Origin of the sequence: Dyadobacter flavalbus (assembly GCF_006149045.1) — a bacterium.
Lineage (GTDB): Bacteria > Bacteroidota > Bacteroidia > Cytophagales > Spirosomataceae > Dyadobacter > Dyadobacter flavalbus.
The window spans coordinates 288,358-403,700 of the sequence record NZ_VBSN01000038.1; the positions used below are offsets into that span (position 1 = coordinate 288,358).

The 115,343-nt window shown below is 45.6% G+C and carries 86 protein-coding genes (2 of these 86 only partly in view); 53 read left to right on the forward strand and 33 right to left on the reverse strand.

Translation table 11 applies throughout. The features are described from left to right. Nucleotides 1–43 carry the final stretch of an SRPBCC family protein gene (locus FEM33_RS12980; RefSeq protein ID WP_139012440.1) on the forward strand. It extends 419 nt beyond the left edge of the window, so 43 of the gene's 462 nt are visible here — the last part of the coding sequence; its start codon lies off the left edge, out of view; it ends in the stop codon at nucleotides 41–43. Between the two features lie 32 nt (nucleotides 44–75). On the opposite strand, the gene FEM33_RS12985 is transcribed toward FEM33_RS12980, so the two are convergent. Next, entirely contained in the window at nucleotides 76–1,299 is a 1,224-nt protein-coding gene (locus FEM33_RS12985) for a GAF domain-containing sensor histidine kinase (protein ID WP_229214229.1), read from the reverse strand. Nucleotides 1,300–1,849: 550 nt separating this feature from the next. Between FEM33_RS12985 and FEM33_RS12990 the strand changes: the two genes are divergently transcribed. From FEM33_RS12990 to FEM33_RS13010, 5 genes are all read left to right on the forward strand, one after another. Beyond that, nucleotides 1,850–2,287, forward strand: coding sequence for a DUF2147 domain-containing protein (locus FEM33_RS12990; protein ID WP_139012441.1), 438 nt, complete (start codon nucleotides 1,850–1,852; stop codon nucleotides 2,285–2,287). 200 nt (nucleotides 2,288–2,487) lie between these two features. Further along, nucleotides 2,488–3,501: an LLM class flavin-dependent oxidoreductase gene (locus FEM33_RS12995; protein ID WP_139012442.1), complete on the forward strand. Its 1,014-nt coding sequence runs from the start codon at nucleotides 2,488–2,490 to the stop codon at nucleotides 3,499–3,501. 34 nt (nucleotides 3,502–3,535) lie between these two features. Next, nucleotides 3,536–4,477, forward strand: coding sequence for a helix-turn-helix transcriptional regulator (locus FEM33_RS13000; RefSeq protein ID WP_139012443.1), 942 nt, complete (start codon nucleotides 3,536–3,538; stop codon nucleotides 4,475–4,477). 37 nt (nucleotides 4,478–4,514) lie between these two features. After that, entirely contained in the window at nucleotides 4,515–5,060 is a 546-nt protein-coding gene (locus FEM33_RS13005) for an NADPH-dependent FMN reductase (RefSeq protein WP_139012444.1), read from the forward strand. Nucleotides 5,061–5,182: 122 nt separating this feature from the next. Beyond that, on the forward strand, nucleotides 5,183–6,478 hold the full coding sequence (locus FEM33_RS13010) for an O-acetylhomoserine aminocarboxypropyltransferase/cysteine synthase family protein (RefSeq protein WP_139012445.1): 1,296 nt from the start codon (nucleotides 5,183–5,185) through the stop codon (nucleotides 6,476–6,478). Between the two features lie 486 nt (nucleotides 6,479–6,964). Here FEM33_RS13010 and FEM33_RS13015 read toward each other — a convergent pair whose 3' ends face one another. After that, nucleotides 6,965–9,109: a S9 family peptidase gene (locus tag FEM33_RS13015; protein WP_139012446.1), complete on the reverse strand. Its 2,145-nt coding sequence runs from the start codon at nucleotides 9,107–9,109 to the stop codon at nucleotides 6,965–6,967. 252 nt (nucleotides 9,110–9,361) lie between these two features. On the opposite strand from FEM33_RS13015, the gene polA reads away from it, so the two are divergent. The 15 genes from polA (at nucleotide 9,362) to FEM33_RS13090 (ending at nucleotide 37,934) form a co-directional block, all read left to right on the forward strand. Beyond that, nucleotides 9,362–12,241: a DNA polymerase I gene (polA, locus tag FEM33_RS13020; protein ID WP_139012447.1), complete on the forward strand. Its 2,880-nt coding sequence runs from the start codon at nucleotides 9,362–9,364 to the stop codon at nucleotides 12,239–12,241. A 511-nt stretch (nucleotides 12,242–12,752) separates the two neighbouring features. After that, nucleotides 12,753–15,983: a SusC/RagA family TonB-linked outer membrane protein gene (locus tag FEM33_RS13025; RefSeq protein WP_201747744.1), complete on the forward strand. Its 3,231-nt coding sequence runs from the start codon at nucleotides 12,753–12,755 to the stop codon at nucleotides 15,981–15,983. Between the two features lie 20 nt (nucleotides 15,984–16,003). After that, the gene (locus FEM33_RS13030; protein ID WP_139012449.1) at nucleotides 16,004–17,470 is read left to right on the forward strand and encodes a SusD/RagB family nutrient-binding outer membrane lipoprotein; all 1,467 of its coding nucleotides are present in this window, start codon (nucleotides 16,004–16,006) and stop codon (nucleotides 17,468–17,470) included. A 243-nt stretch (nucleotides 17,471–17,713) separates the two neighbouring features. Further along, nucleotides 17,714–19,441, forward strand: a complete 1,728-nt coding sequence (locus FEM33_RS13035; protein ID WP_139012450.1) for a 3-keto-alpha-glucoside-1,2-lyase-like domain-containing protein — start codon at nucleotides 17,714–17,716, stop codon at nucleotides 19,439–19,441. A 73-nt stretch (nucleotides 19,442–19,514) separates the two neighbouring features. Further along, the gene (locus tag FEM33_RS13040; RefSeq protein WP_139012451.1) at nucleotides 19,515–21,506 is read left to right on the forward strand and encodes a plastocyanin/azurin family copper-binding protein; all 1,992 of its coding nucleotides are present in this window, start codon (nucleotides 19,515–19,517) and stop codon (nucleotides 21,504–21,506) included. Between the two features lie 237 nt (nucleotides 21,507–21,743). Further along, nucleotides 21,744–22,355: an RNA polymerase sigma factor gene (locus FEM33_RS13045; RefSeq protein ID WP_139012452.1), complete on the forward strand. Its 612-nt coding sequence runs from the start codon at nucleotides 21,744–21,746 to the stop codon at nucleotides 22,353–22,355. A 124-nt stretch (nucleotides 22,356–22,479) separates the two neighbouring features. Further along, the gene (locus FEM33_RS13050; RefSeq protein ID WP_139012453.1) at nucleotides 22,480–23,580 is read left to right on the forward strand and encodes a FecR family protein; all 1,101 of its coding nucleotides are present in this window, start codon (nucleotides 22,480–22,482) and stop codon (nucleotides 23,578–23,580) included. Nucleotides 23,581–23,798: 218 nt separating this feature from the next. Further along, on the forward strand, nucleotides 23,799–27,257 hold the full coding sequence (locus FEM33_RS13055; RefSeq protein ID WP_229214230.1) for a SusC/RagA family TonB-linked outer membrane protein: 3,459 nt from the start codon (nucleotides 23,799–23,801) through the stop codon (nucleotides 27,255–27,257). A gap of 19 nt (nucleotides 27,258–27,276) precedes the next feature. After that, a complete protein-coding gene (locus FEM33_RS13060; protein WP_139012454.1) occupies nucleotides 27,277–28,809 on the forward strand; it encodes a SusD/RagB family nutrient-binding outer membrane lipoprotein in 1,533 nt (510 codons plus the stop codon). Nucleotides 28,810–28,861: 52 nt separating this feature from the next. Beyond that, a complete protein-coding gene (locus tag FEM33_RS13065) occupies nucleotides 28,862–29,794 on the forward strand; it encodes an RraA family protein (RefSeq protein WP_139012455.1) in 933 nt (310 codons plus the stop codon). 138 nt (nucleotides 29,795–29,932) lie between these two features. Then, nucleotides 29,933–31,417 (forward strand): mandelate racemase/muconate lactonizing enzyme family protein, encoded by a 1,485-nt coding sequence (locus tag FEM33_RS13070; RefSeq protein ID WP_139012456.1) that lies wholly within the window; start codon nucleotides 29,933–29,935, stop codon nucleotides 31,415–31,417. 143 nt (nucleotides 31,418–31,560) lie between these two features. Next, the gene (locus tag FEM33_RS13075) at nucleotides 31,561–33,834 is read left to right on the forward strand and encodes a cation:proton antiporter (protein ID WP_139012457.1); all 2,274 of its coding nucleotides are present in this window, start codon (nucleotides 31,561–31,563) and stop codon (nucleotides 33,832–33,834) included. Nucleotides 33,835–33,959: 125 nt separating this feature from the next. Continuing rightward, nucleotides 33,960–34,607 carry a hypothetical protein gene (locus tag FEM33_RS13080; protein ID WP_139012458.1) on the forward strand — a complete coding sequence of 216 codons (648 nt, stop codon included), beginning with the start codon at nucleotides 33,960–33,962 and terminating at the stop codon, nucleotides 34,605–34,607. A 250-nt stretch (nucleotides 34,608–34,857) separates the two neighbouring features. After that, nucleotides 34,858–37,290, forward strand: a complete 2,433-nt coding sequence (locus FEM33_RS13085; protein WP_139012459.1) for an ABC transporter permease — start codon at nucleotides 34,858–34,860, stop codon at nucleotides 37,288–37,290. 161 nt (nucleotides 37,291–37,451) lie between these two features. Then, on the forward strand, nucleotides 37,452–37,934 hold the full coding sequence (locus FEM33_RS13090) for a ferritin-like domain-containing protein (protein ID WP_139012460.1): 483 nt from the start codon (nucleotides 37,452–37,454) through the stop codon (nucleotides 37,932–37,934). A gap of 48 nt (nucleotides 37,935–37,982) precedes the next feature. Here the strand turns inward: FEM33_RS13090 and FEM33_RS13095 are convergent, their stop codons facing one another. From FEM33_RS13095 to hisS, 13 genes are all read right to left on the reverse strand, one after another. Then, nucleotides 37,983–38,372, reverse strand: coding sequence for a MarR family winged helix-turn-helix transcriptional regulator (locus FEM33_RS13095; RefSeq protein ID WP_229214231.1), 390 nt, complete (start codon nucleotides 38,370–38,372; stop codon nucleotides 37,983–37,985). A gap of 427 nt (nucleotides 38,373–38,799) precedes the next feature. Further along, the gene (locus tag FEM33_RS13100; protein WP_229214232.1) at nucleotides 38,800–40,530 is read right to left on the reverse strand and encodes a chloride channel protein; all 1,731 of its coding nucleotides are present in this window, start codon (nucleotides 40,528–40,530) and stop codon (nucleotides 38,800–38,802) included. 318 nt (nucleotides 40,531–40,848) lie between these two features. Next, nucleotides 40,849–41,610, reverse strand: a complete 762-nt coding sequence (locus FEM33_RS13105; protein ID WP_139012461.1) for a hypothetical protein — start codon at nucleotides 41,608–41,610, stop codon at nucleotides 40,849–40,851. A 102-nt stretch (nucleotides 41,611–41,712) separates the two neighbouring features. Beyond that, nucleotides 41,713–43,638 (reverse strand): response regulator, encoded by a 1,926-nt coding sequence (locus tag FEM33_RS13110; RefSeq protein WP_139012462.1) that lies wholly within the window; start codon nucleotides 43,636–43,638, stop codon nucleotides 41,713–41,715. Nucleotides 43,639–43,653: 15 nt separating this feature from the next. Further along, on the reverse strand, nucleotides 43,654–44,235 hold the full coding sequence (locus tag FEM33_RS13115; protein WP_139012463.1) for a chemotaxis protein CheB: 582 nt from the start codon (nucleotides 44,233–44,235) through the stop codon (nucleotides 43,654–43,656). Continuing rightward, nucleotides 44,232–45,047: a CheR family methyltransferase gene (locus FEM33_RS13120; protein WP_139012464.1), complete on the reverse strand. Its 816-nt coding sequence runs from the start codon at nucleotides 45,045–45,047 to the stop codon at nucleotides 44,232–44,234. The genes FEM33_RS13115 and FEM33_RS13120 overlap by 4 nt, the downstream gene beginning before the upstream one ends. A gap of 3 nt (nucleotides 45,048–45,050) precedes the next feature. Then, the gene (locus tag FEM33_RS13125; protein WP_139012465.1) at nucleotides 45,051–48,470 is read right to left on the reverse strand and encodes a response regulator; all 3,420 of its coding nucleotides are present in this window, start codon (nucleotides 48,468–48,470) and stop codon (nucleotides 45,051–45,053) included. A 193-nt stretch (nucleotides 48,471–48,663) separates the two neighbouring features. Continuing rightward, the gene (locus FEM33_RS13130; RefSeq protein WP_139012466.1) at nucleotides 48,664–51,990 is read right to left on the reverse strand and encodes a UvrD-helicase domain-containing protein; all 3,327 of its coding nucleotides are present in this window, start codon (nucleotides 51,988–51,990) and stop codon (nucleotides 48,664–48,666) included. Between the two features lie 220 nt (nucleotides 51,991–52,210). Next, the gene (locus tag FEM33_RS13135; RefSeq protein ID WP_139012467.1) at nucleotides 52,211–52,732 is read right to left on the reverse strand and encodes a hypothetical protein; all 522 of its coding nucleotides are present in this window, start codon (nucleotides 52,730–52,732) and stop codon (nucleotides 52,211–52,213) included. Nucleotides 52,733–52,780: 48 nt separating this feature from the next. After that, nucleotides 52,781–53,854, reverse strand: coding sequence for a histidinol-phosphate transaminase (gene hisC, locus FEM33_RS13140; RefSeq protein ID WP_139012468.1), 1,074 nt, complete (start codon nucleotides 53,852–53,854; stop codon nucleotides 52,781–52,783). A gap of 63 nt (nucleotides 53,855–53,917) precedes the next feature. Continuing rightward, nucleotides 53,918–55,189, reverse strand: a complete 1,272-nt coding sequence (gene hisD / locus FEM33_RS13145; RefSeq protein ID WP_139012469.1) for a histidinol dehydrogenase — start codon at nucleotides 55,187–55,189, stop codon at nucleotides 53,918–53,920. A 42-nt stretch (nucleotides 55,190–55,231) separates the two neighbouring features. Beyond that, nucleotides 55,232–56,095: an ATP phosphoribosyltransferase gene (gene hisG / locus FEM33_RS13150; protein ID WP_138279991.1), complete on the reverse strand. Its 864-nt coding sequence runs from the start codon at nucleotides 56,093–56,095 to the stop codon at nucleotides 55,232–55,234. 50 nt (nucleotides 56,096–56,145) lie between these two features. Beyond that, on the reverse strand, nucleotides 56,146–57,516 hold the full coding sequence (gene hisS, locus FEM33_RS13155) for a histidine--tRNA ligase (RefSeq protein ID WP_139012470.1): 1,371 nt from the start codon (nucleotides 57,514–57,516) through the stop codon (nucleotides 56,146–56,148). Nucleotides 57,517–57,738: 222 nt separating this feature from the next. On the opposite strand from hisS, the gene FEM33_RS26545 reads away from it, so the two are divergent. Further along, complete coding sequence (locus FEM33_RS26545) at nucleotides 57,739–57,891, forward strand: hypothetical protein (protein ID WP_166444435.1); 153 nt, start codon at nucleotides 57,739–57,741, stop codon at nucleotides 57,889–57,891. Between the two features lie 26 nt (nucleotides 57,892–57,917). Here the strand turns inward: FEM33_RS26545 and FEM33_RS13160 are convergent, their stop codons facing one another. Continuing rightward, nucleotides 57,918–58,301, reverse strand: coding sequence for a hypothetical protein (locus FEM33_RS13160; protein WP_229214233.1), 384 nt, complete (start codon nucleotides 58,299–58,301; stop codon nucleotides 57,918–57,920). A gap of 58 nt (nucleotides 58,302–58,359) precedes the next feature. Here FEM33_RS13160 and FEM33_RS13165 point away from each other — a divergent pair, with 58 nt between their 5' ends. Then, complete coding sequence (locus FEM33_RS13165; protein WP_139012471.1) at nucleotides 58,360–59,130, forward strand: class I SAM-dependent methyltransferase; 771 nt, start codon at nucleotides 58,360–58,362, stop codon at nucleotides 59,128–59,130. Between the two features lie 29 nt (nucleotides 59,131–59,159). Here FEM33_RS13165 and FEM33_RS13170 read toward each other — a convergent pair whose 3' ends face one another. The 5 genes from FEM33_RS13170 to pyrG all read right to left on the reverse strand — a co-directional run bounded on the left by FEM33_RS13170 (nucleotide 59,160) and on the right by pyrG (nucleotide 66,916). Beyond that, nucleotides 59,160–60,170, reverse strand: a complete 1,011-nt coding sequence (locus tag FEM33_RS13170; RefSeq protein WP_139012472.1) for a glycosyltransferase family 2 protein — start codon at nucleotides 60,168–60,170, stop codon at nucleotides 59,160–59,162. Between the two features lie 22 nt (nucleotides 60,171–60,192). Next, on the reverse strand, nucleotides 60,193–61,488 hold the full coding sequence (gene hemL / locus FEM33_RS13175) for a glutamate-1-semialdehyde 2,1-aminomutase (RefSeq protein WP_139012473.1): 1,296 nt from the start codon (nucleotides 61,486–61,488) through the stop codon (nucleotides 60,193–60,195). Nucleotides 61,489–61,507: 19 nt separating this feature from the next. Next, nucleotides 61,508–63,223: an ABC transporter substrate-binding protein gene (locus tag FEM33_RS13180; protein WP_139012474.1), complete on the reverse strand. Its 1,716-nt coding sequence runs from the start codon at nucleotides 63,221–63,223 to the stop codon at nucleotides 61,508–61,510. A 122-nt stretch (nucleotides 63,224–63,345) separates the two neighbouring features. Continuing rightward, complete coding sequence (yidC, locus tag FEM33_RS13185; protein ID WP_139012475.1) at nucleotides 63,346–65,172, reverse strand: membrane protein insertase YidC; 1,827 nt, start codon at nucleotides 65,170–65,172, stop codon at nucleotides 63,346–63,348. A gap of 79 nt (nucleotides 65,173–65,251) precedes the next feature. Further along, nucleotides 65,252–66,916 (reverse strand): CTP synthase, encoded by a 1,665-nt coding sequence (gene pyrG, locus FEM33_RS13190; RefSeq protein WP_139012476.1) that lies wholly within the window; start codon nucleotides 66,914–66,916, stop codon nucleotides 65,252–65,254. Between the two features lie 305 nt (nucleotides 66,917–67,221). On the opposite strand from pyrG, the gene FEM33_RS13195 reads away from it, so the two are divergent. Continuing rightward, the gene (locus FEM33_RS13195; protein WP_139012477.1) at nucleotides 67,222–68,112 is read left to right on the forward strand and encodes a PIG-L deacetylase family protein; all 891 of its coding nucleotides are present in this window, start codon (nucleotides 67,222–67,224) and stop codon (nucleotides 68,110–68,112) included. 92 nt (nucleotides 68,113–68,204) lie between these two features. Here the strand turns inward: FEM33_RS13195 and nspC are convergent, their stop codons facing one another. After that, the gene (nspC, locus tag FEM33_RS13200) at nucleotides 68,205–69,362 is read right to left on the reverse strand and encodes a carboxynorspermidine decarboxylase (protein WP_139012478.1); all 1,158 of its coding nucleotides are present in this window, start codon (nucleotides 69,360–69,362) and stop codon (nucleotides 68,205–68,207) included. Between the two features lie 122 nt (nucleotides 69,363–69,484). Between nspC and FEM33_RS13205 the strand changes: the two genes are divergently transcribed. The 8 genes from FEM33_RS13205 to FEM33_RS13240 all read left to right on the forward strand — a co-directional run bounded on the left by FEM33_RS13205 (nucleotide 69,485) and on the right by FEM33_RS13240 (nucleotide 79,537). After that, on the forward strand, nucleotides 69,485–70,072 hold the full coding sequence (locus FEM33_RS13205) for a 3'-5' exonuclease (RefSeq protein ID WP_139012479.1): 588 nt from the start codon (nucleotides 69,485–69,487) through the stop codon (nucleotides 70,070–70,072). Continuing rightward, nucleotides 70,069–70,950, forward strand: a complete 882-nt coding sequence (locus tag FEM33_RS13210) for a bestrophin family protein (protein ID WP_139012480.1) — start codon at nucleotides 70,069–70,071, stop codon at nucleotides 70,948–70,950. Before FEM33_RS13205 ends, FEM33_RS13210 begins: the two co-directional genes overlap by 4 nt. Before the next feature lie 315 nt (nucleotides 70,951–71,265). Next, on the forward strand, nucleotides 71,266–71,688 hold the full coding sequence (locus FEM33_RS13215; protein WP_139012481.1) for a hypothetical protein: 423 nt from the start codon (nucleotides 71,266–71,268) through the stop codon (nucleotides 71,686–71,688). A gap of 416 nt (nucleotides 71,689–72,104) precedes the next feature. Continuing rightward, nucleotides 72,105–72,503 carry a hypothetical protein gene (locus FEM33_RS13220; RefSeq protein ID WP_139012482.1) on the forward strand — a complete coding sequence of 133 codons (399 nt, stop codon included), beginning with the start codon at nucleotides 72,105–72,107 and terminating at the stop codon, nucleotides 72,501–72,503. Between the two features lie 125 nt (nucleotides 72,504–72,628). After that, nucleotides 72,629–73,540 carry a helix-turn-helix domain-containing protein gene (locus FEM33_RS13225; protein ID WP_139012483.1) on the forward strand — a complete coding sequence of 304 codons (912 nt, stop codon included), beginning with the start codon at nucleotides 72,629–72,631 and terminating at the stop codon, nucleotides 73,538–73,540. A 143-nt stretch (nucleotides 73,541–73,683) separates the two neighbouring features. Continuing rightward, nucleotides 73,684–75,072, forward strand: coding sequence for a TolC family protein (locus FEM33_RS13230; protein WP_139012484.1), 1,389 nt, complete (start codon nucleotides 73,684–73,686; stop codon nucleotides 75,070–75,072). A 63-nt stretch (nucleotides 75,073–75,135) separates the two neighbouring features. Beyond that, nucleotides 75,136–78,396 (forward strand): efflux RND transporter permease subunit, encoded by a 3,261-nt coding sequence (locus FEM33_RS13235; protein WP_139012485.1) that lies wholly within the window; start codon nucleotides 75,136–75,138, stop codon nucleotides 78,394–78,396. Nucleotides 78,397–78,412: 16 nt separating this feature from the next. After that, entirely contained in the window at nucleotides 78,413–79,537 is a 1,125-nt protein-coding gene (locus FEM33_RS13240) for an efflux RND transporter periplasmic adaptor subunit (RefSeq protein ID WP_139012486.1), read from the forward strand. On the opposite strand, the gene FEM33_RS13245 is transcribed toward FEM33_RS13240, so the two are convergent. Together FEM33_RS13245 and FEM33_RS13250 are read right to left on the reverse strand one after the other, a co-directional pair. Next, nucleotides 79,530–80,165: a DUF6134 family protein gene (locus tag FEM33_RS13245; RefSeq protein ID WP_139012487.1), complete on the reverse strand. Its 636-nt coding sequence runs from the start codon at nucleotides 80,163–80,165 to the stop codon at nucleotides 79,530–79,532. The two genes, FEM33_RS13240 and FEM33_RS13245, sit on opposite strands and share 8 nt — an antisense overlap. Before the next feature lie 193 nt (nucleotides 80,166–80,358). Then, nucleotides 80,359–81,864 (reverse strand): serine hydrolase domain-containing protein, encoded by a 1,506-nt coding sequence (locus tag FEM33_RS13250; RefSeq protein ID WP_139012488.1) that lies wholly within the window; start codon nucleotides 81,862–81,864, stop codon nucleotides 80,359–80,361. A gap of 336 nt (nucleotides 81,865–82,200) precedes the next feature. On the opposite strand from FEM33_RS13250, the gene FEM33_RS13255 reads away from it, so the two are divergent. Both FEM33_RS13255 and FEM33_RS13260 read left to right on the forward strand, forming a co-directional pair. Then, the gene (locus FEM33_RS13255; RefSeq protein WP_139012489.1) at nucleotides 82,201–83,364 is read left to right on the forward strand and encodes an MFS transporter; all 1,164 of its coding nucleotides are present in this window, start codon (nucleotides 82,201–82,203) and stop codon (nucleotides 83,362–83,364) included. Between the two features lie 75 nt (nucleotides 83,365–83,439). Further along, nucleotides 83,440–84,438, forward strand: a complete 999-nt coding sequence (locus FEM33_RS13260) for an alpha/beta fold hydrolase (RefSeq protein ID WP_139012490.1) — start codon at nucleotides 83,440–83,442, stop codon at nucleotides 84,436–84,438. Nucleotides 84,439–84,488: 50 nt separating this feature from the next. On the opposite strand, the gene FEM33_RS13265 is transcribed toward FEM33_RS13260, so the two are convergent. Further along, nucleotides 84,489–85,409, reverse strand: coding sequence for a sugar phosphate isomerase/epimerase family protein (locus tag FEM33_RS13265; protein WP_139012491.1), 921 nt, complete (start codon nucleotides 85,407–85,409; stop codon nucleotides 84,489–84,491). A 230-nt stretch (nucleotides 85,410–85,639) separates the two neighbouring features. Here FEM33_RS13265 and FEM33_RS13270 point away from each other — a divergent pair, with 230 nt between their 5' ends. The 10 genes from FEM33_RS13270 (at nucleotide 85,640) to FEM33_RS13315 (ending at nucleotide 94,338) form a co-directional block, all read left to right on the forward strand. Next, the gene (locus tag FEM33_RS13270; RefSeq protein ID WP_139012492.1) at nucleotides 85,640–86,317 is read left to right on the forward strand and encodes a hypothetical protein; all 678 of its coding nucleotides are present in this window, start codon (nucleotides 85,640–85,642) and stop codon (nucleotides 86,315–86,317) included. Between the two features lie 22 nt (nucleotides 86,318–86,339). Continuing rightward, nucleotides 86,340–87,353, forward strand: a complete 1,014-nt coding sequence (locus FEM33_RS13275; RefSeq protein WP_139012493.1) for a hypothetical protein — start codon at nucleotides 86,340–86,342, stop codon at nucleotides 87,351–87,353. A gap of 44 nt (nucleotides 87,354–87,397) precedes the next feature. Further along, entirely contained in the window at nucleotides 87,398–88,426 is a 1,029-nt protein-coding gene (locus FEM33_RS13280; protein WP_139012494.1) for an acetate and sugar kinases/Hsc70/actin family protein, read from the forward strand. A gap of 136 nt (nucleotides 88,427–88,562) precedes the next feature. Then, nucleotides 88,563–89,063, forward strand: coding sequence for a hypothetical protein (locus FEM33_RS13285; RefSeq protein WP_139012495.1), 501 nt, complete (start codon nucleotides 88,563–88,565; stop codon nucleotides 89,061–89,063). Then, nucleotides 89,045–89,707: a hypothetical protein gene (locus tag FEM33_RS13290; protein ID WP_139012496.1), complete on the forward strand. Its 663-nt coding sequence runs from the start codon at nucleotides 89,045–89,047 to the stop codon at nucleotides 89,705–89,707. Before FEM33_RS13285 ends, FEM33_RS13290 begins: the two co-directional genes overlap by 19 nt. Nucleotides 89,708–89,782: 75 nt before the next feature. Beyond that, the gene (locus FEM33_RS13295) at nucleotides 89,783–91,261 is read left to right on the forward strand and encodes an Eco57I restriction-modification methylase domain-containing protein (protein WP_139012497.1); all 1,479 of its coding nucleotides are present in this window, start codon (nucleotides 89,783–89,785) and stop codon (nucleotides 91,259–91,261) included. Between the two features lie 141 nt (nucleotides 91,262–91,402). After that, entirely contained in the window at nucleotides 91,403–91,642 is a 240-nt protein-coding gene (locus tag FEM33_RS13300) for a hypothetical protein (RefSeq protein ID WP_139012498.1), read from the forward strand. A 19-nt stretch (nucleotides 91,643–91,661) separates the two neighbouring features. Next, nucleotides 91,662–92,924 carry an MFS transporter gene (locus FEM33_RS13305; RefSeq protein WP_139012499.1) on the forward strand — a complete coding sequence of 421 codons (1,263 nt, stop codon included), beginning with the start codon at nucleotides 91,662–91,664 and terminating at the stop codon, nucleotides 92,922–92,924. A gap of 342 nt (nucleotides 92,925–93,266) precedes the next feature. Then, on the forward strand, nucleotides 93,267–94,031 hold the full coding sequence (locus tag FEM33_RS13310) for a ParA family protein (protein ID WP_139012500.1): 765 nt from the start codon (nucleotides 93,267–93,269) through the stop codon (nucleotides 94,029–94,031). A gap of 4 nt (nucleotides 94,032–94,035) precedes the next feature. Next, entirely contained in the window at nucleotides 94,036–94,338 is a 303-nt protein-coding gene (locus FEM33_RS13315; RefSeq protein WP_139012501.1) for a hypothetical protein, read from the forward strand. Between the two features lie 85 nt (nucleotides 94,339–94,423). Here the strand turns inward: FEM33_RS13315 and FEM33_RS13320 are convergent, their stop codons facing one another. Then, nucleotides 94,424–94,816, reverse strand: a complete 393-nt coding sequence (locus FEM33_RS13320) for a YidH family protein (RefSeq protein ID WP_139012502.1) — start codon at nucleotides 94,814–94,816, stop codon at nucleotides 94,424–94,426. Nucleotides 94,817–95,043: 227 nt separating this feature from the next. On the opposite strand from FEM33_RS13320, the gene FEM33_RS13325 reads away from it, so the two are divergent. Further along, nucleotides 95,044–97,596, forward strand: coding sequence for a TonB-dependent receptor (locus FEM33_RS13325; protein ID WP_139012503.1), 2,553 nt, complete (start codon nucleotides 95,044–95,046; stop codon nucleotides 97,594–97,596). 42 nt (nucleotides 97,597–97,638) lie between these two features. Beyond that, nucleotides 97,639–98,355: an outer membrane lipoprotein-sorting protein gene (locus FEM33_RS13330; protein WP_139012504.1), complete on the forward strand. Its 717-nt coding sequence runs from the start codon at nucleotides 97,639–97,641 to the stop codon at nucleotides 98,353–98,355. Nucleotides 98,356–98,431: 76 nt separating this feature from the next. Here FEM33_RS13330 and FEM33_RS26340 read toward each other — a convergent pair whose 3' ends face one another. After that, a complete protein-coding gene (locus FEM33_RS26340; protein ID WP_161597113.1) occupies nucleotides 98,432–98,608 on the reverse strand; it encodes a hypothetical protein in 177 nt (58 codons plus the stop codon). A gap of 269 nt (nucleotides 98,609–98,877) precedes the next feature. Here FEM33_RS26340 and FEM33_RS13335 point away from each other — a divergent pair, with 269 nt between their 5' ends. Next, entirely contained in the window at nucleotides 98,878–99,615 is a 738-nt protein-coding gene (locus tag FEM33_RS13335) for an MBL fold metallo-hydrolase (RefSeq protein ID WP_139012505.1), read from the forward strand. A gap of 103 nt (nucleotides 99,616–99,718) precedes the next feature. Here the strand turns inward: FEM33_RS13335 and FEM33_RS13340 are convergent, their stop codons facing one another. Beyond that, complete coding sequence (locus FEM33_RS13340) at nucleotides 99,719–100,303, reverse strand: alpha-ketoglutarate-dependent dioxygenase AlkB family protein (RefSeq protein ID WP_229214234.1); 585 nt, start codon at nucleotides 100,301–100,303, stop codon at nucleotides 99,719–99,721. Nucleotides 100,304–100,534: 231 nt separating this feature from the next. On the opposite strand from FEM33_RS13340, the gene FEM33_RS13345 reads away from it, so the two are divergent. After that, nucleotides 100,535–101,458 carry a Nif3-like dinuclear metal center hexameric protein gene (locus tag FEM33_RS13345; RefSeq protein ID WP_229214235.1) on the forward strand — a complete coding sequence of 308 codons (924 nt, stop codon included), beginning with the start codon at nucleotides 100,535–100,537 and terminating at the stop codon, nucleotides 101,456–101,458. 17 nt (nucleotides 101,459–101,475) lie between these two features. On the opposite strand, the gene FEM33_RS13350 is transcribed toward FEM33_RS13345, so the two are convergent. The 4 genes from FEM33_RS13350 to FEM33_RS13365 all read right to left on the reverse strand — a co-directional run bounded on the left by FEM33_RS13350 (nucleotide 101,476) and on the right by FEM33_RS13365 (nucleotide 105,399). Continuing rightward, on the reverse strand, nucleotides 101,476–102,768 hold the full coding sequence (locus tag FEM33_RS13350) for a ComEC/Rec2 family competence protein (RefSeq protein ID WP_139012506.1): 1,293 nt from the start codon (nucleotides 102,766–102,768) through the stop codon (nucleotides 101,476–101,478). A 37-nt stretch (nucleotides 102,769–102,805) separates the two neighbouring features. After that, complete coding sequence (locus tag FEM33_RS13355) at nucleotides 102,806–103,813, reverse strand: DUF2278 family protein (RefSeq protein ID WP_139012507.1); 1,008 nt, start codon at nucleotides 103,811–103,813, stop codon at nucleotides 102,806–102,808. 129 nt (nucleotides 103,814–103,942) lie between these two features. Continuing rightward, on the reverse strand, nucleotides 103,943–104,728 hold the full coding sequence (locus tag FEM33_RS13360) for a mechanosensitive ion channel family protein (RefSeq protein WP_139012508.1): 786 nt from the start codon (nucleotides 104,726–104,728) through the stop codon (nucleotides 103,943–103,945). A gap of 227 nt (nucleotides 104,729–104,955) precedes the next feature. Next, the gene (locus FEM33_RS13365; protein WP_139012509.1) at nucleotides 104,956–105,399 is read right to left on the reverse strand and encodes a VOC family protein; all 444 of its coding nucleotides are present in this window, start codon (nucleotides 105,397–105,399) and stop codon (nucleotides 104,956–104,958) included. 636 nt (nucleotides 105,400–106,035) lie between these two features. Here FEM33_RS13365 and FEM33_RS13370 point away from each other — a divergent pair. The 5 genes from FEM33_RS13370 (at nucleotide 106,036) to FEM33_RS13390 (ending at nucleotide 111,208) form a co-directional block, all read left to right on the forward strand. Next, the gene (locus tag FEM33_RS13370) at nucleotides 106,036–106,368 is read left to right on the forward strand and encodes a hypothetical protein (RefSeq protein WP_139012510.1); all 333 of its coding nucleotides are present in this window, start codon (nucleotides 106,036–106,038) and stop codon (nucleotides 106,366–106,368) included. 163 nt (nucleotides 106,369–106,531) lie between these two features. Continuing rightward, nucleotides 106,532–106,762 carry a hypothetical protein gene (locus tag FEM33_RS13375; protein WP_139012511.1) on the forward strand — a complete coding sequence of 77 codons (231 nt, stop codon included), beginning with the start codon at nucleotides 106,532–106,534 and terminating at the stop codon, nucleotides 106,760–106,762. A 247-nt stretch (nucleotides 106,763–107,009) separates the two neighbouring features. Continuing rightward, entirely contained in the window at nucleotides 107,010–107,615 is a 606-nt protein-coding gene (locus tag FEM33_RS13380) for a hypothetical protein (RefSeq protein ID WP_139012512.1), read from the forward strand. Nucleotides 107,616–107,766: 151 nt separating this feature from the next. Further along, nucleotides 107,767–108,372: a porin family protein gene (locus FEM33_RS13385; protein WP_139012513.1), complete on the forward strand. Its 606-nt coding sequence runs from the start codon at nucleotides 107,767–107,769 to the stop codon at nucleotides 108,370–108,372. 445 nt (nucleotides 108,373–108,817) lie between these two features. Beyond that, the gene (locus tag FEM33_RS13390; RefSeq protein WP_161597114.1) at nucleotides 108,818–111,208 is read left to right on the forward strand and encodes a Kelch repeat-containing protein; all 2,391 of its coding nucleotides are present in this window, start codon (nucleotides 108,818–108,820) and stop codon (nucleotides 111,206–111,208) included. Between the two features lie 182 nt (nucleotides 111,209–111,390). Here FEM33_RS13390 and FEM33_RS13395 read toward each other — a convergent pair whose 3' ends face one another. Next, nucleotides 111,391–115,343, reverse strand: the 3' portion of a protein-coding gene (locus FEM33_RS13395; protein WP_161597115.1) for an OmpL47-type beta-barrel domain-containing protein. 1,906 nt of this gene lie beyond the right edge of the window; only the last 3,953 of its 5,859 coding nucleotides appear in the window; its start codon lies off the right edge, out of view; the stop codon is at nucleotides 111,391–111,393.

The following is a 115,343-nucleotide window of genomic DNA, read 5'->3' on the forward strand; positions in this document are numbered from 1 at the left end:
CCTGCAGCAGCTGGAAGAAAGAATGTCCAGACCAATTGATTAATCTGTTTGTACATACAGGTTCAAATGCTGATGCTAGAAATTCTGTGGCAATCGGATGTTGAACGTGGTTCCTTCTCCTACTTTGGACGTAATCTGCATGGTACCGTTCAGGCTGCTTACCAGGTGTTTAACAAGTGACAGGCCGAAACCGTATCCTTTTTCACCGCTGGTTCCTTCCGTAGATACTGCATTTTCAGACATAATGGCCTGGATGCTTTCTTCGCTCATACCAATTCCGTTATCGAAAACGGTAATGTACAGCACAACCTGTTCGCCGCTGGTTGTTAACTGAAGATCAACCGTGACACTTCCTCCTTCCGGTGTAAATTTCATTGAATTGCTGATCAGGTTGCCGGCAATCTGCAGCAATTTATTTTTGGGAAGCGCGATATTTTCCGTCAGCGGTGTTGTGATAACCGAAAAATGGATGTTCTTGTGCTTTGCCTGCGGGCTGTATAGTTTTACCAGTTTGTCCTTGAAAACGATCAGGTTGAAAATACTTGCATCAACCGTTTTAGACCGGTCGGCAGAAGGTTTGTCTTTACTGGTTTCCAGAATTTCTCCTGCGAGGTCCAGTATGGAATTGCCGCTCTTGTGGATCAGCGAGATAAATTCCAGCACTTCATCCATATGATTGTTGTAACCCTGATCCCGGATAATCTGCGCCAGTCCAACGATACCGCCAAGCGGCCCGCGGATATCATGTGCCACTTTTTTCTGCATCTGCTTTGCTTCCAGCAATTTAGATTTCAGGTTATCCATAACTTTCAGGGTATGAAGCCGGGTAACGACCTCATCCGCAATGATTTTCATCAATTCGATTTTTTCCGGATCAAGCGTTTTCTGTTCATAATCCAGCACACATAAAGCGCCGATCTGATGGCCGCTGCCTGTTTTAAGCGGAACACCGTAGTAATAGCGCAGGTTTGGAGCGCCGTTTACGTAAAACTTATCTTTAAAGCGCTCGTCTTCCAGAAGATCATCTACCTCAAAATGATCCTTTTCCATGATTGTGTACTGGCAGACGGAATCTTCCCTCAACATCTGCTCCACATCCATTCCGTAATTGGAAATTGTCCACTGCGTCAGCGAATCGATCAGGTTCACAAGAGATATTTTGGTCCCGGTTACTTTTGCAGCCAGTTTGGCCAGATCTTTGAAGGTATGCTGATGATCGGAATAATCAACATCCAGTTCAACCAGGCTCATCAGCCTTTCCATTTCATTTTCAGGTACCACAGGCAATTTATTTGTCACTTTCAAACTAAATTTGATACTTTATTCTTACCCCTTTTTTCAAATAGAAATAATTCGAATATAAACTATCAAATATACGAAAATATTCTAATCATTTTATAGAAAATTTAACTGAACTTATTACGGGCTCCGGGCTTAAAATTTCGGCATCAAACAGGAAGTTTCACAATTGACTGGACAGCAACCTTTCGTGATAAAATCAGGGACAAACAAAGAATACCGGATCGTGCCGCTGGCATGGCCATAAATGATTATCTTGGAATAATTCAATTTTCAAATAAATTTCACCGGATTTAGAAATACCTTTTGTAGATTTGGCAGATAGTATTTTTTTAAGATCCAAAACACTGTATTTTTTACTAGAATTAAGAATTTTGTGTTATTTAATGGCAGTAACCTATTTAACAGCGTTAGAAAGTAAATTTTTGGTACATTTTTGTATTTTATTTCAGTTGACATCATTATCAAATCATCTCTATTCATTTCTGAATAATTGAATATTATCAAGACCAAACGACTCATCGAAACTTCATTCTAATCTTGACTCTTAATGTTGAAAATAACTTTTACAATAATTCTGAACTTTTTGTTTATTCAGTGTATTGCACAAAATGCCGCAGCGGATGTGATTATTGGCGAGTGGGTCAATGAGGAAAATGATGCCAAAATCGAGATTTACAAAAGTGGTTCTGTGTATCAAGGAAAACTTATCTGGTCCATCGACTACATGGAAGCGGATGGAAAGACTTCCAAAAAAGACGTTAACAATACGGATGAAAAGCTTCAGTCACGCCTGCTTATCAATTCAAATGTTCTTCAGGACTTTAAATTTGAAGACGGCGTTTGGGACAGCGGAACAATGTATGATCCGAAAAGCGGCAAAAGTTACAACTGCGTCATGAAAATACACGATGATACACTGGAAATACGTAGCTATGTTGGAATCCAATTATTTGGCAAGACAACGTACTGGAAACGCTCCATCTGAAACTATCTAACTACACATTCTGCCTTATTCTCATCAGTTATCCTCATGATTGAAAATACATCATGCCATTCATATCAGGCTGATCAAGCTTACGCCGGTAAGTAAAACCGAAGTACTTTCCCGCCGGAAAGTACATTTTTGACCAGCAGCGGAATAGAAACAGCAAACGCATTGTTATTTCGAAAAGAATTTTCGAAACAATGAGCGATATAAAACTAGGAATTCTGGATCAATCCATTGTAAGACACGGTTCCGGCGTACAGCAGGCGATCAATGAAACCATTGCTACCGCACAGCTTGCGGAAGATTTAGGCTACAGCCGGTTCTGGGTTTCGGAACATCATAATTCGGAATTCATTGCGGGTTCCACGCCGGAGGTGCTGATGGTAAAACTGGCAGATGCTACCAACCATATCCGGATTGGTTCAGGCGGCATTATGCTTCCGAACCACAGTGCGTTAAAAGTTGCTGAAAATTTCAGAATGCTGGAAACCTTGTTTCCCGGCCGCATCGATCTGGGTATGGGACGAGCGCCGGGCACAGACCGCATTACATCATCCCTTCTGAATCCGTCCAATGATTTTAGTGAATCCAGTTATTTAAGACAGCTTGAACATTTACAGCATTTTTTCCGGGATACAGCCGGAACTGAACGCGGGTTTATTTATGCCACACCGCAATCGCCGACTATTCCCATGCAATGGATACTGAGTTCCAGCGGAGGAAGCAGCAACATTGCCGCCCGTTTCGGAATGGGACTCGCCGTTGCCAAGTTTATCAATGGCTTTGTTCGTCCGGATGTAGTGGAAACTTACCGCAGGAATTTTCGTCCTTCCGACCAGTATGCGCAGCCGCATGCCATTCTTTCCGTATTTGTCCTCTGCGGAGAAACCGAAGAAGAAGCTGTATTGATGCGAAAAATGATGGATTTTATGCTTGTTGAGTTTGAAAGAGGAAAATCCGGGCCCTTTCCGGAAGTGGAAACCATAAGAAATTACCGGTTTTCCGTTGGCGAACTGGAAAGGATCCGTTACAACAGCGGCCGCATCATTTCCGGTACGAAGGAAGAAGTTAAAGAACAGCTCACCAAACTGGCCAATGAATTTGAAGTAGATGAAATCATTATTTCAACCATGGCGCACAGCGTTGAATCCAGGATCAAATCTTTTGAACTGATTTCGGAGGCATTTAAATTGAGAGAACCCGCTCTTTAAGTTTATTTTTGCTGCAGAAAAATCCTGAAACCTAATGAACCGTTTTGACCGGATTACCGCCATACTGATTCAGCTGCAGTCACGAAAAATTGTAAAAGCCCAGGATCTGGCAGAACGATTTGAAATAAGCCTTAGAACAGTTTACAGGGATATCAATTCGCTTGCAGAAGCAGGCGTTCCCATTGTAGGCGAGGCAGGTGTAGGTTATTCCATTATGGACGGCTATCGCCTGCCTCCCGTCATGTTTACAAAAGAAGAAGCACGCACTTTTATCACGGCTGAAAAACTGATGGAAAAATTTACAGATTTTTCTACCCAGTCACAGTATCAGTCGGCCATGTACAAAATAAAGGCGGTTTTGCGGAGCAGTGAAAAATCCATGGTCGAAAACCTGGAAAGCCAAATTGCAGTCAGGCTGAATTCGAAACCGTTCTCCAATCAGAAAAGCAATACGCTGGACGTATTGCTTAAAAGCATTACCGAAAAGAAAATTGCCCGGATCATTTATACAGCCATCCATTCGGATGATCCGATGGAACGCGTAATCGAGCCGGTCGGGATTTACCATGAAAACAGTTACTGGTATACGGTAGCCTATTGTCACCTCCGGCAAGATTACCGCAATTTCCGATCAGACCGGATTCTTGAAATCGAGCTTACCGAAAATCCGTTTGAAAATCAGCATGCACCGCTGAAAGACTTTCTTTCGACCGGCGGGGAACCGGAAAACCTGCGTCTGATCCGGATTAAAGTTGAAAAACGCATCGTTCAGTATTTTCAGGACCAAAAGTATTATTACGGTTTTGTTTCAGAAACGATAAAAGGCAATGAGGTGGAAATGTCATTCCTTACCGCTTCCATCGACGGATTTGCGCGCTGGTATCTGATGATCGCACCCAATGCCACCATTCTTGAACCCGAATCGCTGAAAGAAAAGCTGAGAAAACTCATCTCCGAAATTTCACAGAAACTGTAAGTTAAACAGCCGCATCGCTCCTTTCCAACTTCTATGCATGAACAACCTTGTTATACTTGGAATATCAGGCAGTTTACGCGCCGACTCCTCCAATACGATGATCCTGAAAACCATTCAGCGATTGCTGCCGGAAGCTATAACGTTCCGCATTTTTGAAGGTATGGACCAAATACCGCATTTCAGTCCTAGAATTCCGGAAAATGAAGCGGTAGCCCGTTTTAAAAATGCCGTTCGGCAAGCTAACGGCATCATCATCTCCACACCGGAATATGCGTTTGGTGTTCCGGGAACACTCAAAAACGCACTTGACTGGACTGTTTCGACCGGCGATTTCAATGAAAAACCCGTTTGTGCGATCAGTGCATCTCCACTGGATTCGGGCGGCAGAAATGCGCTTGCGTCTTTGCTATTAATACTGACCGCATTGGGTACGAAAAAGCATGAAAATGCATCACTTTCCATCGCCCATATCAAAAGTAAACTAGATCCTGAAATCAATCTGGTTACACATCCGGAAACATTGATTGCTTTGCAGGATCAAGTAAATAACCTGCTCAAATACATCGGTTTCACTTTCGGGTAAGATTATATTCAGATTTTGTATAAGTAAAACGCCATATGGCCTAGCTTATTTATAGACTATCATTTCTATATAGTATCTATTTTCTTAATACATTTGAACCGTTCTACTTAAACGCATACATCATGAAATTTGAGACTTTACAGCTTCATGCCGGTCAGCAGCCAGATCCGGTTACAAACTCGCGCGCCGTTCCGATTTACCAAACCACATCTTACGTTTTTAACAATGCCGAGCATGCTGCCAATCTGTTTGCATTGAAGGAATTCGGAAATATATATTCCCGGATCATGAATCCGACGAATGATGTTTTTGAAAAAAGGATTGCGGCGCTCGAAGGCGGTGTAGCCGCATTGGCAACCGCATCGGGACATTCCGCACAGTTTCTGGCCATTAATAATATTACCACCGTCGGCGATAACTTTGTTACAACTTCCTTTCTTTACGGCGGTTCATACAATCAGTTTAAAAATTCTTTCCGGAATATCGGTGTAGAGGCAAGGTTTGCAGACGGCGATGATGTAAGCAGCTTTGAGAAACTGATTGATGAAAAAACCAAATGCATTTATCTCGAAACGATAGGGAATCCAAGTTACAGCGTTCCCGACTTTGATGCATTTGCTGCACTCGCAAGTAAACACGACCTGCCGTTGATCGTTGACAATACTTTTGGAGCTGCCGGCGCCATTTTTCAGCCCATCAAATATGGAGCGCATGTGGTGGTGCAGTCCGCAACCAAATGGATCGGCGGACACGGTACTTCCATCGGGGGTGTAATCGTTGATGCGGGAACTTACAACTGGGGCAATGGAAAGTATCCGCAGTTTACGGATCCTTCTCCAAGTTACCACGGCCTGATTCTGAATGACGTTTTCGGAACCGGCGGACCTTTCGGGAATATTCAGTTTATCATCCGTGCACGGGTGGAAGGTTTGCGTGACTGGGGCCCTTCCCTTTCGCCGTTCAATTCTTTCTTATTCCTGCAAGGACTGGAAACTTTGTCATTAAGGGTAGAACGCATTGCCGAAAATGCATTAAAGCTGGCTCAGTGGCTTGAAAAGCAGCCTCAGGTGGAAAGTGTAAATTACATCGGACTGGAAGGCAACAAATACCATAATTTAGCAAAAAAATATCTTACACGCGGTTTTGGAGGCGTACTTTCCTTTTCGCTGGCTGGAGATAAAAAAGTAGCGGAGAAATTTGTGGACAATCTTAAATTGATCAGCAATCTGGCGAATGTGGGTGACGCAAAAACATTGATCATACATCCAGCCTCTACAACACATTCTCAATTATCCGATTCAGAACAGATTTCAGCCGGAGTTCACCCGACCCAGTTGCGTATATCTGTCGGTATTGAGCACATTGATGATATAATCAGTGATATAGCGTCTTCTTTTGCGGCACTGGAACAGCCGTAAAAAGGGTTATTTACAGGTTGCTCACGGCAAAAGGCTCCGGAGGAGCAACCTGTTTCTAGAAAAAAGCATGATTAAACCAATCAAGGCTCCTCCGGAGCCGACTGATCATGCCGAAATCTTCTTTGGAAATTACATATTGCATTTGAACATATTCTACAAACAGAAGGCTCCTCCGGAGCCGCACGGCTGCTTGCATCGAAAATTCGTAATCTCAATCCTTGCTACAAACAGAAGGCTCCTCCGGAGCCGCACTGCTGCTTGCATCGAAAATTCGTAATCTCAATCCTTGCTACAAACAGAGGGCTCCGCCGGAGCCGCACTGCTGATTGTTTTGAAAATTTGTAATCACAATCCTTGCTACAAACAGAAGGCTCCTCCGGAGCCGCACTGCTGCATGTATCAAAAATCCGTAATCACAATCCTTGCTAAACAACAAAAGGCTCCTCAGGAGCCTTTTGTTGTGGATATAAATTATCCTGAGTTATACTATTTATCGATTCCTTCCAAGGCAAACATAAATGCAAACTGAAGCGCGACTTCCTTAAGGTACTCAAATCTGCCCGAGGCGCCGCCATGACCTGCTTCCATGTTTGTTTTAAGCAAAAGCACATTTTTATCTGTCTTATGCGTCCTTAATCTTGCAACCCATTTAGCCGGCTCGAAATATTGCACCTGACTGTCATGCAAACCCGTTGTAACCAGCATATTCGGATAATCCTTCTTTTCTACATTATCGTAAGGTGAATAGGATTTCATATACATGTACGATTCCTTGTTTTTAGGATTTCCCCATTCATCAAATTCGTTGGTCGTAAGCGGAATGCTTTCGTCCAGCATCGTTGTAACCACATCTACAAAAGGTACATCGGCAATGATACCGCGCCATAATTCCGGACGGAGGTTGGAAATGGCTCCCATCAGCAGACCGCCTGCACTTCCACCCTCCGCAAACAAGTGCGCCGGAGAAGTATAGTTTTCTTTGATAAGGAATTCCGCACAGTCGATAAAATCGTTGAAGGTATTTTTCTTCTTGAACATTTTACCGTCTTCATACCATTTACGTCCCATTTCTTCACCGCCGCGTATATGTGCAATGGCGTATATAAATCCGCGGTCCAGCAAGCTCAGGCGTGTACTGCTGAAAGTAGCATCCATGCTATGGCCGTAAGAACCGTATGCATACAAAAGCATCGGCGTGTCCGCACTCTTCTTGGTTCCTTTTTTATAAACTACTGAAATCGGGACTTTCACACCATCCCGCGAAGTAGCATAAAGTCTTTCCGTAACATAGTCTTCCGGATTATAGCCGCCGACAACTTCCTGACGTTTTTTCAGCTCCTTGGCCCTGGTTTCCATGTTATAATCGTACACGGAATTAGGCGTTGTCAATGAGGTATAAACATAGCGCATGCTTGTGCTGTTATACTCAGGGTTCGAGCTTGGATAAGCTGCATAAGCCGGCTCGCCAAAGTCCACATAATGCTCCGCATTGGTATTGATATTCCGGACGCGAAGCTGAAGCAAACCGTTTTTACGTTCCGTAATGACCAGATAATCCTTGAACACATCAATATCTTCCAGCAAAACATCTTCTCTGGTCGGAATTACTTCTTTCCAGTTTTCTACACCCGTTTTGTTCAGGGGCGTTTCCATGAGTTTGAAATTGAGCGCATCCTTGTTGGTAACGATCAGGAATTTGTCATTCTGATGATCGATGCTGTACTTGACATCTTTCATGCGGGGCTGAAAAACGGTAAATTCGCCTTCGGGCCTGTCCGCATCCAGAATCCGGTATTCCGACGACATCGTGGCGCTGGAAGCGATTACAATGTATTTTTCCGATTTTGTTTTGCCGACACCGATGTAATTGCTTTTATCTTTTTCATCGTAAACGACAACGTCCTTTTTCGAATCTGCTCCGAGTGTATGCCTTTTGATTTTTTCGCTCAGCAGTGTTTTCGGATTTGTAGCCGTATAAAACAAGGTTTTGTTGTCATTTCCCCATTCGGCTCCGCCGCTCGTCGGAAAAATCTGATCTTTGTACATTTCGCCTGTCTCAAGGTTCTTGACATGAATCGTATACTGGCGACGGGAAACGGTATCCACGCCAAACGCCAGCAACTTGTTATCCGGACTTACACTGAAACCCGTTGCTGAATAATACGCATGTCCTTCCGCCATTTTGTCCACATCCAGCAAAATTTCTTCCGGCGCTTTCAACGAACCTTTTTTGCGGCAGTATTTGAAATATTGCTGGCCTTCTTCACTTCGGGTATAATACCAGTAGCCATTACTGAAAACCGGAACAGACTCGTCTTTTTCCTTGATCCGGCCTTTCATTTCCTTGAACAGATCTTCCTGAAATTTTTTTGTGCCGGCCATCATGGTGTCCGTATAGGCATTTTCAGCTGTCAGGTATTCAACAACTTTATTGCTGTCAGGACCTTTCCGGAAAAAGTCGGCCATCCAGTAATATTCATCATTCCGTTTGTCACCGTGCATGCCGGTCTCGTGGTCTTTCTTTTCTGCTACGGGTGGCGTCGCCCCCGGCCATTGATATGCATCTTTCACTTCTTTATTCTGGTTACAGGAAAAAATAATAACAGCTAAAAACAATAAAATAATTCGCATAGGATAAAAGTTAGGTAACAGGAAGATATGGGTAAAACTTAAACAGCATTTAAAATGGAATATATTAATAGATTGACTTGAAAGATAGAAACATTTAATTAATATAATTTGTACAAAAAGTTAATTATTAAGTAAAAGTATAAAATGAATATGCATCATTAATACTTATGCATAAAACTACAAAAATGTAGCAGGAATCCATTTCATCCATGCACATACGTTATATTTGAGTTTCTTAAAATAACATTCTTTATGAATAAACCTGTTCACAAGTTATTCCTGCTTGACGCAATGGCATTGATTTACCGTGCCCATTTTGCATTCATCAAAACACCAAGGGTTACTTCTAAAGGATTGAACACCAGCGCGGTTTTCGGATTTACAAACACGCTGCTCGAAGTGCTGCAAAAAGAAAAACCGACGCATATCGGTGTGGCGTTTGATACCTCCGCTCCTACTTTCCGCCATATCCAGTATGAAGCCTACAAAGCGCAGCGCGAAGCGCAGCCGGAAGACATAGCCGTTGCCATTCCGCTCGTCAAGCGATTACTGCAGGCCATGTGCATTCCCATTCTTGTGCTCGACGGATACGAGGCGGATGACATCATTGGAACGATTGCCAGAGAAGCTTCCCTTGCCGGATTTGAAGTGTTTATGATGACGCCGGACAAAGATTACGGTCAGCTTGTGGAAGAGCATGTGCATATTTACAAGCCCGCATTTATGGGAAAAGGCCCCGAAGTACTGGGCGTAAAAGAAATTCTGGAACGCTGGCAGATCCGCAGGATTGATCAGGTTGTGGATATTCTCGGCCTGATGGGCGATGCCGTCGACAACATTCCCGGCGTGCCCGGTGTCGGTGAAAAAACCGCACAGAAACTCATTGCAGAATACGACACGGTTGAAAACCTGATTTCGCATGTCGACGATATCAAAGGCAAGCTGGGGGAAAAAATCCGCGAGAACATCGATAAGGCAATCCTCAGCAAGCAACTGGCCACTATTGACACCAAAGTACCCGTTCCGTTTGATGCCGAAGACCTGACCGTCTGCGGTGTCAATGCAGACAAGATTATTGAACTGTTCGATGAACTTGAATTCCGGACGCTGAAACAGCGCGTCCTTGCCATTAACCAGCCCGTTATCACAACGCCGCCCGCCGCCAAACCGCAGCCCGTTCGAGAAAGCAAAGGACAGCTCGATCTGTTCGGAAACCCTGCCGCAGAACTGGGCAGCCAGCCTGCTGCAATCACTGAAATCCTTGCCGGCGATAGTAACGCGGAGCCGTTGCTGGAGGAATTTTCCATTCCGGGAAACAAACGCGACATCAGCAATACGCCGCACAGATATCATACGGTGGATACGCCGGAACTGATGAAAAGCCTGGCTTATTATCTCGGCATTCAGGAGCGCTTCTGTTTTGATACGGAAACAACTTCACTGGACACGATTGATGCCGAGCTGGTCGGACTGTCATTTTCCTACTTGCCGGGTGAAGCATTTTACGTTCCGGTCCCTGCGGACAGGGAAAAGACGCTGGAAATCCTGGAATATTTCAGGCCGGTTTTCGAAAATGAAGCCGTCGGCAAAATCGGGCAGAATATCAAATACGATATGCTTGTGCTGAAAAGCTACGGTGTCGACGTAAAAGGGAAACTGAGCGATACCATGCTCGCGCATTATCTGCTGGAACCCGATAAACGGCACGGCATGGATTTACTGGCCAACTCGTATCTTCATTACGATCCGGTTTCGATTACCTCTTTAATTGGTAAAAAAGGCGTCAAGCAGGGAACCATGCGCGATGTGGCCATTGCGGAAATCACGCAGTACGCTGCCGAAGATGCGGATATTACCTTGCAGTTGAACGATATTTTCATCAAAGAACTTCCAAAGGTCAACGCTACCAAACTTTTTGAAACGGTTGAAATGCCGCTGCTCAACGTGCTGGTTTCCATGGAAAGTACAGGCGTAAAGCTGGATATCAATGCATTGAAGGAAATGTCTGCGGTGCTGGAAGGTGACTTGCGGCAAACGGAATCTGAAATTTACGAATCCGCCGGGCAGTCTTTCAACATCAGCTCGCCAAAGCAGCTCGGTGAAGTCCTTTTTGAAAAGATGAAACTGATTGACAAACCCAAAAAGACCAAAACCGGTCAGTATGCAACGGGCGAGGACATTCTGACGGAGCTGGAAAACAATCATGTGATCGCACGCAAAATCCTGGATTACCGCGAGCTTCAGAAGCTCAAATCGACCTACGTGGATGCATTGCCGCTGCTGGTCAGCCGCCGCACGGGCAGAATCCACACGTCCTACAATCAGGCCGTGGCTGCAACCGGACGTCTGAGTTCAACGAATCCCAACCTGCAGAATATTCCGATCCGGACCGTTCGCGGACGGGAAATCCGGAAAGCATTTGTGCCTGACAATGAAGATTTCCAGATCCTGTCGGCCGATTACTCGCAGATCGAGCTTCGCATCATGGCGGCGTTCAGCGGCGATGAAAGTATGATCGAGGCATTCAATCAAGGCCGCGACATCCACGCAACAACGGCAAGCAAGGTCTTTAACGTACCGCTGGAAGATGTTACTTCCGACATGCGGCGCAAGTCAAAAACGGTTAATTTTGGTATCATATACGGCATTTCGGCCTTCGGACTCAGTCAGCGCCTGGCCATTCCGCGCAGTGAAGCCAGCGAAATCATCAAATCCTATTTTGAAGAATTTCCGTCTGTAAAGGCTTATATGGACCGCGTTGTTAACAATGCCCGGGAAAAGGAGTATGTGGAAACCATTCTCGGTAGAAGGCGCTATGTTCCCGATATCAATTCCCGGAACCAGACCAACCGCGGCTTTGCAGAACGAAATGCCATTAACGCTCCGATACAAGGCTCGGCGGCCGACATGATCAAGGTGGCGATGATCAATATTCATGATTTTATCGAGAAAGAAAAGTTGAAGTCGCGCATGATTCTGCAGGTGCATGACGAACTGGTGTTTGATGCGCACCGCGATGAAATCCCATTATTAAAGGAAAAAGTAGATGAACTGATGCGTACGGCCATTCCGATGCAGGTGAAAATGGAAACCGGGATCGGGATCGGAGCCAATTGGCTGGAAGCGCATTGATGCCGCCATGAACCTGTATTTTGAAAGCCTTGATTTTAAATCAGGGCTTTTTTATTACCCGGATTCAACTTAACAATTTGTTTACATATACTTCACAAAGACAAATTTACAATTGTTCAATTTTGCATATCCAAACCATTGCTATCCTGTAAAATACCGATGTGCTGTAATTGTTAAAATTCTGTACAATGCAATTGTTAGCATACTAAATATGGGTTTTTACCTTTTATCCGCAATATTAAGTTAATAATACATTAATAGTAGATACAAAATTCAATGTATTTTGTACTTTAGTGAATGTAAGCTCCTGCTGTTTCCGCATTGAACAATTTCATTATTTTGTTTACCCCTATTTAACCTTTAACCGAATTTTATCCTTTTTACCAAACAATGCTCACTTAACTTCCATGTTATGCCAAAACCATTTCTACTCTCAAATGAAGTCCGGAAGCGAATCCGGAACCTGACCTTGTTTAGCCTGCTCTTTTGTACCTTTCAAACGGCTTCTGCGATGCCGTTCAGCAAAAAAAGCAATGCGGAAAAAACCATTACGGGTAAAGTCACCGATGAAGGAAGTATCGGTCTTCCGGGCGTCAGTGTGATTGTAAAAGGCACGACAACAGGAACAATCTCGGATTCGGAAGGAAGGTACTCCCTTGCTGTTCAGGACGATGCAACTACGCTGATCTTTTCCTATGTCGGTTATCTTTCCCAGGAAATTGCGATCGGAAACCGTGCGGCTGTGGATGTGATCATGAAGCCGGACGCCAGAAACCTGAACGAGGTCGTCATTACAGCCTTGGGTATCAAACAGGAATCCAAAAGACTCGGTTACGCGGTTCAGGAAATAAAAGGCAGCGAGCTCGACAAAGCGCGTGAGACCAATTTTGTAAGCGGACTTGCAGGTAAGGTTGCAGGTGTACAGGTAATGAGCAGCCCGAGCGGCATAGGCGGTTCGGCCAGAATCACGATAAGAGGTGACAAGTCTCTGGATATCAACAAGAATCAGCCGCTCTTTGTCATAGACGGTGTTCCGATCACGAATGCGCTTACGGGTTCAAGCGGCCGCGATTTCCAGGAACTGGATTACGGAAACGGCGCTTCGCTCATTAATCCGGACGATGTGGAATCCATGACAGTGCTCAAAGGCGCCAATGCCTCGGCGCTTTATGGCTCACGCGGTGCAAACGGCGTGATCGTTATTACAACAAAATCAGGTAAAAACAGCAAAGGACTTGGCGTATCCGTCAATGCCGGCCTGACCTTCGAAAACCCGTTGGTACTTCCTGATTTCCAGAAAGTGTATGGACAGGGAAACAACGGCGAATTCAGTTTTGTGGACGGAAGCGGTGGCGGTATCCGGGACGGCGTGGACGAAAGCTGGGGACCGAAAATGGACGGCCGGCTTATCGCACAGCACGACTCCCCTACTTCCAACGGCTATCGTGGCGGCGATATTTCCCTGATTGATGACGGCCAGCTTGGCTCGGCAGCCGACCTTGCGGCCCGCGGAACCATCACGCCGACACCTTTTGTACCGGGAAACAACCTGAAAGAATTCTATGAAACAGGAATAACCAACAATACCAATGTATCCGTAACAGGCTCAAACGAAAAAGGCGATTTCAGGCTTTCCTACACGCTTCTGGATCAGAAGGGAATTATCCCGAACACGGATATCAAAAGAAATACATTTGCAATCAATACAGGCTACAACCTGTCGCCAAAACTTTCCGTTCGCATTTCGGCCAATTACGTTAACAGCACAAGCGCCAACCGCCCGAACCTGACTTACGGAACGGAAAGCATTATTTACCTGCTGCATTGCTGGATGGGCCAGCACGTGAATCTGAACAGTCTGAAGGATTACTGGATACCGGGCATGGAAGATCGTCAGCAGTTCAACTTCAATTACAACTATCACGACAATCCGTACTTTAACCTTTATGAAAATACCAACAGCCAGAACGCAAACCGGATCTTTGGCAACATCTCGGTTAAATACGACTTTACAAACTGGCTGAGCCTTCAGCTGAGAGGCGGCACGGATTTCAACAATGACCTTCGCAAAAGAAGAAGGGCTTTCAGTACGCAGCGTTTTCCGTTCGGAAGTTACCGCGAAGAACGTGTACGCAACGGCGAGTCCAACTTTGATTTTCTACTGACGGCGACCAAGGATTTCAGTGAAGACTTTACTTTCGGGGCAAACATCGGCGGTAACCATCAGATTGCGACAACCAACAATTTTGAAGTAACGGCGCCGCAATTGCTGATTCCCGGAATTTACAGTTTCAACAACACAAGAGTTGCTTTGGTAAGCTCGATTCAGGATATCAACAAAGTGGTCAACAGCCTTTACGGTTCGGTGCAGTTTGGTTATAAAAATTTCCTGTTTCTGGACGTGACGGCCAGAAATGACTGGTCCACGGCTCTGACGCTTCCTGCCATAGCCGATTCGCTCGGACAAACAATCAATTCATACTTCTATCCTTCGGCTTCGCTGAGTGCAGTTGTGAGTGATATTCTGCCGATGCCTGAATGGGTATCATTCGGTAAAATCCGGACCAGTCTTGCGCAGGTTGGAAACGACACCGATCCGTACCGTTTTACTTCCGGGTACGGCCGCAGCGATCCATGGGGCGATTACCCGGTTTATTCTTCCACAAGAACACTGGTCAATTACAACCTGAAACCTGAAATCAGTACTTCTTTTGAAATCGGAACAGAATGGCGATTCCTGAAAAACCGGGCGGGCCTGGACTTTACATTTTACAATATCAACACCAGGAACCAGATTTTGCCCTCCGTTCCCGTTTCCATAGCTTCCGGTTACAGCAACCGGATTGTAAATGCCGGTGAAATCAGAAATTATGGCTTTGAAGTAATGCTCAGCGGAACACCGGTACAGACGACGAATTTCAGATGGGACGTCAATGTAAACTGGTCTGCAAACCGAAGCAAAGTAGTCGAGTTCGACGGCGAAGTAATGGATTACCAAATGGCAGAACGTCACGGCGTTTCCATTCGTGCGCAGGTCGGACAAAGAATGGGCGATATGTATGCCATCGGTTTCAAAAGAGTGGAAGACAAAAACAGTCCTTATTACGGCGAAAAAATCCTGAATGAATCCGGACGCTTCCTGAGTACAAGCAATCTGATCAAGGTCGGGAACTATAATCCGGACTGGATGGCCGGCATCCGCAATACTTTTACTTACAAAAATTTCAGTCTGAGCGGATTGCTGGACATTCGTCATGGCGGACAGATATTTTCCGAAACCTTTGTGGTCGGACTGGAAGCAGGACAGCTTGAAGAGACACTGGAAGGCCGCGAAAACGGATACGACATCAACCAGCCGGGCAACGGTGTAATTGCCAAAGGTGTGATCCAGAACGCAGACGGCTCTTACCGCGTAAACGACGTAAAACTGACCGCACGTGAATATCACCAGTCGCGTACAGGAAACCGCGATATTCCGGAAGGCGGCATTTTCAATGCATCTTACGCCAAGCTGCGCGAGGTAAGACTGGCTTACATGGTTCCTTCCAAATTTCTGAGCAAAGCCAAAATCAAGGGCCTGAACGTTTCCGTAGTGGGACGGAATCTGGCCGTATGGAGCAAAGTTCCGCACATTGATCCGGAAACTTCTTCCCTGAGCGGCGGCACGATCATTCCGGGTATCGAATCGGTCGGGATGCCTACAACGCGCAGCTGGGGCTTTAATGTAGGATTCAGTTTTTAATTCAGCCAAAATCCAAAAGAATGAAAAAGATCAGACAATATATGATAATGGTTGCAGCAGGATTATTTCTTTTTCCCGCCTGCACCGACGATTTCGTAGAGAAAAATACAGACCCGAACGCCATTACCGACGTAACACCCGACCTGCTGCTGCCAGGGATTATACGGACTGCTGTAAATGAAATGGTGAACCAGAGCTGGTCGATCGGCAACATTGTGATCCAGCATACGGCCAAAATCCAGTTCGTTTCGGAAGACCGTTATACCTGGGGCGACCGCGACGGGCTTTGGGAAAATATGTACAACAACTTGCGCGACGTTCAGTTGCTGCTGGAACTGAGCCAGAAAAACAATGCAAACAATTACCGCGGCATTTCCCTGATCATGCGTGCGTGGATGTATTCTATCCTGACGGATGCTTACGGTGACATCCCCTATTCCGAAGCAACAAAAGGCGTCTCCGGCATTTTACAGCCCAAATACGAAACGCAGGAAGTCATTTACAACGGCATTCTGAACGATCTGAAAACGGCTAACGAACTGCTCGGTCCGGGCGAAGTTGTGGTTGGCGACCTGATTTACAATGGTGACGTAAGTAAGTGGAAAAAACTTGCAAACAGCCTGCGTTTAAGATATCTTCTCAGAATTTCGGACAAAAAAGACGTGAAAGCCGAAATGCAGGCCATTATCAGCAATCCGACTGAATCACCCATCTTTACAAGTGCGGGCGACAACGGAACCATGCGTTATCTGACCTCTGCTCCAAACCAGTTTCCCCTGTATACAGCGCGTTCAGGTTCTTTTGACGAGTTCCGGTTAAGTAAAAATCTGGGTGACAAACTGACTGCGCTGAACGATCCGAGAATAACCGTATTTGCACAGCCGACCGATGCTTCCGTTTCTGCGGGTGCACCCAAATACAGCGGCGTACCGAACGGCCTGAACGAAGTGGCGGCACTGGATTACAACGGCGGCCCGAACAATATTTCCCGTGCAGGCGCATTGTTTTACAAAGGTTCGATTACCGACAGAGGGCTGAATGTTGCAAAAGGATATATCATGTCGTATCACGAACTGCAGTTCATTCTTGCGGAAGCCGTCAAGAAAGGGATGGTCAATACGACCAAAACAGCGCAGTTTCACTACGAGGAAGGTGTTAAGGCTGCCTTTGATTACGTGGATGTGGACATGCCCGCCAATTACCTGAAAAATCCAGGCGTCGCCTACAACGATGCCAGCGCACTGACGCTGATCGGCACGCAGAAATGGATCTCGCTCTTCTTTTCCGGACTGGAAGCATGGTTTGACTGGCGACGCACCGGAGTTCCCGAAATCAAAGCCGGCGTAGATAATGTAAACGGCGGAAAAGTACCCGTCCGGTTTGCTTACCCGAGAAGCGAGCAGACACTGAACCCGAACAGCCTCAACGAAGCGGTAACCAGACAAGGGCCAGACAATTACAACACGCATGTATGGTGGGATTTGTAATCCGGCATTTACATTTTTATTAAGAAACAAAAATAGTCCGGCACGTTCCGGACTATTTTTGTTTGCGTTCATGGCAGAAAGCATACACCTTTTCCAACCCGTTTTTTCGTTTCCATTCCCGTAATTCTGTCCGGTAGGGTGCTTAAACTTCAGGAGTTTAAAATTTCCTAATATTTCGCAATATATTAGTAGAAAAAAGTGCGAACTTCGTTTTATAATTGTAAACATTACACTTAATAACTAATGCATTATTTTATCCAGAAAGTCTCTCTCCTTTTGCTGGCTTGTCCCATTATGGTTTTTGGCCAGGCGGTAAAAGGAAACTATTCTCCTCTTCCCCTCAAAGATCTGAGTTCATTTCAGAATGCCGGTTCCAACTGGACAGTCCAGGGTGATGTTTCCATTCATCCTTCCGGAACAGCCAAGCTGAAAACTACGTCCGGTGACGGCGTGCTCATCGGCAATCCCGGCAATGCGATTACAACAACCTTAAAGGCAAATGACCTGCGCCTTTTTATGGAATTCATGGTTTCGGCCGGAGCGGAAGGCGCCGTGATACTACCGGGCGGACAAAGGGTACGCATTTCCGACAGCAGCAAGCAAAAAGAATCCAGCGCGCAGACTTCCGGGTTTACTGGCCAGTTTCCGACGCAGAATGCCGCCAAAGCGCCGGGATTATGGCAAACGCTGGAACTCGCCTACGATGCGGCCGTTCCGCAGCTTGCCAACTCTGCAAGACTGAACTCGCTTGCATTGAACGGCGTAACGGTTCTGGAAACCGTTTATCTTCCCAATTCCAAAACAGTCACCGAAGCGCAGCCGCTTTCCTTTGAAGTGACAAAAGGCACAATTGCTTTCCGTAATCTTGGATACCAGCTGCTCGCAAGCCGCAAACCTTTGACACTAAATAACCTGAATTACAAGGTTTATTCGGACAAATGGGACAGCAAGGAATACAGCAAACTGGATCACGAAGGCAAATCGCCTGCGCTTACGCAGGAAGTTACCAATGGTATGCGCGAGTTCCACCTCGTGTATGAAGGCGATATGGACGTAACCGAGGCAGGCACTTATATCTTTACAAGTATTTATTCGGGGCCTGTCATGACACTGGATATCGACGGCAAAAACGTGATGACCGGCGGAGAAAGCACTTCGCAGGAAAGCCATTCGGGAACTGCGGAACTGAGCCAGGGAAATCACAAGTTTAAAATTTATTATTCCCGTTTTCCTTGGAGACAGCCTGCTCTGGCGCTTCGCGTGGAAAAAGCCGGCGTTCGTCCGTACGACCTGCATGCGCTTTCCTCACTTCCAGAACCGGAGCCGAAGCCTTACATCAGCGTAACGCCGGACATGCGCCCGGAAATGGTAAGGTCATTTATCAAGCTGGATGAGGAAAAATACAAACGCACGCATTGCATTTCGGTAGGAAGTCCGGAAGGCTGGAACTATACCGTTGACCTGAACCGCGGTGCCTTGATTCAGGCATGGCGCGGGCAGTTTGCCAATGTAACAGAAATGTGGTACGAACGCGGCGAGCCGCAGCTCCTGTTCCCGGCGGGTCTGAATGTACGCGTTTCAGGCAAAAGCAGTCTTGCCGTGCTGGAAAATGCCAGTGCAGCATGGCCGGACTCCTCGGATATCAACTTTCTGGGTTATAAAATAGATCATCAGGGCTTGCCCGGATTCCGTTACGGCATCGGATCAGCTACTGTAAATGATCAGCTTACGCCTGCCGGAAACAGTCTTTCACGTACTTTCCGCGTGGACGGAACGCCGAAAGGCACTTTATACTCGCTGCTTGCCAGCGGAAACCGCATTGTGGAAGTCGAAAAAGGTTTGTATCAGGTGGACGACCGTTATTACGTACAGGTTGATAAAAAAGCAAAGGTGATCGTAAGACCGGCCGGCGAAGGCAAAGAACTGATCCTGCCTGTTTCCGGAACCACAACTTATTCCATGTTCTGGTAAATCATTGTTGAGATCTCAGGCGGAGCAGACAACCTGCTGCTGCCCAAATTCAAATTGTATTCTGTTTTAATAAATGAAAAATATTCTTTTAACTGCCCTGATATCAGCTGGATGTTTGTCGGCATATGCACAATCCAAACCCGGCAAGGAAGATGATTATTACCGGATCATTACCATGCCGATCCCGGAAACTATCAAGATGGAAGTGGGCGGACTGGCCGTTCTGCCGGACGGAAGACTGGCCGCTTCTACCCGCCGCGGCGAAGTATGGATGATCGGAAACCCTTATCTGAAAGGGGATGGAAAACCTTCTTTTCAACGCTTTGCATCCGGCTTGCATGAGCCTTTGGGGCTTTTGTCCCGCGGCAAGGATTTCCTGATCTCTCAACGCGGCGAAGTGACCCGGCTGGAAGATACCAACAATGACGGCGTTGCAGACGTTTATGATTCTTTTGCAAGATGGCCGCTTTCCGGAAATTATCACCAGTATTCCTACGGACCGGTTGCCATGCCGAACGGTGAATTGCTCGTAACGCTGAACCTGGACTGGGTCGGTCGCGGAGCAAGCCAGTCCAAGTGGCGCGGATGGATGCTGAAACTCGGTGAAGACGGCAAACTTACCCCCTATGCTACCGGACTTCGTTCGCCATCCGGTTTCGGTTCGTACAAAGGCGATATTTTCTATACCGAAAACCAGGGCGACTGGGTGGGTTCCGGACGTATGACGCATCTTGAAAAAGGGGATTTTGCAGGAAATCCGGCGGGTCTGCGATGGAGCAAGGAAGAAGGATCGCCCGTAAAACTGACGCCTCAGGATGTGCCGAACACAGGCGAACCGCTGTACGATGTGGCCAAAAAAGTACCGGGCATCAAGCCGCCTGCTGTTTGGTTCCCGCATACGATTGTAGGTATTTCGACTTCCGACTTTAAAGAAGATGTAACGAACGGCGCATTCGGTCCGTTTGCAGGGCAGGTTTTTGTAGGCGATCAGGGACACAGCATCATCACGCGTGTTGATTTTGAAAAGGTGAACGGCGTATGGCAGGGAACCGTTTTCCCGTTCCGTGAAGGATTTATGTCCGGAATTATCCGTATGGTCTGGGGACTGGACGGCTCCATGTTCGTAGGCCAGACCAGCCGCGGTTGGTCGGCAACGGGAAAGGCCGATTTCGGAATTCAGCGGCTGGTATGGACCGGGAAAATGCCGTTTGAAATGAAAAACGTACATTCCATGCCGGACGGATTTGAAATCGTATTCACCAGTCCGGTTGACAAGAAATCTGCTGCCGATCAGGATGCTTACAAGCTGAACAGTTTTACTTACAAATACCACCAGACTTACGGCAGCCCGATCATCAATACGCAGGAAGTGCCGCTGAAAGGAATTGTTGTTTCGGAAGACGGACTGCGCGTGCGGCTTGTTGTGGACCCGGCTGTACTCCGCAAGGGCTATATTCATGAAATAAAAGCAGAGGGCGTAAAATCTCCGGACGGAAACCCGCTGCTGCATACAACCGGTTATTATACTTTGAATGAAATTGCCTCAGGAACCCCGGTAAGTGCGTCCCAGTTTACGACAACCGTAAAGGCAAGTGCACCGGATCACAGCATGCACACCATGCCGGCCGAAGCCAGCAACACAGCACCTTCTGCCAAAAGAGTTATTGAAATGCCGAAAGACTGGACAAACGGTCCCGATCAGGTTGTCACGATCGGAACGGTACCCGGCCTGAAATTTGACATTTCCAGCATTCAGGTAAAAGCGGGAAGCAGGATTAAAATCATTTTCAATAACAATGATGACATGCTGCATAACCTGGTGATTACAAAGCCGGGAACGGCCAATGCCGTGGGCGAAGCCGGGCTTAACCTGGGCCTGAAAGGTTCTGAACTGAGTTATGTGCCGCGCACGAACGATGTACTTTTCCACAGCAACATCGTGGAACCCGAAAAATCGGAAGCCATTTATTTTGTGGCACCCAAGCAGCCGGGAGCCTATCAGTATGTATGCACGTTCCCCGGCCATTATACATTGATGCAGGGCAAGCTGAACGTAGTAAAATAAACTTCTGACTGCCGCCCGCGCAGGCAGTTCAGCATCGCATTCATTTCCATTTACAATCCGGTATTTCCACTTTGACAGCTGAGAAATACCGGATTTTTCATTTCAATACCATTTAAATTCAGTAATCAATAAAAAAATTTCAGGAAAATACTGGATATTACAGGGAGAATAAATATCAGGTTTGCTTTATCTGTTAACATTTCTGATTCTGTTTCATTCTAACAACAAGCGCCTGATTTGAGCTTCGATCTGCAAATAGCGAACAATCCTGACGTTAATATCCAGCTTTGGAGGCGTTTCAAAGCGGGTGATTCGGATGCGCTTGGCCAGCTGGCCAAAGTTCATTACCGGACGCTCTACAATTATGCGCTGAAGTTTTCGTCCGATCCGGATTTTATCCGCGATTCCATTCAGGATCTGTACCTTGATCTCTGGGAACGCAGGGATTTCCTGTCCGAAACCGCTTTTGTGAAATCGTATTTGATGAAGGCACTGCGGCACAAACTGATCAAGGAAAGCATTCGTTTAAAGCGTTTTCATGAGCCGGTTCATGTTTACGCAGATTTTGAAATCGCAAACGGTTCTATTGAAGCCGATATGATTGAAGATGAGCAAAACCGCTATATGACAAGCCGCCTCAAACAGATCATCAACGGACTTTCCAAACGCCAGCAGGAAATTATTTACCTCCGGTTTTACCAGAACTTCAATAATGAAGACATTGCCATGATCATGGGCCTTGGCCGTCAGAGCGTCTCCAATCTTTTGTACCGTACCCTTAAGGAAATCAAGGAAATATGGACGCCTGCGTTTAACTGCGTGATTTTGTTCCTTTCAGGTATGCTTTAATCGCTGCCTTTCTTCTTACAGCTGCTATTTTATTGTCATTTCCATAATTTTTAAAAATATTTTCATTTTTCTGGTTATAAGTCTGCCCAAATGCGACATACATATCTGAAGTTAATTGTATGCTATGGCCGATCAACAGTACAACACCATTGAAGAACTTGCAGCGGACGAAGGTTTCCGGCATTGGATCATGGAACCCACGCAGGAAACAGACGATTTCTGGCACAACTGGATGGACGGAAATCCGGAAAGGCAACTGCTGGCCAAACAGGCCAAAGAACTGGTCCTGGCAATTGACGAAGCCTTCCGTGACGATCTGACAAGCCAGATGCTGGAAAACGAGATTCAGGAAATTACCCGTAAAGCCGAGCTTGGAAAGCACACGGGCCGGTCGGAACATGATCAATTTACCCGGTTTCCTTACTGGCGGGCTGCGGCTGTTTTCGTATTGTTTTCAATCATCGGGTTGCTGTACATTCAATTTCCTTCATTTTACCAATCAGCGGACGGCGGGAAAGAGGTTCAGCATACTTCCGGGCAGTTCTATACCCGCACGAATCATGCTGATAAAGAAATGACTGTGTTGCTGAGCGACAACAGTGTTGCCACGCTGATGAAAGGAAGTTCCATTTCCTATCCCAAACAATTCAGCGGAAATGAACGAAAGGTATTTCTGGAAGGAGAAGCATTTTTTGACGTTTCCAGAAATCCGGAAAAACCTTTTCTGGTTTACACCAGCGAAACGGTCACAAGAGTGCTGGGCACAAGCTTTCGGGTCAAAGCATTTAAAAAGGAAAACACGGTAATGGTACTGGTAAAAACGGGACGTGTGCTGGTGTATCCCAAAAATGAGTACGAAGCCGGACAAGAAAAACGACAGATTTCCGGCGTGGTACTGGCTCCTAACCAGCAGGCCGTATTCAGCAGAACTGAAAACCGCATCCAGAAAAGCATCGTTGCCCATCCTGAACTGCTGACGGAACTTTCGGCCCACAACGAAATGATTTTTGAAGACAAACCTGTTGCGCAGGTATTCCAGTCCCTAGAAGAAATTTACGGGATCGTGATCGTTTATGATGCTTCCGTGCTTTCAAACTGCATCATCAACGCACAGTTTACCGATGAAAGTCTGAAACAGCGAATGAACGCCATTTGTCAGGCTATCGGTGCAGGTTATGAAATCCAGAACAACCGTATCGTAATCAGCAGCAAAGGATGCAGCTGATATGTAATGATTTGCGCAAGACCATCTTTCCCTTTTTAGAACCTTCAAATCATATTCATACTAAAACTGCTGCCTATGCCTGATAAAATCATTGCCGATCTGACTGTCCGGAAGATTTAATTTCTTCATACAGCAAACCTGCGCATCCGGCTTTCTGAACTTTCCGGAAGAGGAATTCTCAGCTTCTTTTTTAATCACTGTACCAAACCAGATTTCATATGAAAAAAAATCGACTATTGAACAGGCTGCACTGCAACGTCATGCGAATGTCATTATTTCAATTAATATTTATCTTAATTACAGCTGATTTTTCCAGGGCAGTTCCGGCGGGCACGCGGGACATTCTGAATCAGAAAATATCGATTCAGGTTAATAATCAGGAACTCAAAACCGTACTCGGCAAACTGAACAAGCTTACGCAGATTCATTTTACATACAGTTCGGCACTGATCCGTTCACAGAAAAAAGTCACGCTGCATGCCGTTGACAAACCTTTGTCCGATGTACTGGACGAGCTTTTCCGGCCGATCAACATCACTTACAAAATTGAAGGCAAACAGATTGTACTGCTGAAAAGCCTGCCGCAGCCCGAAAGTCATCTTCAGGAAATGATCCGTACGCAGGCAGGCATCGACCGCAATATCAGCGGAAAAGTGCTGGATGAAAAAGGGGTTCCGCTGCCGGGTGTCAGCATCGTTGTCAAAGGCTCCAAAACAGGAACTGCCACCAATACGGAAGGCGCATACCAGCTGAGCGTTCCCGATGCCGGCGGCGTGCTGATATTTTCCTACGTCGGCTATACACCCCAGGAAGTTGCTTTGGGAAACCAGTCCACTTACGACATTACCATGACACCGGATGTCCGGAACCTGGAAATGGTTGTGGTGACGGCTTTGGGAATCAAAAGAGACGCCAAAAAACTCGGCTACTCCACGGCTACGGTAAATACCGAGGAACTGACTACGAACCGGACTACGAATCTGGGAAACAGTCTTCAGGGAAAAGTGGCCGGACTGAACGTAACGCCACCGGCCAGCGGTCCCGGCGGCTCGACTAAAATCCGTATCCGTGGCCAGTCATCATTCGGCGGCAATAACTCTCCGCTTATTATTGTAAACGGCATTCCGATCAACAACAGCAGCGTTTCTGCAGGCGGATCAAACGGCAACGGAACGGGCAACCCGACAGGCGGTTCATCGGATGCGGGCGACGGACTTCAAAGTATCAATCAGGACGATATCGAATCCATGACCGTACTGAAAGGAGCAGCGGCAGCGGCACTTTACGGATTTCGTGCCAAAGACGGGGCCATCATCATCACGACAAAAAGCGGCAGCAAAACAACAGGGATCGGCGTAGAAGTAAATTCCAATTTTCAGGCACAGGAGGCACTGGACTATACCGATTTTCAGTACGAATACGGACAAGGAGAATTCGGCAAACGGCCCACGTCGGTAGCAGAAGCACAAAGTTCCGGGGTATTTGCCTTCGGTGAAAAAATGGACGGACAGCTCACGCCGCAGTTTGACGGAAGCATGAAGCCCTACTCTCCGCATAAAGACCGCATTAAAAATTTCTACAGAACGGGTACCAGTTTTACCAATTCCGTCGCATTATCCGGCGGAAACGAAAAAGGCAATTTCCGGCTTTCATTTGCCAATACGGACGCCAACGCGATCATGCCCAATTCTGATTACCATAAAAAAATCTTCAATCTGGGGCTGAATTACAAGTTTTCTGACAAGCTTTCCGCACAGCTGAATGCCAATTATTCCAACGAGTACAACAAGAACCCGCCGCAGATCGGGATTCAGGATATGAATGCGAATACGACCATTTATACCCTGGCGACCAGCATTGATACCGACTGGCTTAAAAACCGGAAAGATGCGAACGGCAATGAAATGCCGCTTGCCCGCTTTACCAACCGGAACAATCCGTACTGGGTTGCCTACGACCGCTTTGAAAATGTACGCCGCGACCGGATTTTCGGCAACACATCGCTGCGCTATGATTTCACCAACTGGCTGTTTGTTCAGGGCCGGATCGGTCAGGATTATTTTACCCGTCCGTACAATTACAACCGTCCGACCGGAACACGGTCCATCGGTGCGGTTGCCACGGGTTTTAATGGTTATTATTATCAGGATGTGGCGACATTCCGCGAGCGGAACCTCGACATTCTCATCGGTGCAAACCGCACTTTCGGTGACTTTGGCTTTGACCTTACATTGGGTGGGAACCAGATGCAGCAGATCAGCGATAATATGTCCACTGCTGTTACCAACTTTTATGTACGCGACCTTTACACCATTGCAAACGGCCAGATCAAAAACCCTAATTACGGGTATAGCAAGAAAAAGGTCAATTCCATCTACGGCGCGCTTGAATTGTCCTACAAAGGATTTCTGTTCATCAATGTCACCGGCAGAAATGACTGGTTTTCTACTTTGAACCCGAACTCCAACAGCTATTTATATCCGTCTGTCAGCGGAAGCTTTGTATTCAGTCAGGCGTTTCAGAATGTTCCGGAATGGCTGAATTACGGCAAGATCCGCGCTGCATATGCCGAAGTGGGCGGTGATACGGACCCTTATTCCGATAACCTGTATTACGGGATCAACGCCAACCCGTTTAACGGAACCGCTTTGGGCAACCTGCCTTCCACCATCAGTCCGAATGCAAACCTGCGGCCGCTGAAAGTGAAAGAAACCGAAATCGGTCTGGAATTCAAAACCTTTGACAGCCGCCTGAATCTGGACATGTCATTATACCGCAAAAATACGGTGGACGAAATCCTGAATGTCGATATTTCCAATGCATCGGGTTTCAGCCAGACCAAAGTCAATGTCGGCAAACTGCGGAATCAGGGCATCGAGTTTCTTTTGACGATTGTACCCGTAAGAACAGAGGGTTTTACATGGGAAACAAGTTTTAACGGAAGTTACAACATCAGCAAAGTACTTGAACTGGCAGCCGGCCAGCAGCGGTTCGACGTCGGTACGGGTGAATTTTTCGGGATTGTTTCGCATGAAGTCGGCAAGCCGCTTGCATCGCTGCGCGGCTTCGACTACAAACGGGATGCGCAGGGACGGATCATTACTTCCGGCGGACTTCCGTTGCAAGGTAGTCTGACTACGTTCGGGAGCGCCATTCCGAAATGGGTCGGCGCATGGGTCAATACGATCAATGTAAAAGGAATCCGTATCGGAACACAAATCGATTTCAAGGCCGGCAACAAGATTCTGTCCAACTCCAACCTCAACTTTCTCCGCGAAGGACTTTCCAAACCTTCACTCGTCGGACGCGAAGGCGGCGTATTGTTCGAAAGCGTAACGGCGGAAGGCTTGCCCAATACGCAGCATGTGGAAGCCGAGCAGTTTTACACATCCTACCGCAGTACAAACCTTGCTGCCCCGTTTGTTTATAACGGCGCCTTTGTACGCTGGAGAACGCTTTCGATTGGATATGACCTTTCCCGTTTTTTAAGAGAAAAAACATTTATCAAAGGACTGAGCATTTCGGCCATGTGCAACAACGTACTGCTGATCAAGAAATACATCGACAACCTTGATCCCGAAGCGCAGGTATCCGCATCAGACAATTTACAGGGCATAGAAACGCATACGCTTCCGACGACCAGAAGCTACGGCCTTAATCTTAACCTTAAATTATAAACCTCATTTCCAGATTTTTATGAAAAAGACTGTTTTATACTTTACACTTCTTGGCATACTGACATTCGCTGCATCGTGCGACAAAGGTTTTGAGGACGTCAACAAAAATCCCGTTCTTGCCACCAGCATTGATCCCGCTTATCTTTTTTCGAATGCACAGTTTGGATCGGCCATTGCCACGCAGCATTATCAGCTTCAGATCGTACAGCAGATCAATACGCCCTATACCGGCGTGCTGGAAGGCGGAAATCACAACACCGTTTCCGATCCGAACACCAATGCCAATTTCAATTCCCTGTACCTTCAGAACGGGCCGGTAAACCTGCTTACTACCGTTATCGCTCAAACGAAAGACAATGCGGCAAGAAGCAATCTCTATAACATGGCGCGTATCTGGAGAGCTTACGTTTTTATGGTTTTAGTGGACACTTACGGCGACGTTCCCTACTTTGAGGCCGGAAAGGCATTTTTGGAAGGAATCAATTTGCCTAAGTACGATGACCAGAAAGTAATTTATGACGATCTGTTAAAGGAACTGGAAGAAGGAACGAAAGGACTGGATGCATCAAAGGCGATTGAATCCGGCGATCTTTTTTACAAGGGAAATATCGCGCAATGGAAAAAACTGGGCAATTCCTTACTGCTCAGGGCTGCCATGCGGTTCACCAAGGTGGACACCGAAAAGGCAAAACGCTATGTAGCCAAAGCGGTAGATCCGGCGAACGGCGGGCTTTTGAGTTCAAACGCAGATAATGCTTATATCGCTTTTAACAGCACATTCAATCATCCTTTGGCTAATTACTTTCAAGGAACTGAAAGAGGAAACGTTTATCTCGGCAAAGCTTTTGTCGATTATCTGAAAACGACCAATGATCCAAGACTGCAGGTGATTTCCGTGCGATATGAAACGCCGGGCAACCCCATTGCCACCGCAGGAGCCGAAGATACAACCCGTGCCAGCCAGAACGGAATGCCTTACGGTTATAATGAATCCACCATCCTGAATGCCCCGGGTTTTCCGGGAAAAACGGGTTCCGCATTCAATTACTCGCAGATCAACAGGAAGACGCTTGGCAAAATTGATGCGCCGGAATTCTTTATAACCTATTCACAGACAGCGCTGTTGCTTGCCGATGCGGTGGTCAGAGGCTGGGCGACGGGCGATGCCAAACTGCTTTATGAAACCGGCGTAAAGGCGCATATGGACCAACTCGCGACTTACGACATTTCGGCAACGATCAGTACGGCAAAGCAAAATGCATATCTGGCCGCAAACCCGTATAACCCGCAGAAAGCACTGGAACAGATCAACACGCAATACTGGGTTTCTTCCTTTCTGAACGGCTCGGAAGCCTGGGCCAATTTCCGCCGGACCGGCTACCCTGTTTTGCCTGTAAACAATTATCCCGGCAAAGACCCGTCGGTAAAGGACTTCATCCGCAGGCTGGTTTATCCGGTAAGGGAAAGGTCCGTCAACGAAGCCAATTACCTGGAAGCCGTGGCAAGAATGGGCCCGGACGAACTGGGAACGCCTGTTTTCTGGGACAAATAAAATCATTGAAAAACAATAACCATTTTCTTTTTATACCCTTAATTTCTAGTTTATGTTAAAACAAAAATTGTTTACAGGAGCTTTTGTGCTTTGTGCCCTGGTTTCCGGCGCACAATCCATTTCTCCTTCCTCCGATCAGATCAAAGCTTACACATCCGCCTGGAAAGGAGAACGTTCCGCCGACGGACGCCCGAGAGTTTCCGACGCTATTCTGGCAAGACTGAAAAATATTTCTGTGGAAGAAGCCTGGGGCGTGCTGAGAAACAAAGGATATCAGAACCAGTTTGAAGGCGAATGGCAGCTCATTCATGATGACAGCGTGATGACAGGCCGCGTAGTGACCGCACAGTACGTTCCGCTTCGTCCGGACTTGCAGGATCTTGTAAAGGAAACCGGCAAAAAAGAAGGCAGGGTTCAAACCGGCGGTACCAATTCCTGGCCGATCGACGTGCTGAAAGAAGGGGACGTGTATGTTGCTGACGGTTATGGCAAAATCGCAGACGGAACCTTGATCGGCGATAATCTCGGAAACTCCATTTATGCCAAATCAAAGCGCGGCGTTATCTTTTACGGTTCCGTCCGCGATGTGGAAGGACTGAGTGAGATCAAAGGTTTCAATGCTTGGATAAAAGGACAGGACCCGTCTTACATTCAGCAGATGATGCTTACGAACATCAATACGCCTGTAAGGATCGGAAGAGCGATTGTACTGCCGGGCGACGTGGTGCTTGCCAAGAAATACGGGACTATTTTCATCCCAGCGCATCTGGTGGAAGAACTGGTGATCACATCCGAAGTGACTGCGCTCCGCGACGAATTCGGGCATCTTCGCCTGCGTGAAGGAAAATATACGCCCGGTGAAATAGACACGAAGTGGTCCGACGCCATCCAGAAAGACTTTCTGAACTGGGTTAACAATTATCCGGGTAAACTGCCGATGACTAAAAAGGAACTGGACGATTATCTGAAAGACAGGAATTACTGAAGAGTAAAAAGTGAGAGGTAAGATGTGAGGGTTGGCATTTAGCAATAACCACTTGCAAAACGTTTCACTTTTCACATAAAACATTTCACCTTTCACATTTCACCAAAGAAACATTTTACACCTTATAACAAATCACCAATGAAAAGCATTTTAAAAGAACTGATTGCCTCCAACAAGCAGATAGAAAAAGCAGATCAGGAAGCGCGTATCGCGGAAATCAACAATCCTGCCACCAGCGACAGCAGAAGAAACTTTTTAAGAAAAACCGCACTGGGCGGCATCGCACTGGGCGGACTGATGGGCATGTCTACTGAAGACACCATTGCGCAGGCTACTTCCAAAGTGAGCCGTGCATCAAAGCCTTCAGAATTGAAAATCACGGATCTGCGCTATTGCATTGTACAGAATGTAGGCCGTACGCCCATTATCCGGATTGATACAAATCAGGGAATTTACGGACTGGGTGAAGTGCGGGACGGCGCAGACGAACGCTATGCGCTGTCGCTGAAAAGCCATTTGCTCGGCCATAATCCCTGCAATGTGGAAATGCTTTTCAAATCCATCAAGCAGTTCGGATTTCACGGACGTCAGGCGGGAGGCGTTTGCGGCGTGGAAATGGCACTTTGGGACTTGTGCGGAAAAGCGTACGGCGTTCCGTGCTGGCAGCTGCTCGGCGGCCGTTACCGCGACAAGGTAAGGCTTTATGCCGATACACCGGAATCCGATGACCTGAACGAGTTTAAACAAAAAATCAAATACCGTACGGTGGATCAGGGTTACACCTGGCTGAAAATGGATGTTTCCATCGGTATGCTTAAAAACCTGGAAAATGGCGTGGTAAACAACAAATTCTGGGGCGGCGGGTTTTCACAATGGACAGGTGATTACTATTCGTATGCCAATACACGTCATCCGTTCACAGGAATCCAGATTACGGAAAAAGGACTTGCCGAAATGGCGCGCGTCGTGGATGACGTACGCAGTGTGATCGGTTATGAAATTCCCTTGTCTACGGACCACTACGGCCATTTTGATATGAACAATGGAATAAGATTGGGAAAAGCACTTGAAAAATACCGTCTGGCGTGGCTTGAAGACATGGTTCCATGGGAATATACGGATCAGTGGCGAACCATTTCGGATGCCCTCGAAACCCCGACCCTGACCGGCGAGGATATTTACCTGAAAGAAGGATTTAAGACATTGATTGACAAACGTGCAATTGACATCATCCATCCGGACCTTGCTTCTTCCGGCGGATTGCTGGAAACCAAACGCATCGGGGATTATGCGGAAGACAACGGAATTGCCATGGCCATGCACTTTGCAGGAACGCCGGTAAGCTTTATGGCCAATGTACATTGTGCCGCTGCAACGCAGAACTTCCTTGCGCTGGAACACCATTCGGTGGACGTTCCATGGTGGGAAAGCCTGGTTAAAACAACCGACGGGCGCAAACTGATCGACAAAGGATTTGCTACCGTTCCGCTGGACGCGCCGGGACTGGGAATTGAACTTAATGAAGAAGAGGTTAAGAAACACTTGAACGCCAAAGACAAGAGCTTCTTCGCTCCTACCCCGGACTGGAACGACATCCGTTCGCACGACCGTCTCTGGAGTTGATTCCGTTTCGGCAATCCTTTTCAGGGCTGAATGGCTAATTGTTAACAAACCATTACCATTCAGCCCTGAATGCTTTAAAACAGCCCCTGAATTGGCAAATCTTCGATATTTTGGTATTTTGCGCGGAACAATACCTCTATATAATGAAGAACTTCCGCAATCTTTTTTTCTATACGGTTACTATCGCGGCCTTTTCTGCATTGCTTTACTTCTTTATCCAGCAGGGCCAGTCTCTTGAAAATGCTTCCCGGATCAATCACAACAGTGCAGGCGACTCGTCGGCGTGGAAGCAGTTTACGGAAACTTTTCAGCACAATGTAACACACCCGCTTGCCATACTGCTTCTTCAGATTATAACGATCATCATGGTAGCCCGTTTTCTTGGCTGGGTTTGTAAATCCATTGGTCAGCCGTCCGTGATTGGTGAAATTGCAGCCGGCATTTTGCTTGGCCCGTCGCTGACGGGCATGTATTTTCCTGAATTTTCAAGTTTTATGTTTCCGGCACAGTCGCTCGGAAACCTTCAGTTCCTGAGCCAGATCGGGTTGATCCTTTTCATGTTCATTATTGGCATGGAGCTTGATCTTAAAGTACTTAAGACCAAAGCATCGGAAGCCATTGTCATCAGTCATGCCAGCATCATCCTGCCCTTTGCGCTGGGTGTCGGCCTGGCCTTATACATTTACAGGCAATTCGCTCCGGACGGCATCAGCTTTCTGTCCTTTGCGCTGTTTATAGGCATCGCATTGAGCATCACCGCTTTTCCGGTACTGGCACGCATTGTTCAGGAAAGAGGACTGTCAAAAACAAAGCTCGGAACCATGGTCATTACGTGTGCGGCTACGGATGATATTACGGCCTGGTGCATCCTTGCTGCGGTAATCGCCATTGTCAAGGCGGGTTCCATTATCAGCTCGGTTTTTACCATTTTGCTGGCGGCCGCATACGTCCTGTTCATGCTGAAAGTCCTTAAACCCGTTCTGCACCGGATCGGGAACCATTATTCGTACAAAGAAGGAATGACAAAACCCATCGTAGCGTTTTTCTTCCTAACCCTTTTATTGTCATCTTATTGCACCGAAGTGATCGGCATTCACGCGCTTTTCGGCGCATTTATGGCGGGTGTTGTCATGCCTTCCAATCAGCGTTTCAGGAATATTTTCATTGAAAAAGTGGAAGACGTTTCCATGGTGCTTTTGCTGCCGCTGTTTTTCGTATTTACAGGCCTACGGACACAGATCGGACTGCTGAACGACCTTTATTTATGGCAGGTTACGGGACTGATCATTGCTGCGGCGGTTACCGGAAAATTTGCAGGCAGCGCCATTGCTGCCAAATTTGTAAAGCAATCCTGGCGTGACAGTCTGATCATCGGCTCACTGATGAACACGCGCGGTTTAATGGAGCTTGTGGTGCTAAATATCGGCTACGATATCGGCGTTTTATCGCCGGAAATTTTTGCCATGATGGTCATTATGGCGCTGGTCACCACTTGTATGACCGGACCTGCGCTTGACCTGATCGACAAATTCATGCCGCAGAAAAAGTGGGACGATCTGCAGGAAGCGGCTTTGCCGTCCCGATTTTCCGTTTTGATTGCCTTTGCAAGTCCGCAGAGCGGCCGTAAAATGCTGAGGCTTGCCAATAAACTGATCCAGAAAAATACCTCCCAGCAGCAGATTACCGCTTTACATCTTACTCCCAGCAGTTACCTGAATCAGGTCAACACCGAAGAGTATCAGTTTGAGACATTCCGGCCGGTTACCGAAGAAGCCAGAACGCTCGATATGCCGTTTGTTTCCCTTTTCAAACCTTCGCAGAATATTGTTCACGACATTATAGAAACGGCCAACAACGGAGAATACGACATGCTGCTGATCGGCATAGGACATACTGTTTTCGAAGGAACTTTCCTCGGCAGGATCCTTGGGTTTACTTCCAAAATCATCAGTCGCAACAGGCTGTTTGATACGCTGACCGGAAAAGAAAAACTGTTTCATGCCGACATTTTTGACGAACGTACCACGCATCTCATCAAATCCGTGAAGGTTCCGCTTGGAATTTTTATTGAAAAAAACCTGGAAAAAGTAGAGCATGTTTTCCTTCCTGTTTTTTCAGCCAACGACCTTTTTTTACTTGAATTTGCGTCCAGGTTACTGGCCAAGGATCCTATCAGGCTGACTATTATGAACCCGGCCGAAATCCCGGATTCAGATTCGGAAATACGGAACGCGCTGGCTGCCGTGCAGCAGATGGATCCCGGGAAAATTACTTTACATACGACTACGGCGCTGGAAAAGGATTTTCTAAATCAGAAGGATTTGATGATCATCAGTCTGAACAGCTGGAAAAAAGCCGTGGAGTCGCATAGTATATGGCTGTCGCATTCACCGTCCGTTTTAATCCTGCGCAGTTGATATCTTGCCGGATAATCATTCCGATTACCTTAGGATAAACCGATAAGCCGGATCAACTTATTCTGCTTACATTGCCGGCCGCATAGACCTATTTATGCGCCAAACACTACACACCCGCTCCTTGAATGCAGTTTATTATCAAATTATACCTTGCATTAGGGCTTGCCGCCATGCTTTCGCCAAATGCATTTTCACAGATTTCAACCGATTCCATTGCGGGCGAATATCATCTGCAGGATGTAATGGAAACCGCATCGGCCGTATTACTGAAGCCCGACAGTACATTTGAACTATTTTTCTCCTACGGATCGGTTGACAGAAAGGGAAGCGGAAAATGGCAGTTTGATAAAGGAAAAATCATCCTCAACAGCAGCCCAAAGCCGTATGCTGACCTCAAACTGGTTTCCAGCAAGGCAAAATCCGGGGAATATACAACGGTTCGAATCCGGCATCCAAACAAACAGATTTTACCGTATTTTGAAGTTTTGGCCAAAAGTCCTGATGGCGATCAATTTGGTAAAATGGATGCAAAAGGATACGTCAAATTACCGAAAGTTAAAGCCGGCAACCTGGAAGTATTTTTCAGCTTCACACCGGAACGATACTCGGCATTTCAGGTCAATCCGGAAGATAATTACTTCGTATTTCAGGTGGAACCCTGGATTATGGAGATATTTGTAAAGGATATGGCCCTGACGGTTCATGAAAACGGGTTGGTTGGGAGCCACCCGCTTTTACGCGGAAACTCCCTTTTTTACAGAAAGGTAAATTAAGCTGTTACAAGCAATTTTCCTTTCAACATTTCACTTTTCACCATACACACAACTGGAAAATTCCGGTCAAATCCGTACGTTACTGTCCGAATCCGAACGCCAAATAACATCTTACCAGAAACAACTAGCTATTGTTCAGGAATTTAGCATTCAGGTATGTATTTTATACAAAGAACTATGTAATACCTTGTACATATCGTTTAGCTATGAAAATTTTTGTCATAAGGTTCAGTCATAAACTTCTTTTATCATGCTGAAAAACTACTTTAAGGTTGCCTGGCGGAACCTTGTCCGGAATCGTACTTTCTCGGTAATCAACATTGCAGGTTTTGCGATCGGGCTGGCTTCCTGCATGCTCATCAGTCTGTATGTGCTTGACGAACTGAGCTTTGACCGTTTCAATACCAAAGCAAACCGCATTGTGCGGGTCGTTTTCAGTGGTGTTATACAGGGTGGAAAGATGCACGAAGCGCATGTAATGCCGCCGACTGCCGCGGCACTCAAAGCCGATTATCCCGAAGTGCTGGAAGCTACACGCATTCGTCAGGGCGGCGAACCGGTTATTCAGATAGGACAAAAACTTTTTACAAACGACAGGCTGGCCTTTGTAGATTCCAATTTCCTTGCCGTTTTTACGCTGCCATTGCTGCAGGGAAATCCCGGCACAGCCTTGACCGAGCCCAATTCTGTTGTGATTTCGAAAACAATGGCCGAAAAATATTTTGGAAACAAGGATGCGCTGGGAAAAGAACTGCATCTGAAAGACTGGAAAACCATTTACAAGGTTACCGGCGTGATGGAAGAAATTCCGGCCAACTCCCATTTTCATTTTGACCTGCTTGCCTCCATGTCCACGTATAAAGACGCCAGTTCGCCGTCCTGGATGGTTTCAGAATTTTTTACTTATCTCCTTTTGCCTGAGGGTTATGACTACAAAAAGCTTGAAGCAAAACTTCCGCAGACTGTTCAGAAATACATGGCTCCGCAGATTAAACAGGGATTGGGCGTAAGTCTGGAAGAGTTCCGGAAAAGCGGAAACGATGTCGCCCTGCATTTGCAGCCGCTTACGGATATTCACTTGCATTCGGATTTTCAGTACGATCTCGGAAGCAACGGTGAACTGCGGTATGTGTATATTTTCGGTGCCATCGCAGTTATCATGCTGCTCATTGCCTGTATCAACTTTATGAATCTTTCTACAGCCGGTTCTTCCAGACGTGCGCGTGAAGTGGGTGTGAGAAAAGTGATGGGTTCCGCCAGATATGAACTGATCTGGCAATTTCTCACGGAATCCCTCCTGCTGACATCCATTGCTTTGATAATGGCTTCGGTCATTTGTGCGGCAGCCTTGCCAATGTTCAATCTGCTGTCCGGAAAAAACCTTGTTTTGCATTGGAATTTTGTTCTGGAACTGGTTCCCGCACTGCTGACTTTCGGTTTGTCTGTAGGCGTACTTGCAGGCAGTTACCCGGCCTTTTTCCTTTCATCGTTCAAGCCGGTAGCCGTTCTGAAAGGCGGATCAGCATCTGTCAGGCCTGGCTCTTCAAACCGGAATGCCGGGTTAAGAAGCGGGCTGGTCGTTTTCCAGTTTTTTATTTCCATTACTTTGATAATAGGCACAACTGTCGTTTATCAGCAACTGAAATTCATTCAGCATAAAAAGCTGGGTTACGATAAAAATCAGGTTCTGGTGATCCCGGCATGGGCATTGGGGAAAAACTGGGAAGCGTTCCGGAATGAAACGGAGCGCAACGCAAACGTTCAGAAGATCAGTCTTTCCAGCTATGTTCCCGCCGGTCCTTCCAACAATAACAACTTCATGCTTACACCGGAAAATAATCCCGCACAGTTTCTGAAAACACTCCGTTACGAAGTGGATTACAATTATGTGGACGTGTTGGGAATGGAAATGGCCGCAGGCAGGAATTTTTCCAAAGCATACGGTACAGATTCTACGGCTATTATTATCAATGAAACTGCTGCCAAAAACTTCGGCTGGAAAACCGATGCGCTCAATAAAACCGTTTTGCACCGAAACAATGAAGGAAAACAGCAAACTTACCGGATTATAGGCGTTGTAAAGGACTTTCATTTCCGGTCGATGCACGAACGCATTGCGCCGCTTGTCATGACCTTGAATACCGGCGGAGGTTCCATGATTATCAAAACCCGGACTTCGGAAGTATCCGGTTTGCTCGCAGGCATGCAGAAAAACTGGGAAAGTTTCAAACCGGATCTGCCCTTTACGTATTGGTTTCTGGACGACAGCTATAACGAAATTTACAGGACCGAACAAAAAACCGGCCGGATTCTGGGCATTTTTGCAGCGCTGACCATCCTTGTTGCCTGCCTCGGATTATACGGACTTGCTACGTTTACTGCCGAGCAACGCAAAAAGGAAATCGGGGTTCGAAAGGTGCTTGGCGCTTCGGTAAGCGGAATTGTTGCACTGCTTTCAAGGGATTTCCTGAAACTGGTTGCTGTTGCCATTGTTCTTGCAATGCCTGCGGCCGGCTGGATGATGACCAGATGGCTTCAGGAATTTGCTTACAGGATTGAAATCTCATGGTGGATGTTTGCCCTTGCCGGATTGCTTTCCATTGCGGTTGCCTTGTTCACCGTTTCGTTTCAGTCGGTAAAAGCAGCCATGATGAACCCTGTCAGATCACTCCGATCGGAATAATCACGGGTAATAATTTCAAACTTACCATTCAGAATGTACGGTTCGGATTACCGCAGGTACCGGTTTTTATAAAGCATGATTTTTACATCCGCAAAATGCTTTGCTGATCATACTGGAACAATTATTTATGTAATCAGCATATCACTAAATTGAAATTTGCCATGGCATATGATTCAGCAGTTATAGACGTTTTGAACGATCTGATACTTATAAATAACGACCGCGTTGCCGGTTATGAAAAAGCATACGACGAAACAAAAGAAATTGAAACCGACTTGCGTGCATTGTTCAAGGGTCTCGCTTCCAACAGCAGGGATTTCGCAAGTGACCTGAAAGCCGAAGTTACAAAGCTGGGCGGCGAGCCGGAATCCGGAACAATGGTTTCAGGAAAAATTTACAGGGCATGGATGGATATCCGTTCCGTTTTTACAAATGATAACAGAAGAGCTGTTCTTGAAAATGCCGAAACCGGCGAAGATGCAGCCAAAAAAGCATATGAAGAAGCACTGCAGTCTGACCAGCTTCCGGCTGATATACGGCAAATGGTCGTTAACCAGCAAACGTCCATTCTGGCTGCTCACGAGTTGATCAAAAAAGAAAGAGACAGACAAAGGAACATTTCACATTTTCCTTTGACGAACTAAAAAAAGCCGGATTAATCCGGCTTTTTTTAGTTAATGACATAAGTTTATTTACTGAATGCTTCCGCCAAGTTCCACGATCATTTTTGAAATTTCATCCAGCTTTTTGTTTTTAACAGCACTCATCAGCTGATCGGCAGTGGATTCTGCCGTGTTCACCGCTTCTGCAAGCACCCGCTTTCCGGCATTTGCAAGCTTCACATACGATACTCTTGCATCGCGGCTATTGGCCTCACGTTTTACCATACCTAATTTTTCCAGCGGCGTCAGCATACGCGTAATTCCTGAGGCGGTTAATCCTATCTTTTCAGCAAGATCAATCCGCCTCATTTTCTCATCTGGCGCAGTGCTCAGGTGAAACAAAATCATGAATTCATTGAGGTTAATGCCATGACTTCCCAGACGTGCATCAAAGCGTTTGGCAGCCAGGGTCTGTACCATTGTAAGATTAAGAAACAGTTTTAAAGATTGCGATAAATCCGACATTACAATAATAATTACTTTATTAATAATTGACATATACTTGATAACTCAAATATATTACAAATAAAATACTTTGCAAGCAGCTGTATTGCAGTATTTTTCAACCTTACTTTCCAAAAAACTTAATGCATTGATTCCGAAGTACATTGCAGACTTTGTAAAGCAAAGAGTAAAAGGTTGTATGCGAAAAGGGAAATGCTGAATTGCGACGCGGGGAACATAGAATGTGAAATGGTGAAAGGCAGAATGTAAAATGTAAGATGTAAAGGATGCAAAAAGTAAAGTTTTTAACGTGCGAATGCTTTTCCAGTCAGATCGCTTTCTACCTTTTACTTATTACATTTTACTTTGTACATTTTACTTTGTACATGACACGATTTTCCAGCTATCCGGAATGTGCCCGAAGTAACTGACGATAGCTGTTCAGTACGCCTGATTTGGAAATAAAGCCGACGAACTCTCCGGTGGTTTTGACAACCGGCAGGTTCCATGCACCGGTTTCATCAAATTTTTTCACCACGCTCACAACGCTGTCAAAATCGCTGATGACTACGGACGGTTCTTTCATGAGATTGGAAACCGTGAGCAGATCGTACACGGAAGGATTAAACAATAATGGCCGAATGTCGTCCAGAGAAATGATGCCGACCAGTTTTTTATTTCCGTCCGTCACAGCAATCATATTCCGCTTGCCCGTTCTCACCAGTTCTGCCAGTTCTTCCTGCGTTGCATGTACGCTGACCGTCTGTACATCTTTGTCGATCAGATCCAGGATATGCAGCAGGGACAAAAGATTGCGGTCATGTTCTTTTGTAAATATTTTCCCCTGCTCGGCCAGTTTTCTGAGGTCAGGGGAAATGGGCGAAAACCATTTGGCAATTAAAAATGAAATGACAGAAACAATCATCAGCGGAATGAACAAATCATATCCGGAAGTCGATTCTGCGATCAGAAAAATGGCGGTCAGCGGAGCGTAAAGTACGCCGCTCATGACGCCCGCCATTCCGACAATAACCAAATTATTGACAGGAACATTGGTAATCCCGGCCTGAACACAAAGCAACGCAAAAACATAACCGAGCGATCCGCCCGCAAAAAGCGAAGGCGCAAAGTTGCCGCCGTTGCCGCCGCTGAAAATCGTGATGGATGCAGAAAAAGCTTTCAGCAGGCAGATGAGTGCGACGAATACGATCACTACCCACTCGCGGTAACCGATAAACCTGAAAAAACTGTTTTCGATCACATGCTGCATCTGCCCGTTTGTAATGGCCTTGATCGTATCGTAACCTTCACCGAACAAAGGCGGGTACAACACGCAGAGTACGGAAAGTATTGCGCCGCCGAGCATGGCTCTCTGAATCCTTGTAATTTTCAGGCCGTGAAAAAACTCGTCGATGTACTTGGCGATCAGTACAAAATAACGTGCATACAATCCGCAGAAAATTCCCAGAAAAAGGTAAAAAGGAATATTATGATAATCGAACGGATTCCGGCTTTTGAACTGAAACAAAACTTCCTCCTGCAAAAGAACCTTGGAAATCAGACTGCCGCAAACTGCCGAAACAACCAGCGGAATGAAATCTGAAAATACAACGCCGGTCAGCAGTATTTCAAAGGCAAACATCATTCCCGCAATCGGCGCGTTGAAGGCAGAAGCGATGCCCGCCGTTGCGCCTGCAGCCAGCAGCAACGTTCGTTCGCGGTAATCCAGTTTGTAAGTCTGGGCAAAGTTGGAACCAATGGCCGCGCCAGTTACAGCAATCGGGCTTTCCAACCCCGCCGAACCGCCAAGTCCGACCGTAATTGCACTCTGCACAATCTGGGAATACATTTTAACGGAAGATACCACGCTGGAATTCTGCGCAATTTCGTAGAGAATAAGCGCGATCCCCTTTTTATCCTGCCCTTTGAAAAACAGTATAACCACAAGCGTAGTGATCAGAATGCCAAGGAACGGGAAAAGGATGTAAAAGAAAACCTGTTCCTCGAAATGGACTTTGTTGGCAATTACATAGTGAATATAATGGACAAGCGATTTCAGGACAACGCCGGCAAACCCGCAGGTGACACCAACCAGAATACCCGACAATATCAGAAACTGAGATCTAGTAAGCATGCTTTTCAGCCACAGCAGTACAATCTCGTAGCTTTTTACCTTTTTGAGGCTATACCTCAGCAGGTTCCTTCGGAACCTCAGATAATTATAAAATTTCCTGATACTGTTTTTATTCACCATTTACTGTTTTTATCCTGCCCGACAAACCTGAACGCTTCCTAAACCTGCTTCAAAATAATTCAGGAATTACCTAAAATCCTATCAACCGGTGCCTGTAATTGAAACATTAAAACGGATCCCTACCCGGCAACCGGCGCAAACAACAGAAAAGCCCGATGAACATGCACCGGGCTTTTTCGTAAAACCGTTTCAGGATAACTAGTTTGCTCTTGCAAGCTGAACTTCCAGCCTGATATCCACATTGCGGTCGTTTCCGCTGTTACGCCCGTATCCGCCGGTTCCGAGGCCAACGTCCATGCCGCCGCCCATTCCGATTCCGCCGCCAAGTCCGATTCCGATTCTCGGACTGAAACCGGACTGTGAGGACTGTCCGTCCACTTTGATGTTCACGCCAAGCATTTCGGTTTCCTTGGCATTTACACCCATCAGGCTGAAAGGAATGGCAATCTGCTCCGTAAGTTCACCGTTGCGGTCCATGGAAATGTGCGACTTGATACTGCCGTCCGGCGCGACGAGATTGATAAAATGCTGTCCCTGTTTGTCTTTCCATACCGCTTCCTTGTTATAGGAATCCATCAGCAGATCAAGGCCGAGGCTGTTTGGAAGGTCGGTATCAATGCGTTTCAGCGCCTTGCGGTCTTCTTTCATGACAACCGGAAAAAGCAACGAGTATGCATCTTTTTTCTGCCCCTGCGGACTGAACGAAATTTTAAGCCCGCTGGCAAGAATGTTCTGGATTGTCGAAGGATCTTTCGTCTTTAGAGTCAGATATACGTACTGATCGTCATTGATAATGCCGTACTTCAGTCTGGATTTCTGATCCTGCTGATCCGGCTTTACTTCATCAACATACGAGAACGGAGCATTCCATTTCGACTCATACGTCATCGTTTTTGATGAACTGCATCCGGCGAGGGTTATCAACAGCAGTAATTTCCAACTGTTTCTTATGTTTTTCATTTTGTCGTTTGTACAATAAGGATTTTAATATTAACGAAATCCATCAATTATTCATTACGGCAAATGAAAATAAAACGTTGCATTCCGGACAGCAGGCCGTCATTATTTTACTTCTGCAAACAAAAGCGACTTGATCTTTCTGTACAGTTTTTCGGGCTCAAACGGCTTGCTTAACGTGTCGTTCATTCCCGATTGCAGCGCCTGCGATACTTCATCGGGCAATACGGTTGCAGAAAGCGAAAGTATCGGTGTTTTTACGCTCAGGATAGTACGGGCATGCCTTGCCGCTTCAAAACCATCCATTTCCGGCATTCTTGTATCCAGAATAATAAGGTCAAAGCTATGTTTTTTCAGCATATCCACGGCTTCCCTTCCGTTTACAACCATCGTCGGGTTCAAAGCCCAGGTTTTCAGGTATTTTTTAAGCAGCAATGCATTGATCGGATTGTCTTCTGCCACCAGTACGGACTCGCCATCAAACGGTGGCAGCTCCTGAAACAGCGCCTGTGACGCGTTATCCTGGCTCTTCTCTTTGGTGCTGCTCAATACGAGTGTAAAGAAAAACTGGCTTCCTTCGTTAAAACGGCTGTTCACTTCCAGCTCGCTTTTCATCAGCCGTATGAGCTTTTGGGAGATAGTCAGGCCGAGGCCGGTTCCGCCGTACTGATAAGATGTGTTTTCAGAAGCCTGGCCGTATTCCGAAAATATATTCGACATATGCTCTTCGGACATTCCGATGCCGGTATCTTCTACCGTAAATTTAATTTTATGCCCGTTCTCGGTTTCCGAAATACGTTCAATCCGCAGTTTGACATAGCCTTTCTGCGTAAATTTCAAGGCATTTCCAACGAGATTGAGCAGAACCTGATTGATCCGCATGCCGTCGGCCATCACGTTTTCGGGAACCGCTTCCTCCACAAAAAGACTGAGTTCCAGTTTTTTCTCTTCTGCCTTGAACCGCATCAGATCAATAATCCCTTTTCCAAGCTGCCGCAGGTCTGTCGCCGTCGGAACAATCGAGAATTTGCCTTCATCCATTTTGGAAATATCCAGAATGTCATTCAGAATATTCAGCAGCGAACCGGAAGACTGCCGGAGCATACTTACAAGATCGCGCTGCGACTCGTCGAGCTGCGTTGCATTCAGCAGGTTGCCCAATCCGATGATGCCGTTTAATGGCGTGCGGATTTCATGGCTCATATTGGCAAGAAATGATTCTTTTACCTTGCGCGCTTTTTCGGCCAGTGTCTGTGCATCGATCAGGGCACGCTCGTGTGCCTTGCGCTTTTCTATATCGTGCAGATTGATAAAAAGCAGCCTGTTCTTGTACATGATGCGGAGTTCCAGCCAGACGGGCTGACGCAGCCGGCCGAAAAAACGGTCTTCCACGACAATCGTTTCCCCGTTCAGATAGGTTTTTTTTACCAGAACTTCCCGGAATCCGGAGTTGAGCGGATCCACAAGCGAGTCCAGAATCGTTACACCCAGCAAATCGGACGGCACCAGGCCCAGTATTTTTTCTACCGAAGGGTTAATGGAAATGATCTTCCCCGTTTCCGGTTCTACGGTGGCGATAATATCAGGCGAATTCAGGATGATGGTCGCATAATTTTCCAGCATCTTGTTCTTGTCACGGATTTCTTTCTGGCTGCGGGCAAGCCGGATCAGGGAATCTACTTTCGCATTGGTTATATACGGATCGAGCGGTTTGTACAAATAATCGATAGCGCCGGTTTTGAGCCCGCGTACCGCATAAGTGGTTTCTTTTGAAATCGCCGTAACGAACACAATCAGAATTTCCCTTGTTTTGGGATTTGAAAAAAGCGTTTCTGCAAACTCGAATCCGTCCATTCCCGGCATCTGAACGTCCACCAGTGCAACAGCAATATCGTTCTCCCAAACCATACGCAGGGCTTCATTGGCCGAAGTTGTTTCAAAAATCTCGATGTCGTCTCTGTTGAGAATAGCTTTCAGGGAAATCAGATTTTCTTCCCGGTCATCCAGCAGCAGAATTTTAGTATTTTCCATATGTAATTTTTGGCACTAGTATAGTACTTCCCTGATCATTTTATAAAAGCCTTTTTCCAACAGCACGTGATGTTTATCATACTGCCTGACTGCTTCCGCCGGCATTCTCGGCGAATCGGCATATGCCGGGTCCTGCACGTAAGTCGGAAAGCCTTTTTGCGCAATGAGTTTTAACCCGAAAGCGCCGTCCGCACTCGAACCCGAAAACAGCATAGCTGCTTTTACCGGAATTCCCGACAATGCCGCCGAAACGAAAGTAGCATCAATCGACGGCCTGGAAAAAAAATCTTTTTCGGAATCATCATAATAAAACCGCCCGTCCGGACCGATGAGCAGATGATAATCCGGATAACCAAAGTAAATATGATTGGGCAGTACCGGTTCCAGATGAATGGGTTCTTTCATGGCTATATTTGTTTTGTTCCTGAAAATTTCGGGCAGCACAGCCGTACTGTCTTTTCTTCTGTGAATGATAAAAACCAGCGCACAGGAAACCGGGTTTTTCAGCATTTTCAGTATTTCTTCAAAAATGGTAAAACTTCCCGAGGAGCCGCCAAGTAAAACCAGACTGAGCGGTTCATCTGATTGCTCTTTCATTTTATCTTCTGGTAAATGTTCAGTTCACTGTCAATGATTTTAAAATGTTGCTCAATGCCTGAATACCGCAATGTTTCCCGTTTGCCAAGGCACAGAAAACCGAGCATGCTCAGGCTGTCATACAATAGCCGGAATACTTTCTGCCGCAGTTCCAGCGAAAAATAGATCATTACATTGCGGCAGCTGATAAACTGGAACTCGTTAAACACGCCGTCTCCGGTAAGGTCGTGCAGGGAAAATATAATGTTTTTCCGCAGTTCCGGTGCGATCACCGCCCTGTTATAAGCCACATAATAGTAATCCGAAAGCGATCCGGTTCCGGCAGCCTGCAGGTAATTTTCTGAAAATGTGCGGATGTTTCCGAGTGTAAAAACACCTTCACGCGCCGCAGTCAGTACCTTGTTGCTCAGGTCCGTGGCGTAAATCAGTGACTTGCCCTGCAACCCGGCTTCCTTAAGGAGGATTGCCATGGAAAAAGCTTCTTCTCCCGACGCACAGCCTGCCACCCAGAACCGCAGCGCAGGATACGAATCCAGGTATGTAAAAACCTCGGTCCTTACTTTTTTAAAATAATCCGGATCGCGGAACATTTCGGAATAATTGACCGTCAGTTCCTGAATAAGGTCGTAAACTGCTCTCCCGCCCTGCTCGATATACAGGAAAAGTTCCTTGAGGTTCATTGCATTCTTTGTCAGATAGCGGCTTGTACTTCTTAGCAGCGACGGTTTGGCATACCCGGAAAAATCAAACCCGGAAATTTCCCGGATGCGTACAATCAGCATTTCAAGCTCGGAATATTCAATAATAACCATTTGTCAGGCAGAATGTAACCATACTTTTATCAACGATAGCAGCTTGTCAATGTCCACAGGTTTTGAAATGTAATCATTGGCTCCGGCTGCAAGGCATTGCTCCCGGTCGCCCTGCATGGCTTTGGCAGTCACGGCAATAATCGGCAGATCCGGCCAACGGTTCATCTGGCGGATGGTCCGGGTTGCCTCGATCCCGTCCATTTCCGGCATCATCACATCCATAAGCACCAGATCAATGTTGGCTGTTTCTTCCAGTTTCTGAATGGCTTCTTTTCCGTTTGTGGCAATTTCGATACTGAACCCGGAATCTTCCAGAACAGCGCTCAGTGCAAAAATATTTCGCATATCGTCATCGGCCAGCAGGATTTTCCTGCCTACAAATACATTTTCGGCATGCACAACCGGATTGCTGAACGGTTTTTTTACAGGCTCTTCTCCCGGCTCGGCCGGCTTTATTTTTTTGAGGAAAAGCTTCACTTCATCGAGCAGGCGTTCATTCGACTTTTTGGTTTTCATAACCACCGAATGCGCATATTTCAGCACGCGGTTCAGATCGGTCTGCGTCAGGTCTTCGGCCGTATTGACAACCACAGGCAGGCTGTTCCATTCCGTTTTTTTCTTGATCTGATCCAGCAGATCGAGCCCGTTCATATCCGAAAGCCTGATATCCAGAATGATTCCGTCCACAGGTTCGCGGTTCAGAATTGCCAATGCTTCTTTTCCGGAATAAGCATAAAGGACAAAAATGTTGTTTTCGGCAAGGAAATCGCCCAGATATTTGCTTTGGTAAGCGTCATCTTCAATCAACAGGATGCGTTGCTTGTCTGTCTTTTTTCCTTCCAGTTTCAGCAGACTGAAAATATTTTCAGCAGACTTTTGATCCACCGGTTTTTGCATAAACCCGACAGCGCCGCCTTTCAGCATGTCCGCATTGAAATACTCGCCGGCAGAAACGGTATGTACCGGAATTGATTTTGTATCCGGATTGGATTTCAGCTTCTGAAGCACTTCATCGCCGGACATATCAGGCAGGTGCATATCCAGAATAATGGCAGTCGGATTAAAGCTTGCAGCCATGGCGAGCGCATCTTTTCCGTTGTTTGCAACCTGTACCTCAAAACCGAAATCACGTGCTTTGGCGGACATATCAGCGGCAAAAATTTCATCATCTTCAATCAGCAGCAAACGGTTGGACTTGCCGTTAACCGGTTTTATTACAGCAATGCTTGCAGGTGCCGGCTCGGCGTGTTTTACGGGCTCTGTAACGATTTCTGCGCTTTCCCGTCCATTCTGAACCGGAATTTTCAGGGTAAATTCAGAGCCTTTTTCGGGTTCGCTGACCAGTGAAATGGAGCCTTTGAACAAGTTGGTCAGTTCGCGGCTGATAGATAGACCCAATCCGGTACCGCCGTATTTCCTGCTGGTAGAACCATCCGCCTGCTGGAATGCTTCAAAGATCGATTGCTGTTTGTCCGCAGGGATTCCGATGCCGGTGTCGGCTACTTTGAAATACAGCTCATTTTCTTTCCGGCTGATCGTCAGGGAAACGGTACCCGGCGATGAAGTGAACTTGATGGCATTGGAAATCAGATTTCTGAGAATCTGTAGTAACCGGACCTGATCTACATAAATCATTTCCGGGCAGGATCCATCTTTCTCTATTTTCAAAACGAGACCTTTGTTCTCCGCTACTTTCTGGAATGTGTTTCGTATCTCTGCAAGCAGCAGTTCCGTTTTTACCTGCTCATAAAACAGCTCGATTTTACCGGATTCGACTTTCGCCAGGTCCAGAATATCATTGATCAGTGTTAAAAGATCGTTACCGGAATTAAAAATTACCGATGCATAGCGCTGTTCTTCATTGCTGAGCCGTGCTTCTTTGTTTTCACTAAGTATGCGTGATAAAATCAGAATGCTGTTCAGCGGCGTACGCAATTCATGGCTCATATTGGCCAGGAACTCGCTTTTGAACCGGCCGCTTTTTTCCAGCTCATCTGCCTTCAGCTGAATCTGATCGCGTGCTTCCTCAATGGTCCTTTTCTGTTCTTCAAGCATGAAAGCTTTTTCCTTCAGTTCCGTATTAGTCTGCTTCAGTTCCTCCTGCTGGATGCGCAGCTCCTCTTCGGAAACCTGAAGCAAGGACGACTGGCGGGTAAGTTCTTCATTGGTAACGCGGAGTTCTTCCTGCTGGCTTTCCAGTTCTTCCGCCTGAAGCTGGGTTTTTTCAAGCAGTTCATTCGTCATCAGCCTTGCCTTGGATGCCATAATGGCCACGGCAACATTATCCGAAATCATTTCCAGCAGTTTGGCAAACTTTGCTCCCGGGTTGTTCAAAAAACCGATTTCAACAACAGCCGTCACAAAATCCTCGAAAATAAAGGTTTTTACAAACACAATTCCAGGCTCGGTACTTCCCGTGCCGCTCTGTATTTTGAAATAAGCCGGTGCAACTTCCAGCCTTTTTATACTGGTTTTATCCGCTGCAAGCTGTCCGAGTATGCCGTTGCCCAAAGGGATGATTTCAGCAACAGGCTCACTGATACCGTAGCTGGCGGCCAGTTTGAGAATTTCGCCCGTCCGGTTCACCAGGTACATGGTACCAACGGCTGCATCCGAAACACTGACCAGTTTAGACAACATATTTTTTGACAATTCCATGGGTGTGGGTTCGCCTCTGATTGCTTCCGAGAGTTGTACCGCAGCGATGAGAATCCAGTTCTTTTCCTGATCCTCACAAGCAAGCTCTTCGAGTAATTCATTAGCTTTAAGCGCATTCTGTTCCGAAACAATCTGTGCATTATAGGTTTTCTTGACCAGATAATACAACATGAACACAACCAGGAGAAAAATCAGCGTTCCGAAAACGATGTATTGCTTGGCTTCATTGGAACTCGTCAATGCATTCTGCTCCCTTTCGGTAAGCAGCCCTTCTTCCAGGTTTTCCACCCGTCTGAAATAGAAATCAATTTGCGATGAAAGGTCTTTGCCTTTCAGAATCAGTGCCTTGATCGTATCCTCCGAGTAACTTCCCGACTTGACCAGTTCATACTGAACGTTCATCGTCTGGATGCGCGACTGCATCAGCGGCATCAGCGAATCAATTCTGCTGGCCTGTACGCGGTTGTCCATAACCAGATTACGCAGAATGTCCAGTTCCGACCAGATTTGCTCGGAAGCTGTTTTGTAATTGTATTCAAAAGTCGGATTGCGTGTTATCGTAAAACCACGCACATTGGATTCAGCTCTCAGCAACAGGTTTCTGACCGAAGTAGAAACCAGAATAACCTGTTTGGTGTGATTGACCCATCCGGCATTTTCCTGCTGCATCCGGATTGCATTGTAGGAAGTAAGGCCCACAATAAAGACCAGAATGATCGAAAACGAAATGCCGAACAGGACTTGTCGCTGAAATGTGATGCGCATAAATGTTCGAAAGTAGCTGAATGAAATTGTTTACATCAGAAATTAAATTGTGAATATCACAAAAAAATTTTCATTCCTAGCTTAAATTCGACACATATCTGTTAAAAATTTTAAATTTTGGTTACACGCTAAATAAATATAATTCGACATTTATGTTAAATCTACAAAAAAGTTGTATGCACCGGAAGATTTTCTATCCTTCAATCCATTCGATTGATTCGTCTTCTAGGGTTATCAATATACCTCTGGATTTTCTGCCGGCACTTTCATAGGTTTTAATGAGCTTTTTCAAATGTCTCTTTGGCTCTTCCGAACTGCTTCCTCCGATGAACGTCATAAAAACAAATTCGCCGTCCGGACGCTGAACGACACGGTCTATATGTAACAATTTTCCGCCGGGTACAAGTAACTGCGTGTCTGTCTGAATCTTATTTTCGTCGCTGTACAAACCCTGCAGCAATGGATCATTCAGCAATGCATAAGCCTGTTCTGTAATCTGTCCGCTTTCCGATCTTGTAAACATTCCTTCCCCGACCAGTTTCTCCATAGCCTGCGGCAACTCGGATACGGACTTCAACCGGGTTACCAGATGCCTGATTTTTTGCAGCCGGTCATGCTTCTGCTCAAAGGTATGCACGTCAAAAATGCGGTCGGCCATGCGGCGCAGGCGCAGCGATTCCGTCCGGTCACTGCTCAGGATATTCTTGACAACGAAAGGTTTGGAATCTGTTTTGACGTGGGCATGCCGCGGATTGCTGCCGCCTTGTGAAATGATGTATTTTGTTTCATTCACGTTCCACTCCGACCTGAAATCCTGCGTATGAACGTAGTCATGCAGCCAGTTGCTGACCTGCTGTCCGGCATCCCACTTCTTTTCACTTTTGGCCAAAACATACAACCGCTGCACCGGCCTTGTAAAAGCAACGTACAAAAGGTTCAGGTTTTCCACCAGCGTTCTTGTGCGCTCGTCCTGATACTGCGCTGAAACAGAAGTATTTTCCAGATCCTTTACAACGGAAACCAGCGAGCTGCGCAGCCTTTTGTCCGAGTAGGACGGCTGATCCTGCAAAACAAGTTCCTCATAGCGGATGTCGTCCAGATCGAGCCATATTTTATCCAGCCTGGCATTCGGCGTGACTTTCCAGTGTGCGTACGGAACAATGACGACCGGGTATTCCAGCCCTTTTGACTTGTGTATGGTTGTAATCCGCATGGCATCCGTCTCAGCAGGAATGGTTATCGACAGCTTGTGCCGTGCCGATTCCCAGTGAATCAGAAAATCGCCGAGATGATTGCTTTTCCGGTTTCCGTATTCCAGTACAACATCCAGAAAACGGAACAGGTACTCGTTTTCATAATTATTTTTGAACAATCCGAAACGCTGCATAAGCTGCTCGCTCAGCTCGAATACGGAAAGCTGCCGCATCCGGAACGAGGGCAGAACGATGTTCCACCTTTTGAAATAGCCGAGAAAAGAATCCAGCCCGCGTTCTTCACATAAAATACGGATCTGCTCGTATTCAGATGCAGCAGGATTTTCACGGCGGACTACATGATGAAAAAGATAGGCCGCTTCATAGCGTGCCAGCCGGTTGTCGGAAGTATGCAGGACTTTCATGAAAGAAATGATGAAATGCACCGACCGCGAGTAGCTCAGCAGCAATGCATCATCCGAAATCAGCGGAAATCCTGCTTCTTTCATGGCATTGGCAAGTGCAGCGGCTTCGTTTTTCTTACGACAGAGCATGGCGATGTCGCGCCAGAAGTAACCCTGCTGCCGCAGCTCGGAAACCAGTTCCAGAGCGCGTGTAATCATGGCATCCTTTGCCGTTTCCCCTTCTGAAATTTCGTCGCTTTCTTCCTGCATGTTCAGGAATTCAATTTCGACATGTCCGCCGCCTTTTACATGTTCCGGTATTTCCTGCTGAAAATGATGATCATAAACGTCTTTTACCAACGGGAATTCATTGCCGGCCATATTGGCTATAAACTCAAAGAACTTGTTGTTGAAATCAGTAATTTCGCGGCTGCTTCTGTAATTAACCTTTAAGTGGCTAATTTCCAGATAGTTGTCAAGGCTCCATAGTCTTACGGCATTATAACTGTCGCTTCCGAGCAACTCGGCGATCTGCATCACCTGACTCTGGGCCATGTGCAGGATCAGGTCCATGTCCCCGCCGCGAAACCGGTAAATGGATTGTTTGGCATCACCAACAATAAGGTTAAAGTAACCGCTGCCCAGCGCATTTTCCATTAACGGAAGCAGATTGGCAAACTGCAGTTTGGAAGTATCCTGAAATTCATCGACCAGAATGTGATTATATCTTTCCCCAAGTCTTTCAAAAATGAAGGGCACCGGTTCGCGCGATACGATTTCTACGATTTTACGATTAAAATCAGAAATATGGACCTGATTGTTCTGCTTCAGAAGTGCGTCAAATTCCTTGCGGACTTCGCCGAGCAGCGACAGATTATAAATATGCCTGTCCAGCTGGCTGAAAAGCATGATCTTTTCAGATTCTGTGAGCCGGATGTTTTCGATCTGATGAAAATGATTTTCAAGGTCCGTTCGGATCTGCTCAATGGAATCCTTGATTAGTACGGCCGTTTTAGCGCCGTACCAGGTTCCTTCACCAATTGTTTTGTAGACATAGGAATTCGGTTCCGCCCAGATTTTCTTCTCTTCAGAACGTTCACGAAAATAGCCGTAAATGCCTCGCCCGCCCTGGTGAAAATCCTTTTCCGTCAGGAAAACGGATTGAATCAGCCCGAACGCTTCTTTGGAATGTCTGACAACCGCAGCTTCTCTTTCGCGCACAAATGCACGCATCTGGTTCCGGATCGCCACCCAGTCTTCCATTTTAAGATCCGCCACGCGTTTCATATGCATGTAGCTTTGCTCGCTCAGCAGCGTACCGGAAGTTTCACGGATCTGCATCGGCAGTGCACCCCAGCTTTTTCCTTCATCTGCGCTTTCGCGGTAGTATTTTTCAACGATACCCGTCAGAATTTCTTCGCCTTCCTGCCCTATTCTGGCCAGTAGCCGGTCCACGGCCTGATCCAGCAGCTCACCATCAAGCTGGGTTTCAAAAATAAAAGGAATGCCGAGTTCGTCCGTAAAGCTGCTGATCAATCGCTGCGTAAACTTGTCAATCGTCATCACCGAAAAGTCGGAATAACGATGCAGGATCTGGCGGAAAACCTGATGAGCCCGGCCTGCAATGAGCTGGCATGCGCCTGAAAACAGCGCCGGGTCGTGGCTTGCATCCGGATACATTTCCATAACTACCTCTTTCAGCATGGGATGTGGCGGCGTATCGGAACCAAATGACTCGGCAAACGTCCGCAGCATCAGTAAAATACGGTCTTTCATTTCATTGGCCGCGGCATTGGTGAAGGTCACAGCCAGTATATGCCTGAAGTAAGTTTCTGAATTGGAATGCAATGCGAGCTTTAAATACTCTTTGGTAAGCGTGTACGTCTTCCCCGACCCCGCTGATGAACTGTAGACTTTAAACACTTTTGCTGAAAATTGGAAAGTACTATAAAAATAGTAAACGAATAACAGATCAATTTACATAAAAAAAGCAGGCGCAAACCTGCTTTTTTTGATCAATAAATGGAAATAAGTAACTGCCTGAAACCCGTTGCGGTGATTTGCTTTGTAAGTTACTTATAATTTTAATTTTAACTTTCTCGCAGCTAGAAGCCAAGTGCTGACAGCTGCTGGTCCAGGCATATTACAGATTAAACCGGATTCCGCCCGAAAAATTAGGACTCAGATAAAACGGCCTCGGCAACAATTCAAGATAAGTTCCGGCCTCGATAAATACCGAAATGCGGTTGTCCGGAATGTAATATTCAAACCCGCCTATTGCAGAGCCGCCGAGCGATATATTTTTCTCATAATTTCCGAGCAGGCGTTTCGGATACGACCTGCGGCTGTTGATCTGTCCGCCCAAACCATAATAAACATGAACTGCCTCGGAATTGAACAGCGGCGTATGCCATAGATAATGCACCTGGAGAGAAACGCCGGCATTTTTGTAAATTCCTTCATCCCCTCTGTACTTGCGGTCATTGGACAGGATTCCGCCGTACGTCCCGACCGTAATATCCAGCGCATGGATGTTATTGAAGTATTTGCGGATATTTACACCAGTCGGTTCCCCGAGCTTGAACCCGACGGCCCAGTTATCATACTGTGCTTGTGCCAGTCCAAAGTAAAGTGTACAAATAAATGTCAAGGCTAGTTTCTTCATATCAGTAACAGGTAAATTTATTTGGTTAGAGCTATTATAAAAACCGTACTAGACAGCAACATTCTTCTGCTGATATTTTTTCAAAGATTCAATCAGGGTCGTGTTTTCTTCCTGCGTACCGACTGTAATTCTGAGGCAGCCTTCACAAAGTTGTACGCGGGAACGGTCCCTTACGATAATGGTTTCCTGAATCAGATAATCCATAACGGCCTTTGCATTTTCAAATTGAACCAGCAGAAAATTGGCATCCGACGGATATACTTTTATCACCAACGCTAGATTTTCCAACATGTTACACAAAGAAGTCCTTTCTTTCAGAATGTCGGCAACCATCCTGTCTTTTTTATCAACGGACTGCAATCCTTCCAGCAAGGCTTGCTGCGCGGGCAGACTGATATTGTAAGGCGGTTTGATCTTGTTCAGAATACGGATCAGCTCAACGGATGCAAAGCACATCCCGACCCGGATTCCGGCCAGTCCCCACGCTTTGGAAAAGGTCTGAAGTACAACAAGATTCGGGTATTGATCCAGGTGCTGAATCCACGACGGCGTTTCGGTAAAATCAATATAAGCTTCATCCACAACGACCAAGCCATTGAAATTCTCAAGAATGACCTCAATGGCTTCATGCTGCATGACATTTCCGGTCGGATTATTGGGCGAGCATATCCAGATTATCTTGGTATCCGGTGTAACTGCACCGAGTACGGCATTCACATCAATCTGATAATCGGGAGTCAGTAAAACCTTGTCCACTTTAACGTCATGAATGGAAGCACTGACTTCATACATTCCGTATGTAGGGGGCATGATGATCACGTGATCTTTCCCGGGCGTGCAAACGGCGCGTGTCAGCAGATCAATGGGTTCGTCACTTCCGTTTCCGAGAAATATTCTTTCTGTTCCAATGTTTTTCAACGGAGCCAGCTTCTGTTTGATATCATTCTGATGCGGATCGGGATAACGGTTGAAATTTTCCACTGTAACCGAGCCGTACGGATTTTCGTTGGCATCCAGAAAAACGCCGACATGGCCCGTGTATTCGTCTCTGGCAGAAGAGTACGGTGCAATCGACAAGATGTGCGGACGAAGGATTTTATTTAATTCAAATGTATTACTCATGCTGTAAACGGGCTTTACTGACAACCCTTTTTAATAGATGATCACGGATTTTCAATACAGAAATTAGGGTAACAGACTTTCAAGCCTGATACTTACGGCAATTTTATGCGCGTCAAGCGATTCTGCTGCGGCCATGGCCTGCACGGTCGGTCCGATGTTTCTGATTCCTTGTTCCGTAATGCTCTGAACGGTGATTTTTTTCACAAAACTATCCACGGAAACGCCGCTGTATGCTTTTGCATAACCGTTTGTAGGCAAGGTATGGTTGGTTCCGGAAGCATAATCACCGCAGGATTCGGGCGTATAATTGCCCAGAAAAATAGAGCCTGCATTAATGATTTTTTCGGAAACCGCTTCTGCATTTTGTATGCTTAAAATCAGATGTTCGGCCGCATACTGGTTCAAAATATCAATGGCATCTTCTTGTGAATGCACCAGAATGGCTTTGCTGTTTGCAATGGACCGCGCAGCCAATTCTTTCCTTGGCAGTTTTTCAAGCTGCGATTGCAAAGCCGTATGGACAGATTCAAGCAAAGACAAACTTTCGGAAACCAGAATAACCTGACTGTCCGGTCCGTGCTCCGCCTGCGAAAGCAGATCGGCTGCCACAAAATCCGGAACGGCGGTATCGTCCGCATAAACGGCTACTTCCGACGGACCGGCAGGCATATCAATGGCAACGCCTTCCTTGCTGATCAGCATTTTGGCCGTGGTCACATACTGGTTTCCGGGGCCGAAAATCTTGTAAACTTTCGGCACACTTTCGGTTCCGTAAGCCATGGCGGCAACTGCCTGCGCACCACCGATCCGAAACGCTTTGGTAACGCCGACCAGTCTGGCTGCATAAAGAATCGCCGGATGATCCGAAGGCGTACAAAGCACTACTTCCCGGCAGCCTGCAATCTGTGCCGGAATACCGAGCATCAGAACGGTACTGAACAACGGCGCTGATCCGCCGGGAATGTAAATCCCGACTTTCTCAATTCCGACGCTGCGCCGCCAGCAAGTTACGCCCGGCATGGTTTCAATTTTTTCAGAAGACTGAAGCTGCGCCTTGTGAAATACGTAAATGTTGCGGTAAGCCTGATGAATGGCTTCCTTCAGCTCATGATCCAGCTTTTCTTCTGCCGCTGCCATTTCCGCTTCTGAAAACGCCAGGTCGGCAAGTTCGGTCTGATCGAATTTCCGGGCCAAGATCCTGATTCCCTCGTCGCCCTGCTCTTTTACCTGCGCGAGAATGGGAAGTACTTTTTCTTCAATATCCTTTGCTTCAAAAACAGGCCTTGCCAGTAAAGCAGGCCATTGTTCTTTTTCAGGAAATGAAATAATATTCATAAAATAGCAGTCAAATGCATTCGGCAGACAGCCGTCGGCATATTACAAAATCATTTTCTCAATCGGTATCACAAGGATACCTTCCGCACCGGCCTGACGGATTTTTTCAATATTTTCCCAGAATTCATTTTCATTGATTACCGAGTGCAGTGAGCACCAGCCTTCGGTTGCCAGCGGCAGAACAGTCGGAGAGCGCATGCCGGGAAGGTATTTGATGATATTTTCAACGGCTTCCGTCGGGCAGTTCAGCAGAATGTATTTGTTGTTTTTGGCAACCTGAACCGATTTGATACGGAACAACAGCTGATCGAGCAGATTTTGCTGAACTTCCGAAAGCTGCTTGCTGGCGATCATAACGGCTTCCGAGCGGAAAATCGTCTCCACTTCCTTCAAACCGTTGCTAAGCAGCGTGCTGCCCGAACTCACAATGTCACAAACAGCATCCGCAAGTCCGATGCTCGGCGCAATTTCCACCGATCCGCTGATTTCATGAATTTGTGCAGAAACGTTGTTTGCCTTTAAATACTGACCCAATAACCGCGGGTAAGTGGTTGCAATACTTTTTCCTTCCAGATCCTGCACGCCGGTGTAATCGTGCTCCCGAAGTACGCCGATGGATAGCCGGCATTTGGAAAAACCCAGTTTATGAACCGTATCCACATTTCTGGACGATTCCTCGGAAACATTTTCACCGACAATCCCGAGATGCGCCACGCCGTCCTCTACGTATCCGGGAATATCGTCGTCACGCAGAAAAAGGATTTCGGCAGGAAAGTTGGTGGCGTCGGTTTTCAGTTTTCCGGCACCGTTATCGAAACGGATGCCGCATTCCTTGATCAGTTTCAGGGAATCTTCGCTTAACCTTCCCGATTTTTGTATTGCAATTCTTAAAGTATTGTTATTCATAAAATTATGCTTCTGTAAACGGCTTTGGGGTCAATTGTCAGGGAAAAAGGTCAGGAACGTTCGGCAGTCAGCGACGCAATGATGTCGTCTGCATTCCGTTTATGCTGTTCGCCGCTTTTCATGTCTTTCAGCGTCAGCATGCCTGATTGTATTTCATCCGATCCGATCAGGATCACAAACGGAATATTCTTGCGGTCGGCATAATCCAGCTGTTTTTTCAGCTTGACCGAATCCGGGTAAATTTCGGCATTGATACCGGCATTTCTCAGCTTCGGCAAAACAGTTAAACCGTACAAAAACGCTTCTTCATCAAAATTGGAAATCATGACCTGCGTGCTGGTTTTCTGGCTTTCCGGAAAAAGGTTCAGTTCTTCCATCACGTCATAAATCCGGTCAACACCCAGGGAAATGCCGACGCCCGAAATGCCCGGAACGCCGAAAGTACCCGTCAGATTATCGTAACGTCCTCCGCCTGAAATACTTCCGATCTGAACGTTATTTGCTTTTACCTCGAATATGGCACCGGTATAATAGGAAAGTCCGCGTGCAAGCGTAACATCAAACTGGATTCTTGCATTTTCCAGTCCGAGCGTTTTCACCAGCTTCCACACCGTTTCCAGCTCTTCAATTCCTTTCATGGCAATTTCAGAACCGGAAAGCCAGCTTTTTAATTCTTCAAAAGGCTCATTGCCGTTCGAAAGACTGAAAACAGGTTCCAGTTTTGAAATGCTTTCACCGGAGAAACCGCGCTGGATCAGTTCTTCTTCCACTTTCTCCTTCCCTATTTTATCCAGTTTGTCGATAGCGACACAAAGCGGTCCTTCCATGCCATGCGCGCCGATCATATCCGCAATGCCGGTCAGGATTTTGCGGTTATTTATTTTTACTGTAAAGTCATTAATTCCCAGCGCAGGCAGAATATCGTGTAAAAGCATTACAATTTCCGCTTCACAAAGCAGTGACTCCGTTCCTACAACGTCTGCATCGCATTGATAAAACTCGCGGTAACGTCCTTTCTGCGGTCTGTCTGCGCGCCATACGGGCTGGATCTGGTATCTTTTGAAAGGCATGGCAAGCGTTCCGCGGTTCATGACTACATAACGTGCAAACGGAACCGTAAGGTCGTAACGAAGTCCTTTTTCCGAGATTTTTCCGGTTAATGCCTTGTAGCCTTCGTTCCAGTCGTGATCCGTCAACTTGCCGCTGAAATCGCCCGAATTGAGTATTTTGAACAAAAGCTGATCGCCTTCTTCGCCGTATTTGCCCATCAGAACCGACAGGTTTTCGAAAGCAGGCGTTTCCAGCGGAAGAAATCCGTAGCGCTGGAAAGTTCGCCGGATCGTATCAAAAATAAAAGTACGTTTTGCCATCTGTTCGGGACCGAAATCTCGGGTTCCGCGGGCAAGGGATGGTTTACTCATTATATATACTGTCAAATATGCGCTGCATCGTTGCTACGGTGTGCCAGAATGTACTGAAAACATCAACAGGCTTTTGCCGGCTTATGTCAGCCTGAAAAGAATGGCAAACGAGCCATAGAAACCGTAAAGTTAGGCAGGCAATGCAATATTTGTGATTATTATCTGCATTATTTACGCGGAAATGATTAATTTTGCGGCTCTTTCACAAAACAATATTTTACAATGGGAGTTACGGAATTAAAACGTAAAGGTCGCAGAAACAAGGCAGTAGCAAATAATCGCACAGCGAAAATTAAAGATCTTTTACGCAAACCAGAAGTACGCAACGTTGATGTTGAGGCAATAAAGGCTCAGTTTGAAGCTAATAAAAAATAAGCACGCCTCTCCGGAATGTTATTCAACTAGTCCCTGTCAATCTGTTTTGGTAGGGCTTTTTGCTTTTTACCCGACTTGGATTTTCCTGAGGATTTGGTATTTACTTTCCGTAATAACTGACGCATGCTGCGGCGTGCTTCCCGGCGAACATCCAGCAAAATCCGGAAGCGCAGTGCTTCGCTGAACATAACCAGTCCGCCGTTGATAAGCACCAGGCTGTACAATCCCAGCACAATCCATACCTGCGCCGGCTCACCGATCCGACGCTGATGCGTAGCTTCGCTGAGTACTGTAAGGCCAAAACTGAATAACAACAGACCGCATGGAGCGAGAATCATCCATTTGGTGCGTGTAGACATTTTCTTAATCAGCCTTTTTCCGGGTGGTTTTGGATCAATTGATGGGATCATTTATTCATTTTTTCCTTGTTATGATCCTAAAATTATTAATTTTTACTCAATAGATTGAATGAAGTCCATTATAAGTTTGGTTTTAAGATTTATTCCGCGCCCTTATCTGCAGCTTACCGGACACTGGGTTGCGCGTATGCTTGGTTTATTCTACACGGGAAATAACGTGGAATGCCCTGTCTGCGAGAGCAAATACCGGAAATTTCTTCCGTACGGACGCAATACTTCCAGCCGGGAAAATGCCCTTTGTCCGCATTGCCTTTCACTCGAACGTCACCGGCTGATGGGACTTTACCTGAAAAGAAAAACCAATTTCTTTACGGCAAAGCTGAAAGTGCTGCACGTAGCGCCGGAATACTGCTTTATTGACCGGTTTGAGCAGATGAAAAATCTGGATTACATCACGGCCGACATCGAATCGCCGCTTGCTAAAGTAAAAATGGACATTCACCGGATTCCGTTTCCTGACAATACGTTTGACGTTGCTTTCTGTAACCACGTAATGGAACATGTGGATGATTATATTCTGGCCATGAGCGAGTTGCACCGTGTGCTCAAACCCGGCGGATGGGCTTTGATACAATCGCCGCAGGATATGAAATATGCCGTTACTTATGAAGATGCCACAATCACCGATCCGCGCGAAAGGGAAAAACATTTTCTGCAGAATGACCATTTAAGGCTTTTTGGCAGAAATTACGGTCGTGAACTGGAAAAAGGCGGTTTCCGTGTGAAAGAAGATCGTTTTGTCATGGACGAACTTTCAAAGGAGGAAGTGGAACGCTACGCTCTGCCGTCGGAAGAGATTGTTTATTTTTGTGAGAAGTGAGATGCTTTTTGTGAGAAGTGAAATATTTTTCAGGATGGATATTCGATGGACGCTCCGGTTTCGCGGTGCGTCTTTTTTTCCCATATCCGTTTCCAGCCTTCCTGCAAAAAGCCGGTTCCGTAGCCGAAAAGCTGGACAAATGCAGCCGCTACGCTCAGAAATGCTACTTTCGTGCTTCTGGTTTGTTTTAACGAATCCATGAACAGCAGCAGTATGTATAATCCCAAAGCACATACTCCAAGATAGAAGAACGGCTTGAAAATCAGCAGCCAAAGCGGAATACTGCATACGCCGAGTGTAAAAAGCAGCGGAAATGTATGCACCAGTTTCAGTTCATCGGGATAAAACCTTGCAATGTTGATTCTGGCCCGGCCGAAAAATTTCAGCTGTTTGAAAAACGGGATAAACCTTGTTCTTCTTTTATGATAAATGAACGCTTCCGGGATCAGTTCGGATTGGAAACCCATGCGGATGGCGCCAATGCTGAACAGAATATCCTCTCCCATTCTGCTCGTCAGAAAGCCGTTTGTGCGTTCCCAGACTTTTCTGGAAAGCCCCATATTGAAGCTTCTCGGATGAAAAGTCCCGCCCATATTGTTCTTTTTACCACGAATTCCGCCTGTTGTAAAAACGGAAGTCATGGAATAACTGATGGCCTTTTGCACGGGCGTAAATGACGGATGATCCGTGTCGGGGCCGCCGTAAAGATCTACGTAACTTGTGTTCAGTTTATTTTCGACGATTTGCAAATAATCCGGTTCGATCAGTGCATCGGAATCCAGCAAAATAAAGTAATCGCCGGAAGCTCTTTCAAAACCATAATTCCTTGCAAAACCCTGACCGCCGTTTTCTTTGTAATAATACCGGATGTCAAGCTTGTCCTGAAAATTTCTGACAACTTCGTCACACTTTATTCTGGAACCGTCTTCAACGATGATTACTTCAAAGTTCTTGTAAGTCTGCAATGCCAAACATTCCAGCAACTCCTGCAACTCGTCAGGACGATTATAAACCGGAATGATGATGGAATATTTGCGCATTGATAACAGCAGATTTTTAATTTCAGAGACTTAGAATTTCTTTAAGGGATTCTTCATTGGCACTGACAATGGTGTCGATATGATCGTCTGTCAATGCCGTTGACAGGAACATGCTTTCAAACTGTGACGGCCCCATGTAAATGCCTTTGTTCAGCATGGCATGGAAATATTTACCGAAAAGAATCAGATCGGAGGCTTTGGCAGAAGGAAAATCGGTCACCGGCTGATCTGTGAAAAACAGCGTGTACATGGAGCCGACGTGGTTTAATGTGTAGTTCAAACCAAGTTTTTGCATGGAAGTTCTGAACCCGGATGCCAGTCTGTTACCGGCTTCTTCCAGTCTGGTATAAACTTCGGGATGTTCGTTCAGGTAATTCAGCATGGCCAGTCCGGCGGCCATCGCTATCGGATTTCCGGAAAGCGTTCCAGCCTGATAAACAGGACCTGCGGGTGAAACCCAGTTCATGATCTCGGCCTTGCCGCCATAAGCGCCTACGGGCATTCCGCCACCGATTATTTTTCCAAGCGTTGTCAAATCCGGCGTTATTCCGAATCTTTCCTGCGCCCCGCCTTTGGATAGACGGAAACCGGTCATTACTTCATCCAGAATCAGGACAATCCCTTCTTCGTCACAGATTTTGCGCAAGCCCTGCAAAAATCCTTCTTCCGGAAGTACGCAGCCCATGTTTCCTACAATGGGTTCCAGAATCAGTGCTGCAATATGGTTTTTGTTCGCGTCAACAAGCTGCCGGACGGCATTCAGATCATTATACGGCGCGGTCAATGTGTCATTGGCAACGCCTCTGGTTACGCCCGGACTGTCCGGCGTACCAAAAGTAACGGCTCCGCTCCCGGCTGCGATCAGAAAGCTGTCGCCGTGCCCGTGATAGCAGCCTTCAAATTTGATGATTTTGTCACGTCCTGTAAATCCTCTTGCTACCCGGATCGCCGACATCGTTGCCTCAGTCCCGGAATTCACCATACGTACTTTTTCAATGGAAGGAACCATGCTTACGATCAGCTCGGCCATTTCCACTTCGCGGCGCGTAGGCGCACCGAAAGAAAAAGAATGCTGAACCGCATCCTGAACCGCTTTCTGGATCAGCTCATGCGCATGGCCGAGAATCATCGGGCCCCAGGAATTGATCAGTTCAATGTATTCGTTGCCGTCTTCGTCGTAAATGTAAGGTCCTTTTGCGGATTTGATAAAAACCGGAGACCCTCCTACCGCCCGGAACGCGCGTACAGGCGAATTAACGCCGCCCGGAATATAATGCTGTGCTTTCTCAAAAAGCTGCTGACTTGTTAAAGTATTCATTTCGTTGATTCAGTTTATTTTACCTGTCCACCGGAACCCATTTGAAACCGTTGAATTTAATAACAGGCGTAATCTGGTTTTCATTGGACCTGGAATAATCGAAGCCGGAAAGCAGGTATTCCTGCCCGCTGTTTCTGCCCGAGCGCAGTCCGCTGCTGAACTTGTCCTTGTACGTATTCAGCATTCTGGCAAAATACAGCAGCTGATCATAGCCCTGATAGGAATATACGGATGGAAATGTGTTGTTTCTGGCAAAATAATCTTTCTGAAACTGACGGATAGTTTCCTTTTCGCGGTCCACATAATCCGCATTGATCAGGAACAGTTTTGATCCGTATTTCGAAAGCCTGGATTCCTGCTGATTAAAACTGGTTGAAGTTGCAAGTACCGGAATACTGGCAAGTTTACGACTTTTAAGCACCTCCATAACCATTGTTCCCGTTCTGCCATCCGAAGTAAACAGGGCAACATGCGCCGGTTTCATCGACTCTGCAATCAGAATGCTGCTTTCCAGCCATTCACGGTCAGGCTGGATTTTAATCATTTCCAGCACTTTGCCGCCTTTGCCCGTCCATTCCGCAGCATAGGAAAATGCCATGGCCGAATCCTTTGCCGTACTGCCGTAATAAATGGCTGCCGACAGGCCGAATGACTGCGTTTTTATCCATTGTACCGCTTTTTGCGTCTGAAATGCAATCGAAGGATGCGCAAGGTAAATACCGGATGCGGATTTGATCAGATTGCCGTCGGTAGAAAGCGGATTCAGCATAATCATTCCGGAACGGTTGACAAATTCGGCAGTAACATTAAACGTTTCAGAATAAAGCGGGCCTACAACCAGATCTGAAAGCTGGAAATTTTTGTTATCCACAATGGATTTCATGGACTTGGCATCGTTCACAACATCGTAAGCCCAGATATTGACCTGAATGCCTTCTGTTGCAAGCAGCTCTCTGGCCATTTCCATACCCAGATAATAATCGTATGCAAACTGATTGGAACGGCGTTTGGCAGTATTGAATTCATCCAGCCGGAACGGCAGCAGTACGGAAACATCCAGATATCCTTTAGTCCACTTGCCTTCAGACCTTGGCGTGCTGCGTTTGCCCGTTTCTTCCGTAACGGCCACTTTTTCCTTTTTACTGAATTTGAACTGCTTCTGAAGCTGCTCATCCAGCAGCATATCCGACTGCGTTGCCGACGGGTTACTTTCAATAGCCATGCTCAGCGCCAGTGCAATTTCACGGTCGGAGGCATACTGTCTGTGCAGATCTTTCAGAATAGCCAAATCCGTAATATTTTCAAGATGAAGCTGCTTTAAAGCCGTTATATCTTTATTAAAGGAAGAATCCTTGATTTTCAGAAGGTAATCCAGACCTTCCTTGTAACGGCCGTTTTCGAGCGCAATCGTGCCAAGCAGATAATACACGTCATTGATCCTGTTCCAGCCGGGATACGAACTCAGCAGCTGCAAAAGCATTTGCTTGCTTTCCGGATACTGTTTCAGCTGATATGCAGATAGGGCGTAATAATATTGTGAGTAAGTGGAATAAGGTGTTTTCAGATTTGGGTTTGTCAATGGAGAAAGTTTCTCCATGGCAGCGGCATATTTTTCATGCTTGTAGTCATCCACAGCCGACTTATACCTGCTTTCAGTCTGTGCAATGTTCTGAGCTTGCGTTACATGACAGAAACTGCAAACGGTTATTAACATCAAAAAAAATATAACTCTCATTAATATAGCGGGTTAAGATTATTTTGACCGGTCAAATTACAAAAACCGTTTAAAGAGAAAAAAACGGGCAATACTTCCTTGCGGAAACATTGCCCTTTGTATACTACGAAGTAATAAAACAATTATTTCTTTTTGGTACGTTTCTCAAGTTCGGCCTGCTTCTTTTTAGCTTCTTCGGCAGCCTGCAACGATTTTTCAAGATACTTTTGAAACTTGGTCTGTTTCTTTTCTCCGTTTGCGTTCTTCTTGCGGTTCTCTTCCAGTATGTTTCTGATCTTGTCTTCGTTTACGAATTTTTTGATCAGCAACTGTTGCGCAATGGTCACGACGTTGGAAACAAAATAATAAAACGTAAGACCTGCCGGAAACGAGTTCAGTACAAACATGAACATCAACGGCATGATGTAGCCAAGCACTTTCATATTGACCGGTCCGGGCTGGTTTGGCGTAATCTGGTTGTTATAATACGCATAACCGATGCTGGAAGCCGTCATCATGATCGTAAAAAGACTGATATGGTTTCCGATTCCGAACGGAACAGTAAACGGCAGTTTGATAAACGAATCATACGTGGACAAATCACTTGCCCAAAGAAATGACTGCTGCCGCAGTTCGATCAAATTCGGAAAAAGGAAAAACAGCGAAAAGAGGATCGGCATGGTGGCCAGCACCGGAATACAGCCGCTCAACGGACTTACGCCGACCTGCTGATACAATTTCATCTGATCCTGCTGCTGCTTGGCCATGTCGTCCGGGTTCTGCTGACGAATCTGTTCCAGTTCCGGCGCAAGCAATTTCATTTTGGCCATGCTGATGTACGACTTGTAAGTAAGCGGCGTGAGCAGCGTTTTGACAAACAACACAAGCAGAATAATCAGAATACCGTAATTGCTGACAAACTTTTCCAGGAAATTGAACAGCGGCACGAGGAAAAACTTGTTGATCGGTTTCAGAAAGGCATAACCTAAATAAACGTTCTGATCAAAATTCTCGGCCTGTACTTTATCGACAAGATGGTAATCGTTCGGTCCGAGGAAAAACTGGTAGTTCGCCTCTCCTTTCTGGATCGCCGACATCGAGATGTTTGCCGCAACGTTCATGGTTTTCACAATGGTCGAATCGTTCGGGTTTACGTCCGCTCGCATGGCAACGTCGCTGAACGGATGCTTTTCGGCAATCAGACCCGCAAGGAAATACTTGTGCTTGATCGTAAACCATTTTACCGGCTCGGCAGCTTTGGCTTCTTCATTGGCCGTCGGGCTGGTCGGAAGGCTTTGCAGATCGTCCGTAAAGTAATTGATCGTCACCACTTCGCGGTTCTTGTGCATGTCGTTTTCCAGCTGAAGCAAGTCATTGTTCCAGTCAAACTGCACCGATTTGTCGCCGAGGCCGATCCCGTTGCTTTTTATTCCGTAGTCAATAACATAACCGCTTCCGTGCACAACATAAGTTTGTTCCACATACTGGTTATTTTTCAGATCAACACGGTACGTAACGATGGCCGAGTCTTTTTCAGCCAGCACCTGATCTTTGGAATCGGTTGTAAAAAAACGATCTGTAAGCCTTACATCGCCGGTTTGTGTCGGAAAATCGATACGGAACCGGTTGTGGTTTTCGGCAATCAGATACAGCGGTTTGTGGTCAAAGGTTTTGTATTTCTTTAACATCACCTCTTTCATGATACCGCCTTTATTGGAAAAGACAATTCTTGTATCCTGCGTTTCGATGGTCAGATCTTTTGGCGTTTCCTGCGCCACTGCGGCTGAATCGGTTATTCTGGCACCTGATCTGACGGAGTCCGGAACTGTTGATGAAGTAACAGAAGCTTTTGAGTTGTTTTGTTTAACTTGTGCCACAGGTGTTGGTTCCACAGGTTTCGGAACCAGTATCTGATAGCCTATCAGCATTAGCATAATAAGCACTAAGCCGATTATAAAATTTTTATCCATTATTTACTACAATTGTTGAAACAGTTTACCCGAACGGGACGGCAAAGGTAATAAGATTTTCCTTATTGCCCTTTTTAGCTTAATGCATTGATGTGTTTAAAGCCTCTACGGATCTTTTTTCCTGAGAATAAGTCAATGCGGCACTAACGAAATGTACAAAAAGCGGGTGCGGGTTCATAACCGTGCTTTTCAGCTCAGGGTGGAACTGAACGCCGACATAGAACGGATGTCCCGGCAATTCGACCATTTCTACCAGATTATTATCGGGATTGATACCGGTGGCCAGCAAACCTTTCTCCTCAAAATCCTTTAAGTATTTATTGTTGAATTCGTAGCGGTGACGGTGACGTTCGCTGATATTGGTTTTCCCGTAGATATGGCTTGCCAGCGTATCCTTTTTGATCCTGCACGGATAAGCGCCTAGACGCATGGTTCCGCCTTTGTTGGAAATATCCTTCTGATCTTCCATCAAATGAATGACCGGATGATCCGTGTTGGTGTCCATTTCCATGGAATGTGCTCCTTCCCAGCCGATTACATTGCGTGCATATTCAATAACGGCCATCTGCATGCCGAGGCAAATCCCGAAAAACGGAATCTTGTTTTCACGTACGTACTGAATGGCAGCGATTTTCCCTTCAATGCCTCTTTCACCAAATCCGGGCGCAACGAGTACGCCGTCCAGGTTTTCCAGTTTTTCAACGGCATTTTCCTCGGTCAGGTTTTCGGAATGAATCCATTCAATGCTCACCTTGCATTCATTGGCTGCACCGGCATGGATGAACGATTCCACGATGGATTTGTAAGCATCATGCAATTCCACATATTTTCCAACCAGTCCGATGCGTACGGAATCAATTGGATTTTTCAGTCTGGACAAAAACATTTTCCACGCATCCAGATCCACGTCTTTGTCATTGTAAATATCCAGCATATACAATGCACGCTGATCCAGTCTTTCTTTCAGCATCAGTAACGGAACGGCATAAATGGTGTCCGCATCCATGGCTTCGATCACCGAATTTACCTGAACATTGCAGAACAAGGCGATTTTCTTGCGGATATCGTAAGGCAAAGGATGCTCCGTGCGACAAACCAGAATATCCGGCTGAATACCCGCTTCCTGCAGCATCCGGACCGAGTGCTGAGTCGGTTTGGTTTTCAGTTCACCCGCAGAGTTCAGGTAAGGAATAAGCGTCAGATGGATCACAAGCGTGTCGTGCTCTTCCATTTCAAATTTTACCTGACGAACCGCTTCAAGAAACGGCAGCGATTCGATATCGCCTACGCATCCGCCGATTTCGGTAATTACAATATCATAATCGCCCGTTTGCCCAAGCAACAGCATGTTCCTTTTCAGTTCGTCCGTAATGTGCGGAACAATCTGAACGGTTTTCCCTAAAAAATCCCCTCGGCGCTCGGCCGTAATGACATTATGATAAATCCGGCCCGTCGTCACGTTGTTGGCCTGCGAAGTGCGAACGTTCAGGAAACGTTCGTAGTGGCCAAGATCCAGGTCTGTTTCTGCTCCGTCGTCCGTTACATAGCATTCGCCATGCTCGTATGGATTCATTGTGCCGGGATCAACATTCAGATATGGATCAAACTTTTGAATCGTGACAGATAGCCCTCTGGCTTGCAGCAGTTTAGCTAATGATGAGGCAATGATTCCCTTGCCAAGTGAAGATGTTACACCGCCCGTAACGAAAATGTACTTCGCGGTCTTTCGTGCTTTGGAAGCCATAAGACGTTGCTTTTTTTCTATGATTACGGGATACAAAGATACAGGATTCCCGGAAGAACTTCAGCAGGCTTTCTTTAAATATTTCAAATTTGCACTTTAAGCAGTTGCTGCTCTGGCATATCGCCTGCTTACTTTTTTCCGGTGAAAAAGCCTTTTATCCGTTTAATGCTTATTTTGCGGTATTCCATGGCTTGTAAAAAGAACATAAATAGGCTGTGCACATGCATTAAAAATGCTTTGCATCTGCCTTTCCCTTTGAAATCTGCTTTAATTAAATTTCTAAACCTAATCCCAATTCCTTTCTGATGAAGATTCTTTTCCTCACCTTTTCCTTGCTGTGCAACTGTCTGGTTTCTGCTCAGACGAACAAGCCGCAAGCCGGAAATCCTTTAAAAATCATTGTTTTCGGTGCCCATCCAGATGACTGTGACCTTGGCGCCGGCGGCGTAGCTTCTATTTATTCCTCTATGGGCCACAAGGTAAAATTTGTTTCCCTTACAAACGGCGACAAGGGACATCAGGAAATCGGCGGCGGCGAACTGGCCAACCGCCGTCTGAAGGAAGCCAAAGAAGCAGCCCGTCGATGGGGAATTGAATACGACGTGCTGGATAACCACGACGGCGAACTTTTGCCCACGCTTGAAAACCGCATGACTGTGATCCGATTGATACGGGAATGGAATGCGGATCTGGTTATTGCACCCCGTACGAACGATTATCATCCCGATCATCGCAATACCGGCGTCATTGTTCAGGATGCGGCTTACTTAGTAATCGTACCCAATATTGTTAGCAGTACGCCTCCGCTGACTAAAAATCCTGTTTTCCTTTATTTCCGTGACCGTTTCCAGCGGCCAAATCCTTTTCGTCCGGACATTGCCGTGGACATTACGCAGGCTATTTCCAAAAAAGTAGAAGGGCTTGATGCACACGTTTCGCAATTTTACGAATGGCTTCCTTGGACCAATCAGGATCTTGATAATGTACCGAAAGGATTGGAAGAAAGAAAAAAATGGCTCCTTGCCGCAACGGAAAAACGGTCCTCGGTAACACCTGAAATCAAGCTTTCGCTGGATAAACTATACGGTCCGGACAAAGCAGCAGCGGTCCGGTTTGTGGAAGTTTTTGAAATCTGCGAATACGGAAAGCAGCCGACAACCGAAGAAATCAAAAGGCTTTTTCCCATGATTCCATAAGTTTTTAGCAAGATAAAATTATCAAATCAAAAAATCGCCCGGATAAAATGTTTATCCGGGCGATTTTATCTTTTACTAACATTCTGATTTATTTACGAAAGCCGGTCCTTAAAACTTTCATATCCATAGGAGCGGATCAGCTGAAACTGCTGATTTTCCTTCCAGATTCCGATCGACGGCAGATTGACACCGTTGAAAGTTGTCGTTTTTACCATGGTATAATGGATCATATCTTCAAAAATGATCAGGTCGCCTGAATTTAACGGTTTGTCAAACGAATAATCACCTATAAAGTCTCCTGCCAGACAAGTCATCCCGCCGATTCTGTAAGTCGGTTTTCCCTGAACAGGATCGTGGTATGCACCGGAAATAACGGGCTTGTACGGCATTTCGAGCGTGTCCGGCATGTGCGCGGCAAAGGAACTGTCCATTATTGCAACATCAATTCCCTGACTGTCCATAACGTCCAGAACGGTTGTAACCAGCACGCCTGTACGCCATGCAATGGCTGATCCCGGTTCCAGGATGACATCCAGGTCATACTTGGCTTTGATGTTGCTAACTAACTTGATTAGTTTGTCGATATCATATCCTTCACGCGTCATCAGATGACCGCCGCCCATATTGAGCCATTTGGCCTGTTTCAGCAGATCACCGAATCGGGATTCCAGCGCAGCAAGCGTCCTTTCCAGCGTATCCGAGCCGTTCTCACATAACGTATGAAAATGGATACCGTCTATTCCTTCGGGAAGCCGGTCGGGCAACTTGTCGCGTGTTATACCCAGCCTTGAACCCGGAACGCACGGATTGTACATATCCGTTTCCACTTCCGAGTACTGCGGATTGACGCGTATGCCGCATGAAAGCTGATGTTCAGGATTTGCCGATTTGAAATTTTCCACCTTTTCCCTGAACCTTTCCCACTGGCTTAAAGAGTTGAACGTAATATGGCTGCTCCTTTCCATGATTTCCTGAAATTCCTGCTCCGGATAAGCCGGCATGTATGTATGCGCCGGGCAGCCCATGTAATCATTGATGAGCTTCACTTCATTGAGCGAGCTTGCCGTAGCGCCTTCCAGATATTCCCTTACAATCGGGAAGGCACTGAACATGGAAAAACCCTTTAATGCCAGTATGATTTTACAGCCGGCTGATTGCTGTACCGAATCGATCAGGCGAAGGTTTTTACGCAGCAAAGCTTCTTCCAGAACAAAACAAGGCGTTGGTATTTGACTATAGTCGATTGGCATTTTAATATTGAATGATGAATAAATCGGCTGGAATGTAATGTTTATCTAATTTTGTACACAAAAATACCCGTTTGAGTTTCTGAAATCACGATGAAATTTTAATTAATACCACAGTTCACCTTATGTCCTTTCTTGTTTTAGATATAGAAATGACCGGTCCGGAACCGGGCTGGAATGAAATCATACAGATCGGAGCCGAGTTTTTCGACGAGCAATGGCGCTCGCTCGGGACTTATCTCCAGAATGTTTATCCGGAAAATGAAGAAGCTTTTTCGACCAAATCGGAAGAAGTACACGGTCTTTCACTGGACGATCTGGAAGATGCGCCGATGATTTATGATGTTTTGCCAGAGTTTGAAAATTGGATCAAAAAAATGAACGCCGGCAAACCCAATTTTTCTAATGTCATCATTTGCGGACAAAGTGTCATCAACGACATCAACTTCCTGCGGTTTGCTTACCGGCATGAAAAAATGAAATGGGGTTTTTCCAATAAAATGATTGATCTGCATACGGTTTCTTATTTGTTTTTTCAGATCCTGGAAAAGAACGGCAAAAATGTGCCGCGTTCGCTGAGCCTGGGTTCCGTTGCCTCCTATTTCGGTTTTGAGCGCGAGGAAGAAACGCATAATGCGCTGGAAGATGCAAGATTAACGGCCAAATGCTTTAAGGAATTCTTCAAATTAATTGATAATGTAAAACTTGTATGATCGATTACAATCCGAAGGAATGGTTCCGTTACATTTTTTACTTTCAAAAAGCGGATACGGTCCGGAAACTGAGTCCGCTTATTATTACCATCGGCGTGTATTCGGCAGTAGTTGCATATCTGATCCTGATTCACTGGAAACTTGGACAAGATACCGACCTGAAGAACATTTCGCTGATGCATTCCCTGCTCGGATTTGTCATTTCCATGCTGCTGGTGTTCCGGACAAACACTGCTTATGACCGCTGGTGGGAAGGACGCAAGCAATGGGGATCTCTGATGAACAGCAGCCGCAACCTGGCCCTGAAAATCAACGCCATGCTGGGTGATGAAAATGAAAAAGAGCGTGCGTTTTTCCGTATTATGATCCCGAACTTCGCTTTTTCACTGAGGAATCATTTGCTGAACCGCTACCGACCGGAAGATTTTACCGATACCGAACTTTTTACCCGAAATGACCTGCACGTTCAGGAACATATTCCGAACCAGATTGCTGCGGCCATATTTGGCAAAGTCATCGAACTGCAGAAAAAGAATGTTTTACTTCCGGAACATACGATATTGCTGAACCACGAACTGGAATCTTTTACCAACATCACCGGCGCCTGCGAACGCATCAAGAACACGCCTATTCCTTTGTCTTACAGCTCTTTTATTAAAAAATTCATCTTTACTTACTGCCTTACCTTGCCCATCGGCTATGTTTTCAGCCTGCATTTTCTGGTGATACCGTTTGTGATGTTTGTCTTTTACATTCTGGCCAGTCTGGAAGTAATTGCCGAGGAAATTGAAGATCCGTTTGGTGAAGACAGCAACGATCTTCCAATTGAAAGGATCTGTCTCGGGTTGCGCAATTCGGTATATGCGCTGCTGAAATGACCCTAATTATTAGAGAGTGGTTAGAAAAGAATTACAAAGTCATTAAATTTTCATTTTTTTCCATTTTCCTGATTGCGTGTATTTAACACCTGTTTTTGGATTAAAAATTTATTCTATGCAAAAAGCGGTTGTTTTTTAAATCTGTAAATCAGAGAATGGAATAATTACAGTTGCAAAAATGCGTTTTTTAAACCTGAATTTTGAAATTCCTCATTTTAAACAAAAAAACCGCGATTAAACTCAATTCGTAAAAAGTTGTTATTTCATGTATCCAGATATGGATTAATCAATTCTTGAAAGTAAAAGATTGCAACCATGAAAAAAGCAACTGTATTATCAGCGTTGATTTTGACTGCAGGTTTGTTTTCCATGCAGGCAAAATCGCAATCCATTGTTGATCCAGGCGTATCGGTTCACAATTATAAACATCCCAATAAGGCGGCAAAAGCAAAGGCGCTTGAAGCAGACAGAAACACGGTCCGGGTTCCAAGCTTGGGAACGGTTGAAAGATACAGCAAGCAGCAGCACCGCCAGCATATCAGCACAACGCCCAAGTATGCGCCCCGTCCGGCAGCATTGGTGGTTACACGAAGGTACAATGTGGAAGGAGTTGAAATCAATCCGCTGAATTCTCCGAGAAATTACAAAACACCGCATAACAAGGTTAAGGTTTCAAATTCGGAGATTGCAGATTACCACAAAAATTCAGACAAATCCATTTACCCGACTGTCGACTGACGTTTGACTGGAAGGACACCATTTAAGCCGGCCTGCGCCGGCTTTTCTGTTTTAAGGCATAAAAGTTTGAATTTTATAACTTCATAAAATATACAAACCAACTGCCCAAAAAAGCATGAAAGCATCACTTCGCCATTCGGGCCATATGCCTGCACTCCATATCAAATCCTAAAAAATATTAATAAGTTTAAATATAAGCATTTACACCTTTCCATTAATCTTTTCTCATTTCACATACAAAAAACGAACCGCTGCTTGAAATAACTAAATAGTTTCATTTCAGAATGATAACCGCTTTTTGAACAAGAAACGAATGATTGAATATTATAACTTAATGTTTGAAAACATTATTTTCTGTAACTGATCAGACTTGTAATTTTGAAAGACAAGTACGAAATACAAAGAATAACCTCGTTATGAAAATCAAATTTCTTCTATTACTGGCCTCCTTGAATCTGACCGTTTTCTTTCATCAAAATGCCTTCGCACAAGCATCCCGGCCGATAGATCAGGGCATTTCCATTCACAACTATAAACAGCCCAACAAAGCTGCCGAGGCCCGGAAAAACACAACAGAAGGAATACGCATCGCGGAAAACCGCATCAGGATTGCCGGCAGCAGCTCGTACCGCAAAAATGGAAATCAGGATTATACGCCCAAATACAGGGCAACAGCGTATGCGGTTGTCATTCCTGTAAAGCAGCAAAAGGAAAAATCGGGAATCAACCCGCTGACCTCGCGCCGCAACTATAAAACAGGCGGTTTCACGCATCTGAAATCCGGACGAAGAGATTCCATTGCGGCAGCATTCTAAACAGGCGAAGCAACTTTAATCACTTATATCCGAAAAAGTATAACAATAATCAGTACGACAAATACTTAATGACATTTTAACACAATATAATTGTAGCGGATATTTGAATTCCATAACTTCATCATATGATACCGAGTGAAAGCATAGAGCATTTTTATCAGACGCACCCAGCCGCAAAAGGGTCGGTGAGTCCGGATAAACTGAGTGGGGATGAGGGACATTTCAATGTTTTCTCGAGGGTATTCTGCAGCAAGTATACTTCCTACTCAAGAAGGGATTTTTATAAAATTTCGCTGATCATCGGCAAAGGCAGGCTTTCTTACGGAAATCACCAGATTGAAATCAACCAGAATGCACTTGTATTTTTTAACCGGAATGTACCGTATTCCTGGCAGGCGCTTTCCGAGGAACAAACGGGCTATTTCTGCCTTTTTACAGACAGCTTCCTGAGTACGATCAATCGTTCGAGAACGGTCAATGACTGCCCTATTCTTCGCAGCGACAGCATTCCGGTTTATTTTGTCACGCAGGAACAGCAGGATTATCTGCTGGGCATATTCAGGAAAATGTACGAGGACAATGAATCCAGTTACATTCACAAATACGATCTGATGCGCAATTACGTGAATGTAATCGCACACGAAGCCATGAAAATGCAGCCTTCGGAACTTAATAACGCGTATGTCAACGGATCAGAAAGATTATCGTCTTTGTTTTACGAATTGCTTGAAAGACAGTTTCCCATCGAATCGCCCGAACATAAACTGAAGCTGAAAACGGCCAAGGATTATGCAACCAAACTGGGCGTGCATGTAAATCACCTGAACCGCACGCTGAAGGAAATTACTGGCAAAACGACAACGGAACATATCATCGAGCGTATTCTGGCACAATCCAAAATCATGCTGCGGCATTCCAACTGGAGCATTGCCGAAATTGCCTTTTGCCTGGGTTTTGAATATCCGGCCTATTTCAACAATCTTTTTAAAAAACAGATCGGGGTTACGCCCAAATCTTATCGCATACACGAAAGGTAGATATTTGAATTTTATAGTTTATGTTTGAAGCAATGCATCATTGCCCCGTTTTCAGGGTTACCTTTGTACAATGATTTAAAGAATGCCCGAATGCAGAATGTGCAGCATTTGAACCGCCGTTCTAAATTCCAATTACGCTCTATATGTGGAATAAACCTAAACCCAGCCTGCTCCTTTTTCCAATTCTGTTTTTTGTAAGTCTTTCCCTGTCCGCACAGGTACTGACTTTGAATGAAGCGGTTGAAACTGCTCTTGCCAATTACGGAACCATCAAGGCCAAGAATAATTACCTGAGTGCGTCAAAGGCCACGCTGCAGCAAAGCAAAAAGGAATATCTGCCCAATCTGAATTTGTCGGCACAGCAGGATTACGGCACGGTCAACGGCCAGAACGGTCCGCTTTACGGAATGGGCCTGTCAGTGGCTTCCTCCGGTCTGCCGCTTCCGCAGCAAAATTGGAATGCTGCCTTCGGAGCGTTGTATCTAACCAATGTCAACTGGGATTTCTTTGCTTTTGGACGTGCAAAAGAGCGCATCCATGTTTCGGCATCCATTGTAGACCGTGACCGGAGCGATCTGGAACAGGAAAAGTTTCAGCATAGTATCCGCGTAGCAGGCGCATATCTGAATTTACTCGTTGCGCAAAGGCTGACGCAATCTTGGGAAAACAATTTGGAAAGAGCCGCTGCATTAAAAAATGTGGTTGTCACGCGTGCCAAAAACGGACTGATACCCGGTGTGGATTCGTCGCTCGCCAACGCTGAGGTTTCCAATGCAAAAATCAGCATTACGCAGGCAAGGGATTTCGAGCAGGAACAGGCGAACGTACTGGCCCGTTTGATGGGCATTACCAATCAGCAATTTACTCTGGATACGCTTTTTATCACCAAAATGCCGCAATCCATTGATGATTCCGCCACGGTTTCCAAAAACCATCCGCTTCTGAAATATTATTCCAACCGGGTAGCGGTGAGCAATCAGCAGGCGAAGTATTTTCAGACACTCGGACTTCCGGTCCTTTCGCTTTTCGGCGTTTTCCAGGGCCGCGGCGCCGGATTTTCTTCCACTTACGCTACGGATCAGCACGCTTACACGCAGAATTATTTTGAGGGCATCAAGCCGGTCAGAGCCAATTATCTGCTCGGGATCGGAGCAACATGGAATATGACCAATTTGCTGCGGACACGCCAGCAGGTACTATCGCAGGAATTTATTTCCAGTGCCCTGCAGGAAGAATACAATGTAGTGGACCAGCAGATCAGAAACCAGCTTATCCTATCCGAAAATAAAATCAGAAATGCTGTTGCCAATTTCCGTGAAGCACCGATTCAGGTACAATCGGCTTCGGATGCTTATCTGCAGAAAAGTGTCCTGTATAAAAACGGACTAAGCAATATTGTTGACCTTACACAGGCACTTTATATCCTTAACCGTGCTGAAACCAACCGCGACATTGCACTGAGCAATCTCTGGCAGGCCTTGTTGCTGAAAGCAGCGGCGGCAGGAGATTTCGGCCTTTTCCTGAACCAGTAACTACACACCTTGTTTCCTGAAATTTTCCTTAAACCCCTGAACAAATTCTTTTCCCGGTAAAATATGGATTTAATACGTTTTGCATTACGCAAGCCTATCACCATTATGGTTTTGGTAGCCGGCTTGTTCTTCTTCGGTATCAATGCAGTGCGGAACATCAAAGTGGATATTTTCCCGAAGCTGGACCTGCCTGTGATGTACATCGCGCACCCTTTCGGAGGTTATACGCCTACGCAGATGGAAACTTTCTTTGCCAAACAATACATCAACATTCTGCTGTATGTAAATGGTATCAAAAGCATTGAAACCAAAAATATTCAGGGACTGACGCTGATGAAGATCAACTTCTATCCCGGTACCAACATGGCGCAGGCATCTGCGGAGCTGAGTGCTTTTACCAACCGTGCGCAGGCCATATTTCCGCCGGGTTCCAATCCGCCGTTCATCATCCGTTTTGATGCGTCCACTTTGCCGGTCGGACAACTGGTACTGAGCAGTGAAAAACGGACCAATAATGAATTGCTGGACATGGCGAATGTTTACGTGCGTTCTACATTTACGTCCATTCCCGGCCTTGTGTCTGCGCCGCCGTTCGGAGGGAACATCCGTACGATTGTAGTAAAAGCTGATCCGGATTTGCTGCGCTCGCATAACCTGACACCGGATCAGCTGGTGGAAGCATTGCGGATCAATAATCAGACGGCGCCTTCCGGCAATGTGCGGATCGGTGATAAAAACTACATTACGCCCACCAATACAACCGTTAGAAATATAAAGGATTTTGAAAATATCCCGCTTTTTAAAGGTTCCGTTCAGAATTTGTACCTGCGCGACGTAGCCACGGTTGAAGACGGCGCGGACATAACGGCAGGCTATGGATTGGTAAACGGAAAGCGCTCCGTTTATCTCAGCATTGCCAAAGGTGCCGATGCCTCTACATGGGAAGTGGTACAGAACCTGAAAAAAGCAATGCCCAGAATCCAGAGCACTCTGCCGGAAGACGTAAAAATCAGCTATGAATTTGATCAGTCCACTTATGTAATGAACTCCGTTATGAGCCTTTTGACCGAAGGCGCAATCGGTGCCATTCTTACGGGTTTAATGGTTTTGCTTTTTCTGGGCGATCCGCGCGGCGCACTGATTGTGATCTTAACGATTCCGACATCCATTATTTCCGGCGTTTTGTTCCTGAACCTTTTCGGGCAGACCATCAACATCATGACACTGAGCGGACTTGCACTTGCCATCGGTATTCTTGTAGATGAAAGTACGGTTACGATCGAGAACATTCACCAGCATTTAGATATGGGAAAACCCAAAGCGCTGGCGATCTGGGATGCTTGTCAGGAGATTGCTTTTCCGAAGCTGCTGATCCTGTTTTGTATTCTGGCTGTTTTTGCACCGGCGTTTACGATGGGCGGCATTCCGGGATCTTTGTTTTTGCCGCTTGCGCTGGCCATTGGTTTCAGTATGATCGTTTCCTATTTTCTTGCCCAGACATTTGTTCCGGTTATGGCCAACTGGATCATGAAAGTAAAGCATCATAAAAACAAAGACGGCGTCGAAATGAGCGATGCGGAAGAATTTGCAGCTTCGGGCCTTTCCAGAAATAAAGAAGCGCAGAAAGAAGCATTGCTGCACAAACCGGATCATAACGAAAGCGGCAAAATCAGCCGGTTTGATCGCATCAGAATACGGTTTTCAAGATTTATTGCCCGTATGATTCCTTACAGAAAACCGATTGTAATTGCATACCTTGTACTTTCTACGGTTACTGCCGGATTTTTACTGACCAATATCGGTAAAGACGTTTTGCCAAAAGTAAATGGCGCACAGTTTCAGGTTCGTCTCCGGGCACCGGAAGGAACGCGCATTGAAAGAACAGAAGAAAAAACACTTGCTACGATTCAGGCGATCAAGGATATAGTGGGCACCAAAAATGTTTCTGTTACGTCGGCCTATGTCGGTCAGCACCCGGCTTTGTTTTCGGTCAATCCGATTTATCTGTGGATGGCCGGCCCGCAGGAAGCCGTTTTGCAGGTCGCATTGAAAGAAGGCTTTCACACCAATCTGGATGAGCTGAAAGAGAAAATCCGTAAAAGGATCAGTGTAACGGTTCCGGACCTTGCGCTTTCGTTTGAACCCATTGAACTTACCGACAAAATCCTGAGCCAGGGCTCTCCTACTCCGATTGAGGTCAGGATGTCGGGAAGGGATAAAAAACTGAATGAGAAATATGCGCAGCTGGTCATTGAAAAACTGAAGCATATCAGCTACTTGCGGGATATTCAGCTTGGACAATCCAACAAATATCCTTCTATCAATATAGAAGTGGACCGCGTGCGTGCCGCACAGCTCGGCGTGGATATGAATGACGTTTCCAAATCACTGATCGCTTCCACTTCTTCTTCGCGCTATACAGACAAAAATATCTGGGTGGACGAAAAAGGCGGATTCAGCTATTCGGTACAGGTTCAGGTTCCTGAAAACAAAATGAACAACATCAGTGAAATTGGCGAAATTCCGTTACTCAGAAATGCAAGCCGGCCCACTTTGAATGACATCGCTACGATTACACCGGATACGACCTACGGTGAAAACGACAATCTGGGCTCCATGCCGGTTTTGTCCGTAACAGCAAACCTCAACAATACGGATCTGGGCATTGCAAAGGCGGATGTAGAAACGGCGCTTGCTTCATTAGGTGAACTTCCGCGGGGACTTACCGTTGAACTTGTCGGACTCAGCCAGACACTGACCGATACGCTGGACAGTCTTCAGAATGGTCTGATTGTTGCCATTGTTGTCATTTTCCTGATGCTTGCGGCTAATTTTCAGTCATTCAAGGTTTCTGCCATTGTACTTGCAACAGTTCCAGCGGTTGTACTCGGCTCGCTTGCGTTGCTGATGATGACGGGTTCCACGCTTAATCTGCAATCTTATATGGGCATTATCATGTCGGTGGGTGTTTCCATTTCCAACGCGGTTTTATTGATTACCAATGCGGAACAATTAAGAAAGCACAGCGGTAATGCCATTGAAGCTGCGCAGGAATCTGCCAGTTTAAGGTTACGCCCGATTGTGATGACGGCAGTTGCGATGGTCGTCGGAATGATACCGATGGCGAGTGGCCTGGGTGAAGCCGGCGATCAGTCGTCACCGCTTGGCCGTGCAGTGATCGGCGGATTGATTGCATCCACCTTTGCGGCACTGTTTATTCTGCCGCTTGTATTCGCCTGGGGCCAGGGCAATGCGAGTACACAAAGTGTCTCGCTCGATCCCGAAGATGAAGAAAGCAAGTTTTATATTCCTATGACCAAATAACCAAGTATTGAAGCAAATGAAAAATTACTATAAACTGGCTGTTGCTCTTGTGTTTACAGCTTTTGCAGGACTTCAGGGATGCGGGCCATCCAAGGCCGAAGAAGAGGAAGAAAATGCCAAGGCTCCGGTTGAAGCGTCCGCACTGGAAACTTTTTCGCTAAAAAAACAGCAACTTTCGTCCAACCTGAAAATTCCCGGCGAACTGATTGCTTATCAGCAAGTGGATCTTTATGCCAAAGTAAGCAGCTTTGTTAAAAAACTGCATGCAGACGTTGGTACCGAAGTAAAGCAAGGCCAGCTGCTTGCATCCATGGAGGCGCCGGAACTTACCGCACAGTTTGCAGGAAGCCAGTCCAGACTGGCATCGCAGGAAGCTATTTATGAAGCAAGCAAAGCCAATTACGAACGTTTGCTGGAAACAAGCAAAACGCCGGGAACCGTTTCACAGAATGATCTGGATGTGGCTCTGGCAAAACAAAGGTCAGACTTTGCGCAGCTTGAAGCAGCAAAATCGGCAACGCGGGAAATTACAGACACCCGGAATTATCTTGAAATCCGGGCGCCGTTCAGCGGTGTCATTACCGCCAGGAATGTCAGTGCGGGTGCATATGTAGGCCCTTCCGGAAAGGGTTCGGAGTTTCCGCTATTTACATTGGTCGAGCAGCGCAAATTACGTTTGGTTGTAAGTGTTCCCGAAGCTTATACCAGTTATCTGAGGAATAATAGTGAAATTACATTTAAAGTCAAGTCACTTCCCAATGAAGATTTCTCGGCAAAGGTAACCAGGCTTTCCGGAGCACTGGATACCAGATTACGCTCTCAGCGCACGGAAATGGACATATCTAACAGTGATAGAAAACTTCTTCCCGGTATGATCGCCGAAGTTTCCATTCCCTTGGGCGGAAATTCGAATGCATTTGTCATTCCAAAGACGGCTTTGCTCAATTCACCTCAGGGAACTTATATCATCAAAATAGTGGATCACAAAGCCGTCTGGGTTCCTGTAAAAACAGGGAGCAACAGCGAAGACAAGCTGGAAATCTTTGGTGACATCAAGGAAGATGACGTGATTGTCAAATCTGCAAACGAGGAGATCCGGAACAATTCAGACGTAAAGAACATGAAAACGGTAACTATCTGAGGACCGTTTTCGGGGAAGAAGTTTTTTCAGCATTCAAGACAATACGCAGCTTGAAACCGGCCAGGTCTGTTTTCACTTCTTTGCAAAGACCGTTCTGATAAGTATAGGTTGCTTGTTTGCCGTCCGGTAATGAAATGCCGTATTTGCCTTCGGATAATTTTTTAATGCTGCACATTTTTCCGTAACGTTCCGAGTAAACTTCCCGAACGTTAACGGGCTCTTTGTAATACAAACTTGTAATGGTAGAAATAATCGGCGTATTCAGCTCGATCTTAGCTTTGTCCTCTGCATCTTCTCCGGAAAACATAACTTCATATAATGGCTTGACACTGCTTCTGGTCAGTGTTTTCTCTTTCAGGTCGCCGTTTACATGATGCGAACAGGTAGCCGAAACCAGTTTTCCGTGACTGTAATTGGTTTGCGTGGCATATCTGCCTTTATAGAACATGATTTTGAAATCAGATTCAATCCGGTGTGTTTCGGTATCGTCTTTTCCATTATCATCAAATACTTTCAGTGAACCTATTGTCCTTCCGGCAACAATGACATCATAAACGTTCGTTTGGGACTTAGCAACATGAAATGAAAGAAACAACATTCCGAATACTATCAAACCTAAAATTCTCATCCGTATACAGTTTAAGCTTAAAGTAGCATGTGATCTATATAACAGTACAACTTCCGTGCCTATTGCCCTATTCTTAATATAATCAGGATATTATATGAAGAGTAACCGGATTCAGGCAATTGAAATTTTACTTTATATAGCAACCGGTAAGGTTTGATTTCCTTTATCCCCGTTTCTTATGCCCCGGATTTGTTTAATTCACTTCTGCAAAATCAAGCTGCTGAATCAATGCCGGGTTCTCCGGTGACAATGTAAAATACACTTTAATGCCGCCTTTGCTCCCGTTCATCTGAAAAGTACCCCGTAGTTGGTTTTCCGCAGTTATTTCTGAAACCCCGGTTATGTTACCCGTCTTGGCCAGCAAAAGATCCAGTTCCTTTTTGCGGTGTGCGACCGATTTGTCGGGGAAAAAGTTTTCAGCAAAAATGCCGCTTTGTTCCGCATTTTTCCAGTCCGGCAGAAGTTTGAGCAACGCCCTTTTTCTTTGATCAAGAACATCCGATACTTTAACAGGAAGCGGTTTCAAGCCGGCCATTGCGATAATGGTATCCAGCACAGCCGTATTGATCGTCGCCATTCCGGCGTAGGTACGGTTTGCATGTACAATAATCCCGATCCCGTATTCAGGTAAAATTTGCCACTGACTTCCGAATCCCGGCAATCCGCCTGTATGCCCGATCCCGGTTCTTCCTTCACAATCTTTGCTCCATCTCAGTCCGTAACCATAGGCAGAAACCATCGCGCACGGACGCCCGCCCGGATATTTGTAGCCTGCATTGAGATTGTTGAAATTCCACGGCATCTGCATTTCCCTGACATCGCTTCTTGTAACAGGCCCGGTTTCCGGCGCTGAATTCGGTGGCCATGCAGACAAATGAAATAGAACATACTTGCTGAAATCTTCAATGGAAGTAATCAGTCCGCCCATGGCGCCGTACGTGCCGTCGTGCAGCAACTCTTCTTCTTTCCAGATGTCATCTTCGTAGCGGTAACCGTGTGCAAGCAGTTTTGAAGGTGCTTTTGAATATTCCCAAATGGTGTTGTTCATTCCCAGCGGCTTGAAAATCACCTCATCGATGTATTGCTGATAAGGCTTGCCGGAAACATTGCTGATTATTTTTCCAAGCATTGCAAAACCAAGATTGCTGTATTCGTAGGTGATACCCGGCACGTTGGAAAATGAAATCCCTTTTTTGATCAATGCGATCAGTTCTTCGTCCTTTGAATCCAGTTGCCGGTCGCCCCACGGATTGTCTTCGGGGAAACCTGCGGCATGCGTCAGCAAATGCCGGACCGTGATGACGGGCGCATCTTTTGTCAGTGAAGGCATGGATTTGAGCTCAGGAATATACATGAACGCCGGATCGTCCAATTTCAGTTTTCCTTCTTTTCGCAATGCAAGAACAGCCATGGCGGTAACGCTTTTGGACATGGACGCTATTCTGAAGAGCGATTGTGGCGTAGCCTTTGTGGAAGTCGCAATTTCAGAGAAGCCGTTTGCGCCGGAAAGCAGCAGTTGTCCGTCAACAACCAACCCGAAAGCAAGCGCGGGAAAATGATTTTTCTCTGCATAATCCTGGTACAGTTTTTCAATAACGGGCAAAGTTGCCTTGATTTTACTGACTCTGTCCGTCTTTGCAGGCTGCGCCACGGATGAAAAAAACAGCAACACAAGCAAAAAAGTAAATCCTGATCTCATAATGGCCTTTTTTATAAATGCATGAAAAGTGAATATAGTAATTCCTTGCGGTTTTATTGACGCTTTTCGCGATTTACAACAAGTACAGGAACGATAAATAAAAATAAAAACTGTTTTCTAGGAAAAGTACAAGACTTACTTTTTAATATTATTAAAAAAGTACAATTTAGATGAATTAAATACTGCAAATATCCGTTAATTTTGAAGCTGAAAGCATATTTGTTTACTGGCAACCGAATTTTATTACCAGTTACTAAAATCACGAACTTAAAAAAATTATAATATATACACATGAATTAACAGTCCGGAAAATAGCCGGACACATTTTTCACTCTTATGAACTATTCAATATTTGCCCCCTCCGATTCCAGAAAGTACCTGCGCATAGCCGTTGCTGCTTTCTTTTTTGTGCAGGGCCTGAGCTTTGCAGCCTGGGCCAGCCGCATTCCCGATATTAAAAACATGCTTCACCTGACCGAAGGCGGACTGGGTACCGTATTGCTTGCCTTACCGATCGGTCTGATGGCGAGTCTGCCGATTTCCGGCTGGATGGTTACGCATTACGGAAGCAAGAAAATGGTGCTGATCGGTGCGATCCTTTATGCTATGACGCTGGCGTTCATCGGTTTTGTAACCCGGACAGAGCAGCTTGTCATTGCACTTTTTGCATTCGGGCTTTGGGGAAATCTGACGAACATTGCGGTTAATACGCAGGCCGTTGCCGTAGAACAGGAATACGGCAAATCCATTATGGCATCTTTTCACGGTTTGTGGAGCCTTGCAGGATTTGTAAGTGCCATGATCGGTTCGTTCTTTATTTCGGTCCATATTCCTCCGCACATTCATTTCAGCGTCATCGCGCTGGCAGCTTTTGTCATCATTTTTACAGCTTACAAACATACGATGCCGGACAGCGAAAGGAACAACGGAGAAGCGCAGCCGCTTTTTGTAAAACCGGACCGTGATTTATTGACGCTTGGCCTGATCGGGTTTTGTGCCATGGTTTGTGAAGGCGCCATGTTCGACTGGAGCGGCGTTTACTTTCAGGAAGTTGTAAATGTTCCTGCGTCCATGACTACACTCGGATATGTTGCTTTTATGGGTACCATGACCGGCGGCCGTTTTGCAGGCGACTGGCTTGCCAACCGTCTGGGCAGAAAAAAAATGCTTCAGATCAGCGGCTGTTTTATGGGAATAGGACTTGCGACAGCGGTTTTGTTTCCTTTTATGGTTCCGGCAACACTGGGATTTTTATTGGTCGGCTTTGGCGTTTCATCCGTTGTACCGCTGGTTTACAGCGCAGCCGGAAAGTCCACAACCATGTCGGCAGGCATGGCGCTGGCAGCCGTTTCATCCATCAGTTTTATCGGATTTCTGATCGGGCCGCCATTGATCGGTATCGTTGCACAGTTTGCTGACCTGCGCTGGTCGTTTGCAATCGTCGGCATTCTGGCATCGCTGACGGCTTATTTGTCAACAAAAGCGAAACTGATCAGTTAAGATTCTGGTACATTATTTTCAGTAGTCAAAAGGATAACCGTGTTGTTATCCTTTTTGCATTTACAGGATTGTAAAATGAAAAAACCTGCCTTTTTAATACTTCTGCTGATTTTTGCGTCTTGCGTTCAGGCCCAAAAAGATACGCTTCGAAACCTCGACATCCATCTTGAAAATTATACCTATCCGTTTCCAGTTTCATTTTTAGCCATTGAATCGCAGGGTGAAAAGCTGAAAATGGCTTATATGGACGTGAAACCCTCAGTGCCGAATGGAAAAAGCATAATGCTTTTACATGGCAAAAACTTCAACGGCGCTTATTGGGAGCAAACGGCTAAATCCCTGGCTGCACTTGGTTACCGCGTCATTATTCCGGATCAGATCGGATTCGGGAAATCTTCCAAACCCCGGCATTTTCAGTATTCGTTTCATGAACTTGCCGCCAATACGAAGCGAATTCTTGATCATCTGAAAATAGATAAAATTGCCGTGTTAGGCCATTCGATGGGTGGAATGGTGGCTACGCGGTTTGCTGTTATGTATCCGGAAACAGTCGAAAAATTTATCCTTGAAAATCCGATCGGGCTGGAAGATTACAAGTTGAAAGTACCTTTTCAATCTGTGGATAAATGGTACCAGAGTGAACTGAAAAGTGATTTTAATTCCATCCGAAATTATCAGCTTAACAGCTATTATGACGGAAAATGGAAAGACAGTTATACAAAATGGGTGAATTTGCTGGCCGGCTGGACTTTGAACAAAGACTATCCGGTTGTAGCCTGGAACTCGGCACTCACCTATGATATGATTTACACACAGCCGGTTTGCTACGAATTTGAAAAAATTACAGCACCGACTTTACTGATCATCGGTCAGCGCGACAGAAGCGCCGTGGGCAAAAACCTTGCTTCCGAAGAAGTCCGAAAAACACTCGGAAATTATCCGGAACTTGGAAAACAAACAAAAGCCAGAATTAAAAACAGTGAACTGGTTGAACTCGACAATATTGGCCATTTACCTCATATTGAAGACTTTGACAGATTTTTTGTTCCGCTGAAAAACTTTCTTGCCAGATAAATCCAAAGCAAACAGCCGCCGCTTCTGACACTTTGCGGCGGCTGTTTTGCTTAACCAAGGAATTGCTTTAGATAATTCCTGCTCGTCAGAATAGCGCTTTGGACATCCGTAATATTTCCTTCATAAGCTTTGTCTTCCACTTCAATAACCACCGGCCCGCGATAACGCACGTCTGTCAGCGCAGCGAAAAATCCCCGCCAGTTTACATCGCCCAGTCCGGGCAGTTTGGGTGAATGATATTCCAACGGGTTGGCCAGAATACCAACACGGTCCAGTTTGTCCTTGTAAACCTTGACATCTTTCAGATGAATATGATGCAGCCGATCCTTGTAATTGTAAATCGGCTTGATTTCATCCATCATCTGCCAGACCATATGCGACGGATCATAATTTAACCCGAATAAAGGACTTGGAATTATTTCAAACATTTTGTCCCAGATTGCAGGGCTGAATGCCAGGTTTTTACCACCCGGCCATTCATCATCCGTAAAAAACATCGGGCAGTTTTCAATGGCAATTTTGATATTGTTCTCTTCCGCCACCCTGATAACGGATGGCCACACATCTGCAAACCGCGCCAGATTGTCCTTGATATTTCTGGACTGATCTCTTCCGATAAAAGTGGTAACAACCGGAATGCCCAGCTTTGCAGCCCCGCGGATTACTTGCTTGATGTGTTCGATAAAAAACTCGGAACGGTTCGGATCGGGATCAAGCGGGTTGGGATAATAACCCAATGCGGAGATAAATATATTTGCTTCATGAAGCCGGTGCTTTATTTCGGAAACAATCTGATCTGAAAGATTGCTGACATCAATGTGTGTAACGCCTGCATAGCGGCGGCTGTCGGCATTATTGGCCGGCCAGCACATCATTTCCACACAGGCAAAACCGTTGTTCCCGGCAAAATTTACAACATGTTCCATGCCGAAATCAGCAAGGATGGCACTGTTAAAACCCAGTTTGAGCATAAGGATTTAGTATTCTTTTATTGATAATAAGTATACAGGCATAATAATTCTGTGTTTGTAAACTTGCGTAAAAATCAGTCAGTATTCAAGAACATGGTAAAATTCATCCAAACATTATGTGGATTTATCAATGCAGGATACCACTGGTAACTAACACCCGATACTAAATACTTTTAATTTTAGTAATATTGACTTAATAAAATCAATGAATCTTAACATTTCACAAGCTTATGGCAGATTCTGAACCGAGTATAGGAAAAAAAATACTCAGCTTTTTTATCAAGGAAAATGAAGAACCTGTAAAGCAGGCCACGATAACCAGTAATGCACCGGAAATGCCCAAAACGGCTGCTGCTCCAAAAGTCACCAATGTAGCGGGAACGGCAGAAATCGACAGGAAATTTGTCGAACATTTTGCCGGTCTGCTGGAAAAAGCAAACTTGCCCGGACCGGATTATTTCGAGTATAAACAGGCACTCAAAAGCATGGAAGGACTTGGCCTTGGCGAGGAAAAACAGTTTCAGGCAGCGTGGGCAAGCTTCAAGGCAATGGGCGGAATTTCGGATACGTCGGTTCTCAGCACAACGGCAAACCAGTACCTTGCCCTTCTTGACAAAGACCGGGAATCGTTTTTAAGAGATGTTGAAAAAGCAATCAAAGACCGTGTCGGTGCGTTGCAGGAAGAACAGAGACGGCTGGAAGATTCCAATATTGCCATTGCGCAGCAAATGGCTGAATTACAGAAGAAAATGGATGAAAATAAAAATCGGCTGGGCCAGATTTCCGGTGAAGTTTCAGAGCAGAGCGCCAGAATCAATACAAACAAGGACAACTTCGAGATTACTTACCTGAGTTTTGTTGAACAGATCAAATCGGATCTGTTCAAGATTAACCAATATTTAAAATAACCTAACAATTCGATCCACTACAATGGCAACACCAGATTTCTCACAGATTGGCGGTTCTCAGGACGACGGCTCAAAACGGTCGTACTGGAGTAAACCCGAAGGCATTACATCCCTTCTTTTCCTCGGCGCCGGAGGTGCTTTAGCATTATATTACTGGAACAAGATAGCAGCATTTCTGATTGAAGTAACACAAAATACGCTTTACCTCGGATTTTTGATGGCCGTTCTGGCACTTGTCATTTTTCTGTTTACGAGCAAAGACGTACGCACGGCTGTTTTCTTTCTGTTTAAAACTTTGATGCGCAATATTACCGGATTGGTCATCAAGCTGGACCCGATTGCCATTATGAAAATCTACATTGAAGATCTTAAAGAGAAAAGAGAAAAAATGCAGGGCCAGATCAATACACTTGCAGGACAGCTTGTAAAACTCAACAAAAATATCAATGAGAACAATGAGCAGATCAAGCAGAAATTTGCAGAAGCAAACAAGGCAAGTACAATGCTGGACAGACCGGGCATGAAAGAAACTGCTTCGCTGGCAACGATTGAAGGTGCGGGTCTTCAGGAAATGAACGAAAAGCTTTTTCCGTTGCAGCGCAACATGAAAACGGTTCTTGAATTCATGGAAAAGGTCAATAAAAGTGCCGATTACATCATCAAGGAAACCGAAATCAAGGTAAAACTGAAAGAAGCAGAATACAGGATTGTGAAGGAAAGCTCCAACGCGCTGCGAACAGCAATTAGTATTTTCAAGGGCAACCCGGACAAAAAGTTCTATTTTGACGAATCCATGGAATACATTCAGGATGACATGAGCCAGAAACTGGGTGAAATGAAAAGAGCTATGGACCTTTCGCTGGATTTCATCAACGGCGTGGATGTTCAGAACGGCTTGCTTTCGGATAAAGGTCAGGCCATGCTGGAAGCATATAATTCCGGACAGTTCAAACTGATCCAGCTGGATTCGCCTCCTTCGCCCAGACGATCCGTTGATGTCCCGAAAGATTCAAGCTACAAAGGATTGCTGGATTAATTTTTATCATGACACTATAAACCATCATTTTACACCAAATATCAATGAAAAGACTAACAGTTGCCGGCCGGTTGATAATTACCGCCATCATTTTAGGAGCAATATTCCTGGGTTACAAATACCTCGGCGGCCAGAAGGCTTTAAACCAGATGGCCGAAAACAACAAAAATCAGACAACGCAAACGGAAAATACGGGCAGTTCTGAAAATACGGAAACAGCCTCTGAAGATAACAGCAGCAACAATCAGGAAGCAACGGATAATACGACAACTTCGTTCAGTTACACACCGCCCGCACCGGTTAACGGAAAGCTGCGGGGCGTGGTGGAACTGGGCGCCAGCGGTTTCAACTCTTTCATAATCAAAGTGGATGATCAGAAAAGATGGAGCCTTGAGAAGTCGGAGTTCGGAAACAGCCTTGTAACGGAAAATATGGCAACGGACGAAGATGTCCGCATCGGACTGAAAAAATACATCGGCGGCATGCTTGACTTTGGCGTAGGCAGCAAGGACATTCACTTTGTTGTGAGTTCCGGTGCAGCAAAAGCGGATGTGACCCAGAAGATTACACGCGTTCTGAAATCCATTGGCTATGTTGTCAATCAGGTTACACCGGAACAGGAAGGACAGCTTGCACTCAGATCCGTATTGCCGGCCGAGTATTCCGACAAGGCTTTTGTTGTGGACATCGGTTCCGGAAATACAAAAATTTCATGGATGAACGGTGGAAGAATTTCAGCACTGGAATCGTACGGCGCCAAGTATTTTCAGGAAGGCTCGGACGACAACAAAGTTTATCAGGAAGTTATGGACAAAGCCAAACAGGTTCCGAGTGAATTGACAAAGACCTGCTTTATCATCGGCGGCGTTCCTTTTGAAATGGCAAAAGAAGTTAGAAAGGGCAAAGAGCGTTATACAACTTTGAGCGCGCCGCTTGCTTACTCCAAATTGTCCAATGCCAAATCGAAAGCCGGCGTAAACATTTACAAGGCTATTGCCGATGCAACCGGCTGCAAGCAGTTTGTTTTTGACTGGGACGCCAATTTTACAATCGGTTTTTTACTTGGCTTATAGCTGGTTTTGATTTAAAGTTCTGGAAAGAGGAAGAGGATTTACGATTGTAAAAAACTCTTCCTCTTTTTTATAACCTTTAATTTAATGATTTTTATAATTAAAAATTTTCTTCATTTGCATTCACTTTTTACGTCAAATGACACTATCTCAGCTTTTTCAGTACATATCTGAAAATCCCTGGCCGCTTGTATTTTATTTTTTACTGCTTCCGTTACTGGCGTGGATTACAGGCATTTTGGCCCATGGCAGCCGGGATGTAAAGTTCTGGAGTTATGTATATGCCGTACTTGTTTACGCTATTTGCATTCCGGGAATTTTTGCAGTTACACTAAATACGTATCTTTTTCTGTTTGAAAGACAGAGCATCTGGCAGGCCAATATCATCATGCAGTTTTTGCCCGTCATTTCCATGGCCATTACGCTCATGCTGATCAAAAGCAAGATTCCTTTCTCATTGATACCCGGTTTCGGCAAAATTTCCGGTTTTCTGACCCTGATCGCCGCACTCATCGGAGTGATGTGGTTTGTAGACAGAATCCACTTAGTAGCATGGACTTACGTTCCATTTTCTGTGATTTTAACCGGCTTTGTACTCACTTTGATAGCGATTAGATTCGCATGGAGCAAACTCTTCTGACCAAAGGCACGTACATTCAAATCTCAGTGAGTGAAGAACAGAAGCTTTCTGCGCGCGAACTCGTCGAACATTCGCTGAAACATCATCCTGTTTCCAATATCTGGGACCGGCACGCCGAAAAACTTTCCCAAACCCGCATATTGCGCTTCACCGGAAGTCTCGGTGAAATTCTGTTTGCGGACTGTTATCATCTCCCCCGCCCTACCCGCTCGTTTGGTGCAACGGACGGACAGGATTGGGGACAGGATTTTTTGATAAAAACCGAAGAACATACATTTTCCGTAGACATCAAATCCATGAAACGAAAATCGGGCATACTCGCTCCGGATTACGTCCTGAACATTCCCGCATCCCAGCTGAACAAGCCCGGTTCCAAAACTTCGCATTATTTCTGTGTTTCATTTCATCAATGCGAAACAAACGGAACCGTTGCTTCCATGCTGGGATTTGTTGACAAACCGGCACTGGAAAACGGAAGCATCGGACAATTTTATAAATGCGGCACAATGCGGGCACGCTCCGACGGAAGTTCGTTTGTTTTCAACGAAAATACATATGAAGTGCTTTTTCAGGAAATAGATCCGCCGGTTATTACGCCATTTATCCGACGCCTTAAAGGTTTCAGGATTTGTATGCTGAAGTAATTTATTACGTATATTTGATGCAAGTCCGCTTTGCAGACTGATGTCAGTCATCACGCAGGGCACAGAAATAAGTCCATGGCTTCACAAACGCGCACTTATCAGAAAAAAAAACTGCTTGGGCAAGTTTACACTCCTTTTCATATTGTAGATAAAATTCTTCTTGATTCCGGTTTTTATAATGCAGACCTGAATTCCTGTAAAATGCTCGATCCGGCTTGCGGCGACGGCCGGTTTCTTGTTCCGCTTGCAGCGCATATTCTAAAAACAGCACCCCGCGAAGGCGTTGTGGAACAGTTACAAAATCTGGAAGGCTGGGATATTGATCCGGATGCGATCGAGAGCTGCCGTAGAAATCTGGATGAACTGATCAAGCCGTTTGAACTGGAAGTAAACTGGAACCTGCATCAACGTGACGCACTCAAACAGTTCAATTCCAGAAAGCGGTATGAATTTATATTTGGAAATCCGCCTTACATTCGCATTCAGCATTTGTCCGAAAAGCAGCGAAAATTTATTCAGAACAAATATTCTTTCTGCAGTTCCGGTTCCACAGATGCTTTTCTGGCTTTTTTTCAGCTTGCGGTCAGGTTACTTTCAAAAAACGGCATTTGCGGATTTATCACGCCGAATTCTTACATGACATCAGAAACCGGTAAACCGCTCCGCTCCTATTTTCTTGAAAGTCAGCAGCTGATAAAAATTACGAATTATGCTGCAATCCCGGTTTTTGATAATGCGTCAACTTACACGGCCATAACCATTTTCGGCAAAGCACCGCAGAGTGAATTCCGGTTTGAACAATGTCTGGACCGCAGCTTTAATTATCAGAACAGAAAAGTTCTTTATACTGAATTAAGCGGGCAACATCCATGGAAATTGTCGGTGCATGCTGCCGAACCGGAAAACGGAACAAGACTGGGTGAAATCTGCCGCATTTCTGTCGGAATCACAACCCTTGCAGACGGCTGTTATTTTTTTACGATTATTGAAGAAATAGACGGGATTATTTATGCCAAAAGTAAAAGCGGCATTTTTGCACATATCGAGAAAGCTTTGTTAAAACCCGTTGTAAAAGGTTCAAGGCTGAAAAATCGGGATGAGCCGGTTACAGAATATGTTCTTTTTCCATATTATCAAGATGACGCAGGCAAGCAGCGTATCATTCCGGAAAATATCCTTGCTGAAAAATTTCCGTATGCCTATGCGTATTTGCTTAAAGTAAAACCGTCGCTCAATCGTCGTGATAATGGAAAGCCCAATGCAGTTGCCTGGTATGCGTTTGGAAGAGCGCAGGCACTGGACACTTCTTTCGGAAGAAAAATCATTTTTTCGCCCATGAACCTTTATCCGAATTTTGTTTTGTATGAAAATCCCGAAGTTCTGGTTTATTCCGGATATTTTATCAAATACGACGGAGATTATGAAATTCTGCTTTCGCAGCTGAATTCCAGACGCATGGCCGATTTTATTGCAGTTGCCGGAAGGGATTTCCAGGGCGGATACAAAGGTTATAATAAAAAAATCCTTGAAAACTTTATCATAACGCATTCCTGATGTTCAGCTTTGGACGTTCAGCATTTTATTGAGACTTACATTTAAGTCAGAATGAACATGCAAAATACCCATGGAAGCAGAATTGACTGTTTTAAATAAAGGCATAAAGATTGGCTACATAAATTGTCTTATATATCGATTATGAATGATAACTTTCTGAATCAAGCATTTATACTTATTTTCCGGACCAGCATAAACCGGAAAAAAGATGTGCGATTGCTGATGCCGATGCTGGACGCCTGCCCGGAAATCATTAACTGGCATGTTGATATTACAGACATTGACAACGTGCTCCGCATCGAGTCGACGCATCCGGACTGTCTGCCGGTTATAGAAAAAATAAAGCAGGCGGGTTATTTGTGTGAAGAACTGAACCATTGAAACTTAACAGAATTCCTATATGACAGACCAGAAAACCAGTGTTTTTACCGGTTATGAAAAATTTATCATTGCCATTATCGCCACACTGCAGTTCACCGTAGTACTCGATTTTATGGTACTTTCACCATTGGGTTACATTTTGCTTGACGAGCTTTCCATCAGTACAAGTCAGTTCGGGCTTGTTGTTTCAGCTTATGCTTTCAGCGCGGGTGCTGCCGGATTGCTGACAGCGGGTTTTGCAGATAAATTTGACAGAAAAAAACTGCTGCTGTTTTTTTATACCGGTTTTGTCATCGGCACATTTCTCTGCGGTATTGCTCCGGATTATCATTTTCTTCTGATGGCCCGGATTTTTACCGGCTTGTTCGGCGGTGTAATCGGTTCCATCACTTCGGCCATTATTACAGATCTGTTTGCGATTGAGGTGCGCGGAAGAGTAATGGGTTTTGTTCAGATGGCGTTTGCCAGCAGCCAGGTTCTTGGGATTCCGATCGGATTGTACCTTGCGAAAGTTTCAAGCTGGCATGCACCATTTCTGATGATCGTCGGGCTGAGTATCATTGTCGGGTTGCTGATTGTAAAATACATGCAGCCCATTAACGAGCATTTGAAAATCCAGACGAAGAGCAATGCATTCAGCCATCTTGGAAAAACCCTGTCACGGCCGGAGTATCTTCAGGGCTTTGCGGCAACAATCTTACTTGCCACCGGCGGGTTTATGCTCATGCCTTTCGGTACGGCTTTCGGCGTGAACAATCTTGGGATCAAGGAAGACCAGCTTCCGACTTTATACATGATTACCGGAATCTGCATGCTTGTTTTCAGTCCGTTTATCGGAAAACTGAGCGACAGAATCGGAAAGTACAAAGTATTTCTCGGCGGTTCGGCCATTGCATGTGCCATGACGGTGATCTATTGCAATCTTGGAATCACGCCGTTATGGATCATAATCATGTTGAATGTTCTACTGTTCGTCGGAATAACAGCACGAATGATTTCTGCATCTGCATTAATGACCGCAATTCCTGAACCGCAGGATCGCGGCGCATTTATGGGCGTAAATTCTTCCGTTCAGCAGATCGCAGGCGGGATTGCATCGCTGATCGCGGGATTTATTGTTTCGGAAACGAGCACCGGCTACATTGAAAATTATCCGACGCTTGGAAATGTTGTCGTAATTGCGATCATTGTAACTGCGTTGCTTATGTACAGAATTCATAAATATGTTGAGGCCAAGCTGAACAGGGAAGCTGTTGCAAGCGCCGCCAATGCTTCGGTATAAGCAACATTATTTTCTCTCCGGAATGATTGGAGCCGTACACCGGCTCCTTTTTTTACGCATTTACAATTTAAACTTCCGAAAGGTCCGGAATCAACTTTCCTCTGCTTCAAGGCTCTCTTTACAAAAACAGCTGGTCTTCAATGTGTTATTTACAATCCAGAAAACACAACGCAACTATAACTTTTAAAACAAATAATACTTTTTATACTTTAAGAATATATTAATTTTAAAAAATCTTTTAACACTTTTCATTTATAACATTAGTGATAAAAATATTTTACGTTTATTTACGTACGGAACATTAGATAAACCTTTTACTTTTTATTCATATAATACTTTTAAATGAAAATCATCAGTATAGTCAACAACAAAGGCGGTGTTGGAAAAACAACTTCTGCTCAAAGTATTGCTGCTGGTCTCAGCAAATTTGCCAATGCAAGGGTATTGGTTATTGACCTTGACGCACAAGCCAGTCTTACCAAAAGTTTCGGCATTACGCATGCAGGGCTGAAAAAGGACAGCGGTTCGTTTATCACAGGTGAATTTGAATTTGATGAAATCGTAAAGCGAGTTGGCGACATCGATGTGCTGCCCGGATCTGCGGAAATGATCCATCGTGAAGATACGATCAAGTCGGCGCCGGTTTTTCCGTTCAACCTGAAAATTGCACTGGAGAAAGTAAAGGACCGTTATGATTTTGTGATTATCGACTGCCCGCCGGCGCTGTACGGGAACACGAGGCTGGCGCTGGTTTCATGTCATCAGTATTATGTTCCGCTGCAGGCCGAGTTTCTGAGTTATGAAGGTTTGCGCAACTTTCTGGTTTATTCGGCTGAAATCAAGAAAATCAGTCCGGGTACCAATCTGGGCGGCGTTTTTGCAACGCGTTACAATCCCAAGATCAGAAAGAAAATCAGTCATGAACTGATATCGGCAACGAAGGAACAACTTGGTGAAGTATTTATGGATTCGTACATTCGTGATAATATTGCCCTTTCGGAAGCGCAGGCGAACGGGACAACCATATTTGATTATGCACCAAATAGCAACGGTGCCGAAGATTATTACAAGCTGACCAAAGAAATTTTAGAACGAATCAATAACTGATACTATGGCAAAGGAAAGGAAATTTGATTTTGCACCTCTTCCACTGGTTTCTGACGTACATGAAGAACCTGAAAACATCAAGGCTAACGAGGTTCCGGAAGGTGCTCCAACCAAAGTAACCTTTGATTGCGATTACATCCTGATGGAAAACATGAAGGATTACGGTTATTGGGAAGGTCTTACGCAAAAAGATATCATCCTGGAATCTCTGAAGCTATACTTTCAGGACAAGGAAATACGGCCGCGTCCGGACAAGATCCGCAACCGTACCAAAGTCGGACGCAAGCCGAAATCTGCCGCTGAATAAACATTTACTTTCCGGAACAACAAAACGTCACAGCTTGCAGCAAAGCTGTGATTTCTGTTATGCCGGTGCCCGGCATACTTTCCTGTTACACACTCTGAATCAGGTAAATGATAAGAATAATACTGATCAGAAACATCAGGGCAGTCAGAAAACTCGTCAGCACGCTGGATGGCACGTATTTTCTGGTCCGCAGTTGTTTTTCTGTTTTGCGGTACTGCCAGTAAGAAAACAGAATAGCCAAGGCTCCGAAAGCGACCAGAATGATTCCGATTACAGCGGAATAACCATGCGAAGGCGTTTTGATATTTGTTCCCAGCGCGATTCCGATCTGCTTGACAAACAGCGAAAATTTGACTACTACAAATCCGAATGCCATGATGCCGATACTTGTCCGGATCCAGGCAAGATAGGTTCTTTCATTGGCAAGATGATCATTGGGCTTAAAATCTGACTGGCTTTCTTCTATTTCCGGCGGCATGTTTCAGGTTGATGTTTAACTGTACTTCTGCATGCTGTAAAACTCCATGCCGTCCGTTGTGGCATGATCAATTTCCTTCACAGTTCACCTTTTACTTTCCGACGAGCCAATCAGATTATCGGCTTCCGGGAATCGTCCATCCGGGTAATTCCTGCATTGGTCATATTTTTCTTTCCGCTGACTTATTTAGATGGCAATTTTAATCTGTTAAATTAAAAATCTTTCTAATGAACAAATTTTTGCTTGCCACTTCTGTCATTCTGACTGTTTTTCTGGCACCCGCTCTTGCCCAGTTTCCGGGAGCCGGCGGAACAGCGCAGCCAAAAGCCCTGCCGGGAACTGCCGGTGACCAAAGCCCGAAAGGAACTTCCCGAATCACGGGTTCCATCGTAGATTCAGTTTCAGCAAATGCCATCGAATTTGTGAGTATTGCATTATACAACAAAAGCACCGGAGTAGCCATTGACGGAACAGTTGCGGATGAGAAAGGAAAATTTGAACTGAACAAACTCGTTGCCGGCGATTATAAATTACTGATTTCATTTATTGGCTACTCCAGTAAATCACTCGACAACATCAAGCTGGAAAAAGGCCAGCAACTGGATCTTGGCGTAATCAGACTAAGTTCCAACAGCAAAACGCTGAATGAAGTGACAGTGACCGGCCAGGCGGCGCTCATCGAGGAAAAAGTGGACAGGCTGGTTTATAATGCCGAAAAAGATATTGCTGCCAAAGGCGGTGATGCTACGGACGTACTGCGCAAAGTGCCGCTGCTTTCTGTGGACCTGGACGGCAATGTTTCGTTAAGAGGTAACCAGAATATTCGTGTACTGATCAATAACAAGCCAAGTACAATCGTGGCCAACAGCGTTTCAGATGCATTGAAACAGATTCCGGCAGACCAGATCAAAACGGTGGAGGTAATCACAAGCCCTTCTTCCAAATACGATGCCGAAGGTTCCGGCGGGATCATCAATATTATTACAAAGAAAAACAGTCTGCAGGGTTTAAACCTGAATGTAGATTCGGGAATCGGTAACCGTGGCTCCATGCTTTCGCTCAATGGCGGTTACCGCAAGGGAAAAGCCGGTTTTACCATCGGCGGCTTCGGACGCGGCATGTACAACACCATTACCAAAACAACGCTTGAACAAACGAGTATCGTTAACGGAAATGCGACCACCACCACGCAGACCGGAGACGGAAACAGCAAAGGGCTTTTCGGAAATTACAACCTTGGATTTGATTACGATCTTGCCAAAAACCAGAGCCTGACTGCCGGCGTTCGTTATGGTGTCAGAAACATGATCAGTCAACAGGACCTGATTACGCGCCTGACCAAAAGCAGTGCTGCTGATGAAATTTCAAAACGGAATGTGGATGCCAAGAACCTTTCAGGAACGGTGGACGTCAACCTGGATTATCTGCATACTTTCAAGCCGCAGCAGGAATGGAGCATTTCCACGCTTTACAGCCGCAACGACCTGACCAACAATTTTGATGCGGATCTGCTGAACGGCAGTGATCAGCTGACAAACCGCCAGCGAAACCTGAACAAAAACCTGAATCAGGAATTTACCTTCCAGTCCGATTACCAGACTCCTGTCAAGAAAAACCAGTTGCTGGAATTCGGCGGCAAGGCCATTTTCCGTCAGGTGAACAGTGATTACAGTTTTCTGATAGCCGAACCGACCGGCAACTTTGTTCCTGAAAAAGACCAGCCATCCGGTGAACTGCTTTACCACCAGAACATTGCAGCCGGTTATACTTCTTATACTTACACAACCAAAAGCCGCTATACCCTGAAAGGCGGACTGCGGTATGAGCATACGTTCATTGATGCAAGTACAAACGAAGGTTCCGTTGGCGTAGGCAATTACGGCGTACTGGTACCGAGTGTGAATGCTTCCAAAACGGTAAAAGGGACTACGATCAAGCTTGGTTACAACCGCAGGATTCAGCGCCCAGGTCTTCAGCAGCTTAACCCCAATTTCAATTCGGCGAACCCGCAGAACATCACCATCGGAAATCCGGAACTGCGACCTGAGCTGACCAATAATTTTGAACTTGGTCTAAGCAAAAACATCAAGAAGACTTTTGTAAACGCAACGTTCTTTGGCCGGGTGACCAACAATGCGATCTCGCAGGTTCGCCAGCCTTCGGACACGCTTGCCGGCGCAATCGTTACAACTTATGAGAACATCGGAAAGCAGCATGCATACGGTACAAACCTGTTCGCCAACATAGCGGCAACGACCAAAATCAACTTCGGGATATTTGCCAATGCATTTTACACCACACTTACAGGGCAAACGATTGAGAACGGCATGAGTAAGGAAATTACCAATTCGGGTTTCAACGTAAGCGGCGGAATATTCTCACAGGCTACTTTCAGAAACGGCTGGGGCGCTCAGGCTTTCGGTTTTATGCAGGGAACGCAGGTTCAGATTCAGGGTAAACAGGGCGGATTCGGGTTTTATACGGTTGGTGTGAAAAAGGATTTTGCCAACAAAAAAGGAAGCGTCGGACTTGCTGCCGAAAACTTCCTGAGCCGCCGGTTCAACATTCATACGCAACTGGATTCACCGGATTTCAATCAGGTTAATGACATTTACCTTTATAACCGCGGCATAAGGCTGACCTTTACTTACAAAATCGGCAAGATGACCATGGATGCTCCGAAAAGAAAGGCCAAATCGGTCAACAACGATGATGTGAAAAGTGAAGGCGGTGCCCAGCCATCCGGCCCTGCTCCTGCCGGCGGAAATGCACCGCGCTGATGTACAATAACCAAAACGATTAACAATAAAACGCAAAGCCAAATGAAAACAAAACGATTTTATTACACGCTAGCTGCCGTATTTATTTATGCCGCCTCTTTCGGTCAGACGGTGGACGAAATAGTGGACAAACATGTTGCTGCACTCGGCGGCATCGACAAGATCAAATCGGTCAATACGCTGGTTACAGAACGTTCGCTTGCCGTAAACGGCATGGAAATCCCTACAAAGACGACGGTTGTTATTGGCAAGTCACTCAGAAATGAATCAACGGTAATGGGAAATTCCATGATCCAGGTTGTGGATGATTCAAAAGGCTGGATGATCCGTCCCACGCAGATGGGCGGAACCGGAGAGCCGGAAGATATGCCGGCCGACCTGCTGAAACAACAGATGGGCACACTTGATCCTTTTGGCGGCCTGGTCGATTACAAGGAAAAAGGCAATAAAGTAGAACTGGTCGGAAAAGAGAAACTGGATAAACAGGATGTTTATCATATGAAAGTAACGACCAAGGACGGCACCAGCTACGATGAATATCTGGATGGAAATACTTATCTGGTGAGCAAGGTCAGGATGGTCATGAACGGTCAGGAAGGTGAAATAGAATTCTCGGATTACAAGGAAACGGATGGCATCAAATTTCCGAATTCCATGGATATCAGCAATACGCAAATGGGAACTATAACCTTTATAACCAATAAAATAGCGATTAATACACCGGTGGACAACAGCATTTTCAAAAAACCTGTAAAATAAAACACCATCCGTTTCCAGCAGGATCTCAGAAAGGCACCGGCAATTCCCGGTGCCTTTTGATTGTAGATATATTCGCTCAGTTACAGTTGCGTATTACCGCCAATGCAGGATGCTTTTCATAATCCGCTCCACGACCCGCAATGGAACTTACTTCATTCATTTGAATGTCCGCAGAAGTTTCGGCCAGTTGCTGTGTTGTATTGCCGGTGTTGATGGAAGTAACTGCAATCAGTAAAAGAACGGTTATTTTCATGGCTAACAGGAACGGGTTATCTTGTTATTGCTGATCAAAAATCCGTTATTCTGTCTTGTAAGGAAAGTGGATATTTCATGAACTGGCAATTATGAAACCTGAACTGTTCCAAATCCGGTTTGATTTATCGTAAGGTTACTGCAGGAAAAACAACCGTTGTATTTCAACGGCATATTCCGACGGTTTTTCTTTCTCCGATTTAACAGGAACAGTATTTTGAGTACTTCAAAATCATTGGCACGGAGCCGGAAAAATCATTCTCAGCATAGATGGAAACAGTCGAATTAACCGTAATCGGATGTTCAGACGCATTTGGAAGCGGCGGCAGAAGAAATACATGTTTCCACATCAAAACACCTTCTACCCAGTTTCTGATCGATTGCGGGGCCAGCGCATTTCCGGGCTTAAAAGAATTGAATATTGACACGGAAGAAATCAGTACGATCATCATTTCGCATTTTCATGGCGACCATTACGGCGGATTGCCTTTTCTCCTGCTCGAAGCCGCAAGGAACCTCAGAAAAAAGCCGTTAACCATTGTAAGTCCGCCGGGATGCCGGGAAAATATGCATCAGCTGCTTGCATTGCTTTATCCCGGAAGTAATATCATGGAAGAACTGGACTTGAATTTCCTGGAATTTACGGATGAGGAAATGGTAATCCGTGACGATCTGAAATTGATTGCCAAACCCGTTATTCATTCCGAGGCATCGCTTCCGCACGGCATCCGGATTCATACGTCCGGAAAAATTATTTCTTATTCCGGCGACACGGCATGGACTGAAAACCTGATCGCACTTTCCGAAAACGCGGATCTTTTTATATGTGAATGCACGTTTTTTACGGGAAAGGTCAAAGGACATCTGAATTATACGGAACTTGCAAGACAACTTCCAAAAATGAACTTCCGGAATATCCTCCTTACGCATCTGGATAAACAAATGCTTAAAAACCGGCACAAAATTGCCCATGCCTGTGCAGAAGACGGCATGAAAATTCTTATTTAAAAAGTCCGTAAGTTCCTTTTTTCCACGCATTGCACTCCGGAAATGCAAGCGCACCGGACCGGGTAAAAGCGACAGTTCCGTTTTTATATGATTGTCCTGAAAGTCAGATTAATGCGCTCGCCTGTATCTTTACCGGACTTGGGAATCCGGTGTTCCCAGTTATGCTGCAGATCCCCTTCATCATCAGCAGCGAACCGTTTTCAAGGCGCAGTGAATATTTTCCGGAATGATCCGTTTTGTGTCTGAAATCGAATTGCCTCGGCTGACCCAGACTTACTGATACGATGCACGGATTTTTGCCAAGTTCCTGTTCATTGTCGCTGTGCCACGCCACAGAATCATTTCCGTTACGATAATAATTCAGTAAAACACTGTTGAAGGTCAATTCAGTAAATTCCTCCACTTTTGCTTTCAGGTCGTAAAGTTCCTTTGTCCATGGAAACGGGTCGAACTTTGATCCGGAAAAACGGTAAACTTTACCCTTATCGCCGTACCACGCGGTTAATCTGGGCGTAAGAAGCTGTTTTCCATACATCTGAATAGATTTCTGTTCCCACCGGACTTCATCGGCAAGTTTCCGTAACAGATTGCTACTTTGCGCTTCATCCAGAAATGCAGCATGATATTCCAGCAGGTTTTGCGGAAAAACCAGATTTTCATCTGATCCGAAAAGATTCAACTGATTCATTTTTGACAGCAGTAACGACTGAATACTTTTATTGACAAAATGTTTGCTGTTTCAACAATGGATTCACAGGTAAAATTTCGTAATTGAATGCTTGTGATTAAAAAAGTAGCTGCTGGTATAATAGCTATGTACAATTGACTTTCAGCTCTGAGCTGATTGGATCTTATTTTCAATAAACAGTCAATCATATTATCTGATCGTTTCCAACCCATTTCAATCAAGCACCTTATAATGAAAACCCCAACCTTTTCCGGACCTGCCGGACTTTCAAGAAGATCCTTTGTAGACAACAGTATCAAGGCCGTCGCAGTCATGGCATTGGCAGGCATGAAACCTGCCGTTGCAGCTGAAAACCTTGTAAATACCAATGCATTTACCGTTCAGGATGTGATCAATCTTGTCCTTAAAGAAGGTGCGCTGACTCCGATCAGCAATACAGTTGATACGATAAAGTCCGGCCATGCTGGTCAGCAAGTGACGGGTATCGTAACGACGATGTTTCCTACGATTGCCGTCATTGAAGAGGCGGTTAAGCGCAACGCAAACTTTATTATAGCGCATGAACCGTCTTTTTACAATCACCGCGATGAAGTAAATCTGGTAAAGAACAATACGGTACTCGAAAAAAAAATTCAGTTGCTGGAAAAGCATCAGATAGCTATCTGGCGGTTTCACGATTATTGTCATTCCATCAATCCGGACATCATCAGTTATGGCGTGGCAAAAAAGGCAGGCTGGCTTTCTTATTACAAAGCCAAAAGCACCGTTCTTACCATCCCGAAGGTTTCATTGAAGCAGCTTGTACAACATCTTAAAACTTCATTGGGAATCAGCAATCTGAGGATAATCGGTGATCCTGAACAAATGTGTGAACGTGTTGCTTTGTTGCCCGGTGCAGCCGGCGGACAGTATCAGATCAATATTGCATCTTCGGAAAAGCCGGATGTGCTCATTGCCGGTGAAGTTTCGGAATGGGAAACGGCCGAATATATACGCGATTCGCGCCTGCTGGGCGGCAACATGGCACTCATCATTCTGGGCCATGCCGTTAGCGAAGAGCCCGGGATGGAATGGTTTGCGGAATGGCTTCAGCCCAAGCTGCCGGCTGTTAAAATCACGCACGTTGCGTCCGGAAATCCGTTTACGTGGATGTAAAAAAAGCCGTTTTGCAGTCAGATAAATTGGTCGTAAAGATCCCATACGGAACCGGAGGACGCGGCTTCTTTCATCTGCGCCATGATCATATCCTCACCGTTGCAGCGCAAATTGATCATGCCGTATTTGATTTCTTCCGTTTTAAGGTTTGTCGAACGGGCGAGTTCAGTAGAAAAAACCAGAGGCCGCCGGGACCGGGAATATTTTCCGGCGCAGCCGATGGCATCCGCTCTCGGATGTGAGTAAGCTTCATTGTCGCCGGACGAAATAACGGTTGCATATGGATTTATTTTCCCCATGAAATCCGTCGTAAATTCGGAAGCGCCATGATGACAGGATTTCACGACATCCGATTCAAACGGGTTTACATCTCCGTAATAAGCCATTAAATGTTCTTCGGATGCCGTATTCAGATCGCCTCCGAACAACATGTTCCGGTTGCCGAACGTCAGTTTCAGAACAATGCTGTGACCGTTCACCGTATGCGAATCATCGCTGAAATATTTGTAAAGCACATCTTTCGTTGAATGGTCTGTAACGGGGCCAAGGATTTCAAGAGAAAGTGATTTGCCTGCAATCCGGCGGCTGATGGAAGGAGTAAGATAATCTGCTCTTTGGAAATCTTTTATCCTGTTTTGCTGAAATGCGTTTGAAACTGCAAAAGTAAATTTCTCCAGTAAATCCTGCATACCGCCCTTGTCTTTTAACGCAACAAGTTCCTCTATGCTTGAGAATGAAGTTTTCAGGTAAGGAGTATTGTCAAACGTTTCTGTGCTGCCCAGATTGCAATCATATTCCTCCGGAAAATTCTCTTTAGTTTTGCTGAATTTGGCAATTCCGTTGTGAAAAATGGTCCCGAAAGTATAATGCCCGTCATTGATGATATCGATCAAACCCTGATAATGATCCTTGTCAAAATGGCTGATGAAAACGTAATCAAAATGTACTTTCTCGCCTTTGTTGAAATAATAGCTGTATTGCCATCTCTGAAGATAATTGGCAAGATTATCTCCGGGCCCGCCGTCAATCAGCATTTTAAATTCGTTTCCGACTTCAATCAATGCGCCGTCACCTTGCCCGACATCCACAAAGAAAACTTTCAGGCCGGGCTCGTCGCCGATATCTTCCTTTTTTATCCAGCCCTGAATACTGAATGCAATCACCTCCACCCAGCCGTCCGCTTCTTCACCCGTAAGCCTGACAAAAGATCCCATCAGGATCGTATTGTTTTTGTCAATGCCCGATCCGTGTTCGTCGATGCTTTTGTAGGTAAAGGCGTACAGACTTGTAACAATTTTGTAAACTGCCATAGCAGTAAATTAAAGGTTCATTGCCGTCCAAAAAACTCTATTTGCTAAAAACGATGAGCTTTCCTTTTATCCCGGACTGTTTTTTGGTATAACTAACGCCGTCCATGGTTTTTCCGTCGGGATCGAGTAATGACAAGGTTCCGCCGTTGTTTCCAAGCTGGATCGTACTGTTATCCAGCATTACAATCAGCATTTCACCGGCTCCGATTGTCTTGCCATCCAAGGGATGCCGGCGGTTGAGCATATCGGTGAGTACAAATCCGTCCAGCGAAATGGATGTGCCGGATGCATTTAGCAAGTATACTTTTTCCTGCTGACCGGATTCCGGGCTGGCCAATGCGGCAATGATATAAACATCCCCACGTTCCGATGACTGCGACGGAGCTTCACTGACAGCATTTCCGGAATCATCCGTATGAAAAGATTGCGACTGAAACGCCAGAAACAAAGCAACCCACTGATCCGTAAGCGTAAAATGCAGCAGAATCCCGCCATCCTGCCAGATGCCGTTATCACGCTCAAACCTTCCTTCATTTCCCTGGTTCATGTGAATGTCGTGGATTCCGGAACCCGGCAGAAAACCGAAGTACTGATCTTTTTTATCAGGCTCCGACCCCCATTTTTCTCCGAATGCATACAGAACAACAGTCGGATCGCCCACGGCTTTTTTGATGTAAAAATCCAGTTTTTCGTTCAGGTCGTTATCCGGGCCGGGCAAATCCAGCGGCAAAGCCTTCATTTTACTGGTATCAAACAGGTTTCTTCGGACAAAATCAAGTGCCAGCCCATCCGGACGTGAAGCAATGGAAGTAAACCCCGACGGAAGATCGGCCTCCGCTATTTTGTCGGTCAGTTCATGCTGAAAATCGTCATCAAAATAATAAAGCAGCTCGGAAGGCGGTAGCTGGGATTTGGCATTTACGGCCACACGGTGCTGCATACCTGATTCATCCTGAACAAGAATCTGATAATGAGGCGAGCTGCTGGTTGCCAGTTTTTTACCAATTACCAGTGCTTTCAGTATGCTGTAATTTTTTAATGGCATAAGCTGATCAAAGTTTATTTAATACAGGATTAACGTACTGCGTATATATTAGCGCGTTAGATACAGTTTATGAGAACTGTCTGCTAAAATGTTTGCTTTCCAGACTGCTGACGGCTTTTCAAACGATCATTACATGCCTGGAAGTTTAAGTCCGGATGACCTTAGTCCTTCCATGATTTCTTCCTGTATTTCGAGTTTGGTATCCACAAAGCCATGTGAATGGAGCCAGACATTGATCATGACTTTATAGCCGTCCGCTTCAATGGATGAAATGCCGATTCTTCTTTCCGGCGATTTCAGGGCATGCTGCGACTTGTTCAGTACTTCTTCAATTTTCGATTTGACCTCCGCATATTCAATACTGTTGCTGAATTTAAGCTCAACATCCAGCCGCCTGCTGCCCGAACCGCTGATGTTTACAATCACTTCATTGGAAAGCTTGCTGTTCGGGATCACCACTTTGCGGTTATCGTATGTAGTTACAATCGTGTAGAATATCTTGATGGCTGAAACGGTTCCCTCCTGCCCTTGCGCCAGAATATTGTCGCCAACCTCGAAAGGTTTCAGGATCAGGATCAGGATGCCGCTGGTAAAATTCTGCAAAGTACCGGAAAGTGCAAGTCCGGCCGCCACGCCGAATGCTCCGATCAAGGCTGCAAATACCGTCATCTGAATGCCTACAATCTGCATTACAGTGACAATCAGCAGAATTCTCAATGCGGTGATGGTCAGGCTCAGAAAAAACGGCGTAAGCGAAGGATCAATGTTCTTCCTGTTCAAGTGGCCCGACATCCACCTTGAAAGAACTTTAATAAGCCAGAAACCGGCAATAAGAATGGCAATTCCAAGTATAACAGAAGGGCCGGTATTCAGAATCCAGGTGTAAACCTTATTATAAAACTGATTAATCTTCATTTAAAAACGTTAAGAATTTCAACGCAAACTGAAAATTCCATACCAGTCCGGCTCCTTGTCTGCAAATATCCACGTCTGCAAGTTTTCCCATGGTCTGGAATTATTTACAACGAAAACAAAGTCGAGGAGCCGAACAAAGCTGTAACGCACTGATTCTAAATAATCAATTTCGGAAACATTAATAAATGCAATACAGGGGTTTACTGCTTTCGGGCAGCAAGAAAAATTTACTTTTTCTGATTTACTTCAATCAGGTACCCGTCCGGATCAGCAAAATAAATCTGTACGACACCATCAAATCGTACTTGTTTGTGGAACGGGGTTTTGCGTGCGCTCAGAAATTTTTCGGCTGCTTCAATCGAACTGACGAAAATGGCAAAGTGCCCGCCGTTTTTGTCATTGATAACCGGCGTCGTGCGGCCGGCAAGCAAATGAAGCTGCTGCCCGTTCCCTGTATCAAACCAGCTGCGGATCGCTTTCAGACTGTCCGGCACGCTGATCGGTTTTAGCCCGACCACATTCGTATAGAAATCCTTGCTGGCTTCCATATCTTTTACCTGCAGTGCAAGGTGGTTAAAACCCAGATAACCAAAACCATTGTTGCCGGCAGACTGCGCTGCAAGCTTATCAAAGCTGAGAAATGCCAGAAATAAAAACAAGTAGGTTTTCATGTTTTCAGATAAAGTTAAAATCGTTTTTGTACCGTTTGCAAAGTGTTGCAATGTACACAATTGCCGGAATTTGCAGAGATGAATCCGAGATCTTTTACATACTTAAAAACGCCCGGAAAGATACTTTCCATGGATTGAAAAGTATAGCTGACCCCTTAGAAGATGACGGAAAGAACAATGTTTTGCACGAATGTAAATTGCTTATTACGCTGATTAGCTGAACATTCCGCCCAATAAATAGGCTTCAATTTTTGCTTGAAATAGTGATGCGGCCAAAATTTAGTGCAAATGTGTTAACGCCGGATATGTCCGTCTGACAATATTATTTGTCCGTTTGGCAATACACCGGTAAAGTTTTGCTGAAATTCGTCCCTAATTTTAAGGCATCACTGTGTAGACTGATTAAATAGCATTTGTAGAAATTATAAACATTTACATTGCATCTTTAACTACTAATACAAACAAGACATTTTAAAAAATTCAGCCGGAAAGACAGAGCCGCCACATTACCCAAATGGGCCCGAGCAGCCTTTCAAATCCATTGTCCTGCTTCGACAAGAGCTATTAAAACATCGTATATAACCAAACGTCAACAAAGTAGCAGCAGCATCAGTATTATCGAACTTACCTGAAATTATGAAGAAATCTAACATTTTCGTTTACATTGAATTGTCAAAATTCACGCAGAACCTGACCACCAATCTGTCTTTGTGCAAGGAACATCTGAAGGCGCAAGCCAGTTATTTCCAGGTTATTCCATCCCGGTATTTTTCTGCACAACTGAATTCCGAATGGGAAAGCATTTGTCAGGCCGTTTCAAGAAAAGGCCCGAGATTGAATGAAAAAGGACAGATTGTGGGAAATGCCGCAGTCAACACCATTGATCAGATGACGTCTATGGAATGCCTGGCAGTTGCCAACCGTATTTTCATGCTTCATGATAAAGTAAAGAAAGAGTTTGCCCAATAGTAAAATGGCCGGCTGTAATCCTGCATAAAAGGATTACAGCCGAAATTGCTGCCATACCAAGTTCCGGAAGGTTAGTAAAATGAAGCGTTTAGAAGTCTGATCAAAACCAGTTGAAAATGTAAAAACTGATTCGTTACCTGAACAATTTAACCATAGCCTAGTTATGAATTACGAAATTTCAAACTACTTTTTCCCAGACTTTCGCTATCCGTTCTGTTATCTGGCCAGGTTCCTGCAAGCCGACAATTTATTTACCATTTTGCTGAAAGACGGCAATGTTACGCATTTCAAACCGGCGAATGTACCGGATTTCAGAAACTGGCTGACCCACCATAAAGTGGAAGATATCAAAGAATCCATCCGGAAAGACCATGAATTAATAAAGGAAAACTAGTTTTTCCGGTCAGCAATCCGCTTGATTTGCCAACTTCATCATTCCATCCGTGCCTTTTATTCGGTTGAAACCAGCATGGGCCATTTCCCTATGCTATTGCTTTTGAAATCATGTTTTCTGTTTAAAAAACAGATTGAGTGCTTGTTCTCTTTCATTCCTAATCCCGTCTATTTACAGAAATAAGTGACGGCATATTTCTGGTATAGCAGAAAAAGAGTATCATTGAGGAAATTAAACAGATTTTTAGATGGAAGGCAGTGCTCCTGAAAAACAGAACATTTTCAAGTATATCGTATTTTTTTTACTGACGGCAGCAGCGGCGGGAATTGCCTATTATTACTTTTCACCAAAAGAAGCAGACATTGCCGACAATAATAATGTACTGTTGTTTATTCAGAACAAAATTATTGACATTGATGAAAAACTCAAATCCGGACAAACAGACTCCGATCTGGCAACCAGCATTGCCTGGCACCAATCCAATGCGGCATTATACAACGAAGCACTGAACCATAAAGACAAGCAAGTTAAAGAACAAAGCAATATACTGAAAGACAAGATTATACAAATACAAACCAAGCAATTTCCTGAACTCCGAAAATCATATATACAATCTAAAGAAGCAGTTCTTAAGCAGGAAAATATTCAGATTGCAAGCACGGGAAACCGGAATGAAATTCTTGTTTTTACCAGTGAAAAGTTTGAACCCAAACAAAGTCAGAAGTCATTTCTTAAAAACATCAATGAAATTGTACACGATCTGAAATTCACCAAAGTCATATTCAGATGGTCACCGGACAACAAGGATTCAAAGGAATATAAAATCAGTTTAAAAAATGATTCGGAGATTTAATCAGCATGAAGCCTGTTGATAAAAAACCACTAAGCCTGCCGTTTGATCATTATCCTTTGCCATAGGATAACCGCATTAAAAGTATTGATATAGCCAAATTACCTTGTAACGGATTTTAACACTCTGTTATCAGGTAATTAAAGACATATCCATGATGATAAAACTGCTGAATTTTTTCTTGCTGTCCATTTTACTGCAACCTTTTCAATGCTTTGCTCAAAATCAGCAATTTGGAATCCGTGCCGGTGTCAACGCGTCAAAGATTTTTATAACAAATCTGGATTCAGACATACCATCTTTCAAGCCACTTCCTGCCTATCATATTTCCGGTTTGGTAAAAACAGAATTAAACAACAAATCAGGATTACAGACAGAACTAAGTTATACAGTAAAAGGATTTGCCGAAAACAACTCGATCTGGTTCCGAAAACGTTTTCATTATTTAACATTGCCTGTTTTGCTGAACTACAAACTGAGCCAAAATATTTTAGTGACGGCAGGTCTGGAACCCTCTTACTTTTTGAATTACCAACAATGCATTGCGCTTGTGGAAAGAAGATGGGATGTTTGTGCAGATTCGGGATTTGAATTCAGACTTTCCTCCCTATTTAGCCTTGGATTGAGATACAATCATGGCCTGATTCCAGTTAATACAATTGACAGCAGAGATTCACAAGGACAACATTTAAACACGATTCGATTCAGCAACCGCACTTTACAAGTTTCGCTGAGTTATGAAATCGCTAAAAAGAATTGATTTTTGACTTCTTCATGCTCCACGTTCTTGCGGCCATACTCTGCCTGAACAGAAATTCTGTTACCTGCTGGCATAGCAAACAGCCTGAATCCCTCCATACATTCCACCCTTTCTCCTTTCTCCTTTCTCCTTTCTCCTTTCTCCTTTCTCCTTTCTGCCTTCCTTCTTACCACCTTTCCTCCTCTTTCCCCGCCAACTTGTAAAATGAGGTTGTAAAATATTCGCGTTTATCAGAATTAACTTAAAAATGGCTTTATATTAGCATAGACACTGGCATGTTATTTACCGAGTTAGCTGCCGGCTTACAAATTCTAATTTATTCACAAAAACGTTCGTTATGAGAATTTTCTTCTACAACAATGTTCGCATTTTCAACATTTATTCGAAGCAACGTCACTTAAAGTGTACTCCTTCCAGGTTCACTGCAAAATCATTGGTAGCATTTTTGCTACATTTCGCTTTTATTTCGTTTGCTCAGGCCCAGAACTGCGGTTCCATCAGCCCGTATCCTTGCAGCAGTCTTAAAGCCAGTCTGCCCTTTGAACTTGAATTTTATAATCCTGTTGCCAATACCATCCAGGACAGCAACAATCTGGGAACGGGCTTTACGATGGTCCAGAATTACTCCGGTACCAGACTGGCACAGGACGGCTTGCCTACTTTCTCCAACATTCCGGGTTATTCAAAGTATAATCTGAGAATGGCCAATGGCAGGCTGCACATTACATCCGGAAAGGGCCTGAGTTTTCTGAACAGCAATAATCAGATCAATGCACTGGGTGTTCAGGTTGATACGTACAACAAGATCGAGATCATTGCCTACATTACCAATCCGTTTAACGGCAATGAAGATCAGCAGGCCGGAATCTGGTTCGGGCTCAATGACAAAACGTATCTGAAACTGAATATCAGCGCAAACAAAATCGAGTTGAGAAAAGAAGTTAATGATCTTTCTACCAAAACGCCCGGCTCAAAGAATCCGGATCAGCGCGTAACCGGAACGATCAGCGGACTGGAAGCGCAGAATGTCGGCCTTAAACTGATTATTGATCCGGTCAGCAATACTGCCTCTGCTTTTTACACGGTAGACAAGGGAAGTACGTACACGAATGTCGGTGCCGGTTATCCTGCTCCTGCGCTGAATATTTCAGATATGGGACTGACGAATACGTCCGTTTATACCGGTGTTTATGCTTCCTACCGCAACGGCGCTTCGCCGGTTGTTTACAGCTTCGACCGTTTTCAGATTAAAAAATCACTGCAATTCGACTTGTCTGCCTACAACTTTGAACTGGCCGACAACGCAGCCCTGAATACAGTTGCGGGTACTGTAAAGGCAACGGCAACGGATGGAAGTACCGCTTCCTACAGCATCATTTCCGGAAACTCAAACAATAACCTCAGCATCAATTCCGGTACGGGACAGATTGTGGTCAGTAAAAAACTGAATTACCATACGCAGTCTGTTTACAACCTGAAAGTACTTGCTGCTGCCGGTCAGCTGAAGGACACCAGCATTGTAAAGCTGAACATCACGCCCGGACAAACGATGCCGGATTTCAACGGCATCAGCTGGGGCACAACGGCATCTCAGCCTTACAAAATCAGTGAAGCACAAGGCGAGGTCGTTAACAACAAGCTTTACAGCTTCGGCGGTTTTGATAGTCAGAAAACCACATTTACGCCTACAAAAAGAGCCTACAAGTACGATCCGGTAACCAACAAATGGACAAGCATTGCAGATTTGCCGCATACGCCAAACGGTGAAGGTTTCGGAGGTGTTACACATGCGGGAATTACAAACGACGGAACGGATATCTATATGGCCGGCGGTTATACATCCCATTCTTCGGGAACAGGCCAAACCTTTGGTGTTCAGCAAGTATGGAAATACAATGTGGCTGCAAACACCTATTCCAAACTGCCCGACCTTCCGATCCGGATTGCCGCCGGACAGCTTGAATACCTGAACGGAAAACTGTATCATATCGGGGGTACAAACGCAGCGCGTACGCAGGATCTTGGAAATAATTACGAACTGGACCTGAACAACCTTGCAGCCGGTTGGAAAACGCGTGCGCCGCTGCCTAATCCAAGACAACATGCCGGATCAGCCGTGTTTGAAGGAAAGATCTATTACATCGGCGGTCAGCGTGGACATGATAGTCAACTGGTTACTTCAAAGGATGTACACAGATACGATCCGGCTTCGGATACCTGGACGAAAATGGCGAATTTGCCGGCACCCGGCAATAACGGACTTGGACATATTTCTTCCAGCGTTGTAATTGCGGGCAACAGAATTATCGTGTTTGGCGGTGAAGCCGTGCAACATGCTTCCACAAACATGGTTTCTGCCTATTCTCCTGCGACCAATTCCTGGACCAGCCTGTCGCCTTTGCCGCAAGCAAGGTTCTCCGGTGTTGCTGCTCTTCTGAACGGCGTTTTATATTACACCGGCGGCTCCAAAACCAACTCTACCTTCAAAGGAATTCCGGTAAGTATGGCCAATACAAGAAGTATGGCGGCTAGCTTCGCTCCGGATGGACTGAATGCATCGGAACCGTTCAGTGTGAAAAAAATGACCGTTTTTCCAAATCCGGCCGTAAACAATACGGTTAACCTTCAGCTGGAAAATTTTGGCATCAACGAAAAGGTAAAGATTACAGTTACGGATTCCTTCGGTAAAATCATCCAGCAGGAAAATTGCACGACAAATGACAAAGGAATTGCCGATATATCGTTTGTACCAAAAGTTTCATTATCAAAAAATACATATATGATCAAAGCAGAAACCGCAACGGGTTCCTGCATGAACAAGCTGATCGTACCATAATCTTGTAGCAAGCTCGTTTCTGATCTTCCTTAAACAAAATGCTTCTTTGATCTGTACTATTTACATGAATCAAAGAAGCATTTTTCTTTTGCAGAACCTGCAATTAAATCTTATATCAGACCCTTTCTATCAAATAGCGGCATGAGTTTCCGTGATTGAAATCCGTGTTACAGCGCTGATTTCTAGTTGAAATGAATGACCTTGGCAGATTTCGTTCCTGTCGAGAAAACGGCTTTGATAATAAAGCTTCTTATATCTGTTCCGGCCGGCAGCATTTGCGTTGTCAAAGTGCCGTCTCTTCCGGTTATCCCGCTTACAGAACGAACAATATTGCCTTGCAGATCATAAAGATAAATACTTACCGGTTCACGGGAGTTAAAGCCCGAAAGTACCACATGGACGGGCTCGCCCGCACCGACCGGATTCGGATACACGCTTAGGCTGCGAGCCGTTTCCTTCTGACTTTCAACGTCAGTCTCTTTTAGCAATACATCACTGATGTCCACTTCACGGACGGTCTGGTCCATACTGGTTATGACCAGCGTAGCCTTTCGGAGGCGAGCTTCGGACCGGTTTCCCAGTACCCTGAAACTGACAGGGCTGTTTTTTTGCAAAGCAATAGGTTGCCGGCTGTTTGGCAGTTGCAAGTCCGCTACCCGGAACCTTGCCGCATCCTCTCCTTTTATGGCAATATCCCTGATCAGCAGCGTACTGTCGGCATCGTTGCTCATGGTTACCATATAGCTTTCCTCTTCACCGGGCTCCTGCTGCCGCGCAGTTGCCACCCGAAGTACAGGTGCCGCAGCAGTGGTTGCCCTTGCTCGAAGCAGCGTTATTTGAGAAACCAGGTTCGGACTGTCGTTCCAGTTGTATTCTATAATATAAAGGTTGCCGTTGGTAACATCTTCAGTTATATCCAGCGGATTTCCGAATGCCGACATTCCTACGAGGCCGTTGTTGCCGGAGCCGGTCGTTACCCGGACAATGTCGTAGATTTTATCGGCCGATGCATCACTGCTTTTTGTCATAGATCCCGGCTGCATGACGGCAATGTCGCCGCCGCCGGAAAACCTGCACACCAGCAGCTTGCCTTTCAAAGCATTGTTGAAATTACCGCTCTTGTATTCCAGCACGCCGTTGGGTGAATTGTTCAGTCCGAAGTTGTAGCCGGGCCGGTAATTTGCATCCGGTTTGACGGACGGCAGATACAACGGATTGTCCAGATAACCGCGATTGAGCACATACTCGCCGCGCAACGGGTTGGGATGCCCGTAAAATCCGACAGGTTTATTCGGGTTAACGCGGAAAAGCCAGTCATTCTGTGCTTTGATCATCCGTGTGGAGTCCACTTGCGGGCCATTGTATAATGAGCCGTCCGGACGCCTGGTGCCTGCTACTGAAACCGGCGAATTTCCTCCGCCGCCCGAGCCGTTCGTTGGCAGATAAAGCTGGCCGTTGCTATGCCATACCAGATCATACGCGTTGCGGACACCGGATGCATAAATGGTCAGCGGTGAGCTGCTTCCGTAAGGGTTGTAACTTCCGTCGGACATTTTGGCCGACATGGCAGGGGCATTGTTGATCAGGCTCTGATCCGAGGTGGTTTGTACATTGAGCGGCAGTGTTACCGATTTCAGTTTTTCAAGATCAAGCCTTAATACGGTTCCTGACAACAATGCTTCTTTCCTTTGCCAGTCTGCATCAAATGAGCCCGCAGAACTCATGCTGCCCTGACACATGTAAAGCGCGCCGTCTGGCCCGAAGGCAAGTCCGTTAACCAGATGATCTCTGCGGGAACGCGGAAGTTTGGTAATGACAAGTTGCTCTTTCTGCAGACTATCACCAGAAAGACGCGAAATGTTGCCGTCAAATTCCGGCGCCGAGGTAAGCCCGGGCGAGCTGTGCGAAACCCAGACCGTCAGATTTCCGGAAGTAGAAGCAGGATCAAAAGCCAGCCCGATTGCGGAACGGCTCCCATATTTGGTCACCAGCGTGTTAATGGTTTTACGGCCCGACAAGGTACCGTTGCTGTGATTGATATTGTATCGCTCAATGGCACCGTCGAGCCTTAATGCATAGAAGCGGTCATCGGGGCCGATGGCTACGGAAGTATACTTTTTGTTCTGCGTACCGGCAACGGGCACCTTGTCAAACTGCGCAACCAGAATGTTACTGGAATCCACTTTGGCAGCTGCGGTTGTAAATGTAGTTTCAAAAGGTGTAAACCGGGCGCCGGTATAAGATTTCACCCCGGAAGTAACCTCAAACCGGTACACGGTATTCGGTTCAAGACCGCCGGATGGCGAAAAGCTGATCACATCCCCGCCGCCTGTGCCCTGCACAACTCCTTTGACCGGAACAGCTTTTCCATCCACCAGTTTATACAGCAGAACGGTCGAGCTGTCGATGGTTTTGTTGTTGACACCGCCCTGAAATCCGTCAACAACCGGCACATGCAGGTTATTGGCCGCAATACTCACCGTACTTAAGCTGACCTGCGTCTGGCCATTGACGGGGTTGGAAGAAATTACATAAGGCCTGAGGCTATCCACCACATTCAGCTGGACATCAAAAGAAGCGGCGGTAAGTTTCCCGGAAACAGCTTTTACCGTCGCCTTGTAAATACCCGGCGAAAGGTTTTTAGCTGCCGAATAATCAAAGCTGACCTGCGGTTGCGAACCGTTTTGTGATGAACCGAAAGACATCCAGCCAGTAGCACCGGTACCATAAACAGCGGACAAATTGTATGTACTTGCGGAGTTATCAGAACTTCCGAGCACGACCGAAAACTTGTTGCTTTCCGTACTGCCCTGCTTCATGATGATGTTTGAATCTTTGCTGGCCCAATACAGATAAGGATCAACACTTACAGGTACAATACTTACGGAGCATATCTTCGTGTTGGTACCGCCGTCAGCCTGAATCGTCAGCAGTCCGTCTGCTACTTTGACGCGTGCGGCAACCGTTTTAAAACGGCTGATTGTCCCTTTTTTGCCATTTGGCACAAACTGATTGATAAACGGAATTCCCTCAACAATAATGGTATGTGCCTCCGGCGTGGCACTTACGTCTCCATCGCCTACAGATACGCTCACATCATACGTTCCGTCGGGCAGTTTCATTTCCCAGTATGCTTCGGTCCGTACTCCGTTCCAGGTGCCCGGAAGGTCATTGGCCTGCATGTGCATCAGTGTTGCCAGCAGCACATCTTCTGGAGTATTGCGGTTGCGGCCGTTGGCTGACAAGTCCAGCAAACTGCCGTCTGAACGCTTTTTCCAGCCGTACTCCAGTTCCGCGCCCTGATTCCGTCCTGTCCGTGTCCCGAAAGGCTGGCCGGAATCACGGATATAGCCCAGCGGGGGAATTGTTTCAGGATCCTGAAAATTGACATAAACCGGCGCAGGCTGCAGAGTTTCCACAACATGAAGGTCTATAAGCAGCGTTGCAGGTGTATAGCCCTGGGCAGAACAAGTTACAAGCGCCTGATAATAACCCGGCTCAATATCGGAGCTGATCTGCTCAGTCCCGAATAGAACAGTACCGGTTGAAGCTTTCGGCAGGGTAAGCCAGCTGGCTTCGGTTTTTGACAGTTGCAATGTGGTGGTTGAGGGACTTGATGTCAGTTGTACAGACTGAGATTTTACCTGTTTGCCTCTCAGAACCGTAAAGCTCAGCCGCTCTGAAGAAAAAGCAAATGTTTTGACGGCACCGCTTGCAATGCTGAATTTGTAAGTCTTCACCGCAGCCTGATTGCCGTTTGCGTCCGAGGCGCGAACTTTAAGACTGTAATCACCGGCTGTATTCAGCGTTAACGGTCCACTGTAATTAATGTATGCGCCGCCGTTTAATGCGTACTGAAATGCAGACAAGCCCGAACCGCCCGCATCGGAAGCTGTCATATGTATTTTCACCTGTTTGTCATAAACACCGGAGGACTTGAGTGTGCCTTCCATCCTTGCACTCACAACAGGAACAGCAACGTCACTTACTTTAACAGCCGGCGCAAAACGCACATAATTAATCTTGGTGTTACTTCCGCCATCCGCATCAATGCTCAGTTTGCCGTCACCAACCTGCACGGTTGCTACTGCTACCCGGAACCTGCTTTTGGAAGTTGGCCTGAAATCGCTGATGG

Bases quoted from the DNA above. Each gene is read 5' to 3' on its own strand.
- FEM33_RS12990 (WP_139012441.1), top strand. From the start codon at position 1,850: ATGTTGAAAATAACTTTTACAATAATTCTGAACTTTTTGTTTATTCAG.
- FEM33_RS12995 (WP_139012442.1), top strand. From the start codon at position 2,488: ATGAGCGATATAAAACTAGGAATTCTGGATCAATCCATTGTAAGACAC.
- FEM33_RS13000 (WP_139012443.1), top strand. From the start codon at position 3,536: ATGAACCGTTTTGACCGGATTACCGCCATACTGATTCAGCTGCAGTCA.
- FEM33_RS13005 (WP_139012444.1), top strand. From the start codon at position 4,515: ATGAACAACCTTGTTATACTTGGAATATCAGGCAGTTTACGCGCCGAC.
- FEM33_RS13010 (WP_139012445.1), top strand. From the start codon at position 5,183: ATGAAATTTGAGACTTTACAGCTTCATGCCGGTCAGCAGCCAGATCCG.
- FEM33_RS13015 (WP_139012446.1), bottom strand. From the start codon at position 9,109: ATGCGAATTATTTTATTGTTTTTAGCTGTTATTATTTTTTCCTGTAAC.
- polA (WP_139012447.1), top strand. From the start codon at position 9,362: ATGAATAAACCTGTTCACAAGTTATTCCTGCTTGACGCAATGGCATTG.
- FEM33_RS13025 (WP_201747744.1), top strand. From the start codon at position 12,753: ATGCCGTTCAGCAAAAAAAGCAATGCGGAAAAAACCATTACGGGTAAA.
- FEM33_RS13030 (WP_139012449.1), top strand. From the start codon at position 16,004: ATGAAAAAGATCAGACAATATATGATAATGGTTGCAGCAGGATTATTT.
- FEM33_RS13035 (WP_139012450.1), top strand. From the start codon at position 17,714: ATGCATTATTTTATCCAGAAAGTCTCTCTCCTTTTGCTGGCTTGTCCC.
- FEM33_RS13040 (WP_139012451.1), top strand. From the start codon at position 19,515: ATGAAAAATATTCTTTTAACTGCCCTGATATCAGCTGGATGTTTGTCG.
- FEM33_RS13050 (WP_139012453.1), top strand. From the start codon at position 22,480: ATGGCCGATCAACAGTACAACACCATTGAAGAACTTGCAGCGGACGAA.
- FEM33_RS13055 (WP_229214230.1), top strand. From the start codon at position 23,799: ATGAAAAAAAATCGACTATTGAACAGGCTGCACTGCAACGTCATGCGA.
- FEM33_RS13060 (WP_139012454.1), top strand. From the start codon at position 27,277: ATGAAAAAGACTGTTTTATACTTTACACTTCTTGGCATACTGACATTC.
- FEM33_RS13065 (WP_139012455.1), top strand. From the start codon at position 28,862: ATGTTAAAACAAAAATTGTTTACAGGAGCTTTTGTGCTTTGTGCCCTG.
- FEM33_RS13070 (WP_139012456.1), top strand. From the start codon at position 29,933: ATGAAAAGCATTTTAAAAGAACTGATTGCCTCCAACAAGCAGATAGAA.
- FEM33_RS13075 (WP_139012457.1), top strand. From the start codon at position 31,561: ATGAAGAACTTCCGCAATCTTTTTTTCTATACGGTTACTATCGCGGCC.
- FEM33_RS13080 (WP_139012458.1), top strand. From the start codon at position 33,960: ATGCAGTTTATTATCAAATTATACCTTGCATTAGGGCTTGCCGCCATG.
- FEM33_RS13085 (WP_139012459.1), top strand. From the start codon at position 34,858: ATGCTGAAAAACTACTTTAAGGTTGCCTGGCGGAACCTTGTCCGGAAT.
- FEM33_RS13090 (WP_139012460.1), top strand. From the start codon at position 37,452: ATGGCATATGATTCAGCAGTTATAGACGTTTTGAACGATCTGATACTT.
- FEM33_RS13095 (WP_229214231.1), bottom strand. From the start codon at position 38,372: ATGGTACAGACCCTGGCTGCCAAACGCTTTGATGCACGTCTGGGAAGT.
- FEM33_RS13100 (WP_229214232.1), bottom strand. From the start codon at position 40,530: ATGCTTACTAGATCTCAGTTTCTGATATTGTCGGGTATTCTGGTTGGT.
- FEM33_RS13105 (WP_139012461.1), bottom strand. From the start codon at position 41,610: ATGAAAAACATAAGAAACAGTTGGAAATTACTGCTGTTGATAACCCTC.
- FEM33_RS13110 (WP_139012462.1), bottom strand. From the start codon at position 43,638: ATGGAAAATACTAAAATTCTGCTGCTGGATGACCGGGAAGAAAATCTG.
- FEM33_RS13115 (WP_139012463.1), bottom strand. From the start codon at position 44,235: ATGAAAGAGCAATCAGATGAACCGCTCAGTCTGGTTTTACTTGGCGGC.
- FEM33_RS13120 (WP_139012464.1), bottom strand. From the start codon at position 45,047: ATGGTTATTATTGAATATTCCGAGCTTGAAATGCTGATTGTACGCATC.
- FEM33_RS13125 (WP_139012465.1), bottom strand. From the start codon at position 48,470: ATGCGCATCACATTTCAGCGACAAGTCCTGTTCGGCATTTCGTTTTCG.
- FEM33_RS13135 (WP_139012467.1), bottom strand. From the start codon at position 52,732: ATGAAGAAACTAGCCTTGACATTTATTTGTACACTTTACTTTGGACTG.
- hisC (WP_139012468.1), bottom strand. From the start codon at position 53,854: ATGAGTAATACATTTGAATTAAATAAAATCCTTCGTCCGCACATCTTG.
- hisD (WP_139012469.1), bottom strand. From the start codon at position 55,189: ATGAATATTATTTCATTTCCTGAAAAAGAACAATGGCCTGCTTTACTG.
- hisG (WP_138279991.1), bottom strand. From the start codon at position 56,095: ATGAATAACAATACTTTAAGAATTGCAATACAAAAATCGGGAAGGTTA.
- hisS (WP_139012470.1), bottom strand. From the start codon at position 57,516: ATGAGTAAACCATCCCTTGCCCGCGGAACCCGAGATTTCGGTCCCGAA.
- FEM33_RS26545 (WP_166444435.1), top strand. From the start codon at position 57,739: ATGGGAGTTACGGAATTAAAACGTAAAGGTCGCAGAAACAAGGCAGTA.
- FEM33_RS13160 (WP_229214233.1), bottom strand. From the start codon at position 58,301: ATGATCCCATCAATTGATCCAAAACCACCCGGAAAAAGGCTGATTAAG.
- FEM33_RS13165 (WP_139012471.1), top strand. From the start codon at position 58,360: ATGAAGTCCATTATAAGTTTGGTTTTAAGATTTATTCCGCGCCCTTAT.
- FEM33_RS13170 (WP_139012472.1), bottom strand. From the start codon at position 60,170: ATGCGCAAATATTCCATCATCATTCCGGTTTATAATCGTCCTGACGAG.
- hemL (WP_139012473.1), bottom strand. From the start codon at position 61,488: ATGAATACTTTAACAAGTCAGCAGCTTTTTGAGAAAGCACAGCATTAT.
- FEM33_RS13180 (WP_139012474.1), bottom strand. From the start codon at position 63,223: ATGAGAGTTATATTTTTTTTGATGTTAATAACCGTTTGCAGTTTCTGT.
- yidC (WP_139012475.1), bottom strand. From the start codon at position 65,172: ATGGATAAAAATTTTATAATCGGCTTAGTGCTTATTATGCTAATGCTG.
- pyrG (WP_139012476.1), bottom strand. From the start codon at position 66,916: ATGGCTTCCAAAGCACGAAAGACCGCGAAGTACATTTTCGTTACGGGC.
- FEM33_RS13195 (WP_139012477.1), top strand. From the start codon at position 67,222: ATGAAGATTCTTTTCCTCACCTTTTCCTTGCTGTGCAACTGTCTGGTT.
- nspC (WP_139012478.1), bottom strand. From the start codon at position 69,362: ATGCCAATCGACTATAGTCAAATACCAACGCCTTGTTTTGTTCTGGAA.
- FEM33_RS13205 (WP_139012479.1), top strand. From the start codon at position 69,485: ATGTCCTTTCTTGTTTTAGATATAGAAATGACCGGTCCGGAACCGGGC.
- FEM33_RS13210 (WP_139012480.1), top strand. From the start codon at position 70,069: ATGATCGATTACAATCCGAAGGAATGGTTCCGTTACATTTTTTACTTT.
- FEM33_RS13215 (WP_139012481.1), top strand. From the start codon at position 71,266: ATGAAAAAAGCAACTGTATTATCAGCGTTGATTTTGACTGCAGGTTTG.
- FEM33_RS13220 (WP_139012482.1), top strand. From the start codon at position 72,105: ATGAAAATCAAATTTCTTCTATTACTGGCCTCCTTGAATCTGACCGTT.
- FEM33_RS13225 (WP_139012483.1), top strand. From the start codon at position 72,629: ATGATACCGAGTGAAAGCATAGAGCATTTTTATCAGACGCACCCAGCC.
- FEM33_RS13230 (WP_139012484.1), top strand. From the start codon at position 73,684: ATGTGGAATAAACCTAAACCCAGCCTGCTCCTTTTTCCAATTCTGTTT.
- FEM33_RS13235 (WP_139012485.1), top strand. From the start codon at position 75,136: ATGGATTTAATACGTTTTGCATTACGCAAGCCTATCACCATTATGGTT.
- FEM33_RS13240 (WP_139012486.1), top strand. From the start codon at position 78,413: ATGAAAAATTACTATAAACTGGCTGTTGCTCTTGTGTTTACAGCTTTT.
- FEM33_RS13245 (WP_139012487.1), bottom strand. From the start codon at position 80,165: ATGAGAATTTTAGGTTTGATAGTATTCGGAATGTTGTTTCTTTCATTT.
- FEM33_RS13250 (WP_139012488.1), bottom strand. From the start codon at position 81,864: ATGAGATCAGGATTTACTTTTTTGCTTGTGTTGCTGTTTTTTTCATCC.
- FEM33_RS13255 (WP_139012489.1), top strand. From the start codon at position 82,201: ATGAACTATTCAATATTTGCCCCCTCCGATTCCAGAAAGTACCTGCGC.
- FEM33_RS13260 (WP_139012490.1), top strand. From the start codon at position 83,440: ATGAAAAAACCTGCCTTTTTAATACTTCTGCTGATTTTTGCGTCTTGC.
- FEM33_RS13265 (WP_139012491.1), bottom strand. From the start codon at position 85,409: ATGCTCAAACTGGGTTTTAACAGTGCCATCCTTGCTGATTTCGGCATG.
- FEM33_RS13270 (WP_139012492.1), top strand. From the start codon at position 85,640: ATGGCAGATTCTGAACCGAGTATAGGAAAAAAAATACTCAGCTTTTTT.
- FEM33_RS13275 (WP_139012493.1), top strand. From the start codon at position 86,340: ATGGCAACACCAGATTTCTCACAGATTGGCGGTTCTCAGGACGACGGC.
- FEM33_RS13280 (WP_139012494.1), top strand. From the start codon at position 87,398: ATGAAAAGACTAACAGTTGCCGGCCGGTTGATAATTACCGCCATCATT.
- FEM33_RS13285 (WP_139012495.1), top strand. From the start codon at position 88,563: ATGACACTATCTCAGCTTTTTCAGTACATATCTGAAAATCCCTGGCCG.
- FEM33_RS13290 (WP_139012496.1), top strand. From the start codon at position 89,045: ATGGAGCAAACTCTTCTGACCAAAGGCACGTACATTCAAATCTCAGTG.
- FEM33_RS13295 (WP_139012497.1), top strand. From the start codon at position 89,783: ATGGCTTCACAAACGCGCACTTATCAGAAAAAAAAACTGCTTGGGCAA.
- FEM33_RS13300 (WP_139012498.1), top strand. From the start codon at position 91,403: ATGAATGATAACTTTCTGAATCAAGCATTTATACTTATTTTCCGGACC.
- FEM33_RS13305 (WP_139012499.1), top strand. From the start codon at position 91,662: ATGACAGACCAGAAAACCAGTGTTTTTACCGGTTATGAAAAATTTATC.
- FEM33_RS13310 (WP_139012500.1), top strand. From the start codon at position 93,267: ATGAAAATCATCAGTATAGTCAACAACAAAGGCGGTGTTGGAAAAACA.
- FEM33_RS13315 (WP_139012501.1), top strand. From the start codon at position 94,036: ATGGCAAAGGAAAGGAAATTTGATTTTGCACCTCTTCCACTGGTTTCT.
- FEM33_RS13320 (WP_139012502.1), bottom strand. From the start codon at position 94,816: ATGCCGCCGGAAATAGAAGAAAGCCAGTCAGATTTTAAGCCCAATGAT.
- FEM33_RS13325 (WP_139012503.1), top strand. From the start codon at position 95,044: ATGAACAAATTTTTGCTTGCCACTTCTGTCATTCTGACTGTTTTTCTG.
- FEM33_RS13330 (WP_139012504.1), top strand. From the start codon at position 97,639: ATGAAAACAAAACGATTTTATTACACGCTAGCTGCCGTATTTATTTAT.
- FEM33_RS26340 (WP_161597113.1), bottom strand. From the start codon at position 98,608: ATGAAAATAACCGTTCTTTTACTGATTGCAGTTACTTCCATCAACACC.
- FEM33_RS13335 (WP_139012505.1), top strand. From the start codon at position 98,878: ATGGAAACAGTCGAATTAACCGTAATCGGATGTTCAGACGCATTTGGA.
- FEM33_RS13340 (WP_229214234.1), bottom strand. From the start codon at position 100,303: ATGAATCAGTTGAATCTTTTCGGATCAGATGAAAATCTGGTTTTTCCG.
- FEM33_RS13345 (WP_229214235.1), top strand. From the start codon at position 100,535: ATGAAAACCCCAACCTTTTCCGGACCTGCCGGACTTTCAAGAAGATCC.
- FEM33_RS13350 (WP_139012506.1), bottom strand. From the start codon at position 102,768: ATGGCAGTTTACAAAATTGTTACAAGTCTGTACGCCTTTACCTACAAA.
- FEM33_RS13355 (WP_139012507.1), bottom strand. From the start codon at position 103,813: ATGCCATTAAAAAATTACAGCATACTGAAAGCACTGGTAATTGGTAAA.
- FEM33_RS13360 (WP_139012508.1), bottom strand. From the start codon at position 104,728: ATGAAGATTAATCAGTTTTATAATAAGGTTTACACCTGGATTCTGAAT.
- FEM33_RS13365 (WP_139012509.1), bottom strand. From the start codon at position 105,399: ATGAAAACCTACTTGTTTTTATTTCTGGCATTTCTCAGCTTTGATAAG.
- FEM33_RS13370 (WP_139012510.1), top strand. From the start codon at position 106,036: ATGAAGAAATCTAACATTTTCGTTTACATTGAATTGTCAAAATTCACG.
- FEM33_RS13375 (WP_139012511.1), top strand. From the start codon at position 106,532: ATGAATTACGAAATTTCAAACTACTTTTTCCCAGACTTTCGCTATCCG.
- FEM33_RS13380 (WP_139012512.1), top strand. From the start codon at position 107,010: ATGGAAGGCAGTGCTCCTGAAAAACAGAACATTTTCAAGTATATCGTA.
- FEM33_RS13385 (WP_139012513.1), top strand. From the start codon at position 107,767: ATGATGATAAAACTGCTGAATTTTTTCTTGCTGTCCATTTTACTGCAA.